The following is a 115,343-nucleotide window of genomic DNA, read 5'->3' as shown; positions in this document are numbered from 1 at the left end:
GCGGTGCGGCACCTGGCCGACCTGGGGCACACGCGGATCGGACTGGCCGTCGGCCCCACCCGTTTCGTGCCGTCGCGGCGCAAGGCCGAGGGCTTCCTCGCGGCCGTGCGCTCCTTCTGCGGGATGCGGGCGGAAGAGGCCGAAGCGCACATCGAGCGCACCCTGTTCACGGTGGAGGGAGGCCACGCGGCCGCTTCGGCGCTGCTGGATCGGGGGTGCACCGGCCTGGCCTGCGGCAGTGATCTGATGGCCCTGGGGGCGATCCGCGCGGTGCGCGAACGAGGCCTGTCGGTTCCGCACGACGTCTCGGTGATCGGGTTCGACGACTCTCCGCTGATCCCGTTCACCGACCCACCGCTCACCACCGTGCGTCAGCCGGTGCAGGCGATGGCGACCGCGGCGGTGGGGGCGCTGCTGGAGGAGGTCGGCGGAACCCCCGTGCAGCGGACCGAGTTCGTCTTCCAGCCGGAGCTGGTCGTGCGCGGTTCCACGGCGCGGCGCGGCGGGTGAGCGCACCGGCCCGGGGGAGAGGCTCCGCAGCCGGCCCGGTCGGGGCTGCGGGGCGGCATGAAGGCTGCGGAGCCCCGGCTGGAGCCCGGTCCGGCGGGCCGGGCGCGTGGGCTCCGACAGCTGTCGAGGCCTCCGGTCCGCCGGACCGGGCGGTGATTGAACGTAACACCGCTGAAACGCTTGCGAAAGACTTTGCAGAGCATCAATTTTGCCTCGTGCCGGTGATGTTGAGGTTCCCGGAGGGAGAAGCAAGAGTCCCGTCGTGAAGGGTTGACCGATGATGAGGGGGCTCGTACGGTCTCGATCGCAACAACTTGCTGACGTGTTTCAGCAAGTCCCCCCACAGGCCTGCCGGGCAAGGCGCGTTGCTGCGTGAAGGCCTCTCATCCGCATCAGGTGGATCAGGAGGAACTATGGCCAACAAAACCGTGGCCACTGCACTCGCCTTCGTGGCGGGAGCCGCTGTGGTCGTCACGGCACCCGGGACCGCGCAGGCGGACCCGCCCGGCGACAAGGACGTCACCGCGGTGATGTTCGAGTGGAACTTCAACTCCGTCGCGAAGGCCTGTACCGACGACCTCGGGCCGGCCGGGTACGGGTACGTGCAGGTGTCGCCGCCGAACGAGCGGGTCCAGGGCCCGCAGTGGTGGACCGCGTACCAGCCCGTCAGCTACAGGATCGGCACGAAGCTGGGCGACCGCACCGCCTTCAAGAACATGATCGGCACCTGCCACGCCGCCGGCGTCAAGGTCGTCGTCGACACGGTCATCAACCACATGGCCAACAGCGCCGGCACCGGAACCGCAGGTTCCTCCTACAGCAAGTACAACTATCCCGGCCTGTACTCGCCGTCCGACCTGGACGACTGCACGAGGGACATCGACAACTACGGGGAGAGCTGGAACGTCCACCACTGCGAACTGTCCGGCCTGCCCGACCTGGACACCGGCGAGGAGCACGTCCGCAAGACGATCGCCGGGTACCTGAACGACCTGCTGTCCCTCGGGGTGGACGGCTTCCGCGTCGACGCGGCCAAGCACATCCCACCGGGTGACCTCGCCAACATCAAGGGCAGGCTCAGCAACCCGGGTGTCTACTGGAAGCAGGAGACCATCGGGGCGCCCGGCGAGGCCGTGCAGCCCGGCCAGTACACCGGCACCGGTGACGTCCAGGAGTTCTCCTTCGCCAAGGACCTGAAGCGCATCTTCTCCGGCGAGAAGCTGGCGTACCTGAAGAACTTCGGGGAGGCCTGGGGCCACCTCCCCAGCGGCCAGGCCGCCACCTTCGTGACCAACCATGACACCGAGCGCCACAACACGACGCTGACCTACAAGGACGGGGCCAACTACACTCTCGCCCACGTCTTCATGCTGGCCTGGCCGTACGGCTCACCGGACGTGCACTCCGGCTACGAGTTCAGCAGTGACGCGGGCGGCCCCAACAACGGCCAGGTCAACGCCTGTCACACCGACGGGTGGAAGTGCCAGCACGCCTGGCGCGAGATCGCGAGCATGGTCGAGTTCCGCAACACCGCCGGGAGCGCAGGCGTCACCAACTGGTGGGACAACGGCAACAACGCCATCGCCTTCGGCCGCGGTGACAAGGCCTACGTCGCGATCAACCACGAGTCCGGCTCTCTCAACCGCACCTTCCAGACGTCGCTGCCCGCCGGCACCTACTGCGACGTCCAGAGCGGCAAGCCCGTCACCGTGAACGGCTCCGGGCAGTTCACCGCGACCCTCGGCGGCAACACGGCGCTCGCCCTGCACACGGGAGCGACCAGCTGCTCCGACACCGGCCCGGACCCCGACCCCGAGGCCAAGGCCGGGGCCTCGTTCAGCGTCGACGCCACCACCGCCTGGGGCGAGAACGTCTACGTCACCGGCGACAACGCCGCGCTCGGCAGCTGGAACCCCGCCGCCGCGCTCAAGCTCGACCCGGCGAGCTACCCCGTGTGGAAGCTCGACGTCGCCCTCCCGGCCGGCACCTCCTTCGCGTACAAGTACCTCCGCAAGGACGCCTCCGGCAAGGTCACCTGGGAGAGCGGCGCCAACCGCACCGCCACCGTCCCGTCCAGCGGCAAGACGCTCCTGAGCGACTCCTGGCGCAGCTGAACCAGGCGAGCGCTCCGTCTCGCCGACCGAAGGACCGCCCGGTCCGCCTCCCTCGAGGCGACCGGGTGGCCCGCCTTGTCCGCGCCGGCCCCCGCCGCCGCGCACCGGGCCGCCCGTCCCGTTCGACCGGTGAGGAGAAGAAGGCCCCGTGACCGGTTTACCGTCCCGGCGCAGAACCGTCCGATTGTTGGCCGTCGCACTGATCCTGTCCGTACTGCCGGCCCTTCCGTCCACCACCCCGTCCGCGGACGCCGCGACCCCGCGACCGCCGTCCGATCACGCGCTCGCCCGCGCCCCGTCGCGCCCCGCCCCGTCGCGCGAGCAGTTCTACCTGGTGCTGCCCGACCGCTTCGCCAACGGGACCGCCTCCAACGACGAGGGCGGCCTGACCGGCGGCCGCTCGCGGACCGGCCATGACCCGACCGACAAGCACTTCTACCAGGGCGGTGACCTGAGGGGCCTGATCGAGAAGCTCGACTACATCAAGGGTCTGGGCACCACCGCCCTCTGGATGGCCCCGGTCTTCAAGAACCGGACCGTGCAGACCATGAGCGGCACCGAGATGGCCAGCTACCACGGCTACTCCATCACCGACTTCACCCGGGTCGACCCGCACTTCGGCACCAACGCCGAACTGGCGGAACTCGTCGACAAGGCCCACGCCAAGGGCATGAAGGTCTTCTTCGACGTCATCACCAACCACACCGCCGACACCGTCGACTACGCGGAGAAGACGTACGGCTACCGCTCCAAGGGAGCGTTCCCCTACCTGGACGCCGAGGGCCGCCCCTTCGACGACAGCTCCGGCATGCGCGAGGTCGACGTGGACGGCTTCCCGTACACGCCGCGCCCCCGCCCCGGCGAACACGACACCAAGGTGCCGGCGTGGCTGAACGACCCCACGATGTACCACAACCGGGGTGACTCCACCTTCGCCGGCGAGAGCGCCCTGTACGGCGACTTCAAGGGCAACGACGACCTGTGGACCGAACGACCCGAGGTCGTCGAGGGCATGCGGCGGATCTACGAGACGTGGGTGCGGGACTTCGGCATCGACGGCTTCCGCGTCGACACGGCGAAGAACGTCAACATGGCCTTCTGGACCCAGTGGGCCACGGCGCTGGACGCCTACGCGGCCCGGCAGAAGAAGCGGGACTTCTTCATCTTCGCGGAGGCGTTCTCGGCCGACCCCGTCGTCATGGCGCCCTACCTGACCGAGGGCAGGCTCGACGCCACGCTCGACTTCCCGCTGCAGGCCGCGCTCCGCAACTACGCGTCGCGCGGGGGTCCCACGCGCGACCTCGCGCACGTCCTGGCCCAGGATCACCGCTACACCACGGACAAAGCCAACGCCTACGGCGAGGTGACCTTCCTCGGCAGTCACGACATGGGACGCATCGGCAGTTTCATCAGTCAGGACAACCCGGGCGCGGGCGATGCCGAGCTGCTGCGCCGGGACCGGTTCGCGCACGAGCTGATGTTCCTGTCCCGTGGCAATCCGGTGATCTACGCGGGTGACGAGCAGGGCTTCACCGGATCGGCGGACGATGTGTACGCCCGACAGACGCTGTTCGCGTCGAAGGTCCCGGAGTATCTGGACGACGACCAGATCGGCACGGAGCGTACGCATGCCTCGGACGCGTACGACCCGGCGCATCCGCTGTACAAGGCGATCGCTTCCCTTTCACAGTTGACGAAGCGTCATCCGGCGTTGCGTGACGGTGTGCAGGAGGAGCGGTACGCCGATGACGGTCCGGGTGTGTACGCGTTCTCGCGCACGGATGCGAAGCGGCAGGTGGAGTACGTCGTCGCGGTGAACAACGCGGCGGAGGCCCGGACGGTCGGGGTGCCGACGTACTCGGCGGGGATGGACTTCCGTGGGGTGTACGGGTCGTCGGCGCGGGTGCGCAGCGGCGCGGACCGGAAGGTGCGGGTGGAGGTGCCGCCGCTGTCCGCGGTGGTACTGAAGGCGGCCAGGCCGCTGGCCACCCCGGCCACCAGGCCGTCCGTGTCGGTGCGGGCTCCGGCGGCCGGTGCGACCGGTGACATGGAGGTCTCCGCCGAGGTGGACGGTGGCGGGCTGAACCGGGTGGTGTTCGCCGCCCAGGTCGGCGACGGCCCCTGGCGCACGCTGGGTTCGGCCGACCACGCCCCGTACAAGGTGACCCAGCACCTGCCGGACACGGTGCGTGCCGGGACGCCGCTGCGCTACAAGGCAGTCGTCGTCGACCGTGCGGGACGCACCGCGAGCGACACCGCCGCCACCACCGCCGGCCAACCCCCCGCCCCCGAGAAACCGACCGCGAAGCGACACCACGTGGTCGTCCACCACCGGCGCGCGAACGGCGACTACGACGGCCTGCTGCTGCGGACCGCCGACGGTACGACGGCCCGGTTCACCGGCCGCGATGCCTACGGAGCCTTCGCGTGGATCACCCCCGACTCCGGTACCGGTGCCATCCGGTTCACCATCGAGAAGGACGGAGTCCCCGACGGACCCGAGCGCGTCCTCGACGTCGCCGTGTCCGGCGAGGTGTGGACCGAGCAGAACAACACGACGGTCCTGAAGGCCAGGCCCAAGTCCGCCTACCCGCCCCAGGACGTCACCAAGGCCGTGCTGCACTACCACCGGCCCGACGGCGACTACGAGGGATGGGGCCTGCACACCTGGACGGGGTCCGCCGACCCGCCCGAGTGGAACGACCCCATCCTGCCGGTGCGCGAGGACCCCTTCGGGCTCGTCTTCGAGGTGCCGCTGAACGACGGAGCCGCCTCCCTCAGCTACATCCTGCACAAGGGGCAGGAGAAGGACATCCCCGACGACGAGGCCCTCGACTTCTCCCTCCACGGCCACGAGGTCTGGCGCGTGGCGGGCGACCCCACCTATCTGACGCCCTCTCCCGGTGGCGCCTTCGGCCTCGATCTGCGCGCGGCGGAGGCCACCTGGATCGGTGACGACACCGTCGTGTGGGCGGGTGAGGGCAGCGGCGTGGCCAGTCAGCAACTGGTGTACGCCACCGAGGGCGACCTCACGATCGAGAACGGCGCACTGACCGACGAGGGACAGTGGCTGCGGCTCGTACCGACCGAGCTGACCGAGACCCAGAGATCCCGCTACCCCCAGTACGCACAGGCCTCGGCGTTCCGCGTGGACCCGCGGGACCGCGACCGCGTCGGCCAGGCACTCCGCGCCCGGCTGATCGCCACCCAACGCGCCGACAACGGGGCCCTGCTGGGCGCCACCGGCGTGCGCATCGAAGACACCCGACCGGAAGGAACCGGCAAGTGATCGGATCGCTCCCAGACCGAAGAGGCCGAAGAAGACGAAGAGGCCGCCCCGGCGGCACGAACCACGGAACCGTGCCGGGTCCCACGGCCGGCCGCCCTACGACCATGGCCGCCGCGGTCGTCGTGGCCGCACTGCTCGCCACGGCGCTGGGCACACCCCAGCAGGCAGCCGCGGCACCGCGGCCTCCCGGTCCGCCGTCCGACGCCCGGCTCGCCGCCGAGCCGGCCCGACACGACCTGACCCGGGAACAGGCGTACTTCCTGCTGCCCGACCGGTTCGCCAACGGCTCCCGGGCCAACGACCGCGGAGGGCTCGGCGGCGACCGGACCGCGACGGGATTCGACCCGACGGACAAGGGCTTCTACCAGGGGGGTGACCTGAGGGGCCTGATCAAGAAGCTCGACTACATCAAGGGCCTGGGCACCACCGCGATCTGGATGGCGCCGATCTTCAAGAACAAGCCGGTGCAGGGCGGTGGCGAGTCCGCCGGCTACCACGGCTACTGGATCACCGACTTCACCCAGGTCGACCCGCACTTCGGCACCAACGCCGAGCTCGCTGAACTCATCGACAAGGCCCACGCCAAGGGCATGAAGGTCTTCTTCGACGTCATCACCAACCACACCGCCGACACCGTCACGAACACCGAGAAGAAGTACGGCTACCGCCCCAAGGGTTCCCATCCCTACCTCGACACCCAAGGACGTCCGTTCAACGACAGCTCCGGTATGGGCAAGGTCGACCGGGACAGCTTCCCCTATACGCCCGTGGTGAACGAGGACGAGGCCGACGCCAAAGTCCCGGCGTGGCTGAACGACCCCACGATGTACCACAACCGTGGCGACTCGACGTTCGTCGGCGAGAGCGGCCTCTACGGCGACCACACCGGTCTCGACGACCTGTGGACCGAGCGGCCCGAGGTCGTCAAGGGCCTGGAGAAGATCTACCAGAGGTGGGTCAGGGACTTCGACGTGGACGGCTTCCGCGTCGACACGGTCCGCAACGTCGACATGCCGTTCTGGACGCAGTGGGCGACCGCGATCGACGCTTACGCCGCGAAGAGGGGACGCGAGGACTTCTTCGTCTTCGGCGAGACACTCTCCTCGGACCCGGCCGTCACGGCGCCCTACGTGACCGAGGGCCGGCTCGACGCCACGCTCGACTTCCCGCTGCAGAACGCCATCCGCGGCTACGCCTCCCAGGACAAGCCTGCGAGCACCCTCTCCGGCGTCCTGGCCCAGGACCACCGCTACACCAGCGACAAGGCCAACGCCTACGAGCAGGTCACCTTCCTCGGCAACCACGACATGGGACGCATCGGCAGTTTCATCAGTCAGGACAACCCGGGCGCGGGCGATGCCGAGCTGCTGCGCCGGGACCGGTTCGCGCACGAGCTGATGTTCCTGTCACGGGGCAATCCGGTGATCTACGCGGGCGACGAGCAGGGCTTCACCGGACCGGGCGGGGACAAGGGTGCCCGGCAGACGCTGTTCGCGTCGAAGGTCCCGGACTACCTGGAGGACGACCAGATCGGCACGGAGCGCACGCATGCCTCGGACGCGTACGACCCAACACATCCGCTGTACAGGGCGATCGCTTCCCTGTCCAAGCTGACAAAACGTCATCCTGCGTTGCGCGACGGTGTGCAGGAGGAGCGGTACGCGGACGACAGCCCGGGTGTGTACGCGTTCTCGCGCACCGATGCGAGGCAGCGGGTGGAGTACGTCGTCGCGGTGAACAACGCGGCGGAGGCCCGGACGGTCGGGGTGCCGACGTACTCGGCGGGGATGGACTTCCGTGGGGTGTACGGGTCGTCGGCGCGGGTGCGCAGCGGCGCGGACCGGAAGGTGCGGGTGGAGGTGCCGCCGCTGTCCGCGGTGGTACTGAAGGCGGCCAGGCCGCTGGCCACCCCGGCCACCAGGCCGTCCGTGTCGGTGCGGGCTCCGGCGGCCGGTGCGACCGGTGACGTGGAGGTCTCCGCCGAGGTGGACGGTGGCGGGCTGAACCGGGTGGTGTTCGCCGCCCAGGTCGGCGACGGGCCCTGGCGCACGCTGGGTTCGGCCGACCACGCCCCGTACAAGGTGACCCAGCACCTGCCGGACACGGTGCGTGCCGGGACGCCGCTGCGCTACAAGGCAGTCGTCGTCGACCGTGCGGGACGCACCACGAGCGACACCGCCGCCACCACCGCCGGCCAACCCCCCGCCCCCGAGAAACCGACCGCGGTGGACCGTCCCTACGCCGTGGTGCACTACCGGCGGACGGACGGCGACTACGACGGCTGGCAGCTCAAGTCGTCCGCGGGAACCGCGGACTTCACCGGCCGCGACGCCTACGGAGCCTTCGCCTGGGTGAAGCTGGCCGACGGTGCCGGCGACGTGACCTACACCGTCGAGAAGGACGGCGACGCGGACGGTCCGCGGCGCACACTCGAGGCGGCGAAGACGGGTGAGGTCTGGATCGAGCAGGGCGAGGACGGACAGGCGGTGACCGCGCCCGAGGGCGCCTACCCGCCGCAGGACGAGAAGAAGGCCGTCCTGCACTACCACCGCGCCGACGGCGACTACGACGGCTGGGGCCTGCACACCTGGACCGGTGCGGCGAACCCGACGGACTGGTCGAAGCCGCTGCAGCCGGTCGGCAGGGACAGCTTCGGCGTGACCTTCGAGATACCCCTCGCCGACGGCGCCACGTCCCTCAGCTACATCATCCACAAGGGTGACGAGAAGGACATCGCCAGCGATCGGTCTCTGGACTTCGCCACCTACGGCAAGGACGTCTGGCTGATCGGCGGAACCGCCGACTACCTGCTGCCGACCGTGGGCTCGGCCCCCGACCTCGACCTGGGCGCCTCGAAGGCCCAGTGGATCGACGCGGACACGGTGGTGTGGAACGTCAAGGCCACCGACGCCACCAGCCAGCAGCTCGTGTACGCTCCCAAGGGCGACATCACCGTCAAGGACGGCGCCCTCTCCCACGAGGGGCACTGGCTGCGTCTGGTGCCGACAACCCTCAGCGACGCCCAGAAGGCGAAGTTCCGGCACCTGAAGGACGGCACCGCCTGGTCTGTCGACCCGCGTGACCGGGACCGGGTGCGGGAGGCGCTGCGCGGCCAGCTCATCGCCACGCAGCGGGCCGCCAACGGCGCGCTGCTCGCGGCGACGGGTGTCCAGATCCCCGGCGTGCTGGACGATCTCTACGGCGCGGCGCGCAAGGCCCGCCTCGGGCCCGTCTTCGACCACCGGGGCAGGCCCACCCTGTCCGTCTGGGCCCCGACCGCCAAGAGCGTGTCCCTCGAGCTGGACGGCCGGCGCGTACCCATGCGCCGGGACGGCGGCACGGGTGTCTGGTCGGTGACCGGATCCCGCGCCTGGAAGGGCAAGCCGTACCGGTACGCCGTCACGGTGTGGGCCCCGACGGTCCGCAGGACCGTCACCAACAAGGTCACCGACCCGTACTCCGTGGCACTGACGGCCGACTCCGCACACAGTCTCGTCGTCGATCTGAAGGACAGGTCCCTGGCGCCCGCAGGATGGTCCGGGCTGGACAAACCCCCGGCCGTTCCGCTCAAGGACGCGCAGATCCAGGAACTGCACGTACGTGACCACTCCGTGGAGGACTCGACCGTCCCGGCGGCCGAGCGGGGCACGTACACCGCCTTCACCGAGAAGAACTCGGCGGGCAGCAGGCACCTCCGTGCTCTGGCCGAGGCCGGCACCTCGTACGTGCACCTGCTCCCGGTCTTCGACTTCTCGACCGTTCCGGAGGAGGCCGCCGACCGGGCCGTTCCCGGATGCGACCTGGCCTCCTATCCGGCCGACTCCGCCGAGCAGCAGGAGTGCGTGGCGAAGGCCGCCGCCGAGGACGCCTACAACTGGGGTTACGACCCCTATCACTTCACCGTCCCCGAGGGCTCCTACTCCAGTGACCCGGACGGGACGCGGCGCACGGTCGAGTTCCGCAGGTTGGTCAAGGTGCTCAACGAGGACGGCCTGCGGGTCGTGATGGACGTGGTCTACAACCACACCGTCGCGAGCGGCCAGGCCGACGCCTCGGTCCTCGACAAGGTGGTGCCCGGCTACTACCACAGGCTGCTCGCCGACGGCTCGGTCGCCACCTCGACCTGCTGCGCCAACACGGCTCCCGAGAACGCCATGATGGGCAAGCTGGTCGTCGACTCGGTCGTCACCTGGGCCAAGGAGTACAAGGTCGACGGGTTCCGCTTCGACCTCATGGGCCACCACCCGAAGGCCAACATCCTCGCCGTGCGCAAGGCCCTCGACGAGCTGACCCTCACGAAGGACGGCGTCGACGGCAAGAAGATCATCCTGTACGGCGAGGGCTGGAACTTCGGCGAGGTGGCCGACGACGCCCGCTTCGAGCAGGCCACGCAGAAGAACATGGCCGGCACCGGCATCGCCACCTTCTCCGACCGGTCCCGCGACGCCGTGCGCGGCGGCTCGCCCTTCGACGCCGACCCCGGCGTGCAGGGCTTCGCCTCCGGCCTCTACACCGCCCCCAACCCCGCCGCGGACAACGGCACCCCGGCCGAGCAGAAGGCCCGCCTGCTGCGCTACCAGGACCTGATCAAGGTGGGGCTGACGGGCAATCTCCGGCAGTACCGTTTCATCGACTCCGGCGGCAAGGAGGTCAAGGGCTCCCAGGTCGACTACAACGGCGCTCCCGCCGGATACGCCGACGCCCCGGGCGACGCCCTCGCCTACGCCGACGCGCACGACAACGAGACCCTGTTCGACGCGCTCGCGTACAAGCTCCCGGCGGACACGTCCGCCGACGACCGAGCCCGCATGCAGATCCTGTCGATGGCCACGGCCACCCTCTCGCAGGGCCCGGCGCTCTCCCAGGCGGGCACCGACCTGCTGCGTTCGAAATCCCTGGACCGCAACTCCTTCGAGAGTGGTGACTGGTACAACGCGATCCACTGGAACTGCGCGGACGGCAACGGCTTCGGCCGCGGGCTGCCGTCGGCCGCCGACAACGAGGCCAAGTGGCCCTACGCCAAGCCCCTGCTCGGTGCGGTGAAGGTCGGCTGCCCGCAGATCCAGGGCGCCTCGGCCGCCTACCGGGACCTGCTGAGGATCCGTACCACGGAGAGTGCCTTCTCTCTGGACACGGCCGCCCAGGTGCAGTCGGCGCTCTCCTTCCCGCTCTCGGGCAAGGACGAGACACCCGGCGTGATCACCATGAGACTGGGGGACCTGGTCATCGTCTTCAACGCCACGCCCGACCGGCAGTCCCAGCGGCTGTCGGAACCGGGCGGAGGCACCTACCGGCTGCATCCGGTGCAGGCCGCCGGTGCTGACCGCGTGGTCAGGACGGCCACCTACACGAAGAGCACCAGCACCTTCGAGGTGCCGGGCCGCACCGTGGCGGTCTTCACGCGCTGACAGGAAACGGCCCACGAAGTGCCCGTACCGGCAGCCCGGTACGGGCACTTCCGTATGTGGGGACCGGCACCCGGAACGGGGGAGGGACGACAGCTTTCGGTCTTGTCGCAGCTGCCTCACTGAGCGCAGCCATGTGTTCGTTTGTCGACGGCAACACCGCCTGGTGGCAGGAGTAAGACATGCTGCTTCATCCGGCAGTAACCCTGCTGGCTTCGCGGGTTCATCCGTCCGGCTGTGTCCTGTCATCCTGCGGTGTGATGTCGACCCGAGCCGCTGAGCTGCGTGTTTATAAGGAGCCGCGTCTTCTGGGTTCATTGAAACCGGCGCCGCAAGTTGCTGGAACTTGCCGCAATATTTTCATGCCCCTCCCGGACCCTCGTACTCTGAGGATGTCCGTTCAGAAAGTGAAGGGGAGCACTCTAATGAAGCGGTTTGTGCGTTCGACTTTCGTGACGTGCGCGACGGCTCTGGCCCTGGCGACGCCCGCCACGGTAGCCCACGCCGAGTCCCAGGAGAGTGCGGGGGGCCAGACCCCCGCACCCGCGTGCCTGACGTACAGCCCGGGATGGCGCTACACGTTCGTGAGCAACGACTGCTCGACCGCCCACAGGGTGAAGGTCCTGTACGGCGACGGAATGGACGTCCCCTGTCAGGAGGTGGCCCCGCGGAACTGGTTCACCTTTCCGGGCTACGGAACCGAGGGGAACACGATCAAGGGCATGGTCCTGTGCGACCACGCCGACGGTGCCTGACCGCGCGGTCGCACGGCGGAACGGGCGTGCGCTCCCGGCCTGTCGGGAGCGCACGCTTCTTGCACTTGCTGCAGCGGCCCCGATCGCTGGGCGCGCTTCGCCGTGTGCGGACGGCAGTGAGTTCGCGACAGGGAGGGGACCCGCCACTTACACCGGAGCGAACCTCGCTCGCCCCCCCCGGGCCGGCCCCTGTGGGGCACGCCAGCCAGGCGTTGCCGACCCAGGCCACTGAGCTGCAGTTCTTGGCGGCAGGAGTCGTTGTGAGCGTTACTTGACGGCTCGTCAGGCAAGTCGGCATCCAATCAGCGTTGGACCGGGGCAGTCTTCGGTACGTGCGCCCGGTTGACGGCTCCGCGGCAGCTTGCCTTGCGCGGATCGTGCAGGTGAGAGGCCTGCGGGCCGCGGCGCACGATGTTCTGGAAAGCCTTCGAGCCGAAGACCTGCCGGTGTACAGTGAAGGACGCCCCTGACCTGCAGAAAGCTGGCGGGGAGCCGTCTTAGAGGAGTCCACAGTGCTGCGTACTCTGTTCAAGTCCAAGATCTAGCATCTGGACGTTTGTGCAGGTCAGAGGCGTAGTGGGGTCGCGCAGGTCAGCAAATGGTCAGCATTGGGTGCGGGGTGTCCTGGCTTGCTGGCCTGGTTACCGCCGCGTGCCCGCACCCATACACGATCCGTTTCCGCAACGGTCTGGGGAAGCAGGTCGAGGAGGGCGGGTTCGACACGCAGGACGATGCGATCGAGCGCCTCACGTAAATACATGCGGAGAAGAAGCGTACGGCGCCGTCCGTCGCGGAAGCGCGCAGGGAGCTGGGGCAGAAGACGGTAGCGGAATACGCGAAGCAGTGGCTGCCCCGGCAGCGCCGGATGACCGCATACTCCACGGGCGAGCATGTCAGCAGCTCCATCAACGTCCATGTCGCTCCGCGCTTGGTTTCACGGAAGCTGATATCCGTGACTCCCATCGCCCATCGTGGTGGAGCGTTTCCTGGACGAGTTGGAAAGCCGACGGCGTCGGCCGGGGGAATCAGGTCAACATCCTGCGCACCCGCAAAGCGATTCTGCGGGATGCCTACGACAAGGGGGTCGTGGCGGATGATCCGGTCAAGGGGGTGCAGGAGCCGGAGTACGTTCGCCAGAGGGTGGTCGTTCCCGACCTGGCCTATCTGAAGCAGGCTCTGGCTGTCGCGGGTGACGACCTTTCTCTGGAGACCGTGTTGATGGCGGGGTGCGGACCGCGTAACGGCGAAGCTCGGGCCATGAACGTCAACAATGTGGTGGCGGACGACGTGTACCGGGTGCACGAGCAGATCCACTCCAACACGTACCGGCCGGCGAAGCTGAAGCATCGCAAGGTGCGGGAGTTCCGTGAGGCGCCACTGCCCCGCTCGGTATGAGAGACGATCGAACACCGTAGGGAGAAGCACGGCACGATGAAGGAAGGATATTTACTGCGGGGGCCGAGCGGGTACTACACGGTGCCGATGGAACGCCGGGGCGTCCGCACGCTCTTCGAGAAGCTGCCCGTCGTGGACGGGATGGGGAGGTACGGCTTCCGGCACTACTTCGCCTCCAACGCGCTAAGCAGAGGCATCCCGATCACCGACGTGACCGAGTGGATGGGACACAAGTCGATCGAGGAGACGTACCGCACCTACCGGCACCTTAATGTCCGGCAGCATCACCAAGGCCGCGCGCACCCTTGACGCCGGTCTCTGGGAAGTGGCGTAACAGCCACTGGCGCAATGGGCCCCATCCGGTTGTTCTGGAACTGGATCGGACGGTCGCAGGAGGAGATCGTACAGGCGCGGCGGGACTGGATAGAGGGCTCCCGGTTCGGGGAGGTGAAGGACTACGACGGTGCTCCGCTGCCCGCACCGGTACTGCCGACGGTGCCGTTGAAGCCGCGAGGAAGGGTGCGCTGACCTGTGGAAACGCTTCTGTAGTGATGGCCGCAGGGGCGGGAGGTGGTCGGGCTGTTCTCCTTGTCTTCCGCCTGCTTGCCGGCAAGCGTCCCAACAGATGGCCAGCTCGGACGGCGCAGTTGGCGGTTCTACGGTGTGGCTGTCCGTGGGCGGCTGTGGCAGGACTCTTGCTGACCTGATGCTGGCTTTGCTGACACCTTGTCAGGTTGGGCCGCGAGGTTCATTTTCCAGGGGAAGTGCATGTGTAGGCGTTCGCAGGATCGGTGGTGTCCGGACCGATGCTGACCCGGCTGGTGGTCCAGTCGGAAGGTGCGTAGGGATGCCGCCGCTCACCCTGCCGCCTTACTGGCTCTAACAGAAGCTGCTGATGAGACTGTCGGCCTCTCTGCTCGTAGGTCCGGGTATGGAAAACGGACGGACCGGGTGGACTACGACGCATTGCTCATTCGGCCCGGCGGTTGTGTCGTCTGGGCCTTGTCCACCGGGCAGGGTCGCCACGCCAGCACACGGGCGCGTGCGCTGGGCACATGGTTCTGCCAACCGGCCTGAACAGCGCATTAACGGTCGTCTCAGGTTCGCTCAGTAGGAAGTGCGCATCCAGATAAGCGATGCAACTCGCGTGTAGGAGGCTTGTGATGGCAGTCGACACTGCGCCGTCCGGGAAAGCGCCGGCCGGTCGGTTGGCAGGCCGGTGGGTGCCATGGTTGGTGATCGGCCTGTGGCTGGTGCTGGCTGCGGGCATGGTGCCGCTGAGCGGGAAGTTGAGTTCGGTCACCACCGACAGCGCCGTGGACACCCTGCCGGCCGGTGCCGAGTCCACCAAGGTGGCGGCGCTGGACGACAGGCTCCCCGGTGGTGAGGACAGCACGTTCGTCTTCGTGTACCACCGGGCAGAGGGCATGACCGCCGCCGACCGCGCGGCGGTCGAGCGTCACTACGACGCCCTTGCCAAGCGGTATCCGCCGAAGACGACGGAGACGGGCGACGCGGACGACGAGGGCTCACCGACGAGCCTTTCCACCGACCGCAAGGCGATGACGTTCACCCTCGATGTGAGCACGGCCTACGGCCCACCGGAGGAGCTCGTCGGCCCGTTGCGTGACGCCACGAAGGACCGCCCCTCCGGGCTGGAACTCGAGGTGACGGGACCGGGCGCGATCGACGGTGACATGGATGCCGTCTTCGACGGTATAGACGAGCAGGTCCTCCTCACCACCATCGCCGTCGTCACGCTCCTGCTGATCCTCACCTATCGCAGCCCGGTGTTGTGGATCATCCCGCTGGTGGCCGTCGGGGCGGCCGCACTGACCTCGATGGGGACCGTCTACCTGCTTGTCAAGGGCTTCGGCATCGTGGTCAACGACCAGAACTCGGCGCTGCTGACGATCCTGGTGTTCGGCGTGGGAACGGACTACGCGCTGTTGCTCATCGCCCGATATCGGGAGGCACTGCACCACCATGAGAGCGTCCCGGTCGCGATGGTCCACGCGCTGCGCGGCGCGGCGCCGGCCATCGTCGCGTCCGCGGCCACCGTGGTCTCCGGCCTGCTGTGCCTGCTCGTCGCGGACCTGAACAGCACCAGTGGGCTGGGCCCGATCGGTGCGGCCGGCATCCTGTGCGCGCTGGTAGCCATGCTGACGCTGTTCCCGGCGGTGCTCGTGGTGCTCGGCAGGCGGATCTTCTGGCCGGCCATCCCGCGGTTCAGCACGGCCGTGGAGGAGAAGCCGGGGCTGTGGGGACGGCTCGGCGCTGCCATCGACCGCCGCCGGTGGGTGGCGACGCTCGGCTCGTTCGGAGTCCTCGGCGTGCTTGCCCTGGGGCTGGCGGGCAATACCGGCGCCCTGCGGGAGCAGGACCAGTTCCTGTCCACGCCGGAGTCGGTCACCGGCTTCACCGTTCTGCGCGAGCACTTCCCGGAGCTCGGTGGCCAGCCGCTGACGGTCTTCACGCGTCCGGCGCAGCAGGAGAAGGTGCTCGACGTCGTCGAGGACACCCGAGGCGTGGCCGTGGCCGTCCCGGAGGAGACCGTCGGTGGCTGGGCCAGCATCTCCGTGTTCCCGAAGGACGCGCCGGACACCGCCGCGGAGTACGACACGATCAAGCGGGTGCGCACCGCCGTGCACACGGTGAGCGGGGCGGAGGCGATCGTCGGCGGGCCGAGCGCGGAGAACCTCGACACCGAGGTGACCACCGGGCGTGACGAGAAGCTGGTGATCCCGCTGGTGCTCGTCGTCGTCCTGATCATCCTCGGGCTGCTGCTGCGCGCGGTCCTGGCCCCGCTGGTCCTGATGGCCACGGTGGTCGTCTCATTCGCCGCGGCCTTCGGCGGCAGCGTGTTCCTCTTCGACACGATCCTCGGGTTCAAGGGTGTCGACTATTCGGTGCCGCTGCTGGCGTTCCTGTTCCTGGTGGCGCTCGGCGTCGACTACAACATCTTCCTGGCCAGCAGGGCCCGCGAGGAGACCATGCGCCTCGGTACCAGAGGGGGCATGCTCAAAGCCCTCTCGGCCACCGGTGGCGTCATCACCTCGGCAGGCCTGGTCCTGGCTGCCACGTTCGGGGTCCTCGTCACACTTCCGCTGGTGATGCTGGTCGAGGTCGGCTTCCTGGTGGCCTTCGGCGTGCTGCTCGACGCCCTGCTGGTGCGGTCGGTCCTGGTGCCCGCCCTTACCTTGCTGATCGGCCGGCGGATGTGGTGGCCGAGCCGGTTGTTCCGTCCAGCGGCGGAGCTGCCGGACGGTCGACAGCCGCTCGCCGGCAAGGCGGAGTCCGCGCTGCAACGGTGAGCGCGGCGGCACGGACGAGATCCGGGACGGGGCTCCAGGTCCTGTCCCGGATCTTTTCGTGGGCCCGAAGGTCACCGCCCTGCGGTCCCGCGCCACACGCCGGGGCCGGGCTCGGCGCATCGCGTCACCCTGCCTGGACGGTGAACCACCGGGGGGCGTGGCCGAGGGCCGCCGTCCCTTGTCCCGCGCCGCGCCGCCGGGGCGGGTCAGGACGCCGCGGTGCCCTCCCCTGTGGTGAGCCGCGCGATCGGGGCGGGCGGGGCCGCGGCCGGAAGGTCGACCCGAAGCAGCGCACCACCGCGTGCGGAGCGGGCGACGGTGGCCCGGCCGGCGTGCGCGTCGACGACCCGCCGCACGATCGACAGTCCCAGACCGGATCCCGGCAGCCCCCGGGCGGTGTCGGCACGGTAGAACCGGTCGAACACCCGCGGTATGTCGGCGGCGTCGATGCCCGGCCCGGCGTCGTCGACCTCGAGCACCACCGACTCCTCCTCGGCACGCAGCCGGACCTGGACCGGCTGGTCGGCGGGGGACCACTTACCGGCGTTGTCGATGAGGTTGAGCACCGCTCGCTCGAGCGCAGCGGGACGCCCGCTCACCCACACAGAGGTCACGTCGAGCACCACCTCGATGTCGGGCATGCGGGATTCCGCCCGGGTCGCGGCGGCCACCACCACATCGGCGAGATCGAGCACCTCGGTGCTCTCGTCGCTGACGTCACCGCGCGCCAGGTCGGTCAGCTCGGCGACCAGGGTGCTCAATTCGGACACCTGGGCGCCGAGATCGTTCAGCAGCCGGGTACGGCTCTCCGCCGGCAGTGCGCTGTCCAGGGTGCCGCGCCGATCGAGCCGGATCAGCAGCTCGACGTTGAGGCGCAGGCTGGTGAGCGGGGTCTTGAGCTCGTGGGCGGCGTCCTCGGCGAGCAGCCGCTGGGCCTGCCGGGAGTCCCGGAGCGCGGCGAGCATGTCGTTGATCGACCGGATCAGCCGCCGGATCTCCCCACCGCCCTCGTCCGGGATGTCGGCGTCGAGCTCCCGGGTGTGCGCGACACGTACCGCGGCGGCGGTCAGCCGGTCGATCGGTGCCAGCCCGGTCCGCGCCACGGTCCGCCCGACAAGGGCGCCGCCGGCCACGCAGAGCAGCCCGATCAGCAGCATGCCGAACCCGAACTGGTTGATCGGGCCGTCGTCGACGACGCGGGCCACCTGGACCGCGCCATCGCCCGCCCGCAGTGTGTAGATGGCGTAGCCTTCTTCGTCGCTGCCGTCCGACTCCAACAGGTCGGCCGACGCGCCCCGCGCCACGCGCCCGGCGTTCTCGCTGACCGGAGGCAGCGCGGGTTGGCCGGCCGGCGTCCGGATCGAGCCGTCGGGCAGGATGACCCGCACCAGTTGGCCGGATCCGGGATACGGCGGCAGCTCGACCTGCGCCAGATCGGCGCGCTCCGCGTGCGTCGCCAGGACGCGGGCATCGGCGCGCAGCTGTTCCTCGACGGTGTCCCGCAGATGCCAGGCCAACAGCTCGCTGGCCACCTGGAAGGCCACGAAGACACTCACCGCGATGGCAGTCGCCGCGATCACCGTCAGCCTGGCCCGCAGGGACCGCCGACGCCACCATCGGATCAGCCGGCGCGGCCCCCGGCCGGCGGTCCTGCTCACGGAGGGGTCTCCCGCAACGTGTATCCCAGGCCACGCACTGTGTAGATCAATCGCGGTTCACCCTCCGACTCCATCTTGCGGCGCAGATAGCTCACGTAAACCTGAAGGTTGTTGGCCGTGGAGCTCATACCGAAGCCCCAGATCGCCTCGAACAGTGCGTCGCGGGTCAAGACCCGGGTCGCGTTGGACAAGAGGACCTCCAGGAGGGAGAACTCGGTCCGGGTCAGGTGCAGTGGCCGCCCGCCCCGCCACGCCTCGAACCTGTCGGGGTCGAGCCGGACGTCGGCGAACGACAGGATGTGCGACTCCTCGTCGGCCGGTGCGCGCCGGCGCAGCAGGGCCCGCACTCGGGCCAGCAACTCCTCGGTGGCGAACGGCTTGGGCAGGTAGTCGTCGGCGCCCGCGTCCAGCCCCGTGACCCGGTCGGAGACCTGGTCACGGGCGGTCAGCATCAGCACCGGCAGATCCCGGCCCGCGGCCCGCAGTCGCCGGCAGGTCTCCAACCCGCCGAGGCGGGGCATCATCACGTCGAGGAGCAGCAGATCCAGCGTGTCACCGCCGGCCCCAACGACCTCGTCGAGCACGGCGAAACCGTTGGCGACGGTGCTGGTGTCGTAACCCTCGACCTGGAGCACCCGCTCCAGCGAGTCACGGATGGCCGCGTCGTCATCCGCGATCATGATCCGCACGCCGGCCCGCCCCCTTCCAGTCGATGTTTTTGCCGCTCATTGTCAGCGATCAACCTGAGACCAGGATTAGAGCGTCGCTGGGCAGGGACCGCTCTTACGGATGCCTTAGTGGCTGTTGTTGTTCCGATCTTGAGAGATGCGCGTCGAACGGGAGTCTCGATTGAGTGGTCGCGGAGGGCTGGACGCATATGGACAGGGCCTCCTGAACAGCTCGTTGGTGTCGAATCACCGAGCAGCAGGAGGCCCTGGTGCAGCAGTCTTCCGTGCCGATGGCCGGGCAGTCCAGCTCGGTCACCTGGGAGTGTGACTGCCTGGCTCACCGGTTCGGAAACGCCGCCGACAATGGGACGCGGCGGCCGCGTTACCCGACGGACATGACGGACGCGGAGTGGGCGGCTGTCCGGCCGCTGCTGCCGGTGCCGGGCTGGCTGCGCGGCCGGGGCGGGCAGCCCGAGGCGTACTGCCACCGGGCGATACTCGATGCGATCCGCTACCTGGTCGACAACGGCATCAAGTGGCGGGCGATGCCGGCCGACTTCCCGCCGTGGGACCGCGTTTACGCCTTCTTCCGCCGGTGGCGCGACCACGGCCTGATCAAGGAGTTCCACGACCGGCTACGCGGTCAGGTCCGCGAAAGGCTGGGGCGGGACACGGAGCCGACGGCTGGGGTGATCGACTCGCAGTCGGTCAAGGCGGACGCCGTCGTCGGCTCCGACAGCCGCGGCTTTGACGGCGGCAAGCTGATCAACGGGCGCAAGCGGCACGTCGTGGTCGACACCCTCGGCCTGTTGCTCGCGGTGATGGTCACCGCCGCGGACACCGGCGACCGCGCAGCCGCCCAGGTCTTGCTGCGACAAGTCGCTGACGCGCACCACCTGCTGGCCCTGGTCTGGGCTGACGGCGGCTACACCGGCAGCCTCGTCGAGTACTGCCTGGCCACGTTCGCCCTGGTCCTGGCGATCGTCAAACGCAGCGACGACCAGAAGGGGTTCGTGGTGCTGCCCAAGCGGTGGATCGCCGAGCGGTTCTTCGCCCACCTGATGCGCACCCGCCGCCTGGCACGCGACTACGAGCGCCGCACTACCAGCGCCGAAGCGATGACCTACTGGTCGATGATCCTGCTCATGACTCGCCGCCTGGCTCGGCCACGCCCGCCGCAAGCGTGAAGCGGCCCGGCTGCTGCTCGGCCAGCCAGCCGCGAGCCACCAGTCGTTTCGCCTTCGACCGCAGCGTCTCCACCCGCGCCGGCACCACCTCCATACCGAACGCGGCGGCCATCTCCTGGCAGGTCAGTGGCCCTTGACCGAGCCGGGACCGGTCCGCGAGCACTGTGAGGAGGCGCTGGTAGTCCACCGACAGCACCGACCAGGCCAGCCCCTCACGCCACACGGGCACCTGCGACTTCGGCTTCGCCGCATCCCGGGGCGCCGACTGCGCGTCCGTATCCCGCAGGTCCGGGGTGGTCGTGTCGGCGGTGTTTCCGCCGTCCGGAGCCAGCACCACATCGACCCGCCTGCGGGCGATAGCCCACTCCTGCCATTCCTGCTCGGCCGCGGCCAGCTCGGCCTGAATACGGTCGGCCTCCTCCCGCAGCCCGTCAACTCGACGGCGAGCGGCGAGCTCGTGCTGTTCCAGCAGTCCGACAACCGACGGCATCCATAACCTCCCAGGGAGCAACGACACGACAGGCCACAACTCCCAAGAAGTCACCGATCCTATGCCTGGCCTGCGAAAACACCGCCCTCAGGTTCGGTACGACAACAGCTACTTAAGACCGCGTCCTACGTGGTGAGGCATCGTTGAACTCAGTCATCTGGCCGCGGTGCCCTGATCGGGGGCCTGTCGAGGCGTCCGTCACCCATGGACGGCCCTGCTCACCGCTGGGGCCTGCGCCGTCCTGTCCGGCGCCGCATCGATCACAGCGATCGGCGAGTGGGTCGCCGATGCCCCGCAGCGTGTCCTGGCCCTGCTCGGTTTCCCGCCCGACCCGCTGACCGGCCTGATCCGCCCGCCCCACGCCACGACCATCCGCCTCGTCCTGGCCGCCGCGGACGGCGACGCCCTGGGCCAGGCCATCGGCCACTTCCTCCGGGAACGCCAGGCCCCGGCCCTCGGACGAAAGGTGATCGCCGTCGACGGCAAGACACTAGGCGGCTCTCGTACCACGAAACAGCCGGCCACCGCCTTGCTCGCCACGATGACCCGATGTGGCCAGGTCCTCGCCCAACGCCAGATCTACGGCAAGAGCAACGAGACGCCGGCCTTCGCCCCGCTCCTGGACGGCATCGACCTGACCGGCGCGGTCGCCACCGCGGATGCCCTGCACACCCAGCACCACCACGCTGCCTACCTGCACGAACGCGGGGCCCACTACCTTGCCGGTGGTGGCCGCCTCGGCGTAGCTTCTGTCGCCTGCTCGGTGCCGCGCGGTGGAACTACGCCCGTGTGGCGGCCGTCTTGGCGGCCTCGATCGCCGACGTGAAGTCGGGGGTGGCCCCGATCTGCGCGAGCAACACGTTCGCCGCGTTGTAGCAGTTGAACGTTTCGACCCTCCCCTCACGGAGGTACCAGAGGTCCGCCGTTGGCACGTCGATACGGTTCCCGGTGGGACGGATTTCGCCGACAGGAGTCGGGAACGCGCCGAGATGCGTCCCCTGGATCCGCAGCTCGACGGCGACGACGTCACCGAGCACATGCACCGCGAGCAGCTCACGGTGGATGTCGGGAAAGACACCGGCCAGCCCCGCCAGTCCCTGTGCGATCTCGTCCCCGCGGAGGGTCATCGCGTTCGGCAGGTCATTGAAGGTTCCGTCTTCGGTGAACAAGGCGCGAAAGCCGTGTCCGTCGAGGACGTTCCCTTCCGCCAGCCGGTATGCCTCGCGAACGACCTCTTCATTGCGTGTCACTTCTGCTCTCCTCGGTGCTTGGTGTCGCCGCGGGGGGTAAGCCCCTGCGGCGCACCCGATAGATGCTGAGATCCCGCCGGATCGTCGGATCCCTGGGACGGACGGGCCGGAACGGTGCCGCATCGGGGCACGTACGGCGCTTCTATTCGACGACCATTTTGATGATAGGCGTCATTGGAACTTCTGTTATGATGAAGGTCGTCATCGAAAAGGTCAAGTCGGGAACGACGGCGGAAGGACTGCAATGCCGCGGATCACCAAGGAGGACAAGGCCCGCAACCGGCAGAACATCCTCGAAGCGGCGGGCCGCATGTTCCGCTCGCAGGGCATCGACGCTGTAGGTATCGCCGAGCTGATGAAGGAAGCCGGACTCACCCACGGCGGCTTCTACAACCACTTCGCCTCCAAGAACGACCTGGTGGTCGAGGTGTGCAGGGCCTCCTTCGCCGCCTCACTCGAGAGCCTGGCAGGCATCATCGAGGATGGTCAGGACAAGGCAGGCCTCCCGCTGGAGCGCGTCGTGGCCGGGTATCTGTCCACCGCACACCGTGACGCCGCGGACGGCGGCTGCCCCTCCGCCTCCCTGGTCACCGACGCCAGACGGCAGAACGAAGCGGTGCAGAGCGTGTACGCCGAAGGCGTCGAGGGTTATCTGACCGGCTTCGCCACCGAGTTCCTGCGCGAAGCAGGGGAGAAGGGCCACGAACTCGACCCGGCCGAAGCCCGTCAGAAGGCCGTCCGCCTGCTCAGCGAAATGGTCGGCGCACTGATGATCGCCCGCGCCGTACGCCACGTCGAGCCCGGGCTCTCCGGCGAGATCCTGCAGGCCGGCCGCAGTCACGCCCTCGCCTGATGCGACCCGAGGCCGCTGCGGGACGCGGAGCCGAGGTGTTGGTGACAGACGGCCCGAACCGGTTGGTCGCAGAGATGGATGCGCTCCCTGCGAGGCTGATCAGCCTGTCCTCGTATGGTCGAGGGCTCAACTCCTCCGCGCCGCCCGTGCCGTGCTCGTCCGACTCGCTCACGTCCCGGGCACGCGGTGGACGTACGCCCCCGCACGGCACGAAGGCGTCGGATTCGTAGCGGCCCGGGGCAACGCACCGCGCAGTCGCCGGTTCTTTCCGGGCTGTTGGCCGGCGGCGTGGACGAGGTGATCGGCCACGGTGGTGATGACCTTGAGCGGGTAGCCCGTCCTTCGCAGATCAGGTGGTGTTTGCTGCCCGTCTTGTACCGATCGACCGGCGACGGACCCGTGTCGGCACGCCCTTTTCCGCGCGGATGTGTGAGCCGTCCACGCGGGCCCGCGACCAGTCGAGTTCGCCGACCGCGTTCAGTTCGGCCGGCAAAATCCGGTGTAGCCGGTCAAAGACGCCGACCTGCTGCCACCGTTCCGGGCCGCGCCAGCAAGGTCTGCCCGGCACTGAACTCCAGCTCCAGGGGAAGCAGTTGACAAGCCATGTCGCTACACAGGACTAGTCAGCATCTGGTCAGCATGAGTCCCCGCACGTTCCGGGGCGATCGTCCCAACAGGCGCCGGTGTGAAGGGAAAGCCCAGGTAGGAAGCCGTCCAGCCCGACCGGAGCGATGTTCCTCACAAACATCGAACGGGGGTGTCGGTGTAAAGTCGAGGACGCCCTTGACCTGCAGAAAGCAGGCAGGGAGCCGTCTCAGAGGAGTCCAAGTGCTGCGTACTCTGTTCAAGTCCAAGATCCACCGCGCCACCGTCACCCAGGCCGACCTGCACTACGTCGGCTCGGTGACCATCGACGCCGATCTGCTGGACGCCGCCGATCTGCTGCCCGGCGAGCTCGTGCACATCGTGGACATCACCAACGGCGCCCGGCTGGAAACGTACGTCATCGAGGGCGAGCGGGGGTCCGGAGTCGTCGGGATCAACGGGGCCGCCGCTCATCTCGTCCACCCCGGCGACCTGGTGATCATCATCAGCTACGCTCAGGTCACCGACGCCGAGGCGCGGGCGCTGAAGCCGCGGGTCGTGCACGTGGACGGCGACAACCGTATCGTCGCCCTGGGTGCCGACGCCTCCGAGCCGGTGCCGGGCTCGGACCAGGAACGCAGCCCGCAGGCCGTGTCGGCCTGACGTACCGAACCTGCGCGGACTAGGAGCGTGGCCGTGAGCGAGATCGAGATCCGTGACGACCGGGCGGCGGGCCGCCTCGAGGCGGTCGGCGCCGGCGAGGTCGTCGGCCGTATCGAGTACTTCGTCCTGGACGCTCCCGAGCGCGCCCTCGTCCCCGTGCACACGATCGTCGAACCGGCCCACGAGGGCCGGGGCATCGCGGGCTCGCTCGCGCGTGAGCTGTATGCCGTCGCGCGCAGCGAGGGCGTCGCCGTCGCCCCGCTGTGTCCCTACGTCGTGAAGTGGGCCGAGCGCCACCCGGACGAGGCACCCGCGGCCGATCCCGAGCTGCTGCGCGCGGCGAAGGAGTGGCTCGTGGCGCACCCCGAAGGATTTTGAACCGGAGAACTCCGGAGCCTCCGGGGGAACGCGGGACTCCGAGAGGCACGCGGTCATCAGGAACTACTACGACGAGGGGCCCCGCGTGCTGGCGCTGCTGCACACTTCGCCCGTTCACGTCCCGGTCTTCGACGCCCTGCGTGACGAGGCGCACCCGGGGCTGGAGCTGCGGCATCACGTCGCCGCCGAGCTGCTGGACCGGGCGCGGCGCGAGGGGCCGGAGACGGTGACGGACGCCGTGCGGGCCGTGCTGCGACAGGCCGTCGCCGAGGGCGCGCGGGCCGTTCTGTGCACCTGCTCGACCATCGGCGCCGTCGCCGAGGCGGCTGCCGGCCGGGTTGGGGTACCGGTGTTGCGGGTCGACCGGCCGATGGCCGCCGCAGCGGTGGCCGCGGGTCCGCGCGTCGTCGTCCTCGCCGCCCTCGAGAGCACGCTCGCGCCGACCGCGGCACTGATCGGGGAGGAGGCCCGGATCGCCGGCCGTCCCGTTCAGGTGCGGACTCTCCTCGTCGACGGCGCCTGGCCGCGGTTCGAGGGCGGGGACACCGAGGGCTATCTGCGCCTGGTGGCGGAGGCGGCCGACGCCGTCCGTGACGCCGATTCGATCGTCCTGGCCCAGGCGTCCATGGCACCGGCCCGGGAACTGACGAAGGCCTCCGTCCCGGTGCTGGCCAGCCCCGCGCCGGGACTGGCCGCCGGGGCCGCCGCAGCGTGCCCGGGGTAGTGTTCGCCGCTGCCTGCCGCTGCCTGCCGCTGCCTGCCGCTGCCTGCCGCTGCCTGCCGCTGCCTGCCGCTGCCTGCCGCTGCCTGCCGCTGCCTGCCGCTGCCTGCCGCTGCCTGCCGCTGCCTGTATCGGCGTCCGCCCAGCACCTCGAGGGCCGGTCGTCTGGGCCACCCGGGTCCGGCCGTTCGTGCGGGGGAGTGAGTGGGCAGGCGGCGGTCGGGTAGGCGGGGGACAAGTCCAGAGCCGATGTCGACCGACTGGCCGGAGGACAGCACCATGACGAACCCGTATCCGGATCCCGTTCCGCCCGGGCCCACTCCGGGGCCCACCCCCGGTCCGGACCCGGAGCCACAGCCCCACCCCGACCCGGTGCCGCCCCCGGGCCCCTCCCCGACGCCCCCGCCCGGCCCCGGTCCGGAACCGGCACCTCCGCCTCCCCCGGGCCCCGGCCCGGAACCCACACCCCAGCCCCCGGGTCCCGGCCCGCAGCCGACCCCGCCGCCCCCGCACCCGGGTCCCCCTGAGCCGTCCCCCTCGCCGATCCCGCCGGGACCCGAGCCGGTGCCCAACCCCGAACCGGGGCCACCGCTCACCTGAGCCGCGGGCAACGGGCCGCACAACCTGAGCCGCGGGCAACGGCCGCGCACCCGGGCAGGGCGCACCGCGACCGCTGGGGGCGTCGGCCGACCACACAGTCGTCCCTCGCCCCCACCCTGCCGTCACCCACCATGTACGGCTACGCGGTGACCTCGGACCGGTCCTGGCCCCACAGCGTGTGGAACGCACCGTCCCGGTCGGTCCGCCGGTACGTGTGCGCCCCGAAGAAGTCCCGCTGCCCCTGGGTCAGCGCGGCCGGCAGCCGCTCGGCGCGCAGGGCGTCGTAATAGGCGAGGGCGGCGGCGAAGCCGGGCGTCGGCACGCCCTGCCGGGTCGCGGCGATCAGGACCTCGCGCCAGTCGTCCTGCGCGTCGGCGATCTCCTGCGCGAACGTCTCGTCCGACAGCAGGCTCGGCAGATCCGGCCGGGCGCCGTACGCGGCGCGGATGCGGTCCAGGAAGGCCGCGCGGATGATGCAGCCGCCGCGCCAGATCGCGGAGACCGCCCCCAGGTCGATGTCCCAGCCGTACTCCTCGCTGCCCGCCGCCACCTCGTGGAAGCCCTGCGTGTACGACACGATCTTCGACGCGTACAGCGCCTGCTCCACCCGGTCGGCGAAGGCACCCGCCTCCGTCTCGCCCAGCGGCGACGCCTTCGGGCCGGCCAGGCCGCGCGACGCTTCCCGCAGCTCGGCGTGCCCGGACAGGGACCGGGCGAAGACCGCCTCCGCGATGCCGGACACCGGCACGCCCAGGTCCAGCGCGATCTGCACCGTCCAGCGGCCCGTGCCCTTCTGTTCCGCCTGGTCGACCACCACGTCCACGAACGGCCTGCCCGTAGCCGCGTCCACGTGCGACAGCACCTCGGCGGTGATCTCGATCAGGTACGAGTCCAGGCGGCCGGTGTTCCAGGTGCGGAAGATGTCCGCGATCTGCGCCGGTGAGTACCCGGCGACATCGCGCAGCAACTGGTACGCCTCGCCGATGAGCTGCATGTCGGCGTACTCGATGCCGTTGTGCACCATCTTCACGAAGTGCCCGGCGCCGTCGGGACCCACGTGCGTCACGCAGGGCGCCCCGTCCGCCGCCTTCGCGGAGATCTTCTCCAGCATCGGGCCGAGTGCGCCGTACGACTCCTTCGAACCGCCCGGCATGATGCTCGGGCCGTTGAGCGCGCCCTCCTCGCCGCCCGAGATGCCGGTGCCGACGAAGTGGATGCCCTGTTCGCGCAGTTCGCGTTCCCGGCGCCGGGTGTCCGCGAAGTGGGCGTTGCCCCCGTCGATGATCATGTCGCCGGGCTCCAGCAGCGGGGCGAACTCCCGGATCACCGCGTCGGTCGGGTCACCGGCCTTCACCATGATCACCAGACGCCGCGGCCGCTCCAGCGCCGCCACGAACTCCTTGGCGGTCTCGGTCGCGACGAAGTCGCCCTCGCTCCCGAACTCCTCCACCAGCGCGTGCGTGCGCGACGCGGTCCGGTTGTGTACCGCGACCGTGTAGCCGTTGCGGGCGAAGTTACGGGCGAGGTTGCGGCCCATGACCGCGAGACCCGTGACGCCGATCTGCGCTGTAGTGCTCATTGGGATGGCTCCTAGTGGCCTTGGTGTCTGTGGTGCCTTGTACCCGGGGTGCCCTGTGTCCCTGGTGTCCCTGGTGTTCTGTATCCGTCGTGCCGTCGTGCCGTCGTGCCGTCGTGCCGTCGTGCCGTCGTGCCGTCGTGCCGTCAGTATGGCCAGTCTCTCCGCTCGAACCATCCTGACGTGCCGGTACAGGGGTCGCACCTGCTCCTGGCCCGGCGGACTCCAGTACGCACGGGAGGGGCCCGGTGCCTCAGCGGGCCCGCGTCTCATCCGGCCAACGGCCACACCTTCTTGGCCACTTGGCGTGACCAACCGGCCGATTGCCGTCTTGTCATGGCCTGTTGCCGACCCTTACTTTTGCCACTCCTGACGCAATGTCGAGGGGGACCTCCATGGCCGTACGCGGCCGGCACCGCCGGTATCAGCCGAACAGGATCAACCGCGCCTCACTGACCGTCACCGCGGGCGGTGCGGGACTGGCGCTCCCGCTCATCGGTACCGGTACGGCGCACGCGGCCGACGTGGAGACCTGGGACAAGGTCGCCGCCTGCGAGTCCACCAACGACTGGGACATCAACACCGGCAACGGTTACTACGGCGGGTTGCAGTTCACCCAGTCCACCTGGGAGGCGTTCGGCGGCACGGAGTACGCCCCGCGCGCGGACCTGGCCACGAAGGACCAGCAGATCGCGATCGCCGAGAAGGTCCTCGACGGACAGGGACCCGGCGCCTGGCCGGCATGCTCGGAGCGTGCCGGACTGGCCCGGGGCGGCGGCGCTCCGGACATCCGTCCGGCCGGGGGAGCGGGGACCGGGAGGAGCCCGGAGAGGACCCCCGAGAAGTCGGCCGCCGGCAAGCCGGCCAAAGAGTCCTCCGCGAAGTCCGACTCGGTCAAGGACGTCCAGCCCCAGACCACCCCGCAGTCCCGGGCCGGCAAGGGCAGGATGTACACGGTGGTCACCGGCGACACCCTGTCCGGTATCGCCGACACCAAGCGGGTCCGCGGCGGCTGGCAGGGGCTGTACGACGCCAACCGCGACGCGATCGGTACGGACCCCGACCTGATCCTGCCGGGCCAGCGCCTGGCCCTGCGCGGCGACGGGACCGCGGCGTCCCGCACCGGGTCGAGGACGCCCGAGGGGTCCGAGGCGACGGCCACCGAGCAGCAGAAGCAGAAGCAGCAGAAGCAGCAGAAGCAGCAGAAGCAGAAGCAGCCGAAAAAGTCGGCCCCGGACAGCGGCAAGGACAAGCGGGACAAGCAGGACAAGCGGGGGGAGAGGGAGAAGGGCGAGAAGGCGAGCAAGGCCGACAAGGCCACCACCCGTCACGGCGTCGTCGCACCCGTCGACGCTCCCACCGGCACGCCCTACCATCAGGCGGGCTCCTCCTGGTCGAAGGGCTACCACACCGGCGTCGACTTCCCCGTCCCCACCGGTACCTCGGTCAAGTCGGTCGCGGAGGGCCGGGTCGTCAGCGCGGGCTGGGGCGGCTCCTACGGGTACCAGGTCGTCGTCCGGCACAGCGACGGCCGCTACTCCCAGTACGCGCACCTCTCGGCGATCTCGGTGAAGGACGGTCAGGCGGTGGGAGCCGGTCAGCGCATCGGCCGTTCGGGCTCCACCGGCAACAGCACGGGCCCGCATCTGCACTTCGAGGTGCGGACGGGGCCCGGTTTCGGTTCGGACGTCGACCCGGTGGCGTATCTGCGGGCCGGTGGCGTCAGGATCTGATCCGCACCCGGTTCCGGCTGAGAACGGGCGGCGGGACGAACGGACCGCCGTAGAAGGGGCCGTAGGAGAGCGGTACGTCGTCGCTCTCCGCCGGTTCCCGGTCCTCGTACCTCTCCTCGTACCTCTCCTCGGCGGGGACGGTGTCCGGGACCGCCGGTGACACAGGGGAGGGTACGAAGACCTTGTCGGACAGCGGGGCGACCCGCGTCCCGCCTCCGTCCCGAACGCCCCGGACGCCCCGAACACCCTCAATATCCCGAACACCCCGGGCACCGTGAACGCCTCGATCGCCCGGGGCTTCCCGTGCGTCCCGGACCAGCGCGTCCTCGACCGGCACCGCCCCGGTCCCGGCGGACACGACCGTCCTGGCACCCGCCGGGACGGTCACGGCCTCCTCGGCGGCCTCCCGGGCGATCCGTTCCGTCGTCAGCAGGATCAGTCCGCCCGCGGCAACCACACCGCAGCTCAGGGCGAGCGCGGTGCCCGTCGTCCCGTAGCGGAAGGTTTCGCCGAACATCGTGATGCCGACCACCGCGGCCACCACCGGGTTCACGACCGTCAGCGTGGCCAGTGGGGCCGCGAGGCCGGCACCCCGGTAGGAGGCCTGCGACAGCAGCATGCCGGCGGTGGCGAGTACGCCGATCACGGCCAGGGACGGCAGGTCGGCGGCCGACACCCCGCCGGTCCAGTCGACCGCGACCGTCTTGGTGAAGACCGAGGACATGCCGAAGGCTATGCCCGCCGCGGTCGCCAGCAGGATGCTGCGGACCGCCGGGTGCCGGTGCGCGGCGCGGCCGGCGATCATCAGCGCCACGACCACACCGCCGGTGACGGCGGCCGCCCCGACCCGCTGCGCCGTGTCCAGCGACTGCGAGCCGGACGCGCCGACCAGGGACAGCAGACCCGCGAGACCGATCGTCGCCATGAGCGCACCCCGCCAGGCCGCCGTGCCGGCCTTGCGGCCCACGAACACCGCCGCCATGGGCAGGGCGAACACGATGGTGAGCGCGCCCAGCGGCTGCACCAGGCTCAGCGGACCCAGGGCGAGGGCCACGACGTGCAGCAGGCCACCGAGCCCGTTGAGTCCGACCGCCGCCCACCAGCCGGGCCGGCGCAGCGGAGCGTACTGAGCACCCGGTGAGGACGCCGCGACCTGCTCCTGCACGATCGCTCCGCCCGCATACGCCACGGCGGAGACGAGCGACAGCAGCACGGACAACGCGAGGGCGCTCATCGGCTGCTCCTCTGCGGGGGGCGGGGGCCCTGGGCCCGGTGCGGCGAACGGTCGTCTTCCATGGACAACACGATGCCGTCTCAGGGTCTTCCCGTCGTCGTCCCTGAGCACTCATTGGGTCCTACTGCCGATGGAGTATGACGGCGGCGCCGTCCTCCCCAGGGTGGGTGCCGGAAGTACCGCGCCCCTGACCCACGCCCCTAAGGGCCTTGATACTACTGCTCCCCGTGGACCTCGACCTGGACTCCGACCCCGGCCTCGCCGCACTGCGCCCGCTCGGCGGTTTCTTCGTCCTGCGTGCCTCGCGGCCGTCGCCGCCCCTGGCGCTCCCCACCCTCGCACACGCCTACGCACCGGTGTACGGAGGAGTGGCGCCGGACGTTCACGCAGGGGCCGGAGAGGACCCGCTCGCCTTCCGCGTCGGCAAGGTCGCCGCCGTACTGCGCGCCCCCGAGATCCGCGTCGCCGCCTCCGTGGCCCACCAGGGGCTGGCGGCCCGTCTGTGGTCGGTGGCGCTCGGATGCGCCGTCCGCTACGGAGGCGTCCCCGACCTCGCCCCGCGACTGCTGCGCTGGGACCCCGACGCCGGCGCACCCGACGACCTGTGGCTCGCCGAGCTGCGCCCCCTGCCCGGCGACGTCGGGACCATCGGGGAAGCCGTGCTCCGCGGCCACCTGGCACCACTGACGGCCGCCCTGCACACCCGGTACCGCGTCGCGACCGGTCTGCTGTGGGGCAACGCCGCGTCCGCGCTGGCGGGCGCCGGCCGGGAACTGGAGCGCTGGGCCGGCCACCACGGCCGTGCCGACATCGCCGACCACGCCCGCTCGCTGACCACCGGCCTGCTCGACCACCCCCTGCTCACCGGAACCGGCACCTTCACCGGCACCCTCCCCGCAACCGGGCCCTTCCCCGCAACCGCAATCGAAACCGAAACCGCAACCGAAACCGCAACCGAAACCGCAACCGGAACCGAACCCGGCCCCGGCTGCGAATCCGACCCCGGCACCGAGCCCGGCCCCCTCCCCGCCTTCCGGCGCCGCAGTTGCTGCCTGTACTACCGGGTGCCCGGCTCAGGGATCTGCGGCGACTGCTGCTTCTCCCGGCCGCCGGGGTCCGCCCGGCCGCCGGGGTCCGCCCGGCCGCCGGGGCCTGCCCGGCCGGCGGCAGCTCCCCGGTCTCCGCGGTCCCGGCGCTCTTCCCCAGGCGCCCCGTCTGGGTGACCATGAGGGGACCAGCCGCCGAGCAGGGGAGGTTCCGGGTGCGTGTGGGACTGCTGACCCGGGAGTACCCGCCGGACGTGTACGGCGGCGCGGGCGTCCACGTGGAGTTTCTCGCCCGGGAGCTCGCCCGCCTCGTCGACCTGGACGTGCACTGCTGGGGCGAGGGCCGCACCGACGGCGTGCTGCGCCACCGTTCGTGGTCGGCGCTCGACGGTGCCAACGACGCGCTGCGCACCTTCTCCGTGGACCTCGCCATGGCCGCCGCTCTCGAAGGCCGTGAACTGGTCCACTCCCACACCTGGTACGCGGCCCTCGGCGGCCACGTCGCCAAGCTCCTGTACGGCGTCCCGCACGTGATGACCGCCCACTCCCTGGAGCCCCTGCGCCCCTGGAAGGCCGAGCAGCTCGGCGGCGGCTACGCCCTGTCCGGCTGGGCCGAGCGCACCGCCGCCGAGGCCGCCGACGCGGTGATCGCCGTGTCCGGCGCCATGCGCGACGATGTCCTCGCCTGCTACCCGGCGCTGGACGCCTCCCGGGTCCACGTCGTGCACAACGGCATCGACACCACCCTCTACCGGCCCGACCCCGGCACCGACGCGCTGGACCGGATCGGCCTGGACCGCTCCCGTCCGTACGTCCTGTTCGTCGGCCGCATCACCCGCCAGAAGGGCGTGCCGCACCTGCTGCGCGCGGTGCGGGACATCGACCCGGCCGCGCAGGTCGTGCTGTGCGCCGGCGCCCCGGACACCCCGGAGATCGACCAGGAGTTCCGCGACCTCTTCGCCGAGTTGAGCCGCGCCCGCGAGGGCGTGCACTGGATCCCGCGGATGCTGCCGCGCCCGGAGGTGATCCAGCTCCTGACCCACGCCGCGGTGTTCGTCTGCCCCTCGGTGTACGAGCCCCTCGGCATCGTCAACCTGGAGGCGATGGCCTGCGGCACGCCCGTGGTGGCCTCCCGCGTCGGAGGCATCCCCGAGGTCGTGGCGCACGGCGAAACGGGGGTACTCGTCCCCAGGACCGAGCACGGCGACGACGACGAGGACGACGACTTCGAGGCGGGTCTGGCCCGGGCGCTGGACGCCGTCCTCGGCGACCCGGAGACCGCCCGGCGGATGGGCGAGGCGGGCCGGGAGCGCGCGGTGGCGGAGTTCGGCTGGGACGCGGTCGCGCGTCGTACCGTCCGGCTCTACGAGGAGATCCTCGAGCAGGCTTGGGCGGCCCCGCCCAGGGGCGGCCGAGGGTGGACGAGGTGAGGGGAGCGGCCATGCGTCGTGGAGGTCCTTCGGTGCTCGGGATCGTGCTGGCGGGCGGAGAGGGCAAGCGCCTGATGCCCCTGACCGCGGACCGCGCCAAACCCGCGGTCACCTTCGGCGGCACGTACCGGCTGGTCGACTTCGTGCTGTCCAACCTGGTCAACGGCGACATCCTGCGGATCTGCGTGCTCACCCAGTACAAGTCGCACTCCCTGGACCGGCACATCACCACCACCTGGCGGATGTCCAGCCTGCTCGGCAACTACGTCACCCCCGTCCCGGCCCAGCAGCGCCTGGGACCGCGCTGGTACCTCGGCAGCGCCGACGCGATCCTCCAGTCCCTGAACCTGGTCCACGACGAACAGCCGGAGTACGTGGCGGTCTTCGGCGCCGACCACGTGTACCGGATGGACCCGCGCCAGATGCTCACCCAGCACATCGAGTCCGGTGCCGGCGTGACCGTGGCCGGTATCCGGGTCCCGCGCGCCGAGTCGCCGTCCTTCGGCGTGATCACGCCGGGTTCCGACGGCCAGACCGTCACCGGCTTCCTGGAGAAGCCCGCCGACCCTCCCGGGCTGGCCGACGACCCCGAGTGCGTCTTCGCCTCGATGGGCAACTACGTCTTCACCACCAAGGCCCTCATCGAGGCACTGCACCGGGACGCCGGGGACGAGAACTCCGTCCACGACATGGGCGGCTCGATCCTGCCCCAGCTCACCGACCGGGGCGAGGCCGCGCTGTACGACTTCAGCGCCAACCACGTGCCGGGGGAGACGACCCGGGACCAGGGCTACTGGCGGGACGTCGGCACCCTCGACGCCTACTACGACGCCCACATGGACCTGATCGCCGAGCGGCCCGCGTTCAACCTCTACAACCGTGACTGGCCGGTCTACACCCACTCCACCCAGCTCTCGCCCGCCCGTTTCAACGCCGGGGGCATCGCCGGCGAGTCGATCATCAGCGCGGGCTGCCTGATCCGCGGGCAGGTCACCCGGTCCGTGCTCTCGCCGGGCGTGGTGGTCGACCCGGGAGCCGTCGTCCAGGGCTCGGTGCTGCACGACAACGTGCGCATCGGCCGCGGCGCGATCGTGCGCGGGGCGGTGCTGGACAAGAACGTCGACGTGCCGCCGGGCGCGACGATCGGCGTCAACCCGGAGCGGGACGCCGAGCTGTACACCGTCTCCCAGGGCGGCGTGATCGCGTTGGGCAAGGGACAGCGGGTGCCCTGACGGGCGGGTGACGGCCCCGGCCGGCGCGATCCCCGGGCTGCCCCCCGGGGGCCGTTGTCATGTCCCTGGACGCGAAGCGGAATCCGTGTTGTCATGCCTCTGCACATCTGCTGTTACATCGATGTATGACATCGATGTCCTGAGCCATCAGCCACCACCCGTTCTCGAGGAGAGGGTCAGTGCGCACCAAACGACTCAGAGACCGACTGGCACTACTGCTCGCCGCCGCGCTCGGCGTCGCCGGACTCGCCGCCGTGCCCCACGCGAACGCGGCCGACGACGCGGCCGCGGAGATCCACGGCCTGAAGGGCGAGTACTACACCCAGTCCGCTCCCGGCACCTTCGACTTCCACGAACTCAAGGCCACCGGCTTCGACCCGCAGGTCGACTTCAACACCCTGGAGCCGCGGCTGGACTTCGCCACCGGGCAGTCGGACGACGTCAGCGTCCGCTGGACCGGCAAGGTGGTGCCGGAGAAGACCGGCGCCCACACCTTCTCGATCATCGGCGACAACGGCTTCCGCCTCTGGATCGGCGGACAGCTCGCCATCGACCACTGGGTCGACGACTGGGACCGCGAGCAGACCGCCCGGCCCATCGAGCTGACGGCCGGCCAGTCCTACGACATCAAGCTCGAGTACTTCGAGCACTACGGAGGCTCCAACCTCCACCTGCGCTGGACCGAGCCCGGCGGCAGCAAGGAGCCCGTCCCGCAGTCGGCGTTCCGCCTGCCCGACGGCTTCGACTACAACGGCGCGACGGCGACCGCCGTCCAGTCCACCGGCCGCGCCCTCAAGCTCGACTTCGCGAGCCCCCTCGCCGCGGCCCCGGCCGGCCTCACCGACCACCTCGAAGCGGTGATCGGCGGCGCCAAGTGGCCCCTGGGCGAGGCCGAGGTCGACCCCGCCGACCCGACCGCCCTCCTCGTCGCCCTCGACCAGCCCGTCGTCGGCAACAAGAACGGCGACGCGCCCGGCACCGCAGACGTCCGCTACGACGGGGAAGGGGGCCTCACCGACACCGAAGGCAACGTTGTCAAGGCCTTCTGGAGCAGCGGCGGCAACCAGTCCACCTACGAGCTGCGCACCGACTGGGCCGACGAGGTCGGCCCGGACAACGCCCACCCGGAGTACCCGCGCCCCCAGTTGACGCGTGACGCCTGGCGGAACCTGAACGGCCGCTGGCAGTTCGCCGCCGCCGAGGCGGGGGAGCAGCCGCCGGTGGGCGAGAACCTCAAGGAGCGCATCCTCGTCCCGTACCCGGTGGAGTCCCAGCTCTCCGGCATCCAGCGGCACGAGGACCGCATGTGGTACCGCCGCACCTTCACGGTCCCCGCGGGCTGGCACATCGGCCACGGCCAGCGGCTGAAGCTCAACTTCGGCGCCGTCGACTGGCAGTCCGAGGTGTACGTCAACGGCACCAGGGTCGCCGAGCACAAGGGCGGTTACGACAAGTTCAGCGCCGACGTCACCGACGCGCTGAAGCCGGGCCGCACCCAGGAGCTGATCGTCGGCGTCTACGACCCGACCAACGCGGCGAACGGCGAGAACCCGCCGATCGGCAAGCAGAGCCTGGACCCGAGCGGCATCTGGTACACGCCCAGCTCCGGCATCTGGCAGACGGTCTGGATGGAGCCGGTCGCCCGGGACCACGTCGACTCGCTGAAGCTGACCCCGGACGTCGACGCGGGGACCCTGACCGTCGAGCCGAAGGGCGTGCGCGACGGCGTACGGGTCAGGGCGACGGCGTACGAGGGGCACCGCAGGGTCGCCACCGTGAGCGGCCGCACCGGCGAACCGCTGACGCTCAGGATCCACGACCCGCGCCTGTGGTCGCCGGACGACCCCTTCCTGTACGACCTCGAGGTGACCGTCGGACGCGACCGCGTCGACAGCTACTTCGGAATGCGCTCCATCGCCGTCGAGAAGGTGAACGGCGTGCCGCGCACGATCCTCAACGGCGAACCGGTCTTCATGATGGCCACCCTCGACCAGGGCTTCTGGCCGGACGGCCTGCACACGGCACCGACCGACGAGGCCCTCGCGCACGACCTGAAGCTGCACAAGCAGCTCGGCTTCAACTCCGTGCGCAAGCACATCAAGGTCGAGCCGGACCGCTGGTTCTACTGGGCCGACAAGCTGGGCCTGCTGGTGTGGCAGGACATGCCGTCGACGACCCCGGGGGTGAACCCGGACGCCGCCTCCCGGGCCCAGTTCGAGCGCGAGATGAAGGAGATGATCGACGAGCACATCAGCCATCCGTCGATCATCATGTGGGTCACCTTCAACGAGGGCTGGGGCCAGTACGACATCAAGCGCGTCGCCGAGCAGGCCAAGGCCTGGGACCCGACCCGCCTCGTCAACAACCAGTCGGGCCTGAACCTCGGTGCCGACGGCGGCGCCGGCGACATCATGGACGAGCACGGTTATCCGAGCCCCGCCCTGCCGCCCTCCCCGGACGGTGAACGCGCCCTGGTCACCGGCGAGTACGGCGGCCTCGGTCTCGCGGTGCCCGGACACGCCTGGTCCGTGCAGCAGTCGTACGTCGACGTCGACCCCCAGACGTACACCGACGACTACCTCACCAAGCTCGACGAGGTGCGCGCCCTGGTCTGCCGGGGCAGCAACGGCGCCGTCTACACCCAGATCTCGGACGTCGAGGGCGAGCTGAACGGACTGACGACCTACGACCGCAAGGTCCTCAAGCCGGACGTCGAGCGGGTGAAGGCCGCCCACGAGGCCCTGATCCACGACGCGTCCCAGCCCACCCCCGCGGGATGCCCGACCGCCTGACCCGGCGCCCGGGCCTGTGCGTGGCCGGGGTGGTGGCGGCGTCCGCGCGCTGTTCACCGCTCCGGCGGCGCGGACCGCACGGCCGGCCGCCTTCGACGTCGGCGAGACACGGTCGGCCCGCAGCCGTCCGGGTGGGGTACCTCGGCCGAGGCGACCCCGCCACCGCCGACCTGAGCACAGGCGCCCCATGAGTCCCTGGAGTCCCGCCCCCTCGCCGGGGGCGGGACATCAATGCGCAGTTAACTGTGCGTAGCTTGATCGTGCTTGACCGTAATCGGCGGAAGGCGATTGACTGCTTGTCCACCCGTCGTCCGCGTGTCGTCCCTGCGAGGCAAGCCCTTGACTCCCGATCCGCTCGCTCCTCTCGACCTGGCGTTCTGGAACATCGAGTCCGCCGAGCACCCCATGCATCTCGGCGCGCTCGGGGTCTTCCCGGCGGACTCGCCCACCGCGGCCGCCCATGCGGCGGACCTGCTCGCCGCCCGCGCGCCCGCGGTGCCCGGACTGCGGATGCGGATCCGGGACACCTGGCAGCCGCCGCTCGCCCTGCGGCGGCCGTTCGCGTTCGGCGGCGCGACCCGTGAGCCCGACCCCGGCTTCGACCCGCTCGACCACGTCCGGCTGCACGCGCCGACGACGGACTTCCACGCGCGGGCGGGCCACCTCATGGGGCGCCCGCTGGGGCGCGGCCGGCCGCCGTGGGAGGCGCATGTGCTGCCGGGTGCGGACGGTGGCGCTTTCGCCGTGCTCTTCAAGTTCCACCACGCCCTCGCCGACGGACTGCGAGCCCTGACCCTCGCCGCGGGGGTCCTCGACCCGATGGACCTCCCCGCGCCCCGGCCCCGCCCCGGTCCGCCCCCGCGCGCTCTCCTGCCGGACGTGCGCGGACTGCCGGAGAGGGTGCGCGGCGCCCTGTCCGACGCGGGCCGCGCCCTCGACATCGGCGCCGCCGCGGCCCTGTCCATCCTCGACGTGCGTTCCTCGGCCGCGCTGACCGCGGAGTCCTCCGGTACCCGCCGCACCGCGGGCGTCGCCGTCGACCTCGACGACGTGCACCGCGTACGCAAGACCGTCGGCGGCACCGTCAACGACGTCCTGATCGCCGTCGTCGCCGGCGCCCTGCGTCGCTGGCTGGACGAGCGCGGCGACGGCAGCGAGGGCGTCGCGCCGCGTGCGCTGATCCCCGTCTCCAAGCGCCGCCCGCGCACCGCCCAGCCCCAGGGCAACCGGCTCTCCGGTTACCTGATACGGCTTCCCGTCGGCGACCCCGACCCGCTGTCCCGCCTCGGCGCGGTCCGCGCCGCCATGGACCGCAACAAGGACGCGGGGCCCGGCCGGGGCGCCGGCGCCGTCGCCCTGCTCGCCGATCACGTCCCGGCGCTCGGCCACCGGCTCGGCGGGCCGCTGGTCGGGCAGGCGGCCCGGCTGTGGTTCGACATCCTGGTCACCAGCGTCCCCCTGCCCAGCCTCGGCCTGCGGCTCGGCGGCCACCCGCTCACCGAGGTCTACCCGCTGGCGCCGCTGGCCCGCGGCCACTCCCTGGCGGTGGCCGTCTCGACGTACCGGGGGAAGGTCCACTACGGCTTGGTCGCCGACGGGAAGGCGGTGCCGGACCTCGACCGGTTCGCGCTGGCGTTGTCGGAGGAGGTGGAGACATTGCTCACCGCCTGCGGTCCCTGAGGGGGACGGGTTTGGCTCCGTGCCCCGGCGCTGAATAAAATCCGCTGTTCGAAAGCGGACGCGTCTCGGAGCGCCGCGACGGTGACCAGGGAACGGCAGCGGCGATGACGGTGACACAGGACGGTTCGGCGACCACGGACGAGGTGGTGTACGAGTCCGGTGACGAGGCGGGGTACGGCCCCGGTATCGACCCGGAGCGGCTCGCCGTCTGCCTGAGCGTGCTGGCGGAACTCGACGGCCTCGACGTCGACCACCCGGACGCGGTCCGGGTCCGCCGGGCCACGTCGCACATCTACCGCATGGTCAAGCAGCGCCGCCGCCAGGAGCGCCGGGCCGCCAAGACCGCCCACGACAAACTGGTGACCGAGGCCACCGCCACCGGGTCCGCCGAGCGCATCGACGACGAGACCGAAGGCATCCTGCCCTCCTCCCGCACCGAGGAGGGCAGCATCGCCGGAATACTGCAGCGCCCCCGCTCCTGCTACATCTGCAAGCAGCGGTACGTCGAGGTCGACTACTTCTACCACCAGCTCTGCCAGAGCTGCGCCGCCGAGAACCGGGCGCGCCGCGACGCCCGCGCCGACCTCACCGGCAAGCGCGCGCTGCTTACCGGCGGCCGGGCCAAGATCGGCATGTACATCGCGCTGCGGCTGCTGCGCGACGGCGCGCACACCACGATCACGACCCGCTTCCCCAAGGACGCCATCCGCCGCTTCAAGGCCATGGACGACTCCGCGGACTGGATCCACCGCCTGGAGGTCGTCGGCATCGACCTGCGCGATCCCGCCCAGGCCGTGGCCCTGGCCGACCAGGTCACCGAGCGGGGCCCGCTCGACATCCTGATCAACAACGCCACCCAGACCGTGCGCCGGCTGCCCTCCGCGTACGCCGCGCTCGTCGAGGGAGAGAGCGCCCCGCTGCCGGCCGGCGAGCTGCCCGCCCACCACGTCATCGGCGCCTTCAACTCGGGTGCGGTGGACGGACTTGCCGCGCTGCCCGTCGGGGCCACGGGGCTCGACGCGCAGCAGGTGGCCGACCTCGCGCTGGTCGCCGGCAACGCCAGCGTGGTCCGGCACCGCGAGGGCACCGCCATCGACGCGGGCGGTCTGGTCCCCGACGTCGTCGACACCAACACCTGGGTCCAGACCATCGAGCAGATCTCCCCGGTGGAACTGCTCGAGACCCAGTTGTGCAACTACACGTCGCCGTTCATCCTCATCAGCGCGCTGCGGCCGGCGATGGCCGAGGCCGCGCGCAGGGCGTCCGCGGGGCGTGCCTACGTCGTCAACGTCTCGGCGATGGAGGGCGTGTTCGCCCGCGGCTACAAGGGCGCCGGCCACCCGAACACCAACGCGGCCAAGGCCGCCATGAACATGGTGACGCGGACCAGCGCCCAGGAGATGTTCGACACCGACGGCATCCTGATGACCTCGGTCGACACCGGCTGGATCACCGACGAGCGTCCCCACTACGACAAGCTGCGGCTGGCCGACGCCGGCTTCCACGCCCCGCTCGACCTGGTCGACGGCGCAGCCCGCGTCTACGACCCGATCGTGCGCGGCGAGGCGGGCGAGGACCTGTACGGCGTCTTCCTCAAGGACTACGCGCCCGGCAAGTGGTGAGAGCGGCGCCGGGCCAACGGCGTGAATTCCCTGGCCCGTTCGCCCGGCTCCCGGTTACCGTGCGGGCGAGCGCCGGTGTGCCCGGTGCGCCGGTCACGCGTACTTCGTGGTTCGATCCCATACAGGCCCGCCCGGGGGCCTGCCGCCCGTCGGGGGCACCGCGCGGCCTCCTGGACCTCGGGCACACCTCGCGCACCGTCCGCCGGGCGCCTCAGTCGACGGCGCCGAGCCGCGAGTTCCGCGCCGCCGTCAGTTCCAGCACCGTGCGCCAGTCCTCGAGGACCCCGGCGTCGAAGGCGGTGGTACGGGCCTCCTCGTCCGCCTGGCGCAGGCTGACCAGGTCGTCGTCGTGCGCCCAGGCCTCCGGGTGGGAGTGGCGCAGCAGCAGGCGGGCGACCCGCGCACCGAGCAGTGGCCGCACCGCGTCGGCGGTCCGGACCGCCGGGTTGCCGGGCCACAGCAGGCGGCCCACGGGCGACACCAGGCCGGCGACCTGGAGCTCCTTGTCGGCGGGGCGGCGCCGGCGCAGCAGCGCGGCGGTCCGCAGCGCGTGCCCGTGCAGGTCCACGGGTCCGCCGCCGCGCTCGGCGGCGGACCGTTCGCCCCGGCAGGCGTACAGCAGGTCCATCAGCTCCTCGACGCTGCGCAGTTCCATGCCTCGGTCCTCCCACGAGACAGCCGTTGCCGACCGGCAGCAGACCATGGCGAGCTTGCGCCGCAGCCAACGGCAACTTAACTGCGTGACCCGGCGCCGCCGACCATCGAAGGTACGGTCGGCGATGTGGGCCGAATGGGTGAGTTGCGCACGGTACGGAAGTGGGCGAACCCGGGCAGGCTGGGGCCAACTGCGCGCGGAACGAAGGGCAATGGTTCCCCCATGTTTCGAGCCCCATAGAGCGCACCCCCGCTCATTTGGTTAATCTGGAGCGGACGGGCGGCAGTACAGGGCACCACCCACACCCGGAGTCCGTCATGGGACAAGCCGGTTCACAACGGCCTGCTCTCGCACGAGTGACCGGCGCCACCGCGTCCGAACTGCATTCGACTCACACCCGAGCGGGCGCCAGGTGCCGCACAGGAGACTGGCCGGCAGGCCCCGAGGGTGACCCGACACATAAGGAGTGCGCGGTGACACCGGAGACGACGACGAATCCAGACCAACGCCCCGAGGAACGCACCAAGCGTGCGGACCGCCGGCCCGGAGAGATCGGCAGCCTCGACGTGTGGGCCCGGTCCGCCCCCATCCGTCTCGCGGGCTACGAGGAGGACCTCGCCGAGCCCCACATCCTGCCCAGCGTGGACTGACCCGCGGCGCCACCCGAGGAACCGCCGGACGCATGGGCGTGCGAGACTCACGCCCATGCTGATCAGGGAAGCGACGGCCGGTGACTGGCCGCACATCTGGCCCTTCTGGCACCGCATCGTCGCGGCCGGCGAGACCTACGCCTGGGACCCGGACACGTCCGAGGAGGACGCCCGGGCCCTGTGGATGAACCCCGCCAAACGCGTCTACGTCACCGAGGACGACACCGGCGCCGTCGTCGCCTCCGCCTACGTCACCCCCAACTACGGCGGCCCCGCCGCCCGCATCGCCAACGCTGGATTCATGGTCGACCCCGACCGGGCGGGCCGCGGCACCGGCCGCGCCCTAGCCGAACACGTACTGGCCGCCGCCAGGGCCGACGGATACCGGGGCATGGTCTTCAACGCCGTCGTCGAGACCAACCCGGCCGTGCGGCTCTGGACCTCCCTCGGCTTCACGATCCTGGGTACGGTGCCGGACGCCTTCGACCACCCGCGGCACGGGCGGGTCGGCCTGCACGTCATGTACCGCGCCCTGTAGGCGTCGTTCAGAGCGCCGGGGCCGTCCGCCGCCAGGGACGCAGTGCCTCGATCCGGCCCGCCACTTCCAGCAGGGCCGTCTCCGACCCGGGCAGCCCGACCAGTTGTACGGCACAGGGGGCGCCCGAGGGCAGCGTGCCGAACGGCACCGTCATCGCGGGCCAGCCGGTCAGGTTCCAGGGCGGCGTGAAGGGCGAGTACGCGGAGTTGGCCGCGACGTTCCGCAGCCAGCCCCGCTCGTGCCAGGGCCCCGCCACGGGGGAGCGGCGGGCCAGCGCCGGGGTCAGCAGGACGTCGTGCTCGGCGAAGAACGGCTCCAGGTGCTCGCGCAGCCCGTTTCGGCCCTCGCCGGTGGCCACCGTGCGCACGAAACGCCGCCCCAGGGCCGCGTGCACCCGGGTCCGCCCGGCCAGCAGCCGCCGGTCCAGTTCCCGCGCGTCCACGGACGTGGCGGCCGTCCAGTGGGTCAGGGCGGTCAGGCCCAGCGACGCCGGGTAGGGCGGGTCCGCCCGCCGCACCTGGTGCCCCGCCTTCATCAGCACCCCGGCCGCCTCGCGGACGGCGCCCGCGTACGGGCGGGATACGGTGACGCCGGCCAGGGGGCTGCGCAGGGAGGCGGCGACGCGGAGGACACCGGAGTCCTCGCGGCGCGGCGGCTCGCCGTCCACGAGGCCGTCCGCCAGGACCGCGAGCATCAGGCGGGCGTCCTCGACCGTCGTGGCCAGCGGCCCGTTCTCGGACATGCCGAACCAGTCGCCGTCGCCCAGGCCGGCCGGCACCACCCCGTGGCCCGGCTTGATGGTGACCAGACCGCAGTTGGCCGCCGGTATGCGCAGCGAGCCCATGCCGTCGTTGCCGAGTGCGACCGGCGCCATCCCGGCGGCGACCGCGGCCGCGCTGCCGCCCGACGAACCACCCGCCGAGCGGGTCGGGTCCCACGGATTGCGGGCGGTGCCGTGCACGCCCTCGGTGGTGCCGAACACGCACAGCTCGGGCACGTTCGTCAGCCCCACCACGACCGCGCCGGCCGCCCGCAGCCGGGCCACGGTGACGTGGTCGTCCCCGGCGGGCGTGTCCGGCGTCGCGGCGGAGCCGTTGCGCGTGGACTCACCGCGCACCGGCAGGTTGTCCTTGACCGCCACCGGCACGCCGGCCAAGGGCAGTTCGCCCAGATCAGCCCGGGCGCCGACCTCCTCGGCCTCGGCGAGCGCCGCCTCGGCGCGCACCTCGCGGAAGGCGCCGACGCGGCCGTCGAGCCGCTCTATGCGGTTCAGGTGGTCCGCCACCACCTCTCGGGGCGTGGCCCGCTTCTCGCGTACGGCGGCGGCGATCTCGACGGCGGTGCGGCCGGCCCAGTCGGTCACGGGAGGCTCCTCGGGGAAGGCGGTGAGAGGGGATTACTGGCGAGTACGCAGGACGCACTCTGCCCGTCCGCACACCGTCACGTCGAGACCCGGACCCGTCGGCCGCCCCCTTCGGGCTTCAGGCCGGCCGGGCCGGCCCCGTACTGTCCCGTTCGATCAGCCGCGGCACCGGCACCCGCACCGTCCGCGCTGGTCCGCCGTCCAGCAGGGCGGTCAGTTCCGTCGCCGCCGTGCGGCCGAACTCCACGCTGTCCCGGGACAGTGCGGACAGCCACGGCTTGACCATGCGGCACAGCGCCGAGTCCTCCCAGGCCACCACGGACACGTCCGCCGGTACCGAGAAACCGAGGCCGGCCGCGGCGGCGACCCCGGCCACGGCCATCACGTCGTTGTCGTAGATCAGGGCGGTCGGGGGAGCCGGCGCCTGAAGGACCCGGCGGGTGACGGCGGCGCCCTCCGCGTCGGAGTAGTCGGTGGTCAACGACTGGACCTCGCCGAGGCCACGACGGCCGGCCTCGGCCCGCAAGGCCCGGATCCGCCGCTCGGTGTGGGCGAGGCCCGGCAGCCCGGCGATGTGCGCGATCCGCCGATGCCCGAGCGCGTGCAGACCGTCCACCAGCGCGGCCATCGCGCCCGCGTCGTCCGCCCACACCGACGACAGCCCCGGATGGCGTTCGTCGGGCGCCCCGCCGATCACCACGGCGGGCAGGCCGAGTTCGTCGAGCAGGTCCGGACGCGGGTCGTCGGTGCGCGGATCGACCACCAGGACGCCGTCCACGCGGTGCTCGGCCCACCAGCGCCGGTAGACCGCGCACTCGTCGTCGACGTCCTGTGCCACCTGGAACAGCAGGCCGAGATGACGCCGAGCCAGGACTTCCTGGATGCCGGAGACCAGTTGCAGGAAGAAGGAGTCCACGCCGAGGGTGTGCGCGGGCCGTGCCAGGACGAAGCCGACCGTCGCCGCGCCCTCCCCGGACAGGGCACGGGCCGCCGTACTGGGCCGCCAGCCGAGCTGCTCGGCCACCCGGCGCACCCGGTCCCGGGTGATCTCGGAGACCCCCGGCCGGTCGTTCAGCGCGAAGGAGACCGCGCTCTCGGAGACCCCGGCCCGCCGCGCGATGTCCTTCATCGTCGGTCGGCGCGCGGCGGGCCGCTTGGCCGGCATGTACGCCTCCTCTTCGGTGGTGAGCTGATACAGCACGCGCACTAAAGCGCTTGAGTGAAAAGATCCTAAAGCGCATTAGTGGATTGGGCAAGCAGATCGATGATGCGCCTCTGACCTGGACTAATGTGGTCCGTTCTTCTTTAGTTCCCGTGAATCCATTGACTTCGCGCAGAATCGCCGTGCATCGTCGCTGCCATCCACCGCCGACGTCCTTCAGGGAGACGTGTCACCGTGTCCACCTCGCGCAGAACATTCGCCGTCGCCGCCGCCCTCGTCCTGCCGCTCAGCGCCTGCGGCTCCTCGGGCGGCGGCGGCTCCTCGGCCGACGCCTCGGGGAAGGTCGAGGGCGACATCACCTTCCAGACCTGGAACCTGCGGGCCAACTTCAAGCCCTACTTCGAGGACCTGATCGCCGACTTCGAGAAGAAGTACCCCGGCACCGAGGTGAAGTGGGTCGACCAGCCCGGCGAGGGCTACGCCGACAAGATCAGCGCCGACGCCGCCGGCGGCACCCTGCCCGACGTCGTCAACGTCTCTCCGGACCTCGTCGCCCCGCTCGCCGAGGCGGGCCTCGCCCTCGACCTGGACAAGGCCGCCGGCCAGTACGAGAAGGAGTACCTGGAAGGCGCGTGGGCCAGCCACCGGATACCGGGCATGGAGGGCACGTACGCCTTCCCCTGGTACCTCAACACCGGCCCGCTCTTCTACAACAAGACCCTCTTCCAGAAGGCGGGCCTCGACCCCGAACAGCCGCCGAAGACGTACGACGAACTCTTCGACGCCGCCCTGAAGATCGCGGACAAGACCGACGGCGAGGTCGCCACGCTCGCCAACGTGCCCACCATCGAGGACTTCGGCCGCTACGGCGTGCCGCTCATGGACGAGCAGGGCACCGCCTTCGCCTTCAACGACGCCAAGGGAGTCGAGCTCCTCACCCGCTACAAGGAGCTGTACGACGCGGGGGCCCTGGACTCGCAGGCGCTGACGGCCACGCCGGAGTCGTCCGGGAAGAAGTTCCTCACCGGGGCCGTCGCCATGAACCCGGGCAGCGCGCTCGACCTCGCCAACTTCAAGAAGCAGGCGCCGAACCTGTACGAGAACATCGGCATCACCGACCAGATCACCAGCACCGGCCACGTCAACATGTACGTGATGGGCCTCATGGTGAACGCGCAGAGCGAGCGCAAGCCGGCCGCGGTGGCCTTCGCGCACTTCGTCACCGACGCGGCGCACCAGATGTCGTTCGCCAAGCAGGTCGCCATCTTCCCGAGCACCGCCGGCTCGCTGGAGGACCCGTACTTCACCAAGGAGGACGGCACCGACGAGACGCGCGTCCGCGTCGCCGCCGCCAAGTCGCTGCGGTCCGCCGTCAACTACACGCCGGTGCTGTTCAGCGAACAGATGAAGACCGAACTGCGCAACGAGGTCGCCAAGGCGCTCCAGGGCAAGCAGAGCCCGAAGGAAGCCCTCGACAACGCTGTCAAGGCCTGTGACCGGCTCCTCCAGCAGCAGGGCTGAGACGTCATGGCGAGTCCCACCGCCACCGGCCCCCGGCGTGCCCCCGAGAGCGGCATCCGGCGCGTACGGCGCCAACTGCCCACCAGTCCGTGGTTGTTCGCCGCCCCCGGCCTGCTGATCGCCGGCGCGTTCATCCTGTACCCGTTCGTCTCCACCCTCGTCAACTCCTTCACCGACCGCCGCACCCTGGTCCCGGGCGAGTTCGTGGGCCTCGCCAACTTCCGCGAGCTGCTCCACGACGACATGTTCTGGATCGGCCTGCGCAACAGCACCCTGTACGTCCTCGGGGTAGTCCCCGCGCTCGTCCTGCTGCCGCTGCTGCTCGCCCTGCTGGTGCAGAAGAACATCCCCGGCATCACCTTCTTCCGCTCGGCCTTCTACACCCCGGTCGTCGCCTCGATCGTCGTCGTCGGGCTGATCTGGGTCTGGATGCTGGACGAACGCGGCCTGGTCAACTCGCTGCTGGAGGCGGCCGGCGCCAGTCCGGTCGGCTTCCTCAGCGACCAGTGGCTGATCCTGCTCAGCGCGATGGCCGTCACGGTCTGGAAGGGCCTCGGCTACTACATGATCATCTACCTGGCGGCGCTCGCCAACGTGCCCCGCGAACTGCACGAGGCCGCCGCCGTGGACGGCGCGGGCGCGGTCCGCCGTTTCCTCACCGTCACCGTGCCCGCCGTGCGCTCCACCATGGTCCTGGTCGCGGCCCTCTCCTCGGTCGCCGCGTTCAAGGTGTTCTCCGAGGTGTACCTGATGGCCGGTCCCAGCGGCGGCCCGGCCGGTGAGGACACCACCCTGGTCATGCTCGTGCAGCGCACCGGCACCGGCCTGACCGGCCGCGTCGGCTACGCCTCCGCCATCTCCGTCGTCGTCTTCGTCGTCACCGTCGCCCTGATGCTGCTCGTGCTGCGCGCCGACCGGAAGGAGGAGTCGTGAGCGTCCTCGAGAAGACCCCGCCGGCGCGGCAGCGCCGGGCCGCCACCCGGGAACGGCAGCCCCGGATCACCGACGAACACGGCCGCCGCGTACGGATCTGGGAACTGGCCCTGCGCTACCTGCTCCTGCTCGGCGTCCTCGCCCTGACCATCGGCCCGTTCCTGTGGCAGCTCTCCACCTCGCTCAAGGGCCCCACCGAGGACATCTTCAGCTCCCCGCCGAAGTTCCTGCCCACCGAGCCCACCCTGCACAACTACGAGCGGGTCGCCGGGACCATCCCCGTCTGGGACTACGCCCTCAACTCGCTGAAGGTCGCCGCCGCCAACGTCGTCACCAACTGCGTCGGCGCCGCACTCGCGGGCTACGCCCTGGCCCGCCTGCGCTACCGCGGCCGGCGCGTCACCACCCTCGTCTTCATCCTGGCGATGCTCGTGCCCGTGGAGGGCATCATCATCGCCCAGTTCACCACCATGCGGGAACTCGGCCTCAACAACACCCTGGTCGGCGTGGTACTGCCCGGCTGCGTCAGCGCCCTGAACGTGCTGCTGATGCGCAACGCCTTCCTCAACCTCCCCTACGAGATCGAGGAGGCGGCCTACGTCGACGGCGCCAACGTCTGGCAGCGCTTCTGCCGCATCGCGCTCCCCGCGGTGAAGGGCACCCTCGCCGTCGTCGCGATCTTCGCCCTCATGGGCGCCTGGGACGACTTCCTCTGGCCGCTGATCGTGCTCAGCGACCCGTCCAAGTTCACCCTGACCATCGGCCTCAACTACCTGCACGGCACCTTCGCCAACGACGAGCGCCTCGTCGCCGCGGGCACGATCATCGCCGTGGCGCCGCTGATCCTCCTCTTCGCCTGCCTCCAGCGGTACTTCTTCCGCGGCGTCGGCGAGGGCGCCGTCAAGGGCTGATCCGCGTACCTGTTCCCCGCAAGGATTCCCCACAAGGATCCCCCGCAAGGATTCCCCACAAGGACACCGCATGCCTCCTGCCGTGCGCTTCGGCGTCAACTACACCCCGAGCCAAGGGTGGTTCCACCACTGGCTCGACTTCGACCTCGACCCCGTGCGCGCGGACCTCGACTCCGTCGCCGCCCTGGGCGTGGACCACATCCGGGTCTTCCCGCTGTGGCCCTACTTCCAGCCCAACCGCACCCTGATCCGCGACCGCGCGGTCGCCCACCTGGTGGAGCTGGTCGACGCGGCCGGCGAACGCGGCCTCGACGTCAACGTGGACGGCCTCCAGGGGCACCTGAGCAGCTTCGACTACCTGCCGTCCTGGACCCGCACCTGGCACCGGCGCAACCTCTTCACCGACCCCGAGGTCATCGACGGCCAGGCCACCTACCTGCGCACCCTCGCCGCCGCCCTCGCCGGCCGTCCCAACTTCCTCGGCATGACCCTCGGCAACGAGGTCAACCAGTTCTCCGCCGGACCCCACCCCGACCCGGACCGGGCGACCGCCGACCAGATCGACGCCTGGCTGGAACGGATGCTCGCCGCATGCGAGGAGGGCGCCCCGGGACGAATGCACCTGCACGCCGAGTACGACGCCACCTGGTACCAGGACGACCAGCCCTTCACTCCGGGCCAGGCCGCCCGGCAGGGCGCCGTGACGGCCGTGCACTCCTGGGTCTTCAACGGCACCGCCCAACGCCACGGCCGCACCTCCGTGCCCAGCGAGCACCACGCCGCCTATCTGATCGAGCTGAGCAAGGCCTGGGCCGACGCCCCGCACCGCCCGGTCTGGCTCCAGGAGGTCGGCGCCCCCGCCCCGCTCGTCCCGGCGGAGCACGCCGCCGCCTTCACCGAGGCCACCATCGCGAACGCCCTGGACTGCCCCGACCTGTGGGGCGTCACCTGGTGGTGCTCCCACGACGTGTCCCGGGCGCTGGCCGACTTCCCCGAGCTGGAGTACGGGCTCGGTCTGCTCACCAACGACCGGCGTCCCAAGGACACGGCGAGGGTCCTGGCCCGGGCGGCCCGCGAGGCGCGTGCCGGAGCCCACCCCGCCCCCGCCCCGCGCACCACCGCCCTGGCCGTCCCGGCCGACCCGGCGGCACGCTCCGCCTGCGCCCCCGGCGGCGCGGTCTTCGGCGCCTTCTTCCGCCTGGTGGCCGACGGTGCCCGCCCGACCACCGTCCTCGACACGCGTGCCGCCGACACCGCGCACCTCGCGGCGCGCGGCATCACCGAGGTCGTCACCCCCGACCAGGTACTCCCCACCCCGCACGGGCCCGACGGCTCACCGGTCCGCCAAGGAGGCACCCGCTCGTGACCCCCACCCGACGCACCGTCCTGCTCGCCTCGGCCGCGGCCGCCCTGTGGCCCGCGCTGCCCGCGAACGCCGCCCCGAAGGGCCCGGGCAAGGCCGGCACGGCACTCCAGCCGTACGCCTCCTACTGGTTCCCCGACTCGCTGCCCTCCGGCACTCCGGGCGACGGGATCACCTGGCGCAGTCTCAAGGAGTGGCGCGCGGCCGACGACCCCGATCTCGCCTTCAACGAGGCCTGCGTACCGCTCGCCGACCGCTTCACCCCGGTGCCCGCGAGCACCACGGCCCGCGCCGGGCAGGCCCGCGTCCAGCCCCTGGTCTCCTTCGGACCCACCGCGAGCAACCCCTCGCAGGGCTCCGCCACCGCCGACTACTACGCCCTCACCCACTGGGCGTACGTCGACGAACTCGTCTTCTGGGGCGGCTCGTCGGGCGAGGGGCTGATCCTCGCCCCGAACGCGCCGGTCGTCGACGCCGCGCACCGGCACGGCGTACCCGTCCTCGGCAACGTCTTCCTGCCGCCGGCCGCCTACGGCGGACAACTGCGCTGGACCCGGGACCTCGTACAGAAGGACGCCGCCGGGCGCTTCCCGCTCGCCGCACGGCTCGTCGCGGTCGCCGAGGCTCACGGCTTCGACGGCTGGTTCGTCAACGCCGAGACCGGCGGTGGCGACGCCGCGCTCGGCGCGGACATGCGGGGCTTCCTGCGCGAGCTGAAGTCCCTCGCCGCGGCCAGGGGACAGCGCGTGACCTGGTACGACTCGATGACCGTGGACGGGGCGGTGAGCTGGCAGGGGGCGCTCAACGACTGGAACCAGGCGTTCTTCGAGGCCGCCGACGACATGTTCGTGGACTTCCGCTGGACGGCCGGCCGCCTGGCCTCCTCCGGCGATCGGGCCGAGCGGCTGGGCCGCAGCCGCTACGAGCTGTGGGCCGGCGTAGACGTGGAGGCGAACGGCTGGAACACGTCCGAGAACTGGGACGCGATCGTGCCGCGAGACGCCGCGCACATCACGTCGATCGGTCTGTACCGGCCCGAATGGACCCGTAACCACCTGCCCGGGGACCGGCGGGCACCGGGGGACTTCCACGCGGCCGACGACCGGTTCTGGACGGGGGCGTCGCTCGACCCGTCCCGCCCGGACAGCGGGGACGACTGGCGGGCGCCCGCCGTGTCGGTCGCCGACCGGTCTACGGTGACGTCGCTGCCGTTCGCGACCGTGTTCAACACCGGGCACGGACTGCGGTGGTACGAGCGGGGCACCGCCACCTCGGACACGGCCTGGAACCACCTCGGCCTCCAGGACCGGCTGCCGTCCCGGCGCTGGGTGGTGCGCACGGAGGGCGGGCGCCCGGAGGTCTCCTTCGACTTCGCGGACGCCTGGCGGGGCGGCAGCAGCGTCCTCGTCGACGGTGCACTCGACGCACCGGTGGTCCTCGACCTGTACGCGACCCGGCTGCCGCTGGGTGACGACACGGTTGTCGAGCTGACGCACCGCACGGACGCGGGCACTGTGAACGTCGAACTCGCCGTCGCCACCGCCGAGGCCGGTGAACCGGGTGCGGCACCGCCGTACCGCCGGCTGCCCGTGACGGCCGCGCGGACTGTGAAGTCGGTCAACGGCTGGCAGACGGCCACCGTGCCGCTCACAGGTCTGTCCGGCACCCTGCACGCGATCGGAGTGCGGCTCACGGCGTCCGAGGGCCCCGTGCTGTGGCGGGCGGGCGGGCGGACTCGCCGTCCGCACCGGAGCGGCGACGGCGCCCGCCGCCCCCACCGCCGGGCGCGTCACCGCCGCGGACGGTGGCGACCTGCGGCTCGCCTGGAACCGTCCCCACGGCGACGGCGTACGCCACTACACCGTCCACCGCGTGCTCCCCGACGGCACCCGCCGCTTCCTCGGTGGCACCTGCCAGCGGGCCTGGTTCGCCGGTGGCACGCGCCCCGAGCAGAGCGAGCGCGCCGCACGATTCGAAGTGCGTGCCGTGGGGGAGCTGTACACCACGTCGGCCCCCGTCACCGTGACCCACCCCTGGTAACCACCCGCCCCACCAACCCCGGAGCACCCGCATGCATGACGACCGCAACCTGGTCGAAGCCCGCCTCAAGCGCGTCCTCGACGAGCGCATCCACCCCGCCGTGTACCCCGAGTCCGTGCCGCTGGACGTCGCGGTGTGGAACGCCCCCGGCGAGCCCGTGCCGGTCGCCGAGGGACTCGCGTCCGACCCCGAGCCCGTCGAGGTGGGCGCCCGCTGGGGCGCTCCCTGGGGTACGAGCTGGTTCCGTGTCACCGGCACGGTGCCGCAGGAGTGGGCCGGGAGGACCGTCGAGGCGATCCTCGACCTCGGATTCGACGAGAACATGCCCGGCTTCCAGTGCGAGGGCCTGGTCTACCGCCCCGACGGCACTCCGGTGAAGGGCCTCAACCCGCGCAACCAGTGGGTGCGCGTCGGCGCCCCCGCCGAGGGCGGGGAGGAGGTGCGCCTGCACATCGAGGCCGCCTCCAACCCCGTCGTCCTCGACTACCACCCCTTCGTGCCCACCCGGCTCGGCGACAAGGAGACCGCCGGCAGCGAGCCGCAGTACACGCTGACCCGCATGGACCTCGCCGTCCTCGACGAGACCGTGTGGAACCTGGTGCTCGACCTGGAGGTGCTCGGCGAGCTGATGGCCGAGCTGCCCGTGGAGTCACCGCGGCGCTGGGAGATCCTGCGCGCGGTGGACAAGGCCCTGGACGCCGTCGACCTCCAGGACGTGAACGGCACGGCGGAGCGGGCCCGTACCCGCCTCACCGGCGTTCTCTCCGCCCCCGCGGTCCCCTCCGCGCACCGCCTCAGCGCGGTCGGTCACGCGCACATCGACTCGGCGTGGCTGTGGCCGCTGCGCGAGACCGTGCGCAAGGTGGCCCGCACCACCTCCAACATGACCGCCCTCCTCGAGGACGAGCCGGACTTCGTCTTCGCCATGTCGCAGGCCCAGCAGTGGGCGTGGGTGCGCGACCACCGGCCCGAGGTGTGGGCCCGGGTCAAGAAGGCCGTGGCGGACGGCCGTTTCGTGCCGGCCGGCGGTATGTGGGTGGAGTCGGACACCAACATGCCCGGCTCGGAGGCGATGGCCCGGCAGTTCGTGCACGGCAAGCGGTTCTTCCTGGACGAGTTCGGCGTCGAGAACGACGAGGCGTGGCTGCCGGACACCTTCGGCTTCGCGGCCGGTCTGCCGCAGATCATCAAGGCGGCCGGCACCAAGTACCTGCTGACGCAGAAGATCTCCTGGTCGCAGACGAACAAGTTCCCGCACCACACCTTCCGCTGGGAGGGTATCGACGGCACCCGGATCTTCACGCACTTCCCGCCCGTCGACACCTACAACTGCTCCATGAAGGGCAGCGAGATCGCGCACGCCGCCCGCAACTTCAAGGACAAGGGCGTCGCCCGGCACTCCCTCGCCCCGACCGGCTGGGGCGACGGAGGCGGCGGCACCACCCGCGAGATGATCGCCAAGGCGGCCCGGCTGCGCGACCTGGAAGGCTCGGCGACCGTCACCTGGGAGACCCCGCGGGCCTTCTTCGAGAAGGCCGAGGCCGAGAACCCGCAGCCGCCCGTCTGGGTCGGCGAGCTCTACCTCGAACTCCACCGCGCCACCCTCACCAGCCAGGCCAAGACCAAGCAGGGCAACCGCCGCAGCGAACACCTGCTGCGGGAGGCCGAGTTGTGGGCGGCCACGGCGGCCGTGCGCGCCGCGTTCCCCTACCCGTACGACGACCTGGACCGCATCTGGAAGACGGTCCTGCTGCACCAGTTCCACGACATCCTGCCCGGCTCGTCCATCGCCTGGGTGCACCGCGAGGCCCGCGCGACCTACGAGCGCGTCGCCGACGAACTGAACGGCATCATCGACGCCGCCCAGCGCGCCCTGGCCGGCGAGGGCGACACCCCGCTGGTCTTCAACTCCGCCCCGCACCCCCGGGCCGGAGTTCCGGCGGGCGCCGCCGCGGCCCCCGTAGCCGAGGGCCGCACCGGCCTGACCGCCCGCCCCGGCGGCGGCCACGTCCTGGACAACGGCCTGCTGCACGTCGAGATCGACGACCGGGGACTGGTGGTGTCGGCGTACGACATCACCGCCGACCGCGAGGCCATCGCGCCGGGCAGTGCGGGCAACCTGCTCCAGCTCCACCCCGACTTCCCGAACATGTGGGACGCCTGGGACGTCGACGCGTTCTACCGGAACACGGTCACCGACCTCACCGACGCCGACGAGGTCGCCCCGGGCGACGACGGCGCCTCGGTGCGGATCGTCCGCTCGTTCGGTTCCTCCCGCGTCACCCAGACGCTGACCCTCGCGCCGGGGGAGCGGCGGCTGGAGGTGGACACCGAGGTCGACTGGCACGAGACGGAGAAGTTCCTCAAGCTCGCCTTCCCGCTCGACGTGCACGCCGAACGGTACGCGTCCGAAACCCAGTTCGGGCACTTCCACCGGCCCACGCACACCAACACCAGTTGGGAGGCGGCCAAGTTCGAGGCCTGCAACCACCGCTTCGTCCACCTGGAGGAGACCGGCTGGGGCGTGGCCGTCGTCAACGACTCGACGTACGGCCACGACGTCACCCGCACCGTCCGCACCGACGGTGACGCCGGTACGACCACCACGGTCCGGGTGTCCCTGCTGCGGGCCCCGCGCTTCCCCGACCCCGAGACCGACCAGGGCGTGCACCGGTTCCGGCACGCGCTGGTGCCGGGCGCGGACATCGGTGACGCCGTGCGCGAGGGCTGGCGGATCAACCTGCCCGAGCGTCGGGTCACGGGCGCCGGGGAGGTCGCGCCGCTGGTGTCGGCCGACCGGGACGCGGTCGTGGTCACCGCCGTCAAGCTGGCCGACGACGGCAGCGGCGACGTGGTGGTCCGCTTCCACGAGGCCCACGGCGGCCGGGTGCGGGCCACCCTGACGGCCGGCTTCCCGGTCGCGGGGGTGGCGGTCACCGACCTGCTGGAGCGGCCGCTCGCCGAGGAGGAGTCCGCGGTCGGGGCCGACGGCGACCGGATCGCCGTACGGCTGCGCCCGTTCCAGCTCATGACCCTGCGGCTGAAGCGCGCGTAGTGCGCGGGACGGGCCCGGCCTGCCCGGCAGGCCGGGCCCGTCCACCCGTCACGACGGCCGGCCGCTGCCCACCAGCCGAGTCGGTGGCAGGTACTCCCGCACGTACGTCCGCTCCCAGCACGCGCCCGTCTCCCGCAGCTCGCGCCACGTCGTGTACCGGTAGCGGAACAGCCGGGCGCGGACGAAGCGCGGCGGCGTGTCGGGCGCGAACGGCGAGCGGCGCAGCAGCCTCAGCGTCGCCCGGTCGTTCTCCAGCAGCCGTTCCACGAACGTGCCGAACCACGAGCCGGCGTACGAGGGCGACAGCGCCGCGAACCACATCAGCCAGTCCAGCCGCAGGTGGTAGGGCGCGAACTGGCGCGGCCAGCGCCGCGGATCGCCGGGCTTGCCCTTGAACTCGTACTCCCGCCAGTCCCCGTCCTCGCGTGCCACCTCGTCGGTGGTGCCCTCGACCACCACCTCGTAGCGGATTCGGCTGACGGTCCCGAAGGCGCCGTAGGTGTTGACCAGGTGGAGCGAGTCGAAGGAGCGGTTCATCACCTGGCGCCGGGAGATCATGTTGCGGACCGGCCGGTGGCTGAGGAACACCAGCAGCGCAGCCACCGCGAGGACCACGATCACGTACCAGAGCGGCGCGGCGGACACGGACGGCGGATCGGCCGGGAACCGGACCGCGGACAGGGCCAGCACGATGGTGATCCAGTTCAGCCAGGAGAAGTTGCCCGACAGCACCAGCCAGAGCTGGGTCACGATCATCAGCGCGGCGGCGGCCGTCGCGACGGGCTGCGGGGTGAACAGCAGGAAGGGCACCACGAGCTGCGTGACGTGGTTCGCGGCCACCTCGACCCGGTGCAGGGGCCGGGGGAGGTGGTGGAAGAACCAGCTCAGCGGGCCCGGCATCGGCTGGGTCTCGTGATGGTGGTCCAGGCAGGTCAGCTTCCGCCAGCACTCGTCGCCCCGCATCTTGATCAGCCCCGCCCCGAACTCGACCCGGAACAGCAGCCAGCGCAGCAGGAACAGCACGACGACCGGGGGCGCCACCTCGTCGTTGCCTAGGAACACGGCGACGAATCCGGTCTCCAGCAGCAGCGACTCCCAGCCGAACGCGTACCAGGTCTGCCCGACATTGACGATCGACAGGTACAGGACCCACGGCATCAGCCACAGCAGCATCGCGCCCCACAGCGGCAGCAGCGAGTCCAGCCCCGCCGCCAGCGCCGCCGACACCGCGCAGCCCGCCCAGGCCACGGCCGCGAAGAGCCGGTCCGAGTAGCGGAGCTGGAACAGGCTCGGCGCCCGCTTGAACGGCACCCGCTCCACGAACCGGGGCACGGGCAGCAGACCCCGCTCGCCCAGCAGCGGACGGAACTGCAGTGCCGCCGTCAGGAACGCGACCAGGTACATGACCGCCAGGGCCCGCTGGAAGACCAGCCGGCTCAGCCAGTAGTCGGGTGCGGTGAACCACTCCACGGCCGCGCTCCTAGCGTGCGTTCCTCTCCGGTGTGTCACTCCCCGGCACGTCACTCCGCGTGCCCGGCCGTTCCGGTTGCGTGACATGGGCGGGCGAAGCAGACAATAGTGGCCGGTTGTCTTGATTGCCCCACTAGCTGAATCGTTGCCGTTGCTCGTCCTTCCCGTGGATCGTCCTTCCCCGACCGACAGGAGTGCCCGGTGCGGACACCTCTCGGCCCCTCCGGTGCCGCCTGCCTGCTCTCGCTGGCGCTCCTGGCCGGCGCCACCGGCTGCGGTGCCGCCGGTGCCGACGGCGACCCGGCCGCCGAACCGGGCGGAGTGCTCCACCTCCAACCGGTCGCCGCCCAGGGCCCGAACCCGTTCACCGACTCCACGGCCGTCTCGACGGCTACCCCGCCCCCGGCCGCCCGAACGCCGGGGTCCGCGGCGGCGGGCGGCGCGCCCGTCGCGCTCGACGGGCTGCGTCCCCTCTCGGGCGGAACGCCCGGCCTCTACGGCGGCATCCGGCACGTCGGCAACTGCGACGTCACCCGGCAGATCGGCCATCTGGCCGCGCACCCGGCCCGGACCCGGGCATTCGCCGGGGTCGCCGGGATCTCCGCCCCGGCGGTCCCCGGCCACCTGCGGGGACTCACCCCGGTCGTGCTGCGCGCCGACACCCGGGTCACCAACCACGGCTACCGGGACGGCCGGGCCACCGCGTACCAGGCGGTCCTCCAGGCGGGCACCGCCGTCCTCGTCGACGACCGGGGCGTGCCGCGCGTCCGCTGCGCCTGCGGCAACCCGCTGAAGGCGCCGGCCGCGGTCGGCGACGGGGCCGTCACCCGCGGCCTGCCCTGGCCCGGCTACCGGCCCTCCGAGGTGGTCACCGTGACCCCGGCACCCCGGACGATCACCGGCCTCACCCTCGTCAGCGCCGTGGACGACACCTGGATCGAGCGGCGGCTCGGCCACGACACCCGCCACGACCGGCCCGTCCCCGCACCCGCGTGGGCCACCGGCAAGCCGACGGCGACTTCGGCACCGTCCGCGCCGCCCGCCACCCCGGCGGCCGACGCGCCCAGCACCTCACCGGGCCCGGAAGAGGTGCGCGAGGGGACATACGAAGGGGGCCACGAAAACACGTACGACGAGATGCGCGGGGAAACGTACGGGGGAACGTACGGGGGAACGCAGGAGGACACGTACGGGGGAACGCACGAGGGCACATCCCTGGACGCGTTCCCGGACACATACGAGGACACATCCCCTGACGCGTTCCCGGACACGTACGAGGACACATCCCCGGACACGTACCCGGACGACGCACCCGCCGAAGACTCGGCCGAGCCCGCCCCGGAGAGCGTTCCGGACGCCCCCGACCTGCCCGGCGGCGGCACTTCCGCGGATGTCTTCTGACAATCCGACGATGCCGAACGAGTCGAAGAATCAGGCAAATCCTGGCAAGGTGGGGCCCATGGCTGATCGGGGAGCGAGTGCCCTGTCACTCCCGGACGACTGGCCCGCCCACCCGGACCCGATCCTGGCGCTCAACCGCATGGGCAGCTTCGACTGGGACCTGGACACGGGACTGTTCCACATGGACGCGCAGGCCTACGAGGTGTTCGACCTGCGCCCCGAGGAGTACGACGGCCGCCCCGAGTCGCTGGCCATGCGCGTCCCCGCGGCCGAGGGGAGCCGCCTGGACGCCCTGGTCGCCCAGGCCATGAAGGACGGCAGCGAGAACTACGGCACCTACTTCCGCCTGCGCTGCCGCGACGGCACCCTGCGCTGGACCCGCACCCAGGGCTACATCCGGCGCGACGAGACGGGCCGCCCCCGCCGGATCATCGGCATCGTCCGCGACGCCACCCAGGAGGTCGCCGACATCGAGGCCCGCCGCGAGCAGGCCGCACAGGACGAGGCCCGCCGCCGGCTCACCAACGTCGTCCAGCTCGCCACGGCCGCACTCGCGCACGCCCGCACGGTGGACGACGTCATCGAGGTCCTGCGGGATACCCACGGCCTCACCCGCCTGGGCGCCACCAGCCTCGTCATGGGCCTGGTCGAGGCCGGCCGCATCCGGCTGGTCGCCGACGGCCCCGACGACAGCTTCGTCCCCGGCACCCGCGTCACCCGGATCGACGAGCCGTACCCTATGAGCGAGGCCGTACGCACCCTCAGCCCCCGCTTCATCGAGTCGCCGGAGGACTTCGCGGAGCGCTATCCCGGCCTGTGGCAGAGCATCACCCACCTGAACATCACTGCGGCCGCCTACCTGCCGCTGATCGCCCAGGCTCGGCCGATCGGGGCGATCGGGCTGCTCTACAGCGACCGGCGCGGCTTCTCGGCGGAGGACCGCAACGTACTCGTCGCGCTCGGCAGCGGCATCGCGCAGAGCCTGCAGCGGGCCATGCTCTACGAGCAGGAGATGGACCTCGCCGAGGGCCTCCAGCAGGCCATGCTGCCGCGCACCATCCCCAGCGTGCCCGGCTGCGACGTAGCCGTGCGCTACCGCGCGGCCACCATCGGCGGTGCCCTCGGCCGCGACATCGGCGGTGACTGGTACGACCTGATCCCGCTGCCCGGCGGCCGGGTCGGCGCCGTCATCGGCGACGTCCAGGGCCACGACACGCACGCCGCCGCCGTCATGGGCCAGTTGCGCATCGTGCTGCGCGCCTACGCCGCCGAGGGCCACCCCCCGGCCACGGTGATGGCGCGGGCCTCCGTCTTCCTCCACGAACTCGACACCGACCGCTTCGCGACCTGCCTGTACGCGGAGGCCGACCTGGGCACCGGAGTGGTCCAGATGGTCCGCGCCGGGCACATCGACCCACTGCTGCGGCACCGCGACGGTTCCTGCCGCCGCGTCCCCGTCGAGGGCGGGCTGCCGCTCGGCCTGTCCGCCGAGTTCGGGCGCCTCGCCTACCCGGTCTCCACCGTGGAGCTGGACCCGGGCAACGCGCTGCTGCTGTGCACCGACGGTCTGGTCGAACAGCCGGGCGCCGACCTCGACGAGGGGATGGAGGTCCTCACGGCGCTGGTCGCCTCCGGTCCCCAGGACGTGCGGGACCTGGCCGACCGGCTCATCGACGTGGCCGAGGAGCGCCGCGGCGACGACGACGTGGCGCTGCTCCTGCTGCGCCGCCACGGAACGGGTGCCCCGAGGACCTTCGGCCGGCTCCAGCAGCACGTGTCCCCCGGCGACCCCGAGGCCCTCACCGAGGCCCGGCACATGATCCGCGCCGCCGTCCGCGCCTGGGGCGCCGCGGGCCGGAGCGACGAGATCGAGCTGGTCGCCGACGAACTGGTCACCAACGCCCTCATGCACACCGAGGGCTCCGCCATCGTCACCCTGCGCCTGCTCACCGGCACCGACCGCAAGCTGCGGGTCGAGGTCGAGGACTCCTCCAGCGCCCTGCCGCGCCGCCGCGAGGCCGGTGACTCCGGTGTCTCCGGACGCGGGCTGCTCCTGGTCGAGGCGCTCGCCGACGAATGGGGCGTGGAGGCGCGCGGCGGCGGCAAATGCGTGTGGTCCGAGTTCGTGGTGTCCCACCGCGCGGGCTGAGCCCCACTGGCACCGCCGGTCTCCGGTGGCACTCTGGACGTATGCCCGAACTGCCCGAGGTCGAGGCGCTCCGCAACTTCCTGACCGAGCACCTCACCGGCCGTGAGATCGTCCGTGTCCTGCCCGTGGCGATCAGCGTCCTGAAGACGTACGACCCGCCGCTCACCGCCCTGGAGGGCCACCAGGTGACCGCGGTGCACCGCCACGGCAAGTTCCTCGACGTCGAGACCGCCGGCGGCCCGCACCTGGTGACCCATCTGGCCCGCGCGGGCTGGCTGCACTGGAAGGACAGCCTCCCCAGCGGCCTCCCCCGCCCCGGCAAGGGCCCGCTCGCGCTGCGTGTCGCCCTGGAGACCGGTGCCGGCTTCGACCTGACGGAGGCGGGCACGCAGAAGCGGCTCGCCGTGTACGTCGTGGGCGACCCGCAGCAGGTGCCCGGTGTGGCCCGGCTCGGCCCCGACCCGCTCGCGGACGACTTCGACGAGGCGCGTCTCGCCGCTCTCCTCGAAGGCGAGCGGCGGCAGCTCAAGGGCGCCCTGCGCGACCAGAGCCTGATCGCGGGCGTGGGGAACGCGTACAGCGACGAGATCCTGCATGCGGCGAAAATGTCCCCCTTCAAGCTGGCCGCGTCGCTCACCGACGAGGAGACCGCGCGGCTGTACGCCGCGCTGCGGGACACGCTCACCGAGGCGGTCGAACGCTCCCGGGGCATCGCCGCCGGCCGGCTCAAGGCCGAGAAGAGGAGCGGGCTGCGCGTACACGGCCGCACCGGCGAGCCCTGCCCGGTGTGCGGCGACACCGTTCGCGAGGTCTCCTTCAGCGACTCCTCGCTCCAGTACTGTCCGACCTGCCAGACCGGCGGCAAGCCACTGGCGGACCGGCGGCTGTCCCGGCTGCTCAAGTAGGGGCGCCCGCCGCGCCCCTGTCCGGTCATCCGGCGGGGAGCGTCACCAGGTGTTCCCCGTCCGCGGTCCGTACCTCGTAGCGGGCGATCTGACCGGGGTGCAGGGCGGCCCCGCCGCGCATGGTGCTGGGCCGGGCGTCGTGCCCGGGGACGTTCCAGCTCGTGACCGTCTGCTCCGTGCCGTCGTGACCGACGGCGACCAGCCGGCAGGAACGGGGCCCCGCCCCGTCCCTGACCTCGAGTTCCACGTCGGTGCCCCAGGCCTCGTCCTCGGTGGTGACCCGTGCCCACACCCCGGACCGCTCGTCGGTCGCGGTGACCCGCACCGCCGGGTCGCCCTGCTCCGCGTAGATGACGACGCCCGGACCGGCCACGGCGCACACGACCGCGGCGGCCACGGCGTACAGCACCCGCCTGCGGCCGGCCCGGCGGCGCGCCGCCACCTCGGTCAGCAGGCGGTCCAGCAGCCTCGGTCCGGGCCTGGTCATGGGGTGGACGAGACGTGGCGTCGCCCGCCGGTACAGCATCAACTGACGGGTGGCGGGGCCGAATTCGGTCACCTGCGCCGCGCACCGGGGGCACTCCATGAGGTGGTCCTCGAAGCGGAACGCTTCCGCCTCGTCCAGCACGCCGAGCGCGTAGGCGCCGACGTCACGATGCCTTTCCAGGGACCTCATGCCGAATCCTCGTGCCGTTGGGTGCGGGTGGGGTTACTCCTTGCTCCCACCCGTACGCACCGGACAGCCGAATCACTCAAGCCACGGACAGAATGGCAATCAAGGGATTCGGAGCGGCCGGGCCCGTGGATTGGTCCGTTCTGGAAGAAGTTCGTGCAGCGGGGGCCCGACTCCCGGGAACCGGGCCCGGAGCCTAGAAGAGATGGATGGCCAGGTGGCCGAGCGGCAGCCCTAGCTGCCACGCCGGCGTCCACACCTTGGGCCCCTCGTCCTCCCCGCTCACCGCCCCGCCCGGGACCGCGTTCAGGTCGGGGGCGAGCAGCTCGGTCTCCTGGAGCCAGCGCCAGGCCTCCCGGGCCAGCTCCAGGTCCGGCGATCGCCGACCGGCGGCCACCGCGTCGGCCGTGACCTCGGCCAGCCGCAACCGCACCCACTCGTGCCACGGCTGGTCGTAGGCGGTCAGCGACAGCCAGGTCTCCATCTGGGTGATGACCCGGATGCCACCGAGCTCGTCGTCGGTGTCGGACAGGAAGACGGTCAGCGCCAGGGCGTCGCGCCCGGCGCGGAACTCGAAGGACGTGGGCGGCATCAGGTCGCCGGTCCGCAGCAGCTCGTCGGCGATGTACTCGGCGTACAACCACGCCATGGGAACGGTCAGTTCGCCCCCGCCGGTGTCGTCCGTGCTCTCTTGGCCTCTGTGCGGCATCCCTTCCTGCCTTCCTCCGGTGCGTGCGCGTCGCCCGACCCGGGTCATGGGTCCCCGTCCGGAACACGGATGAGGACAGCCGATTACTCAACCGGGGTCCGGGGCAAGGCGCTTTACGGAGGCTTGACCATCCGGTCGGTTTCAGCGCAGGTCGGCGGCGTATCCCGGTAGCACCCGGCGGAGGGCGCGCAGCGCGTAGTACGCGCGGGACTTCACGGTACCCGGCGGGATGCCCAGGGCTGCCGCGGCTTCCGCCACACTCGCCCCCTGGAAGTACACCAGCACCAGGACTTCACGGTGCTCGGGGGTGAGAGTCTTCACAGCCTCGCGCACGTCCAGGGCCGCGGCGGCCCGTTCGGCGTGATCGGCGCAGACCCGCGCGTTCTCCAGCACGGCGTCGCCGACCTCGGCGGGGCGTGCCTGCCGCGCCCGGCGCGCGTCGATCGCGAGGCGCCGGGCCACGGTGAGCAGCCACGGCCGCACCGAGTCGAAGTCGTCGGCGCGCAGGGCCTCGGGATGCTGCCAGGCGCGGACCAGGGTCTCCTGCACGAGGTCCTCGGCACGCTGCCGGTCGCCGTCGCTGAGCCGCAGCAGCAGCGCGAAGAGCGGCCGGCCGTGCTCGCGCTGCAGTGCGGCGAGCTCGTGCTCGGCGGTCGTCCCGTTCGTCCTGTCCGTCAGGGTGATTCCGGCCGTCATGGCCGTATGGCATCGCAGGGCGCAGCCCGGGGACAGGGCGCGCGCACGGGTGTGCGACGGACGGTCGATCGCGTCGACGAACGGTTCGACGAACGGTCGGCGCACCCGGTTCGAACGGTCGGCGGACCCCGTTCGCGCACGCCGGACGGGCTAATGGGCGTGTCGGAGCCGCCCGGGGCGCCGGGAGCCTCATTACCTGTTTGTAGGTAAATGTGACTATTCATCGGTGTGTGCGACCCCAGCGGAGTGAACGGATGATCACACGCAGTCGGCAGGTGGCCCTTGCCCTGACCGCCCTTCTCACCGTGGGAGCGGCCTGCCAGGCCCGCGACCACGAGCCGCCGCAACGGCCGGCCCCGGCCCCGTCCGCCGCGGACACCGGCGTCTTCACCCTGGTCGCCTCCGGCGACGTACTGCCGCACGACTCGATCATCGAACGGGCCCACTTCGACGCCGGCGGCACCGGCTACGACTTCCGCCCCATGCTCTCCGGCGCCCAACCCGTCGTCTCGCGCGCCGACCTCGCCCTGTGCCACATGGAGACCGTGTACGGCGCGAACGGCGACTACAGCGGCTACCCCCTTTTCAAGTCCCCGCCGGAAGTGGCCAGGGCGCTGGCCGCCACCGGCTACGACGGCTGTTCCACGGCCTCGAACCACAGCGTCGACGACGGCGCCGACGGCATCCGCCGCACCCTGGACGCCCTCGACCGGGCCGGCGTACGGCACGCCGGCACGGCGCGCACCGAGGCCGAGGCGCGGACCACGACGATCCTGCGCGCGGGCCGGGCCGACGTCGCCCACCTCGCCTACACCCTCCACACCAACGGCCACCCGATTCCCGAGGGGCAGCCCTGGGCGGTCGGCCTGATCGACGAGGAGCAGATCGTCACGGACTCCCGGGCCGCCCGGAAGGCCGGCGCGGACATCGTCGTCGTGTCCCTGCACTGGGGCACCGAATGGCAGGACGAGCCCGACCAGGACCAGTTGGCCCTGGCCCGGAGCCTGACCGCGGCCCGCAGCGGCGACCGCCCCGACATCGACCTGATCCTCGGCACACACGCCCATGTCCCGCAGGCGTACGAGAAGGTCAACGGCACCTGGGTGATCTACGGGATGGGTGACCAGATCGCGGGCGAGATGATCAACGGCGAGGGTGCCCGCGACCCGCGCGGCAACCAGTCGACCATCGGCCGCTTCACCTTCGCCCCGCCCGCCCCGCCCGCCGGGCCCGGCGAACGCTGGCGGGTTACCAAGGCCGAGTTCGTCCCGCAGCTCTTCGACGTCGACGCCGGCCGGGTGGTGAACCTGAACCGCGCACTGGACGAGGGCGCCGACGTGCGTGCCGTACGCGACCGCATCCGCGACGTCGTACTCAGCCGGGGCGCGGCCGGGGACGGGCTGGTGATGGGGGAGTAGGCCAGGCGTCGTCCGCGGGGTCCGGGGCCGTCGGCAGGCCCGGCGAGACCCTCGCCGACTCCTCCGTATCCGCGTATCCGCGTATCCGCTAACGGCGCGCCAGCTCCGACTTCCGGTACGAGTACCCGAAGTAGATCACCAGTCCGATCGCGAACCACACGGCGAACCGTGCCCACGTCTGCCACTGCAGGAACGTGATCAGCCAGATCGAGAAGACGATCCCCAGCGCGGGCACGAAGGGCATGAACGGCGTGCGGAAGGTGCGCGGCAGGTCCGGCTGCCGGTAGCGCAGCACGATCACCGCCGCGCACACCACCACGAACGCCAGCAGGATGCCGATGTTGGTCAGCTCGGCCGCCTCGCCGATCGGCAGGAACCCGGCGATCGCGGCCGAGGCGAACCCGACGATCCAGGTGACCCGGGTCGGCACGTGCCGTGTCGGGTGGGTCTTGGCGAACCACTTGGGCAGCAGCCCGTCGCGCGACATGGAGAACCACACCCGGGTGACGCCCAGCATGAAGGTGAACATCACGGTGAGGATGCCGATGATGGCGCCCACCGCGATGATGTCGGCCAGGGAGCTCAGCCCCACCGACTTGAACGCCGTCGAGAAGCCGCTCTCCTTGTCGATGTCCCTGTAGTTCTGCATGCCGGTCAGCACCAGGCAGGCGGCCACGTACAGCACCATCGAGATGATCAGCGAGTAGATGATCGCCTTCGGCATGTGCCGCTGGGCGTCCTTCGACTCCTCGGCCGCCGTCGACATGGCGTCGTAGCCGAAGACCGCGAAGAACACCGTGGCCGCACCGGTGAACGCCCCGCCGATCCCGTAGGGGAAGAACGGGTTGTAGTTCGAGGTGTCGATGTGGAAGACGCCGACCGCGATCACCAGCAGCACCACCAGCACCTTCAGCACGACCACGACCATCTCGAACCGGGCCGCGTTCTTGATACCCAGGTTCAGCAGGTACGCGATGAGCAGGCACAGCAGCGCGGCGAACAGGTCGACCTTGTGACCGTCGCCGGTGCCGGGCGCACCCAGCATCCAGTTCGGGATGTCGGCCCCCATCTCGTTGACCAGGAAGCTGAAGTAGCCCGAGATGCCGATCGCGACCACCGCCACGATCGCCGTGTACTCCAGGAGCAGGTCCCACCCGATGAACCAGCCCGCCAGCTCGCCGAGGACCGCGTAACCGTAGGTGTAGGCGGAACCCGCCTTCGGGATCAGTCCGGCGAACTCGGCGTACGACAGCGCGGCCGCCGCGCTCGCGATGCCCGCGACGAGGAAGGAGACGAGGACCGCCGGCCCCGCCGTGCCGTTGGCGACCGTGCCGGCCAGGGTGAAGATGCCCGCCCCGATGATGCCGCCCACGCCGATCGCGGTGAGCTGCCACAGCCCCAGCGTGCGTTGCAGGCCGGTACCCTCTCCGCCCTCCGTGTCCTCGATGTGCTCGATGGGTTTGCGGCGGAGAACGCCCTCGCCCATGCGGAACCCGGCCATGCGCCTCACCTCTTCGTGAATGGCAAACGGCTGACGGTGGATCATGATGACGCACACCGACCCGCGACGGGAGCCGCGACGCACGGACCGCCCAAGCACCGCTCCGACGGGTGCTACGGCACCACTGTCACGGGCCAGCGCCCCGCCTTCACCAGCCGCACCGCGACGGAGCCGACGATCCGGTGTCCGGCCTGCTCGGAGGCGCCCACCACCACGGCGTCGGCCTTGAGCTCGTCCGCCGCCCTGACCAGGCCGTTGTAGGGGTCGCCGCGGAAGGTGTGGAACTCCCAGCGCACGTCGAATATCCCCTTGGTCCGCTCGGTCGCCTCCCGGATCTGGGCGACCAGGCCCTCGGCGATCTCGTCGGTCGTCTCCGCGACCGGCGCCCCGAGCGCCGCGCCCGAGGCCAGTACCGGCTGCACGTACACCACGGCGAGCAGCGCGCGCTGCCGCCGGGCCAGACCTCCGGCGTAGGCCGCCGCCCGGAGCGAGGAGTCGGAGCCGTCCACCCCGGCCACGATGACCTTCGGTCCGTCGGTGCCCCGTTCGAACTGCTGGGAGTGCTGTTCCGTCACGCGGCGAGGGTATCCGGTCGTCCGTGATCTTGAGCCGTGCGGGTGGTTCCGTGCCGCCGCTCCGGTGTTGCTCAGGTGCGCCGGACCGCGGCCGGGCGACTGATGGGTCATGAAGAAGGATCAGTTGCTGACTCGACGCCGCGCACTGCTCGCCGGCGCCGCGGCCGCGGGAGCGGCGGGCGCCGCCGGCGCGCTCGCGGTGGCCCTCGGGGACGGACCGGCCCGGCCGGTCGCCCCCGCTCCGGGGCCCGCGGCGCGCAGCCCGCTCAAGCCCTCCGCGTACCGCCTCCAGCCCTTGACCGGATACGGCGCGCCGCGTGCCGCGCCCGCGCGGCCCCCGGTACGCAGCGAGCCGATCCTGCGCATGTCGGGCCGGGGGCGCACGATGCTGCTCACCTTCGACGACGGGCCCGACCCCCGCTACACCCCGGACATCCTGGACACACTGGCGAAGTACGACGTGCGTGCGACGTTCTTCGTCTGCGGCGAGATGGCGGACCACAACAGGGACCTGCTGTCCCGGATGGCCGACGAAGGGCACGTCGTCGGCAACCACACCTGGTCCCACCCGCTGCTGACCCGCCTCGGCCGGCGCCGCATCCGCTCCGAGATGGAGCGGACGAGCGAGGTCGTCGAGCAGGCGTACGGAGAGCTGCCCCGGTGGTTCCGGGCCCCGTACGGGGCGTGGAACCGGGCCGCCTTCCAACTCGGCGCCGAACTGGGCATGGAACCGCTCGCCTGGACCGTGGACACCCTCGACTGGACCACCCCCGGCACCGGGACCATCGTCGACCGGGTGGCGGACGGCGCCGCCCCCGGCGTGGTGGTGCTCTCGCACGACGCCGGGGGCGACCGCTCGCAGAGTGTCCGCGCCCTGCGCTCCTACCTGCCCGAGCTACTGGACTCCGGCTACCACCTCACCGTCCCCCGGCGGCGGTACGTCTGACGCCGCCGGGCCCGCCCGTCCGGGGCTCCGCCGAGCGGGTCCCGGTCAGGGGCCTGGTCAGCGGTTCTGGTCAGCGGATACCGGTCGGTCAGCGGATCCCGGTCATGCGCGCGAAGGCGACGACGTTCCCCTCGTATCCGCTCTGCTTGGAGAAACCGCCGCCGCATGTGATGACCCGCAATTCGGGACCGCCCTTGGAGGCGTAGACCCGGTCGCCGGGGAAATCGTCCTTCGCGAACACCTCGATGCCGTAGATCTCGAAGACCGCCGTCTTTCCGTCCTGGCGGTGCACTTCTACCTTGTTTCCCTTTTCCAGAGCCCCGAGCCCGTAGAAGACCGCGGGGCCCTGTTTGTTGTCGACATGGCCTACGACGACCGCGGTGCCCTTTTCCCCGGGGGTGACCGCGCCGGTGAACCAGCCGGCCAGATTCGGGTCCTCGGGCGGCGGTGCGCCGATCCAGCCGTCCGCGTCGAGACCGACCGGCATGATCGGCGCGTCGACCTGGATGGCGGGGATGCCCACCCGGTCGGGCACCGAGTACGGCAGCGGCGACAGACCGGCGGCGGAGCCGTCGCCGCCGGCGACGCGGGTGTCGGAGGCGGCGGCCGAGGCCGGCTGCGGCGGGCCCTCGTCGAATTCCCCCGAACCGTTCCGGATGAGCGCGAGCCCGGTCAGCAGAACAAGCGCTATCACGCCCCAGGGAGCGCGCTTCCTCCGCCGCTCCTCCTCTTCGGCCCACTCGGACGCATCCATTCGACATCCCCTCTCGACCCGGCCGTCGCCGTGTCGTCCGCGCATACGAGCACGCTAAGCGCCGTGCGCCCGACCGGCGACGGGGCGGCGGCGAACGGGTGGTGCCCGCGTCCTTCCGTGAGCCATCCGGGATTTCCCCGGCAGGAACTCTCTGACGGTCCGTGACCTGCGGTGATATCCACTCGCGCGGTACCGGCCCGGTATGCCCCCTCACCAGGACGGACCATTCCCGAAATGCGGCTCCGCGCAGGGCAACTGAGGGTCTTTCTGGGAGGCGCTTTCTCGCCGATCGACCGGGGACGGGACCCGGGGCGTCTTCCGCGGAGGATCACATGCGTAACACTCGTGCCCTCGCGGCAGCCGGCGCCGCGGTCGCTGTCCTCGGGCTGGCCGCCCCCACGGCCACCGCCGGCGGCGACCACAACCAGCCGAGCAACATCGTCGCCCTGCCCAGCGTGATCGCCCGCGGCGGTCAGATGACCGTCACGGTCGACGGCTGCCCGCAGGGCGGCACGATGACCTCGGACGCGTTCCGGACGACCCACCTGACCCCGGTCAGGGGCGCCAACGAGACGTCCAGGGGCACCGCCACCATCAAGGAGGACGCCAGGCCCGGCTCGTACGACATCACCGTCAACTGCTCGGGCAGGCGACTGACGCGTCCGGCCGCGTTCACCGTCATCGGCGGCGTGCGCGGCGGCATCGGCGGCAGCAGCTCCAGCGGGGCGACCCCGACCGACATCGCCATCGGCGGCGGGCTCGTCGCGGCGGCCGTCGCGGGTGGCGGCCTGTTCTGGATGCGTCGCCGGTCCGAGCGGCGGATCTGACCCGTCCCCGTCCGTCACCGAACGGGTTCCGCCTTCGGGGGGCGGGCCCGTCCGGCCCCCTTCGGAGCGCGCGCCGGCGCACGGCCGGAGCGTCGCCTACCGGCATCGCGCGTCGCACGCCGGCAGGACTTCGCCCCGGACCCGTCGCGGATCCGGGGCGAAGTCCTGCCGGTAGGCGGAACGCGGAGCGGTCAGGCGCCGTCCTCGCCGGAGCGGCGGCGCGAGAGGTGGTAGGCCGCTCCGACGGCGCCCCCGACGAACGCGGCGCCGAGCCCGATCTCCTTCACGTCGAACCCGGCGACGCTGCCGCCCTCGCCGGCGTGCACGCCCTTGGAGGGGTGGCGGGGCCCGTCAGCGGGGTGGTCGGAGTGACCGCCCGCGATGGTCAGGTTCACCGTTGCGGTCTCGCGGTCGCAGGTGAACGTCACCTGGTGGACGGTCCCGCGTCCGGCGTCCCGGTCGACCCGCGCCGTCGCCGACGACTCGTGCCGCGGGATGGTGACCGTGTCGAACACCGCCGACGAGACGGTGACGCGTCCCAGGCAGCCGTCGGTACCGCGGCCCACCCCCAGGGTGACCTCGCCGCCCGGCGCGACCGTGGCGGGATGGACGGTGAAGCCGAACGTCGAACCGCTTCCCCCGACGGCAGCCCCGGCCGGTACACAGGCGGAGAGGGCGGCGACGCCCAGCAGTGCGACCGAGGCGACGGGTATCGCGCGCATGGTGAGTCCTCCGGGTCCCCGAGGCGCAGCGGCGGACCTGTTCCGCTCGCGCCAGAAATGCACCTCGATGCCCGAAACGCTAGGAAGCCGTGCGCGTCGGCGCGATCGCAGTCGCGCGAATGGGGCAAGTGTGTGGGCCGCTCAGGGGACGGTGGCGGTGTGTCGGGTGTCCCCCGGCTGGTTCCGGTGCCGGCAACCAGCCGGGGGAGCCCGTACGGACTCGCCCGCGCGGAGGATCTCAGCCCTCCGCGTCCGGGAAGAGGTTCAGGAACGGATCCGTCGACGCCGCGACGCCCCGACTGAACGGCGCGTCGAAGTCCCAGATGAGGAAGAGCAGGAAGGCGATCAGCGCCGAGAACAGCCCGGCGAGGATCAGCTCTCGTGCCGTGCGCCGGATCTGCAGGGCGAAGACCATGCCGACCGTGACGACGCCCCCCGTGACCAGCCCGAACCACACCACACCCGGCATGGTCGCCCCGGTCGACTCCGCACGGGCGATGCGGGCCTGGTCCGCCGCGGTCACCTGGTCGACGAGCGGCTGGTACGCCTGGGCCTCGAAGTCCGTCCTCGGCTCGTAGTCGGTGACGTCCGCGCGGACGCGGTCGAGGAGTTCGGTTCCCCGGTCGGTCACCTCGCCGCGGTCGGACATGACCTTCCACTCGGTGGACACGACGTGTCCGACATAGGCGTTGACATCCTCCCGGATGCGGTCACGGACGTCGGGCGGATAGACCCGGACGCGTTCCGAGATCTCGTGCAGCGCGACCGCCTCCGCCTGCACGTGGTCCTGGGCGGCGCTGCGTGCCTCCCAGACACCGGCGATGGCCAGGCCCAGGACGATGGCGTACACCACACCGATCCACATCGTCATGTACTCGATGACGTCCGGGGTCTCGGTGATGTCCTCGTCGTCGGACGCCCTGCGGTGCCGTAGAAGGGTGATGATGACGACCACGACACAGGCGGCCAGCATCGCGAGGGTGAGAACAAGCCATTCCGGCAAGGGGGCTCCAGGAGATCAGCGCGCACGGAGCGCGGCGACGGCGACCACCGCGGGCACCGTGATGAGCAGGACGAACACGAGCGGCGACGTGGCCCCGCGCGAGGACCGCCGCTGCGGCCGGGCGGTGCGGTAGCGCGGGTAGTGCACCGGGCTCAGAGACGGCCGAGGCGTGGGCGTGGCCGACGACGGGGCGGGCGCGGGAGGCGCGGGGCGGATCGGCGTCGGGGCGGGGACGGGGCTCGGTGTCGGCGCCGGGGCGGGCCGGGCCGGCGCGGGGGGCGGTGGAGACGGCGGGTCGGGCTTCGGGGCGGACGGCGTCGGCCGGGGAGGCTTCGGCGCGGGCGGTGGCGGGGGCGTGGGCTCCGGTGGCGGCGGAGGAGGTGGCGGCGGTGGCGGCGGTGGCGGGGGCTTCGGCGTCGGGGTGGGAGTGGGTGCCGGTGAGGGCTCGGGGCACGGCGGAAAGGTGGGCCACGACTGGCTCCCGGCCGCCGCGACCGCGTCGGTGCCGCCCGGTCCCGTGGACGCATACGCGCAGGCGTCGGCCTGCGCCGGGCCGACCGGTACGCCGACGAGCGTGAACGTCAGCGTCACCAGGGCCAACACCCGTCCGGCGCAGGCGGATCGAGTCGGTTCGGGTCCATGCACGACGCAGATCATGAAGCCTGCCGGGCCGGGCCACGCCCGATTACCGGACGATTACCTCGAAGGAGGGACACACGCCGACCAGCGGTTTGGCCGGCGCACACCCGCCTGTGCCCGGGTTCGCACCCGAGTACGAGGTACGAGGCACGCGCTACGAGGGAGGCGCGGGCGGCCGAGCCGTGGTCGCCGGGCTCCCCGCCGTCGCCGGTGGGCGCGGCGGCCACCGACTCGGCATCGGACCGGACTCGCCCGTCGAGCCCCCGGGTCATCACGGCGCCGGCACCTCCGCGCCGGCACCTCCGCGCCGGCACCTCCGCGTCGGCACCTCCGCGCCGGGAAAGAAAACCGCCGTCCCGTTGAACACAACCGGCTGCGCCATGCGTATCCAGTGTCGTGCGGCGGCGCAGCGGCCGCCCCAACACTTTCGTGACGATCGGGGATTGACGATGAAGACCTCCTGGCGGAGCGCCTCACTCGTGGCGAGCGCCGCGGTGGTGCTGGCACTGACGACGGCGTGCGGCCAGGACGGCGGCGCCACCGGCAGCCAGAACGTCGGCGCCACCGCCGCGCCCGGCGACGTCGGCAACATCGGTGCCGGAGCCGGCGACGGACTCGGGACCGGCGCGGGCGGCGCGCAGGCGTCGGCGAGCCCGCCGGAGTCCGCGGGCAAACTGTCCGTCTCCACCAACGCGGAGATCGGCGAGCTGGTGACCGACGGCGCGGGCCGCACCCTCTACCGCTTCGACGCGGACACCGCCAAGCCGCCCAAGACGACGTGCGAGAACGACTGCGCCACCGCCTGGCCGCCCGTGGCCGCCGACGACGCCCTCGCCGGCGAGGGCATCGACAAGGACCTGCTCGGCGAAGTCACCCGCCCCGACGGCACCAAGCAACTCACGATCGGCGGCTGGCCGGCGTACCGCTACGCCAAGGACACCGCGGCCGGTGACGTCAAGGGCCAGGGCGTCGGCGGCAAGTGGTACGCGCTGGCCGCTGACGGCAAGAAGGCCGAGGCCCAGGAGGCGGCCGGACTGTCCACCCGCGAGGACCCGAAGCTCGGCGAGATCGTCGTCGACAAGAACGGGATGACCGTCTACCGCTTCATGAAGGACGAGGCCTGGCCGAAGCCGGTGTCGGCCTGTACCGGTGCCTGCCTGGAGAAGTGGCCGGTCGTCGCGCCCGTGGAGCCCGATGACACCGAGGGCGTCGTGAAGGAGGACCTGATGACCTTCACCCGGCCCGACGGTGCCGAGCAGCAGACCGTCGACTGCTGGCCGATCTACACCTTCGCCGGTGACAAGAAGGCCGGCGACACCAACGGTCAGGGCGTCGGCGGCACCTGGTACGCCGTCGCCCCCGACGGAAAGCCGGTCGGCGCGCCGAAGAAGTAGCGACCTCCCGCCCGCTCGCCTTCGGTGCGCGACCCGTGGGCCGTCCCCTCCGTACCCAGGCGGAGGGGACGGCCCCGTTCGCGCGCTTTGGCGTGCCTTGGCACGAGGCACGTGCCGCAGGCAGTGACCGGGAACGGATGGTCAATTTCCGTTTGGGCTCGCCCGTTTGGCGGGCGATCAGTAGCCTCGGCTCGAACACCGGATCGCCAATGCCTTGGAGAGCTAGATGGAGCGTCCCGCCTGGGCCCCTCGCAGCATCGACATCTCGGTGCCCAGCGTGTCCCGGATCTACGACTTCTACCTGGGCGGCTCGCACAACTTCGAGGTCGACCGGGAGGCGGCCCGCAAGGCCATGGAGTTCATGCCGGGCCTCCCCAAGATCATGCAGGCGAACCGGGCGTTCATGCGCCGTGCCGTGCGCTTCGCGGCCGACGAGGGCATCGACCAGTTCCTGGACATCGGCTCCGGCATCCCCACCTTCGGCAACGTCCACGAGGTGGCCGGGCGCAGCCGGCCCGGTGCCCGCGTCGTCTACGTCGACCACGACCCGGTGGCGGTCGCGCACAGCGAGGCCGTCCTGGCGGGCAACGACGAAGCGGACGTCGTGGCCGCCGACCTCCTCAAGCCCCGGGAGATCCTCTCCAGTCCCCAGGTGGAGCGGCTGATCGACCTGAATCGGCCGGTGGCCCTGCTGCTGGTTGCCATACTGCACTTCGTGGAAGACGCGGACGACCCCTACGCGGCGGTGGCCGAGCTGACCGACGCGCTCGCGCCCGGCAGCCTGCTCGTCCTCACGCACGCCTCGTACGAGGGAATCCCGCTGCCCGCGGAGCGGGCCGGGGGCGCGGTGGACGTGTACAGAAACATCCGCAATCCGCTGATCATGCGTTCGCGCGAGGACATCGCGCGGTTCTTCGAGGGGTACGACATGGTGGAGCCCGGACTGGTTCCGATGCCGCGCTGGCGGCCCGAGGGGGCGCCGGAGGACGAGGATCCGTATGCGTTCTCCGGGTTCGCCGGCGTGGGGCGTACGGCGTGACCGCGGAACGGGGCGGGCCGGAGGACAGACTGCGCCGGTTCGCGACGATCTGGAGCCGGGCGGTCTTCCCGGTGACCACGACGTCGTCGACCCGGCCGGAGTTCGAGGAGCAACTGCTGCCGCTGGCCCGCCGGCTGAGCGAGGTGCTGCGGGCGCGCGGCTTCGACGCGGACGAGGCCAGGACGGTCGGCGCCGCGCTCGTCGACTGCCACTGCACCGACCCCGAGGCGCTCGCCCGGACGTTGGACTGCGTCGACGCCTACCTCGTGCTCTACTGCGGCGAGGAGGGCGACCCCGAGGCCCTGCGGGCCCGTTCGGCCCGGCTGCAACACGCCATGGCGGCCGGATTCGCCGCGGCGCTGCGCGCCCGGACCCTCGCCGAACAGGAGGCCATCGCGCAGGCCGCCCTGAAGGCACAGGGCGTGGTCGCCCAGGCGCTGCACGCCAGCGAGGCCCGCTTCCGCGCGGTCTTCGAGGGCGCCGCCATAGGCATCGGCATCGCCGACCTGGACGGCAACGTCCTCCAGGTGAACGGGGCGCTGATGCGCATGTTCGGCATCGCCGACCCGACGCTGCGCGGCCGCAACGTCAGGGAGTGGTCGCACCCCGACGACGCGCCCCAGACCTGGCGGCTCTACGACGAGCTGGTGCGCGGCGAGCGCGAGGCCTACCACCTGGAGAAGGCCTTCTACCGCCCCGACGGAACGGTCCTGTGGACCAACCTGACCGTCTCCCTGCTGCGCGACGCCGACGGCACCCCGCAATACCAGCTCGCGCTGATGGAGGACACCACCGAACGCCGGCTGCTCAACCTGCGGCTGCGCTACGAGGCCACCCACGACGCGCTCACCGGCCTGCCCAACCGCAGCTTCTTCTTCGAACGTCTGGAGAAGGCCCTGAACGCGGGTCCGGGCCAGCGCTTCGGCCTGTGCTACCTGGACCTCGACGGCTTCAAGACCGTCAACGACAGCCTCGGCCACGCGGCCGGCGACCGGCTGCTCGTGGAGGTCGCCGACCGCCTGGAGTCCTGTGCCACCGCGCCCGGCGAGATGGTCGCCCGGCTCGGGGGCGACGAGTTCGTCGCGCTGACCACCGGCCCGGGCACCCGGCGCGAGGTCGACGAACTCGCCGGGCGCATCATGAACGCTCTGCTCGCCCCGATCAGCGTCGACGGCCGTGAGCTGACCGTGCGCGGCAGCATCGGCATCGTCGAGGGTCCGGCGGGGGAGCGCAGCCCGGCGGAGGTGCTGCGCAGCGCCGACATCACCATGTACCGGGCCAAGTCGGCGGGCGGCAACCGCTTCGAGCTGGCCGATCCGGAGGCGGACGCCCGCGTCATCACCCGGCACGGCCTGACGACCGCGCTGCCGGCGGCCCTGGAGCGGGGCGAGTTCTTCATCGAGTACCAGCCGCTCGTGCACCTCGGCGACGGCAGTGTGCACGGCGCCGAGGCGCTGGTGCGCTGGCTGCATCCGCAGCACGGCGTGCTGGGCCCGGACCGGTTCATCCCGCTCGCCGAGCACACGGGGCTGATCGTGCCGCTGGGCCGCTGGGTGCTCGAGCAGTCCGTGCGGCAGGCCCGTGCCTGGCGGGAGCGGTACGGCGAGACGACCGCCGCCGGCCCGCTGCGCATCAACGTCAACCTCTCGCCCTGCCAGCTCGCCCACCCGGGGCTGGTCCAGGACACCGTCGAGATCCTGGAGCGGACCGGGGTCGCGCCCGACGCGCTGTGCCTGGAGGTCACGGAGTCGGCGCTGATCGGCGCCGACGACGACCTGCTCAAGCCGCTGCGCCGGCTGGCCGAGATGGGCGTCGACATCGCCCTGGACGACTTCGGCACCGGTTACTCCAACCTCGCCAACCTGCGCCGCCTCCCGGTGAGCGTCCTCAAACTGGACCGATCCTTCACCCAGAGCATGCAGCAGTTCCCGGCCGACCCGGTCGACCTCAAGATCGTCGAGGGCATCGTCGCCCTGGCCCACAGCCTGGACCTCGCGGTCACCGTGGAGGGCGTGGAGACCGGCGCGCAGGCCGAGCAACTGCGCATACTGGGCTGCGACACGGCCCAGGGCTGGTATTACGCCCGTCCGGGCCCCCCGGAGCGACTGCACGAACTGGCGCTGGTCGACGCGACGGCGTAGTCTCCGCGCCTCTCGACGGGCGTGGTCCCCGCCCCTCTCGACGGCGTGGGGGCAGCGCCCCGCGGCAGCGCGGGGCCGTGGCGGTGTGCGGCTCCGCCGCGTGGGCGCGACCAGCCACGACGACCCCGCAGTCCCGGATGGCGCCCGATCACGATGGCGCCGTCCGGGGTGCCGTCCGGGGTGCCGTCCGGGGTGCCGCGCTCACCGCTCGAGCAGCATCCGCTGCAACTCGCGAGCCGCCCGAGGCGGAGCCACGTCGCTGCGATGGGCCAACGCGATCGTCCGGTGCAGCCCGGGCCGGGCCAGCGGAGTGACCCGCAGCCCCCGCCCCGACCGGGCCGCGACCATGCGGGGAACCACGGCCATCCCCAGCCCCGCCCGCACGAACCCCAGCACCGCGTCCATCTCCCCGCCCTCCACCGCGAAGTCCGGTTCGAAGCCCTCGGCGCGGCACGCGGCCACGGTCAGTTCCCGCAGGTCGTACCCGTGCCGGAACATCACCAGGCGCTCGCCCTCCAGGTCGGCGATGCGCACCGCCCGCCGCCCGCCGCCCGGCCGGGGCGACTCCGGGGACGACACCACCACCAGGTCCTCCCGCAGCAGCTCCACCGTGGTCAGCGCCGGCGACGCGGTGGGCAGCGGCAGCACGACCAGGGCGAGGTCGAGCGCGCCGCGCGCCAGCTCCCGGACGAGGTCGTGCGAGCCGCCCTCCTCGATCAGCAACCGGATGCCGGGATAGCGGTCGTGGAAGGCGCGCAGCGCGTCGGGGAGCAGACCGGTGCACAGGCTCGGGGTGGCGCCGAGCCGCACCCGGCCGCGGCGCAACTGCACCAGCTCCAGCACCTCGTGACGGGCGGTGTCCGCGTCGGCCAGGATGCGCCGGGCCAGGGGCAGCAGCGCCTCTCCGGCGTCGGTGAGCGTGATGTTGCCCCGCGCCCGCAGGAACAGGTCCGCTCCCAGCTCCCGCTCCAGCGCCCTGATCTGCTGGGACAGCGACGGCTGGGCCACGTGGACCGTCTCCGCGGCCCGGGTGAAGTGCCGGGTCTCGGCGACCGCCACGAAGTACTGGAGCTGCTGCAACTGCATGCCGCAAGCATACGTCGTCGATAGCCTGGGCCTATGGAAACGAGGCATTCCATGTCTTGGACCGATGGGCCCTCGCCCCCGTAGCGTCCTGTGCCATGGCTTTGGCAACGCGGACGGACCGACGGCCGTCCATGGCGCGCACCGTGTGGGACTCGACCGTCGGCAAGAAGACGGTGATGGCGATCAGCGGACTCGTCATGCTGCTCTACCTGGTCGCCCACATGATCGGGAACCTGAAGATCTTCTTCGGGTCGAGCGAGTTCAACCACTACGCCCACTGGCTGCGCACGGTCGGCGAACCGTTCATGCACTACGAGTGGACGCTCTGGCTGATCCGCGTCGTACTGGTCGTCGCCGTCGTCGCCCACGCCGTCTCCGCGTACCAGCTCAGCCGCCGCGACATCAAGGCGCGGCCCAGCAAGTACGTGCACAAGAAGGCCCGCTCCAGCTACGCGACGCGCACCATGCGCTGGGGCGGGATCATCCTGGCCCTGTTCATCGTCTGGCACATCCTGGACCTGACCACCGGCACCGTGCACACCGGCGGCTTCGAGACGGGCAAGCCCTACCAGAACGTCGTGGACACCTTCTCGACCTGGTACGGCAACGTCGTCTACATCGTCGCCGTGCTCGCCGTCGGCATGCACGTCCGGCACGGCTTCTGGAGCGCCGCCCAGACCCTCGGCGCCGGCAGTCGCACCCGCGACCGCGCCCTCAAGACCATCGCCAACGTCCTCGCGCTGCTGCTCACGGTCGGTTTCGTCGCCGTACCCGTGGGCGTCATGACCGGAGTGGTGAGCTGACATGACAAGCTACGCCGACTACACGACCGGTGAGCCGGTCGCCGACACCAAGGCCCCCGCCGGACCCGTCAACGAGCGCTGGGACACGCGCCGTTTCGAGGCGCAACTGGTCAACCCCGCCAACCGGCGGGGGCAGACGGTCATCGTCGTCGGAACCGGACTCGCGGGCGGCTCCGCCGGCGCGACGCTCGCCGAGCAGGGCTACCACGTCGTCCAGTTCTGCTACCAGGACTCCCCGCGCCGGGCCCACTCCATCGCCGCGCAGGGTGGCATCAACGCCGCGAAGAACTACCGCAACGACGGCGACTCCGTCCACCGGCTGTTCTACGACACCGTCAAGGGCGGCGACTTCCGCTCCCGCGAGTCCAACGTGCACCGGCTCGCCCAGATCTCGGTCGAGATCATCGACCAGTGCGTGGCCCAGGGCGTGCCGTTCGCCCGTGAGTACGGCGGTCTGCTCGACACCCGCTCCTTCGGCGGCGTCCAGGTCTCCCGTACGTTCTACGCCCGGGGCCAGACGGGCCAGCAACTGCTGCTCGGCGCCTACCAGGCCCTCAGCAGGCAGATCGCGGCCGGGAACATCGAGATGCACCCGCGCACCGAGATGCTCGACCTGATCGTCGTGGACGGCCGGGCGCGCGGCGTCGTCGTCCGGGACCTGATCACTGGGAAGATCGACACGTACTTCGCGGACGCGGTCGTCCTCGCCTCCGGCGGCTACGGCAACGTCTTCTACCTGTCGACCAACGCCATGAACTCCAACGCGACCGCCGTGTGGCGGGCGCACCGGCGCGGCGCGTACTTCGCCAACCCCTGCTTCACGCAGATCCACCCGACCTGCATCCCGCGCACCGGCGACCACCAGTCCAAGCTGACGCTGATGAGCGAGTCGCTGCGCAACGACGGCCGGATCTGGGTACCGAAGGCCAAGGGCGACGACCGCCCGCCGAACGAGATCCCCGAGGACGAGCGCGACTACTACCTGGAGCGCGTCTACCCGTCCTTCGGCAACCTGGTCCCGCGCGACATCGCCTCCCGCGCCGCGAAGAACGTCTGCGACGAGGGCAGGGGAGTGGGGCCCGGCGGCCAGGGCGTGTACCTGGACTTCGCCGACGCGATCGAGCGCATGGGCCGCAAGGCCGTCGAGGCCAAGTACGGCAACCTCTTCGACATGTACCAGCGGATCACCGACGAGGACCCGTACCGGGTGCCGATGCGGATCTACCCCGCCGTGCACTACACGATGGGCGGCCTGTGGGTCGACTACGACCTCCAGACCACCGTCCCCGGCCTGTTCGCGATCGGCGAGGCCAACTTCTCCGACCACGGCGCCAACCGGCTCGGCGCCTCGGCGCTGATGCAGGGCCTGGCCGACGGCTACTTCGTCCTCCCGGCCACCATCAACGACTACCTCGCCCGCAACCCGCACAAGGACGAGGTCGACGACGGCCACCCGGTGGTGCAGGAGGTGCTGGCGGAGACCGAGGACCGGCTCAACCTCCTGCTGTCCGTGGACGGGGACCGCACCCCGGACTCCTTCCACCGCGAACTCGGCGAGCTGATGTGGGAGTTCTGCGGCATGGCCCGCACCGACACCGGCCTGCGCAAAGCCCTGGAGCGCATCCCCCAGATCCGCGAGGAGTTCTGGCGGCGCGTCAAGGTCCCCGGCACCGGCGAGGAGTTCAACCAGTCGCTGGAGAAGGCCAACCGCGTCGTCGACTACCTGGAGCTCGCCGAGCTGATGTGCCTCGACGCGCTGCACCGGGCCGAGTCCTGCGGCGGCCACTTCCGCGAGGAGTCCCAGACCCCCGACGGCGAGGCGGCCCGCAAGGACGACGAGTTCGGCTACGCGGCGGCCTGGGAGTTCACCGGCACCGGCGAGGCCCCCACCCTGCACAAGGAAGACCTGGTCTTCGAGTACGTCCACCCCACCCAGCGGAGCTACGCATGAAGCTCACCCTGCGCGTATGGCGGCAGAAGAACGCCGACGCCGACGGCGCCATGTCCACGTACGAGGTGGACGGCATCTCCCGCGACATGTCCTTCCTGGAGATGCTCGACACCCTCAACGAGGAGCTCATCCTCAAGGGCGAGGACCCGGTCGCCTTCGACCACGACTGCCGCGAGGGCATCTGCGGCGCCTGCTCGCTGGTCATCAACGGCGACGCCCACGGGCCCGAGCGCACCACCACCTGCCAGCTTCACATGCGGTCCTTCCAGGACGGCGACACCATCGACGTCGAGCCGTGGCGGGCATCCGCCTTCCCGGTCGTGAAGGACCTGGTCGTCGACCGTTCGGCCTTCGACCGGATCATCCAGGCCGGCGGTTACATCACCGCGCCGACCGGTGCCGCGCCGGAGGCCCACGCCGCACCGGTGCCCAAGCCGGACGCCGACTTCGCCTTCGAGCACGCCGAGTGCATCGGCTGCGGGGCGTGCGTCGCGGCCTGCCCGAACGGAGCGGCGATGCTGTTCACGTCCGCGAAGGTGAATCACCTCAACGTCCTGCCGCAGGGCGCGCCCGAGCGGGAGACGCGGGTGCTGGACATGGTGGCGCAGATGGACGACGAGGGCTTCGGCGGCTGCACCCTGGCCGGCGAGTGCGCCACGGCCTGTCCCAAGGGCATCCCGCTGGTGTCCATCACCAGCATGAACAAGGAGTGGCTGCGGGCCACGCGCAAGGGGGCGAAGCGCTAGCCCGACAGAACGTTCGCCGAGGGTGCGGACGGACGGGGCCGGGAGAGGTGCTCCTCTCGGCCCCGTCTCGCTTTCGCCCCTGGCATTCAGCAGCCGCACATCCACTCTCCCGGCCCAGGTCACGCACCGGCCAACCGGCAGCGGAAGAACAGGGGCGGCGGACCGTACACCGTCGGTCCGCCGTCGCCGCCCCGGCCCGTGACCAGGAGAGTGCCATGACCGGCGTACTGACCGCAGACCGTCTCGCCAAGCCAGCCGCACCCCACCGCTACACCGTCGCGCTCGCCCGCGAGGAGGAGGACGTGCGGGCCGCGCAGCGGCTGCGGCACGACGTCTTCGCGCAGGAGATGGGCGCGCGGCTGGCGAGCCCGGAGCCCGGGTACGACGTCGACCCCTTCGACGCGTACTGCGACCACCTGCTGGTGCGGGAGGAGGATACCGGGCAGGTCGTGGGTACCTACCGGCTGCTGCCGCCGGGGCGCGCGGCGGTCGCCGGGCGGCTGTACGCCGAGAGTGAGTTCGACCTCGCGGCGCTGGACGCGATCCGCCCCGGCCTGGTCGAGGTCGGCCGGTCCTGCGTGCACCCCGACCACCGCGACGGCGCCGTGATCGGGCTCATCTGGGCCGGCATAGCCCGCTACATGACCGACCGGGGCCACGAGTGGCTGGCCGGCTGCTGCTCGATCCCGCTCGCCGACGGCGGCACCCTCGCGGCCGGCACCTGGGACCGGGTGCGGACCAAGCACCTGGCGCCCGAGGAGTACCGGGTACGGCCGCTGCTCCCGTGGACCCCGAGCGCCGCAGCGCCCGCCGGCCGCACCGAACTGCCGGCCCTGCTGCGCGGTTACCTCCGCCTCGGCGCCTGGGTCTGCGGGGAGCCCGCGCACGACGTGGACTTCGGCGTGGCCGACCTGTACGTGCTGCTGCCGATGAGCCGGGTCGACGCGCGCTATCTGCGGCACTTCCTCTCGCTCGTCGCGGCCTGATGAGCGCCTGGCTGCCCGCCGCGCCCTGCACCCCCGGGGCGTGCGTGGAGCCCTCCCGGGACGGAGCGGCCCTGCCACGTGCCGTACTGCGCCTCGCGGTGGTCGGCGTGCTGCTCCTCGCCGGGATCGCGGTCGTACTGACGCCGCTCGGCCGGGGCCGCCCCCGTGCGCGGGTGCCGGTGCCCGCCGCCCTGGCGCGGAGCTGGTGCCGGTGGATCGTGCGGGCGGCCGGCGTCCGGGTCCGCGTCACGGGCGCCGCCGCGCCCACCGGCGGGCTGCTCCTCGTCGCCAACCACGTCTCCTGGCTCGACATCCCGCTGCTCGCCGCCGTGCGCCCCGCGCGGATGCTGGCCAAGAGCGAGATCGGGCGGTGGCCGGTGGCGGGAGCGCTCGCCGCGCGCGGCGGGGTGCTGTTCATCGAACGGGACCGGCTGCGGGCCCTGCCGGACACGGTCGCCGTGATCGCGCGCGCTCTGCGCGAGGGCGCCGCGGTCGCCGCCTTCCCCGAGGGCAGTACCTGGTGCGGACGCGCCCAGGGGCCCTTCCGCCGGGCCGTCTTCCAGGCCGCGCTGGACGCCGGGGTGCCGGTCCAGCCGGTCCACATCCGGTACCGGGCCGGCGGTCGGGCGGTGAGCACGGCGCCCGCGTTCGTCGGGGAGGACACCCTGCTCGCCTCGCTGTGGCGGGTGGCGTCGGCGCGCGGGCTGACCGCGGAGGTGGAGGTGCGGCCGGTCATCGGGCCGGGCGGGCACGCCGACCGGCGTTCGCTCGCCCACGCCGCCCAAGGGAAAGCACCTTCGAAAAGTATGTGTCATTTGTGACGTATGGTCCGTTTCCGTAGGTCGGATGCGGTCATCCGGAAGGCAGGCACTCCGGAAGGAGGGTGATGCCAGATGATCACCCGTGAAGAGATCGCCAACGTCTTGGACCATCCGGTCTACGACGGTGACGGGAACAAGATCGGCGACGCCAAGCACGTCTTCTTCGACGACATGACCGGTCGCCCCGAGTGGGTGAGCGTGAAGACGGGAATGCTCGGCTCCAACGAGTCCTTCGTGCCCATCCGCGACGCCGCGCTGGTGCAGGACCACCTCGAGGTCCCCTACCGCAAGGACATGGTCAAGGGCGCGCCCAGCGTCGACGTCGACGCGGGCGGACATCTGTCGGAGACCGAGGAGCACCGGCTCTACGACTACTACGGCATCAACTGGGACAGCGTGCTCTCCGAGGCCGAGCGGACCGACGACGGCCGCTGGGCCGCGGGGCCGGGCCCGGCCGGAACCGCCGGAACCGCCGGCGCCGCCGGAGCGGCCGGAGCGGCCGGCACGGCAGGCGTGGCCGGCACGACCGGTGAACAGGGCGCGCCGGGCCGGACGGGCATGCGCGGCGACGACGCGATGACCCGCTCCGAGGAGCAGATGCACGTCGGTGTCGAACGGCGCGAGAGCGGCCGGGCGCGGCTGCGCAAGTACGTGGTCACGGAGGAGGTCCAGCAGACCGTTCCGGTGAGCCACGAGGAAGTGCGGGTCGAGCGGGAGCCCATCACGGACGCCAACCGTGGCGAGGCGCTCTCCGGTCCGGAGATCAGCGAGGACGAGCACGAGGTCGTCCTGCACGAGGAGCGCCCCGTCGTGGAGACCGAGGCGGTGCCGGTGGAGCGCGTCCGGATGACCACCGAGGAGCACACGGAGAACGAGACCGTGCGGGGCCGGGTCCGCAAGGAGCGGATCGAGGCCGAGACGGAGGAGTACACCGAGGACGACATGCGGAAGGGCCGCGAGTAGCCGTTCCCGGCTTCCCCAGGAGGGCCCGCGCCGGTGAGCGCCTTCACCGGCGCGTCCCGCCGGCCAGGGACCGGGCCAGATACGGCGCGGTGGCACTGCCGTCGGCCCGTGCCACCTCGGCCGGCGGCCCGGCGGCGACGATCCGGCCGCCGGCCTCGCCGCCGCCCGGACCCAGGTCGATGACCCGGTCGGCGCCCGCCACCACGGCCATGTCGTGCTCGACGACGACCACCGTCTGCCCGGCGTCGACGAGACCGTGCAACTGGCGCATCAGCACCTCGACGTCGGCGGGGTGCAGACCGGTCGTCGGCTCGTCGAGCAGGTACAGCGTGTGGCCGCGCCGCCCCCGCTGCAGCTCGCTCGCCAGCTTGATGCGCTGCGCCTCACCGCCGGACAGTTCGGTCGCCGGCTGGCCGAGCCGCAGATAGCCCAGCCCGACGTCGAGCAGCGCGGCCAGGCTGCGCGACACCGCCGGTGTGTCCGCGTCCGCGAAGAACTCCGCCGCCTCCACCACCGTCAGGTCCAGCACCTCGGCGATGTTCCGCCCCCGGTACGCCACCTCCAGCGTCTCGGGGTTGTAGCGTGCCCCGCCGCAGTCCGGGCACGGTGCGTACGTACTGGGCAGGAACAGCAGCTCGACACTGACGAACCCCTCGCCCTGGCAGGTCCCGCAGCGTCCACCGGGCACGTTGAAGGAGAAGCGGCCGACTCCGTAACCCCTTCGCCGAGCCTGCCCGGTGGCCGCGAACACCTTGCGCACGACATCGAACAGGCCCGTGTACGTGGCCAGGTTGGAGCGTGGGGTACGTCCGATCGGCCGCTGGTCGACGGAGACCAGCCGGCCCACCCCCGGCAGGTCCTCGGTGATCTCGCCGATGAGCGTCGACTTCCCGGAACCGGACACGCCCGTCACCGCGGTGAGCACACCGAGCGGGAACTCGGACGTCACCGCGCGCAGGTTGTGCCGGGTGACCGGACCGACGGTCACCGTGCCCCGGGGGACTCGGGCCGCGCGGGCGGGAGCGGGGGAGCGGTCGAAGAGATGGCGGGCCGTCGCGGACTCCCCGACGGCGGCCAGCCCGGCGACGGGACCGCTGTACAGCACCCGCCCGCCGTGCTCGCCCGCCCGCGGGCCGACGTCCACGATCCAGTCGGCACCGCGCATCACGCCGAGGTGGTGCTCCACCACGAACACCGAGTTGCCGGCCGCCTTCAGCCGCTCCAGCACCGTCAGCAGCGCCTCGGTGTCCGCCGGGTGCAGTCCGGCGGACGGTTCGTCCAGGACGTACACGACCCCGAACAGGCCGGAGCGCAACTGCGTCGCCAGCCGCAGCCGCTGCAGCTCGCCCGCGGACAGGGTGGGCGTCGGACGGTCCAGGCTCAGATAACCGAGCCCCAGCTCGACGACGGGCGCGATCCGGGAAGTGAGGTCCCCGGTGAGCACCCGGGCCGTCTCGCCGCCGGTCGGCAGTGCTTCCGCGAGTTCCGTGAGCGGCAGTGCGGCCAGCTCGGCGATGGTACGGCCGCCGACCGTGACCGCCAGGGCCCGAGGCCGCAGCCTGCCGCCGCCGCAGACCGGGCAGGGCGCACTCGTCAGGAAGCGCTCCGCCTTCGCCCGCAGCGCCGCGCTCTTCGAGTCCGAGAACGTCTTCATCACATACCGCCGGGCGCTCATGTACGTGCCCTGGTACGGCCGCTGGATGCGTCCCGCGTCCCGCACGGGGTGCACCGTGACGACCGGCTGCTCGTCCGTGAACAGGATCCACTCCCGCTGTCCGGCCGGCAGCTCGCGCCAGGGCCGGTCCACGTCGTACCCCAGCGCGTCGAGGACGTCCCGCAGGTTCTTGCCCTGCCAGGCGCCCGGCCACGCCGCGACGGCGCCGTCCCGGATCGACAGGGACGGGTCCGGGACCAGCAGCTCCTCGGTCGTACGGTGCACCCGGCCGAGTCCGTGGCACTCGGGGCACGCGCCCGCCGCCGTGTTCGGCGAGAAGGCGTCGGAGTCGAGCCGCGGCGCGCCCGGCGGGTAGTCACCGGCGCGGGAGAACAGCATCCGCAGGGAGTTGGAGAGGTTGGTGACCGTGCCGACCGAGGAGCGGGAGGTGGGGGCCGAGCGGCGCTGCTGCAGCGACACGGCGGGCGGCAGCCCGGTGATCTCGCCGACCTTGGGGGCACCGACCTGGTGGATCAGCCTGCGGGCGTACGGCGCGACCGACTCGAAGTAGCGCCGCTGCGCCTCCGCGTAGAGCGTCCCGAACGCGAGCGACGACTTCCCCGAGCCCGACACACCGGTGAACACGGCCACCACGTCCCGGGGGATGTCCACGTCCACGTTCTTGAGGTTGTGCTCACGGGCGTCGCGCACCCGGACGTACGGGTCGTGGGGGCTGTGCATCGCGGGGAACTCCGTACGGTCTTCGGCCACGGCCGGTGGGACAAACTCCGCGATTCTACGCCGGTGCGGCTCACACCGCGGTTCCGGTGACGCGGGCGAGCCGCCGGTAGGAGTCCAGCAGGGCCTCGCGGTCGTAGGTGCTCGTGGTCACCAGGATTTCCTGCGCGCCGGTGTCCTCGAGGAGCGACTCCAGCTCGCCGGCCACCTGTTCCTCGGTCCCCGCGATGTGGCCGGTGAGGCCGGCGTCGTACAGCTCGCGTTCCTTGGCGGTCGTCGTCCGGGCCTCGACCTCCTCGGCCGGGGGCAGGGGAGGGAAGGAGCCGCGGGTGCGGGCATGGGCCATGGACCAGGCCTCCGGGACCAGGAGCCGCCGGGCCGCCTCGGGGGTGCCGGCCACGGCGACGGTGCCGGAGACGACGACGTACGGCTCCCGGCTCCACTCGGAGGGGCGGAAGCCGGCACGGTAGCGGTCGACGCCGCGCCGCATGCGGTCGCGGTCGCGCAGGTCCCCGATGACCATCGGCAGGCCCGCGCGGGCGGCGACGGCCGCGCCCTCGCCCATGGCCAGCACGAACGGCGGCACGGTCAGCCCCTCGGCGGGGCGGGCGTGCGCTCCGGTCGGGGAGGTGCCCCTAAACCAGCCCAGCAGCTCCGCCAGTTGGGCGCCGAAGTCCTCGGCGTCCTCCTTGTTCCGGCCCAGTGCCCTGCGTACGCCGTCGGTGAAGCCGACCGAGCGGCCGAGCCCCATGTCGATCCGGCCGGGGAAGAGCGACTCCAGCACGCCGAACTGCTCGGCGACGACCAGCGGCCGGTGGTTGGGCAGCATCACACCGCCGGTGCCGACCCGGATGCTCCGGGTGGCACCGGCGACGGCGGCGGCCAGCACGGTCGGCGCCGAGCCGGCCACTCCCGGCACGCCGTGGTGCTCCGACACCCAGAACCGGTGGTAGCCGAGCCGCTCCGCCTCCCGTGCCAGTTCCACGGTGTCGCGCAGCGCCCGGGCGCCGGTGTGGCCCTCGCGGATGCGGGAGCGGTCCAGGACGGAGAAGCGGGTGGTCGCGATCACTGAACTCACACGGTGTTCAACGTCCGCGTGGCGGCGGCATTCCCGGTGCGGCGCCTAGGGTGGGCGGGTGACCGACAGCAGCAGGCCCCCGCTGGCCGTGTTCGACCTGGACAACACCCTCGCCGACACCGCGCACCGGCAGCGGTTCCTGGAGCGCCGGCCGCGCGACTGGGACGCCTTCTTCGCCGCCGCCCCGCACGATCCGCCGCTCGCGGACGGGATCGCGCTGGTGCGGGAGAGCGCCGAGGAGTGCGGGATCGTCTATCTGACCGGGCGGCCGGAGCGCTGCCGGCGCGACACGCTCGACTGGCTGGCCGCGCACGGCCTGCCCGAGGGGCCCGTGCACATGCGCGGCAACGCCGACCGCCGGCCCGCCCGCCGGACCAAGCTGGAGATCCTGCGGCGGCTCGCCCGCACCCATGAGGTCCGGGTCCTCGTGGACGACGACGAGCTGGTGTGCGACGACGCCGAACGGGCGGGTTTCACCGTCGTCCGGGCGCGCTGGGCGGTCCGGTCGGCGGAGCTGCGCGTGGCGCAGGAGCGCGAGGGGCGCACCTGACCGTCCCGGGTGGACACGCCCGGTGCGGTCAGTCCGACTCCTCCAGGCGGAAGCCGAGCTTCAGGCCGACCTGCCAGTGCGCGACCTGCCCCTCCTCGATCTGCCCGCGCACCTGCGTCACCTCGAACCAGTCCAGGTTGCGCAGGGTCTGGGAGGCGCGGCTGATGCCGTTGCGGACGGCCTGGTCGACGCCGTCGGGCGAGGTGCCGACGATCTCGGTGACCCGGTAGGTGTGGTTGGACATGCGGGTGCTCCCTTCCGCGGGGCGCCGGTGGGTCCCGTGTCACTCCACCCTGCCTCAAGTGCCGGCGCGGCGCACGTGTCGAGAAAGTGATCGAATCACCCCTTGACCCTCCGCATTGGTCCATACCAAAATCCCAGTCACCCGTACGAGCCCTCCGGTTCGTCCCCCCACGTCGGGTCTCCCATCGAACGCAGGCCTCGTCGGCCGGCCGTCGACCTGTACGACCAGAAGGACCCCACGTGAGACGTCGCCTCCTTGCCCTTGTCTGTGTGTCCGCCTCCCTGCTCAGCGGCTGCGGCCTGACGTCGTCGGACAGCGGGAGCGAGCGGCGCCCGGTCACCGTGTGGCTGATGAAGGGCAGCGCCTCGGAGGACTTCCTCAAGCGCTTCACCAAGGACTTCGAGCGCGAACACCCCGATCTCGACCTGGACATCCGCATCCAGGAGTGGACCGGCATCGGCGAGAAGGTGCAGGCCGCGATGAGGTCCGACGGCGCCGACGGGCAACCGGACGTCATCGAGGTCGGCAACACCCAGGTCCCGCAGTACGCCGAGGGCGGCCGGCTGGAGGACCTGACACTGGAGTCGATGCGTGACTGGGGCATCCGGGACTGGCTCCCGGGTCTCGCCGAACCCGGGGAGTACATGTCCCAGCAGTTCGGCATCCCCTGGTACGCCGCCAACCGCGTGGTCATCTACCGCAAGGACCTGTTCGAGCAGGCCGGCATCACCGCACCGCCCCGCACCCGCGAGGAGTGGCTCACCGTCACCGAGAAGCTCGACTCGGGCGGTGACCAGGGTATCTACCTGGCCGGACAGGACTGGTACACGCTCTCCGGCTTCATCTGGGACGAGGGCGGTGAGCTGGCCGAACAGGAGGGCGGTACCTGGACGGGCGCCCTGGACTCGCAGGCCGCCCTGCGGGGCATGGACTTCTACCGCGAACTGCAGGCCCTGGGCGACGGTCCGCTGGACGCCGACGAGGAACACCCTCCGCAGGCCGGCGTGTTCGCGAAGGGGCAGGTCGCGCAGATCGTCGCGGTGCCGGGGCTCGCCCAGTCCATCGTGCGCGAGAACCCCGGCCTCAAGGGCGAACTGGGCTTCTTCCCGGTGCCCGGAAAGAAGGCCGGCAAGCCCGGCGCGGTCTTCATCGGCGGCTCCGACCTCGTGGTGCCGAAGAACACCGACGAACGCGACGGCGCCCTCGCCGTGGTCGAGGCGCTCGTGGGCACCAAGTGGAACACCGACCTGGCCCGCACCATGAACTACGTTCCGAACAAGAAGTCGCTCGCCAAGGCCGTCGCCGGCGAGGAGGGCGTCGCCGCCATGGCGGCCGGCGCCGCGCAGGGCCGGGCGACTCCCGGTACGCCCCGGTGGGGCGCGGTCGAGGCGGACAACCCGATCAAGGCGTACATGACGAAGGTGCTCACCGGGGGCGACGCGGAGTCGGAGGCCCGCAAGGCCTCCGACCGCATCACCGAACTGCTGGACCTCGACGGGGGCTGACGCGCCGCCGCGTCAGCGCGCCACGCTCAGCGACAGCGCGAAACGATCCTCGCCGTCCGTCCACCAGTGGGCCAGCTCGAGACCGGCCGCGGCCAGTTCGGCCCGTACGCCCTCCCGCCGGAACTTCGCGGACACCTCGGTGCGCAGCTCCTCCCCTTCCGCGAACTCCACCGCCAGATCGAGCGCCTGGACCTTCACCGTCTGCGCGGTGCGCGAGCGCAGGCGCATCTCGATCCACTCGCGGTCGGCGTTCCACACCGCCACGTGCTCGAAGGCGGCGGGCGCGAAGTCGGCCGCCAGCTCCCGGTTGATGACGGACAGCACGTTCTTGTCGAACGCGGCGGTCACCCCGGCCGCGTCGTCGTACGCCCGGACCAGCACCCGCTCGTCCTTGACCAGGTCCGTGCCCAGCAGCAGGGCGTCACCCGGGGACAGCAGGGCGCGGACGGCGGCCAGGAAAGCGGCGCGCTCGCCGGGCAGCAGGTTGCCGATCGTGCCGCCGAGGAACGCCACCAGCCGGGGACCCGGTGTCTCGGGCAGCGTCAGCCCTCCGGTGAAGTCGGCGATCAGCGCGTGCACCTGGAGGTCCGGCCGCTCGGCGACGAGCGCCTCCCCGGCCTGGGTGAGGGCGCTCTCGCTGACGTCGACCGGCACGTAGCCGCGCAGCCCGGTCAGCGCGTCCAGCAGGAACCGGGTCTTCTCCGAGGAACCGGAACCCAGCTCCACCAGGGTGCGGGCACCGGTGGCCGCGGCGATCTCGCCGGCCCGGTCGACGAGGATCTCCCGCTCGGCACGGGTCGGGTAGTACTCGGGCAGCGCGGTGATCTCCTCGAACAGCTCGCTGCCCCGCGCGTCGTAGAACCACTTGGGCGGCAGCCACTTGGGCGTGCTCGTCAGGCCCGCCAGGACGTCGGCGCGCAGGGCGGCGTCCGTGGCGTCCTCGGGCAGCGTGCGGGTGAGACGGAACGGGCTCACGTACGGGGCTCCTTCGGGGAGACGAATGCGTCAGCGAGGGCGTTGTCGCCCGGGTCCTCGAGCGGGGCCGGGTCGTCGAGCGGGGCCGGCTCCTCGGGCGGAGCCGGGTCCTTGAGCGGAGTGAGTGACACGTCCGTGCGGCTCGCCGCGAGCAGGGTGCGGTCGGGGACCTCCCGCCAGCGCGCGTCGCCGTCGTACGGCTCCGAGGCGACGACCGTGCCGTCACCGGGACGGGTCAGGTACCACAGGGTGTCGCCCCAGGTGGTGGCCGTGATGGTGGCGCCGCTGGTGAGCAGCAGGTTGAGCCGGGAGGCGGGGGCCGCCGCGGCGACCTCCAGCACCGTCTCGGCGAGCGCCCGGCCCTCGTCGTCCCCGGCGCGCAGCCGGGCCAGCACCAGTGCCCACACGAGCGCCGAGTCGTTGCGGGCCTCCAGGGACAGCAGGTCCCCGGGCGGCAGCGTCCCGGCCACCCGCGCGAGCGAGCCGGGCCAGCCCGCGACGGCACCGTTGTGGCTGAACAGCCAGGTCCCCGAGGCGAACGGCGCCGCGGCGGCCTCCGCGTCGGCGCCCGAGAGCGTCGCGTCCCGTACGGCGGCGAGCAGCGCGCCGGTCCGCACCACCCGGGCCAGGTCGGCGAAGGACTGGTCGGCCCAGATCGGCCCGGCCCGCCGGTACCGCGCCGGCACCGGGTCCCCCTCGGCGTACCAGCCGACGCCGAACCCGTCGGCGTTGACCGTGCCGTAGCGCTGGTGTCTGGGTGCCCAGGACTGGCGGTACAGGGCGTGCGGCGGGGTCACCAGGAGCCGGCCGAGGGGCTCCACGGGGCCCACGTAGGCGAGGTGACGGCACATCAGGAGGCCCCCGCCGAACGGGCGGTGCGGAATCCGGAGAAGATCTGCCGCCGGATCGGATAGTCCCAGTTGCGGAACGTACCCCGGCAGGCCACCGCGTCCACGGCGAAGGAACCGCCGCGCAGCACCTTGTACTCGGGCCCGAAGAACACCTCCGAGTACTCCTTGTACGGGAACGCCCGGAAGCCCGGGTACGGGGCGAAGTCGCTCGACGTCCACTCCCAGACATCGCCGATCAACTGTCGTATCCCGAGCGGCGACTCACCGGCCGGGTAGCCGCCGGCGGGCGCCGGGCGCAGATGCCGCTGGCCGAGGTTGGCGTGCTCGGGTCCCGGATCGGCGTCGCCCCACGGGTAGCGCATCGTGCGCTCGCCCGCCGGGTCGTACCGGGCTGCCTTCTCCCACTCGGCCTCGGTGGGCAGCCGCCGTCCGGCCCAGCGGGCGTACGCGTCGGCCTCGTACCAGCACACGTGCACGACCGGCTCGTCGGCCGGCACCACCTCGGTGACCCCGAAGCGGCGCCGCAGCCACTGCCCGCCGTCGCGGCGCCAGAACAGCGGGGCGGTGACGGCGTGCCGGCGGATGTGGTCCCAGCCCGCCGGCGTCCACCAGCGCGGGTCGTCGTAGCCGCCGTCGGCGATGAACGCCTGGTAGGCGCCGTTGGTCACCGGTGTGGTGTCGAGGTGGAAGGGCGCCACCTCGACCCGGTGCGCGGGCCTCTCGTTGTCCAGGGCCCACGGTTCGGCCGACGTGCCCATCTCGAACGGGCCGCCGGGCACCAGGACCTCCGCCGGGCCGGTGAACAGCGGCACCGGGTCCGGGTCCGGGGCGGTCAGCGCCTGCGGGCCCTTGCGGAGCTGGTGGGTTATCAGCATGGTCTCGTCGTGCTGCTGCTCGTGCTGGGCGATCATCCCGAAGGCGAAGCCCGCCTCCGTCAGCCGAGTCCCGTGGAACGCGGTGCTCTCCAGCACGTCCAGCGCCCGTGCGCGCACGTCGGCCGCGTAGCGGCGGGCCTCGGCGGGCGACAGCAGCGGCAGCTTCGGCCGCTCGGCGCGCGGATGCTCGAAGGCGTCGTAGAGGCTGTCGATCTCGGGCCGTATCGCCTCCTGCCCGGCGACGGCGCGCAGCAGCCACTGCTCCTCCTGGTTGCCTATGTGCGCCAGGTCCCACACCAGCGGGGACATCAGCGGCGACACCTGGGCGGTCAGGTCGGGGCCCTCCACGCAACCGGTCAGCAGCGTGGTGCGGTCCCGGGCCGTGACGAGCGTGGCCAGGGCCCGCTCACGCAGGCTCCCGGCGTCGGTGGCGGGTCCGCCGGCCGTGCTGGTGGCGTCGGCGGTCTCCATGGCGGGGTCGGTCATGGGCGGGTCTCCCTCCCGTGCGGGCCACGGCTCGCGCCGTCCGGCATGTCCAGCAGGTCGTCGGCGGGGCAGCGGCCCCGGAGGACGTAGCGCTCCAGGTGTGCCGCGACGGCGTCCACCACCTCGGCGGTGGCGCCGAGCCGGGGCAGGGCGGCGAGCGCCGCGGTGAAGCACGTGACGGCCGCCTCGCGCAGCTCCGGATCGGTGAGGGCGTCGCGGGCCGCGTCCCGGTACAGCGGGTTGTGCGGGGCGGGCAGACCCAGCGTGCGCTCGGCGAGGGGCTTCACGGCCCGGTAGGCGGTCTCGGTGGCCTCCGGGTCCTCGAACAGCGCCGCCGTCACGGCGAGCGGAACCGTCCAGCCGTCGTCCCCGGGCTGCGCGTCGATCATGCGCAGCTCCAGGTGGCCGCGTGGTCTGACCGGCGGGAACAGCGTGGTGAGGTGGTAGTCGAGATCCTCCCGGGTCGGCGGTCTCGGGGTCCGGCTCCGGATCCACTCCCGGAAGGTCATGCCCTCGGGCACGTCCCAGGGCCCGCCGTCGTGGCGGACGCACATCACCGGGGCGTCCAGGACGTGCCGGGTCCAGGCGCCGCGCGGGTCGGCGTCCAGCGGGGGGCCGCCCGCGCGGCCGGTGCCGATCTGCGTCCACCGCAGTTGCCGGGTGGACCGCCAGCCGGTGGGCCGGTCGCCGGCCAGCGGGGAGTTGGCGAACGCGGCCAGCAGCACCGCTCCCAGCTGGTGGGCGAGCCACCAACGGCGTACGTGACCGAGGGGGCCGGGCTCCTCGTGCCCGGCGTCCAGACACACCTGCACGGAGGCCGAGGCGCACATCATGAAGCGGCCCGCGGGGCCGGTGCGGTCGAGGCAGGCCTCCATGGCGTCGTAGCGCGGCTGCCGCAGGAAGCGGCGGGGCACGTGCCAGGGGTCGTGGCCGAGGCCGACGAGGGCGAGACCGTCCTCGCGCAGCACCGCTCGGACGGCGGTGAGGTCGGCGGACACGGAACCGATGCATTCCATCAGGGAGGCGGCGGGGAGCGAACTCAGCTCCAACTGGCCGCCGGGCTCGACGGTCAGGGCCGACCTCAGGGGCACTGCCCGCAGTGCGGCGTAGACCGCTTCGAGCCGTTCGGGTGACACGGTGAGCCGCGGCGCGCGCAGCTCGTGGACGAGCCATTCCACCTCGACACCGAGGCGCCTGGGCGGGCCGGTCTTGAAGCAGATGCCGTGGACCAGCGCCTCGACCTCGGCTTCGGTGACGGTGGTGCGTGGCCGCGTGCAGCCACTTACCGCATCGGACATGTCGGGATCCTCCTGAGATTCCATCCATGCCGCCGACCCATTCGCGGTGGGCCGGGTCGGCACACTCGTCCCACCCAAGACCCTCGTGCCGCTCCGCACAAGGGTGCATTACGGGACGTTCCCACTCGGTAATCTCCGCGACCCGTCCATTCCCGGGGGCATTCCCCGTCGTTCGCCGGTCGGGAAACTCCGTTGCACCGCATCACCAGCATCACCCAGGATTCGTGCATGAGCACGACGGGGGAGGCCGCGCGGCGCGCGGTCACGGCGTCCACGGGGGTGGCGCCGTGAGCGCGCGCCTGCGGGGCATCGCACAGCAGACGGAACAGATCGTCACGGCGGGGTCCTACCGTGCGTCCGGCGGGCGCGAGGTGCCCATCGCCGCGGCCGTCGAGGCGGCACGGGACGGTACCCGGATGTACGGACCCGCTCCCGTCGAACCGGCCCCCTTCGCCGCGGTGCGGACGGTCTTCGAGGTCACCGGCGAGAGCAGCCTGGAGGCCGCACGCCGCCTCGGCGGCCAGGTCGCCGTGCTGAACTTCGCCTCGGCCCGCAATCCGGGCGGCGGCTACCTCAACGGCGCCCAGGCCCAGGAGGAGGCCCTGTGCCGGACCTCCGCGCTGTACACCTGCCTGCTGCGGGCGCGCGAGTTCTACGACCACCATCGCGCCCACCGCGACCCGTTCTACACGGACCGCGTCATCCACTCGCCCGCCGTGCCCGTCTTCCGCGACGACCGCGGCCGCCTGCTGGACGAGCCGTACACCGCCGGCTTCCTCACCTCCGCCGCGCCGAACGCGGGCGTGGTGCTGCGTACGGTCCCGCGGCGGGCCGCCGACGTGCCCGCCGCCCTGGCCGCACGCGCCGAACGGGTGCTGGAGACGGCCGCGGCCCACGGGTACCGGCGGCTGGTGCTCGGCGCCTGGGGCTGCGGGGTGTTCCGCAACGACCCCGCCCAGGTCGCGGGCGCGTTCCGGGGGCTGCTCGGGCCCGGCGGACGGTTCTCGGAAGCCTTCGAGCGGGTGACGTTCGGCATCCTGGACCGCACGCCGGGCGGCACGGTGCGGGAGGCGTTCGCGCACGCCTTCCCGAAGGGCGCCCGGTAGCAGGCGTTCCGCGGGCCGGTGAAGGGCCGGGGGAGGAAGGCGCGGGGAAGGGAGGCGCGGGGGAGGGAGGCGTCAGCTCCAGCCGTAACGCTCCCGCAGCCGCTGCCGTACGAGGTCGAAGCGCGGCCGGTCCAGGGCGCACGCCTCGCGGCGCATACCGGCGTCGTGCAGCCGCAGCACCCGGTCCACGGCGACCCAGGAGTCCCGCCCGGACCGGTCCCAGGGCCCGCCCCCGATGGGCACCCACTCCCGGTCCCCGTCATGGCGCTTGCTGGACAACTGAACGGCCAGCAGCGTGCCGGCGGCCTCCCGGGCGACCACGAGCACGGGCCGGTCCTTGCCGCGGCCGTCGTTCTCCTCGTAGGGCACCCACGTCCACACGATCTCGCCGGGATCCGGGTCCCCGTCGTGCGCGGGGGAGTACTCGGTACGCACCCGGCCCACGGTCCGGGCGTCGGCCTCGGTGGTGGCGGCGGGGCCGAAGCGGCCGGGGACGGTGTCGTGGGTGTCTTCGGTGTCTTCGGTGTCTTCGGGAAAGGCGCTCACGGCCGTACCGTACGGGACGCGCACGCGCGGCCCTCCACGGGTCGTCGGCGGCACGAGGTGCCGTCTTCGTGGACGGCAACCGGACCTGGCCGGCCGGACCGAACGGCGCCGCCCGCCACCGGATGGCAGGCTGATCACCGGGCCCCGCGCCCGGAGCCCCGGCCACCGTCCCGTACGAGCACAGAAAGCCGACGTCATGACCGACCAGCTCACCGTGAGCGTCCTGGGAACCGGCATCATGGGTGCCGCCATGGCCCGCAACCTCGTCCGCGCCGGGCACACCGTCCGCGCCTGGAACCGCAGCCGGGGCAAGGCCGAGCCGCTGGCCGCCGACGGCGTACGCGTCGCGGGCAGCCCCGAGGAGGCGGTACGGGGCGCCGACGCCGTCCTCACCATGCTGTACGACGGCCCGGCCGCGCTCGACGTCATGCGGCAGGCCGTCCCCGGCCTGCGCCCCGGTGCCGCGTGGATCCAGTCGACCACCGCCGGCGTCGACGCGGTCGCCGACCTGGCCGCCTTCGCCCACGAACACGGCCTCGTCTTCTTCGACGCACCCGTCCTCGGCACCCGGCAACCCGCCGAGGACGGCCAACTGCTGGTCCTGGCCGCCGGCCCGGCCGACGCACGGGACGCGGTGGCACCCGTCCTGGACGCCGTCGGCTCCCGCACGGTGTGGACCGGCGAGGACGGCGCCGCCGGCAGCGCCACCCGGCTGAAGCTGGTGGCCAACAGTTGGGTCCTCGCCGCCACCAACGCGGCGGGCGAGGTCCTGGCGCTGGCCAGGGCACTGGGCGTGGACCCGGACGGCTTCTTCGACGCCATCGCCGGCGGCCCGCTCGACATGGGCTACCTGCGCGCCAAGGCCCGGATGATCCGTGACGGCGCGCTGACGCCCGCGCAGTTCGCGGTCACCACCGCCGCGAAGGACGCCCGGCTGATCGTCGAGGCCGGCGAGGCGAACGGCGTCCGCCTGGACGTGGCCGCCGCCGGCGCGGAACGCCTGGCGCGCGCCGCCGCGCAGGGGCACGGCGACGAGGACATGGCGGCGGCGTACTTCGCCAGTTTCGACGAGAAGCCGTCCGACTGAACGCTCCCGGGGTACCGGGTGGACGTAACGACCGGAACGCCGACACAGCCTCGGCACACACCGAGACACACCAAGCGACACCAAGCCACGTCAAGACCCGAGGAGTTCTCATGTCCAAGCCGCCGCTGCCGCCCGAGGCCGTCGACCTGCTGCGCCGTCCCAACCCGTGCGTCATGGCCACCCTCCGTTCGGACGGCGCTCCCGTCTCCGCGCCCACCTGGTACCTGTGGGAGGACGACGGCCGGGTCCTCATCAACCTCGACGAGGGCCGGGTACGCCTCGGGCACCTGCGCCGGGATCCGCGCGTGACCCTCACCGTCCTCGCGGGCGACGACTGGTACACGCACGTCACCCTCATCGGCCGCGTCACCGAGACCCGCGACGACGAGGACCTCACCGGCATCGACCGCCTCTCCAGGCACTACACGGGCAACCCGTACCCGGACCGGGTCCGTCCCCGGGTCAGCGCCTGGATCGAGGTGGAGCGCTGGCACGGCTGGGGCGCGATGAAGGACAGCGACCAGGCGTCCCCCTGAGCGCCGGCCGGCGAGGCACGCCCCCCGGGCCGGTCCGCCGCGAACGCACCGGCCGGTCCGCCGACGGCGAGGTCCCGTACCGGTCGGTGCGCCGGCTCCGGCGGCCGCGGGGTCTCGACACCCCGCGACGGCCTCGTCTAAGATCCACGGCGCGGCATCGCGTGCCGGTCACCGTCCGGGTGAGGCATGGAGGCGCCGCGGAGATGCCCGTGGAGGCATTGACCCGTGTCAGTCGAGTTCAACCACACCATCGTTCTCTCCCGCGACCGGGAGAAGTCCGCTCACTTCCTCGCCGGGATCCTGGGGCTTCAGGTCGGCGAACCGGCCGGGATGTTCCTGCCCGTGACGACCGCCAACGGCGTCACCCTCGATTTCGCCACCGTCGACATCGACATCCCCGTGCAGCACTACGCGTTCCTCGTCTCCGAGGACGAGTTCGACGCGGTCCTCGCCCGGCTCGTGGCGGACGGCGTACCCATTCAGGCCGATCCGCACGGCCGGTATCCGCGCCGGATCAACCGCAACGACGGCGGCCGGGGTGTCTACTTCTCCGATCCGTCCGGGCACGGCATGGAGGCCTTCACCCGGCCCTACGGCAGTGACCCGTCCTCGCCGCTGAACGGCGTCACCGAGGACGTTCCCGGGGCCCGCTGACCCGCGTCCGCACACCCGCCGCCCGCCTTCTCCTGCCTGTTGTCACACCCCCTCCGCATACTGGTGGCCTCAGGGAGTCGGACGCGATCAGGGGGCGGTCATGCGGAGGGTGTACAGCGGTGAACTGCCGGTCGTCCACGGGAGGTTCCATGTGGACAGCCGTCAAAACCCGCGCGGACCGGTGCCGTCGGAGGCCTGCGCCGGACAGCTCAACGGTCTGTGCGGTGCGGCCGTCCCCGGCTGCCTCTTTCTGGGCACCGGTCTGCGCACCGGCAGGGTCGGGCTGACCGTCGAGCTGCACGGGGCCGCCCCGCCGCTCGACGACGGCTGGGAGGACGTGGTGGAGGCGTCCTTCCGGCCCGTCTCCCCCTCGACGGCCGTCCTGCCCTGCGGCCGGCGGGCGTTGTGCGAGATGGACCTGCCGCCCGCCGACCACCGGGTGCGCTACTGCGGACGGGACATGGACCGGGGCGGCGCGACCGAGTCCACCGGGGCCGACGACGCCGGGCCGGTGGGTTACTACCTGCTGCAGTTCTGGCCCGCCCCGCCCGCCGCCGACCGGGTCGTGCGGCAGACCTCACGCAGCGCCGAGGGCCGGCACCGGTACGCGCGCAGTCTGCCGCCGCCCCCTCGCGGGGAAGGGACCGCGCAGGACCGCGCGGAGACCCTGTCCTGGGGCGGCCGGCTGCCCAGCCGGCGTGTACGGGAGGTCGGCGGCGACGCGCGCGGGCTCGTCCCACTGGACCGGGACCTGCTCGACGCCGTCGACGGGGTGTGTCCGGCGACGCAGCGGAGCCTCGCCCGGTGGGCGGCCCACCGGGCCTTCACCGCGGCGGGTCTGGACGACGTCGACTGGATCACGCCCGCGCTCGCGGCGCTGGACCGCGGGGAGGCCCTGCCGGCCCCCTTCGACGACCCCCGGCGAGCCTGGGAGCGCTTCTTCACCGACGACCGGATCACCCGTACCGCGACGGACACGGGCGACGGATGCCGCGGCAACCCGCTGCGACAGGCCATGGCCATGCCCGCGCTGCGCGCCGCGGCCGAACCCGACCCGCTGCGTGCCGCGCTCGGCGCCCTCTTCGCCGCCGCGGTCACCCACGGCACCGACTACCCGGCCCTGTTCGCCGAGGCCCGCCGGGAGTTCCCCGCCCTCGGCCGGGGCACGCCACCGCGGTAGCGGGCAGCCTGCCCCGCGCGGGGAGCGGGCGTGCCCCGCCGGCCGGGGCAGGCTGTGGCCCTCAGGGTGTCGGCGGTGGCGACTTCGGACGACCCGGTCCGATCGGCACCGGCGACCGGAACGCCGTGGCCGGTGTCACCGCCGCCGGCGACCTGAGCGGCGACGGGCCGGGAGGGCGGCGGGCACCGGTCGAGCGGCCTGCGGAACGACGACGACTGGTGGCACTTCACCGGTCACCGGCGGGCCCCACCAAGGGCCGGCCCAAGTCGCGGTCCCGCCGTGGCAGGAGCAGCGGTGTCGCGAGCATCAGCACGCCCGCGAGCGCGACGGCCGTACGCGGTCCGGTCAGGCCCGCCAGCAGACCCCACACCGCGGTCAGGCCCGCGGTCGCCAGCTTCCCGCTGACCGTCCAGGCGGTCAGGGTGCGCGCGACCCTGTCCGCCGGGGTCAGGTCCAGCCGGCGGGTGGCGTACACCGGGTTGAACACGCCCACGGACGTGATCAGCCCGAACTCGACGACCATCACCAGGACCAGTCCCGGGGTTCCGGGGCCGACGAAGGCCAGCCCGACGGGCCAGCACACGCGCAGTACCCCGCTGGCGACCAGCACCCGGTGCTGCCCGAAGCGCGCCACGAGCGGGCCGGCCAGCCGGGAGCCGATCAGTCCGCCCGCGCACGGCACCGCGAAGGCGAGCCCGTACTGCCACGGCGCGAAGCCCAGATCGCCCAGCATGAGGACGGCCAGCAGCGGTGTGGTCGCCATGATCAGACCGTTGACCAGGACCGTGTTGAGGAACAGCGGGCGCAGACCCGGCGAGGCCAGCACGTACCGCCAGTCGTCCAGCAGGTCACCGGCCCGCGGCCGGGGCGCGTCGGCACGTCGCGGGGGCGGCTCCCCGCCGCCGATCGCGCGGATCCCCAGGGCCGACAACAGGTAGCTGACCGCGTCGACCGCCACCGTCACCACCGGTCCGAAGATCCCGATCGCGGCCCCGCCGAGCGGAGGCCCGAGCATCGTCGCGGTCCAGGTCGTCGCCTCGAACCGGCTGTTCGCGGCCAGCAGGTCCGGTGGCCGTACCAGTGCCTTGAGACAGGAACCGGCGGCCGCCCTGAACGCGATGTCGGCCGCGGCGACGACGACCGACACCACCAGCAACTGGGCGAAGCCGAGCCGGCCGAACGCGAACGCGAACGGCACGGTCAACAGCACCGCGCACCGGATCAGGTCCATCGCGACCATGACCGGCCGCTTGCGCCGGAACTCCACCCAGGGCCCCAGCGGCACCGCCACCAGCGCGCCCACCGCGAGACCGGTCGCCGCGAGCGCCGCCACCTGCGCCGTTCCGGCGTCCAGCACCACGACCGCGATCAGCGCGAACGCGTCGAACGCGAGCCTCGTGCCGAACGTGCTGACGGAATAGGCGGCCCACAGCCACCCGAACCGCCGCCCCAGCGACCCGCTGCCCCCCACGCCCGACTCCGTCACGCCGCCATCAAAGCGAGTGGCCGTCGTCGCGATCAAACAACCGGTCGGACAGCACGTACAACCGGCCGTTGTACGCCGGACCGCCGACACCCGGCCCGCCCGTGGCCTACCGGGTCAGCAGCTTCCGCAGCGACCCGGCGACCTCGCCGGGCGCCTCCTCCGCCATGAAGTGGCCGCAGTCGACGGTTTCGTGCCGCAAGTCCGGGGCCCACGCCCGCCACAGCGCGGCGGCGTCGTAGCCGAGGGCGGCACCCCAGTCCTGCTGGAGGACGGTCACGGGCATCCGCAGCCGGTTGCCGTTGTCGCGGTCTGCCCGGTCGTGGGCGACGTCGATGCCGGCCGAGGCACGGTAGTCGGCCACGATGGACGGCACCGCCTCGCGGGACGCCTCGAGGTAGGCGGCGCGTACGTCGGCGGGCAGGGCGTCCGGGTTGCGTGTCCAGATGTCGAGGAAGTGACCGAAGAAGGCGTCCGGCGCGGCGCCGATCAACTGCTCCGGCAGTCCGGGAGGCTGCGCCATCAGGTAGAGGTGGAAGCCGACCGCCGCCGTGGTGCCGCGCAGGACGTCCCACATGTCGAGGGTCGGCAGCACGTCCAGCGCGGCCAGGTGCGTCACCGCGTCCGGGTGGTCGAGCCCGGCCCGCACCGCGACGAGGGCGCCCCGGTCGTGCCCGGCCAGCGCGAAACGCTCGTGGCCGAGCGCGCGGGCGAGGGCGACGACGTCGGCGGCCATGGTCCGCTTGGCGTAGGCGGTGCCGTCCGGGTCGGCCGGCTTGTCGCTGGCGCCGTAACCGCGCAGGTCGGGGCAGACGACGGTGTGGTCGGCCGCGAGGTCGGCGGCGACGTGCCGCCACATCAGATGGGTCTGCGGGAAGCCGTGCAGCAGCACGATCGGGCTGCCGGAGCCGCCGACGGCCACGTTCAGGGCGACACCGTCGGCGACCGTGACGCGGTCGTGGTCGAAGCCCGGGATGGTCGGTTCCATGCTGGTATGTGCCTTTCTGCTCATGTCGGGTCTGCTCACCTCAGGTCCGCTCATGTCGGGTCTGCTCACCTCAGGTCCGCTCATGTCGGGGCTGCTCACATCAGCTCCGCCCATGCCGGAACCGCTGATGGCGGGACTGCTGGCATCAGGGCTGCCCCCCAGGGCCCGCTCACGTCGGGTCCGCGTGCAGCACGCTGATGACGCCTTCGAGCCTGCCGGGCCCGGATCAGCAACGGATCAGCACGCGTACCGTGGTGAGCGCACGGGCGGTGGCGGATCGGAGCGGACGGAACATGGAAGCGGTCACGTTCGGTGTGCTCGGGCCGGTCACGGCCGAACGCGCCGGCGACGTGCTCGCTCTCAAGGGCCCCCGGCACCGCGCCGTGCTGGCCCGCCTTCTTCTGGCCCGGCGGCGGGTCGTCCCGCTGGCCCGCCTGGTCGAGGACCTGTGGGAGGACGCACCGCCGCCGCGGGCCGTGGGCGCGGTGCGCACCTTCGTGGGGGATCTGCGCCGCGCCCTGGAACCCGACCGCCCGCCGCGGGCCCCGGCCCGGCTGCTGGTCACCGAGGGGCCCGGGTACGCCCTGCGCGCGGCGCCGGACGCCGTGGACGCGTGGCGTTTCGAGGCGGCCGTCGCGGAGGCCGGCCGGCTGCCGGCCACGCGGGCTCCGGACCGGCTCCGGACGGCTCTGGCGCAGTGGCGGGGCCCCGCCTACGCCGAGTTCGGCGGGCAGGAGTGGGTCCGCGGCGAGCGCTCCCGGCTCACCGAACTGCGGCTGCGTGCCGTCGAACGGCGCGCGGAACTGCTCGTGGACCTGGGCCGGGCCGCCGAGGCGGTCCCCGACCTGGACGCGCACCTGACCGACCACCCCTGGCGCGAGGAGGCCTGGCGGCTGCTCGCCCTGGCCCTGTACCGGACCGGACGCCAGGCGGACGCCCTCGCCGTGCTGCGCCGCGCCCGCGCCCTGCTCGCCGGACACCTGGGCATCGACCCCGGGCCCCGGCTGCGCCGCCTGGAGGCCGGCATCCTCGCCCAGGACGCGGACCTGGACCCGTCGGACGAACCGGCGGAGGCGGCGGCCCGGCTGTGGGCCCGCGCGACCGAGGCGTACGACCGCACGGTCGCCGCCGGTGCCCACGCCCGGCTGGAGTCGGCCGTGGGCCTGCTGCGCACCCTCGCGGTCACCGGCGGCGGCGGTCTGGAGGCCGCCCGTGAGCACCGTATGACGGCGGTCGAGGCGGCGGAGGAGACGGGCGACGCGGAGCTGACGGCCCGGGTGATCGGCGCCTACGACGTACCCGCCAACTGGACCCGCAGCGACGACCCCGAACGGGCCGGCCGCATCGTCGCGGCGGCCGAACGCACCCTCGCCGCCCTGCCGGACGACACCCACGCCGAGGCGGCACGCTGCCGTCTGCTGGCCACCGTCGCCCTGGAGTCCCGGGGCGTCCGGTCGGCGCGCGGACCGCGGGCGGCGGACGAGGCCGAGCGGATCGCCCGCCGCCTGGACGACCCCGCCCTGCTCGCCTTCGCCCTCAACGGCGTCTTCATGCAGTCGTGCACCACCGCCGGACTGGCCCCGCGCCGCGACGCGACCGGTGCCGAACTCGTAGAGCTCGCCGCCCGGCACGGCCTCGTCAACCACGCGGTACTCGGCCACCTGATCCGGCTCCAGGCACGCGCGGCACTCGCCGACTTCGCCGCCGCCGACGAGCACGCCAGCGCCGTCGACCGCCTGGCCGAACGGCACGAACGGCCGCTCGTGGCCGTCTTCACCGAGTGGTACCGAGCCCTGCGCCGGGCCGCCACCGGCAGCCCGTACGACAGTGCCGAGGCCGCCTACCGGTCCGCCGCCGCGCGGCTCGACGGTGCCGGCATGCCGGGCCTGGAACGCGGACTGCTGCCCCTCGCCCTGCTCGGCCTGCGTCTGGCCCACGGACGTGTGGCGGAGGTGGACCCGGGCGCGGACTGGGGACCGTACCGCCCCTGGGCCGCACCGTTCGCGCTCCTCGCCGACGGCCGTCACGCCGAGGCCCGGACGGCGCTGAGGGCGCTCCCGGAGCCGCCGCCCGACCTCCTGTACGAGGCCCTGTGCTGCGCCGAGGCCGCGCTCGCCCTCGAACTCGGCGACCGTACGGCCCTGGAGCGGACGTACGGACGGCTGCTGCCCGCCTCCGGTGAGATCGCGGGCGCGGGCAGCGGGCTGCTCACCTTCGGGCCGGTCGGCGACTGGCTCGCCGCGATCCGCCGGGCACTCGGCCCCGGCCGGGACCGGCCGGATTAGAGGGGCTTCCGCCCACCGCACCACGGCCGGCCTGCTGCTCCTCACCGAGCCGAGCGACGAGGAACCGGACGACGGGTACGCCTCCGGGCGCTGCCGCGACCGGCCCGCCGACCGCCCGACCGCCCGACCGCCCGACCGCCCGACCGCCCGACCGCCCGACCGCCCGACCGCCCGGCGCCCGCCGGGCGCCGGACCGGGCCGGGGCGCGTCGGCCGCATCGGCTCCGCGGTGAACCGGGAACGCTCCGGGGAGGGCCGGTCCCGGGGGCGTCCCCGTGCGTGACGAGGACGGAAGTGCCGTGGCGGTGGGTCTGCCGGCGTCGGTGCCCGGGGTGTGTCACGACCCGCGCGGCCTCTCCTCCCCGGTCGCGACGGTCGACGCGGCGGCCCGGGCGCTGGAGGCGGACCTGGCGGCGGGGCTGTCCGGGCGGCGGGGCGCCGGCCGGGCGGGTTGCCCCGACGGGCGCCGGGTACCCGGCGGGCATGAAGTGGCAACAGGTGCAGGACGGGCCGTCCGCGGTGTACGTGGTGGTGCTCGACCCTGGTGAGGACGCGGCCGCCGAACTCACCGCATTCGCCCGTGACCGCTCCCTCGGCGCGTCCCAGGTGACCGCGGTGGGCGCCTTCTCGGAGGCGGTCGTCGGCTGGTTCGACCGGCAGGCCAAGGACTACCGGCACATCCCGGTGGGGGAGCAGTGCGAGGTGCTCTCCCTGATCGGGGACATCGCCGTCGCCGACGACGGGCCGACCCCGCACCTGCACGCCGTACTGGGCCTGTCCGACGGCTCCACCCGCGGGGGCCACCTGCTGTCCGGCCGGGTCTGGCCGACGCTGGAGGTCGTCGTCCGGGACAGTCCGGCCGAACTGGCCAAGACCCACCGCCCCGACATCGGCCTGGCCCTGATCGACCTCGGCTGAGCCGGGCAGCGGTTTCAGCGGCCCGGGTGCGGGCTACGCGGCCCGCACACGACTGAGCACCGGCACCCCGGGAGGCGCGACCATGACACGGCGTATCCGAGAGGTGATGTCACCCGCCGCGGTGGCCGTCGAGCCCATGACCACGGTGGCGCGGGCGGCCCGGCTGATGCGCGAGGAGGACGTCGGCGACGTCCTGGTGACCTACGACTGCGACCTGTTCGGCCTGCTCACCGACCGCGACATCGTGCTGCGGAGCGTCGCCGACGGCCGCGACCCCGACGACACCACGGTCGGCTCGGTCTGCACGCCCCCGCCCGTCGTCACCCTCGAACCCGATGACAGTACCGAGCGCGCGGCCGAGCTGATGCGACGTCACGCGGTCCGCCGGCTCCCGGTCGTCGAGCACGGCGGCGTTCCGGTCGGCGTGGTCACCCTCGGCGACCTCGCGGCCGCCGACGACCCGGACTCCGCCCTGGCGGACATCAGCAAGTCCGAACCCGACCACTGGCCCTCGACCACCGAGGCCCCCGACCACTGACGCGCCCGAGTACCGACGGCCCCGACCGCCGACGCCCGCGACCACCGACGGCGCCCCGACCATCAGGGAGGAACGGCATGAGCGACCGACGCCGCCCCGCCGGGACCAGGGAGGACGCCCCTCGCGCGCGGTCCGGCGCGATCGGCCGCCGCTTCCCGCGCACCGGCACCGAACCGGTCACCGCGCAGAGTCCGCTGCGGCTGCGACTGCTGCTGTCGGCCGTCTTCCTGCCGCTCTTCGTCGCGGGGGCCGCGTTCTTCGGCGTGTGGGCCGCCGACACCGGCCCCGGCGACAGCCCCGCACGCGGCACCCTGGTGGCCCTCGCCGCCGTGTGCGCGGCGTTCGTCCTGCTGGCCGCGGCGGACCTGATGGTCGTGACCGGCCGGCTGCGGCGGGAACGGGACACCCCCGGCCCGCACTGACCCGGACCTCCAGAAGACGACGGAGGAGAACGACATGGCCCCCCTGGCACGAACCCCGACCCCCGCGGCGGGCCCCGGGGAGGACCGCCGGGCCCCCGCCCGCACCGCGCGGCTGCGCAGCCGGATCCCCGAACCCGACGAGGAGCCGGACCTGCTCGGCCAGTACCTCACCCAGATCGGCGCCACCCCGCTGCTGACCGCCGAGGACGAGGTGCGCCTGGCCCGGCGCATCGAGGCCGGTGTCCTGGCCATGGAGGAACTGGAGCAGGCGGACACCGGCGAGCCCGCCCCGACGCCCGGACGGCGCCGCGCGCTGGAGGAGACCGTCCACGACGGCCAGGCCGCCAAGGACCACATGGTGCGGGCCAATCTGCGGCTCGTGGTGTCGATGGCCAAGCGCCACGCCCACCGCGGGCTGCCCCTCCTGGACGTCATCCAGGAGGGCAACCTCGGACTGATCCGGGCCGTCGAGAAGTTCGACCACACCAAGGGCTTCAAGTTCTCCACGTACGCCACCTGGTGGATCCGCCAGGCCATCGAGCGGGGCCTGGCCACCCACGCGCGCACGGTACGGCTGCCGGTGCACGTCGTGGAGCAGTTGCAGAAGCTCGCCAAGGTCGAACGGCGGCTCCGGGGAAGCCTCGACCGCGAGCCGACCGCCGAGGAGGTGGCCGCCGAGAGCGGCATCGACGGGGACAAGGTCGTCTGGCTGCGCCGCGTCGGTCGGGACGCCGTCAGCCTGGACACCCCGGTCGACGAGACCGGCGAGACCGTCGTCGGTGACCTCATCCCCGACAGCGAGGTGCTCCAGGCCCCCGAGGTCGCCGAGTTCCAGGCGCTCGCGGCGGAGCTGCGGGAGGCCGTCGGCACCCTCGCGCCCCGCGAGGCCCTGATCCTCAGCCTGCGCTACGGCCTGCACGACGGCCGACCGCGCACCCTGCACCAGGTGGCCCAGCACGTGGGCCTGACCCGGGAACGCGTCCGCCAGCTCGAGAAGGCCTCCCTCGACCACCTCCGCGCCCCCGAGACCCGGGACCGCCTGCTGGACTGGGCGAGCTGACTCCCCGGGACGCCGGGCGCTACGTGCGCAGCCGGGCCCCCTGCCGCAGCAACTCGTGCTGGACCATCCGGTAGGGCAGACCGCGCGGGCCGCGCCCGTGCCGCACGGTCAGCGCCGCGCACACCCCGGCCGCCTGTCCGGTGGCCATGGCGATGGGCATGACCCGGTACGAGGAGTGCGCCACGTGCGTCCCGGAGATGCAGCGCCCGGCCACCAGCAGCCGTTCGGTGTCCCGGGGGATCAGACAGCGCAGCGGGATGTCGTAGAAGCTGCCCTGCGGCACCCGCTTCAGGATGGTGCCGGAGCCACGCGGGTTGTGGATGTCGACCGGATAGGCGCCGTGCGCGACCACGTCCGGGAAGGTGCGCGCGGCCAGGATGTCGTGGCCGGTCAACTGGTAGTCGCCGAGCACGCGCCGGCTCTCCCGCACGCCGATGTGCGTGCCGCTCTGCACCACGTACGCCTCCTCGAAACCGGGTACGCGGGTGCGCAGGAAGCGGTCGATCTGGGAGAGCTGGCGCCGGGCCGTGTACTCGGCGCGGGTCAGGTCCCACACGCTGGTGCCGAGCACCCGGTTGACCCGGGTGCTGTTGACGGCGATCTCGCGCGGGTGCGGGGTCGCGAAGAAGAGGATGTCCTCGCGTGGCAGCCGTAGTTCGCCGTTGGCCCGGGCCTCCTCGATCAGGTCCCACAGGCCGTGCACGCCACGCCACTGGTCGGGGTGCTCGCGCGCGTAGGCGGCGAAGTCCGGCCGTGCGAAGTCCGCCACACGGAACATCAGGGTCATGGGCTGCACCAGCCCGTCCTCGGGCCGGCCGATCTCGTACGGCGCCCCGCAGGACGTCGCCACGTCACCGTCGCCCGTCCCGTCCACGACCACCCCGGCGTCGACCACCACGGGCCCCGACTTGGTCTCGAACACCACCCGCCAGCCGGAGCCGTCGTCGAGGGGCAGCGCGCCGGAGGCGAAGGAGTGGAACAGCATCCGCACCCCGGACTCGTCCATCATCTCGAGCAGGGAGAGCTTGAAGAGCTCCGGGTCGAAGGGGACCGTGTACCCGGTCTTCGGAGAGGGCGGCAGGCAGCCCCCGCGCCCCATGAGCCGGTCGAGGAGCTGCCACAGCACGCCCGCGACCACCGGTTCGCCCTCGCCGTGGTCGGTGGGCAGCAGCCGCGAGGTGTCCCCGGACTCGGTGAACGCGGCCTGCTTGTGCTCGTTGTGGAAGGACATCAGCGGCATCACCAGCGCCACGGTCGCGTTGCCGCCGAGGAACCCGTACCGCTCCACCAGCACGACGTCCGCCCCGGCGTCGGCGGCGCCGACCGCGGCGGCGAACCCGGCCGGACCGCCGCCCACCACCAGGACGTCGCACCGGCCTCCGTGCCGGGCCGGCCGCGGCGGCAGGGTGACCGTGCGCGGTTCGCGGGGCTCTTCCAGGATCGGCATCGCTCTCCTCGGGGCTCCTCGGGCTCGGGCGTCAGGCGTGCAGCGGGCGCGGCTCGTCGGCGTACGGTTCGTGCCCCGCGGCCCGGGCCCGCGACCCGACGCCGGTCTCGCCGGTTTCGCCGATCGCGTCCAGCAGCGAGCCGCAGCGCACGCAGGTCTCCCGGGCCGCCGCGGACAGCTCCCGGATCCGCGACCGGAAGTCCTCCCGGCGCTGGGGGTACTCGTCCCACAGCCGGTCCACCTCGGCCAGCAGCAGCCCGGCCTGCTCCCGCGCCACGCCGACCAGGGCCGGGGCGCCCAGCCGGCGCGCGAAGTCGAAGACCTTGCCGGAGTAGGGCAGCGGCAGCACCGGCACGCCGGTGAGCGCCGCGAAGATCACGAAGTGCAGCCGCATGCCGACGGCCACGTCCAGATGGCGCATGAAGCCGAGCACCTGCCCGGGGCTGTAGTCGCCGTGCAGGATCCGCCCCTTGTCCGGCGCGGTCATGTGGGACAGCACGGCGTGCGCGTGCCGTACGTCGTGCCGCTCCATGGGCAGGAACACCACGTGCGCGTCCAGCCGCCGCACCAGGAAGTCCGCGACGTCGGCGAGCAGCGCGTGGTAGTCGCCCTCGTCGAGTTTCTCGGCGGCCCGGCCCGGCTCGCGCACCGACATCCCCACCAGCCGGGCGCCGGAGGGAATGCCCTCGTCGCGCATCATGGCCTCGGTGAACGGTTCCGGCCCCAGCAGCAGGGCCGGGTCGGCGGTGACCGAGACCTCCCGTTCCAGACCGACCTCCTCCAGCACCAGCCGGGACTCCTCGTCCCGCACCACGACGTCGTCCATGTCGGGCAGCACGGTCCGCACCGCCTCCCGGTCCTCGGCGTCCGTCAGCGGCCCGGCGCCGACGGCGTAGGCGAAGGTGGGCACGCCACGGGTCTGCGCGGCGCGCACCAGGCGCAGATAGCGCCGTGCCTCGCCGTCGTAGAGGATGCCGCCGCCGCCCAGCACCAGCAGGTCCAGGCCGGGCAGCACGTCCAGCACGTGGTTGCGGCTGACCCCCTCCCAGGGAACCACCTCGTCGGCGTCGGGGTGGTGGGCGCGGGTGTGCTCCGCGTTCCGGCTCAGGACGACCAGACGCGCGTCGGGCCGGCGGACCCGCAGACAGCTCAGGACGCAGGTCAGGATCGCCTCGTCGCCGATGTTGAAGCCGCCGTACGAACCCAGCACGCCGATGCGCGGGCCCGGCCGGGCGGGGTGCGGATGAGAGGGGGCAGTGGTCATCCGGGGCTCCCGTCACGTCGGATGCGGCCGGCCCGCCGGCCACTGTGCGCAGGCCGCGCACGGTGCCGGGTTGCCTGGGCCGCTCCTGGGAAACACCGTGGCCGTAAACCCGTTTCTTGGGTTCGCCCATGACCGGACATGACCTGTTGTTCACCTGTCGTTGGTGGAAGGGATCAACGGCAGCGGCGTCGCTGCCGGTCCCTCACCTGCACGGGAGCACCAATGGACATCTCACTCACGGTCTGGCTGCTGACCGTCGCCGCCCTGTGCGTCCTCGTCGCCGCCGACTTCTTCATCGGCCGAAAACCGCACGACGTGTCGATCCGGGAGGCCGGGATCTGGACGGCCGTGTGGGTGGTCCTCGCCTGTCTGTTCGGAGTGGGGCTGCTCGTGGTCGCCGGCGGCGCGCCCGCCGGAGAGTTCTTCGCCGGCTACATCACCGAGAAGTCGCTCAGCGTCGACAACCTCTTCGTCTTCGTCCTGATCATGGGGAAGTTCGCGGTGCCCTCGCAGTACCAGCAGCGCGTGCTGATGGTCGGTGTCATCGTGGCCCTGGTGCTGCGCGCCGCGTTCATCGCGGCCGGCGCGGCGATCATCTCCGCCTTCTCCTGGGTCTTCTACCTCTTCGGCGCCTTCCTGATCTGGACCGCCTGGAAGCTCATCCAGGACGCCCGCAAGGGAGGGCACGAAGAAGAGTACGAGGAGAACAAGCTGCTGAAGTCGATCGAACACCGCTTCGGCGTCGCCGACCGCTACCACGGCACCAAGCTGTGGATCGAGGAGAACGGCAAGCGGGTGATGACCCCGATGCTGGTCGTGATGCTCGCGATCGGCTCCACCGACGTCCTGTTCGCCCTGGACTCCATCCCCGCCATCTACGGTCTGACCCAGGACCCGTACATCGTCTTCACGGCCAACGCGTTCGCCCTGATGGGCCTGCGCCAGCTCTACTTCCTCATCGGCGGTCTGCTGAGGAGGCTGGTGCACCTCTCGTACGGCCTGTCGGTCATCCTGGGCTTCATCGGCGTCAAGCTGGTGCTGCACGCCCTGCACGAGTCCGGGGTCCACGTCCCCGAGATCGGCATCCCCTTCTCGCTCGGCTTCATCGTGCTCGTCCTCGCGGTCACCACGGTGACGAGCCTGTGGGCCGCGAGGAGGCAGGAGCGGGAGGGGGCGGGGCGAGGGGCGTGACGAAGGCCTACCGGATGGTCCAGCCCACGCCGCCGACCCCCGAGCTGTAGATCGCGCAGACGCCCGAGGACTCGCCGTACTGCCCGGGCGCCAGCGTCACCCACTGGCCGGAGACGTCCGGTGCCCAGCCGCAGACCACCTCGGCACGGAAGGTGACGGTGCGGTCGGTGTGGTTGGCGCAGCCGGCGATGCCGTGGTCCGGGTTGTTGTTGTGCACCCAGCCGTCGCAGTCCACGCCGGCCGCGGCCGGCCCCGCGGGGGCCGCCTGCGCCGGGACCGCGAAGCCGGCGGCGGTCAGGGCCAGGGCCGAGACCACGGCCGCCAGTCCGGCCGTGACGACGTTCTTCCTGCGGTGCATGTGTACCCCCATGAGGTCGCTCGCGTTCGGTTCGCGTGACCAGTCAAGGAGACGACCGCGCCCGTGTGAACCTCACATGTGCGAGGGTCGCGCCCGCTCGACGCGTGCCCCGGAACCGGTGGCCGTGAGCCGGGTTAGCCGGTCGTGGAAGGCACGCGTCTGGCCGCCGCGCGGCGCGGCGGTCACCGGCGACCGGCGGTCGCGGCCGCCCTGGAGGAACCGCGTGTCCCGGCCGCGACGACGGTGGCCTGACGTGGTGGACACTCGCCGGGACGCGCGTCGGTGCACAAGCCGGGACGCGCGTCCCCGGCGTGTGCCGGTACGCACGCCGGGACCGGAGCTCGGGTGAGCTCCGGTCCCGTACACGTGCGGGGCGGGGTCAGGCGGCGACGGCCTCGTCGGCGTGGCCGTGCAGCCGGGCGACGACCTCGGTCAACTGGGCGGCGACCTCGGCGTCGTCCGCAGGGTGGGTCTCGGCGAAGCGGGTCACCGAACCGGGGATGGACAGCTTGAGGTCCTCGATCACCTTGCCGCCGGCGATACCCACGGCCTTGCGGGTGTCGTCCTGCGCCCACACGCCGCCGTACTGGCCGAAGGCGGTGCCGACGACGGCGACGGGCTTGCCGGCGAAGGCACCCGCGCCGAAGGGGCGGGACAGCCAGTCGATGGCGTTCTTCAGGACGGCCGGGATGGTGCCGTTGTACTCCGGCGAGAAGAGCAGGAAGGCGTCGGATGCCTGGGCGGCCTCGCGCAGCTTCGCCGCGGCGGCCGGTACGCCGCCCTCGACGTCGATGTCCTCGTTGTAGAAGGGGATCTCGGCCAGGCCCTCGAAGAGCTGCACCTCGGCGCCCTCCGGCGCGAACCTGGCGGCCGCCTCGGCGAGCTGGCGGTTGTGCGAACCGGCGCGAAGGCTGCCGACGAGTGCAAGGATGCGGACAGACATGAGTACTCCCACTGATGGAGCAGACGCTGCGGGGCAGACGCTGCTGAAACACTGCCGTAATCAATCCGGACCGAGGTCCGTTTAATTTCTAACACCTCAAACGGACCGCGGTCCAGTTTTCTTCCCGATGCTTTAGGCTGGGTTCATGTCCGCCGCCCTGCCCCCCTTCCCGAAGCCCCAGGAGACCGACGGTCCGACCGAGTTGCTGCAGCTCCGCACGGGCACCGATGAGGACGAGCCCTGCCTGCGCGCCGACGCCGCGCGCAACCGGGCCCGCCTGCTCGAGGCCGCCGCCCGGCTGGTCGCCGAGCACGGCGCCGCCGGCGTCACGATGGAGGCGGTGGCCACGGCTGCCTCGGTGGGCAAGGGCACAGTCTTCCGCCGCTTCGGTGACCGCACCGGCCTGCTCATGGCACTCCTCGACCACTCCGAGAAGAAGTTCCAGGCCGCGCTCCTCAGCGGCCCGCCGCCCCTGGGGCCGGGGGCGCCGCCCGTCGAACGGCTGCGCGCCTTCGGCTGCGCGATGCTGCGCCGTTCCATCGACGAACTGGAACTGCAACTGGCCGCCGAGCCGAGCGCGGAACGCCGCTACACCGCCGCCCCGCGCCGCTTCCTGCGCGGCCACGTCGCCCTGCTGCTGCGGCAGGCGGTCCCGGACGGGGACAGCGAACTCCTCTCCCACACGCTCATGGCGTACCTCGACGCCGCCCTGGTCCACCACCTCACCGAACAGTGCGGGGTGCCCCCGGCGCGGCTGCGGGCGGGCTGGCAGGACCTCGTCGCACGGGTGACCCGCACCGAGCACCCGGCCTGACCCCGCGACCGCCACCGCGCGCCCGCGGGGCGGGATTTCGTCCGATCCGGACGGTGTCGCCCCGCCCGCCGCCCCGTATCCGGCTTCTGCCAAGATGCCGTACGTCATGGTGCAGATACCGAAACCGCCCGCCCCCGAGTCCCTCGCACCGCGCTCCGTCCCCACGAGCGCCGATGTGGCCCGCCTGGCCGGCGTCTCGCGCGCGACCGTCTCCTACGTCCTGAACAACACCAGCGCCGTCCGGATCAGCGAGCCCACCCGCCGCCGCGTCCACCAGGCCGCCCGGGAGCTCGGATACGTCCCGCACGCCGCGGCCCGCTCCCTGCGCGCCGGACACAGCCGTACGGTGCTGATGCCCGCGCCGTCCTTCCCCGTCGGCCCGCTCTACAGCCGCTTCATCGGCGAGCTCCAGTGGGCCCTCGGCCGCCTCGACTACACCGTCGTGCAGTACGGCACCGTCGGCCGGCACGACGACGAGGCCGCCCGGTGCTGGGCCGAACTGCGCCCGGTCGCCGTCCTGGTACCCGGCTCGGGGCTCGGCCCGCGGGGCGTGGACGTCCTCAAACGTTCGGGCGCCCGGGCGGTCGTCACCCTCGGTCCGGAGGCCGTCGAGGGAGCGCACGCACTGCTCATGGACCACGAGACCGTCGGCCACGCGGCGGCCCGCCACCTCTACGACCGCGGACGCCGCAGGATCGGCGTCGTCGTGCCCGCGGAGAACGGGCTGGAGCTCTTCTCGGCACCGCGCCTGACCGGCGCCCGACGCGCGGTGCGCGACACCGACGCGACCGTCACCGAACTGCCCCTCGCCTACGAGGAGCGAGGCGCCGCCCGGCTGGCCGCCCGCTGGGGCTCACTCGGCCTGGACGCCGTGTTCGCGTACAACGACGAGTACGCCATGCTGCTGATGCGGGCCCTGCAGGACGAGGGCCTCGGCATCCCCGGGGACGCGGCCGTGATCGGCGCCGACGACCTGATGCTGGGCCGTCTGCTCCGGCCCCGGTTGAGTACCGTCCACCTGGAGATGCCCTCCGGCCGCGACCTGGCCGCCCTGGTCGACCGCGCGGTCCACGACCCGGGCGCCGCGCCCGAGCGCCACACGGTGCTGGGCGCGGCGGTGGTGCACCGGGAGTCGAGCTGACCGGCGGCCGGCCCCGTTCCGCCGCTACTGGCCGTCCTGCCCGGCCTGGCCCTCGGCCTGCGCCTGCTGATCGGCGACCGCCTTGCGGACCTCGTCCATGTCCAGCTTCCGGGCCTGGCCGATGACGTCCGTCAGGGCCTCCTCGGGCAGCGCGCCCGGCTGCGCGAACACGGCCACCTGGTCCCGGACGATCATCAGCGTCGGAATCGACTGGATGCCGAAGGCCTGGGCAAGCTCCGGCTGCGCCTCGGTGTCCACCTTGCCGAACACGAGGTCGGGGTTGGCCTCGGCCGCCTTCTCGTAGACCGGGGCGAACTGCTTGCACGGACCGCACCACGACGCCCAGAAGTCGATCAGGACGAACTCGTTGTCCGTGACCGTCTGGTCGAAGTTCTCCTTGGTGAGCTCCACGGTGCTGGTCATGGGGTGATCCCTCTTCCTGGGTTCGGGGCGTAAGCCGTCGGCACAACACTGCCGACCTGGTGGGTATTCCGCGCACGTACCCATGTGGCCACGTCGCACACCACCCACCAGACTGACCCCATGACGCAATCGGATTCCATCGCGTACGACGTCGTCGTGATCGGCGCGGGCCCCGTGGGGGAGAACGTCGCCGACCGCACCCGCGCGGCCGGGCTGTCCACCGCGATCGTGGAGAGCGAACTGGTCGGCGGCGAATGCTCCTACTGGGCGTGCATGCCCAGCAAGGCCCTGCTGCGCCCGGTCATCGCCCGCGCGGAAGCCCGCCGCCTGCCCGGTCTGAGCCGGTCGGTGCGCGAGCCCCTCGACGCCCCGGCGGTCCTCGCCCGCCGCGACGAGTACACCTCCCACTGGAAGGACGACGGCCAGGTCCAGTGGGTGGAGGGCATCGGCGCCGACCTGTACCGCGGCCGGGGACGGCTCGCCGGGCCGCGCACGGTGGAGGTGGCCGCGCCCGACGGCACCCGCCGGGTACTGACCGCCCGGCACGCCGTCGCCGTGTGTACCGGCAGCGGCGCCGCCCTGCCGGGCCTGCCCGGGATCGCCGAGGTGCGCCCCTGGACCAGCCGCGAGGCCACCAGCGCCGAGAGCGCGCCGGGCAGGCTGATCGTGGTCGGCGGCGGAGTCGTCGCCGTCGAGATGGCCACCGCCTGGCAGGCCCTCGGCTCCCGGGTGACGGTCCTGGTGCGCGGCGACGGCGGCCTGCTCGCCCGTATGGAACCGTTCGCCGGCGAACTGGTCGCCGAGGCGCTCACCGACGCCGGCGTCGACATCCGCACCGGCACCTCCGTCGAGTCCGTCACCCGGGAAGGGGGCACCGTCGTCGCCGTCACCGACACCGGCGACCGCCTCGAGGCCGACGAGATCCTCTTCGCCACCGGCCGCGTGCCCCGCACCGACGACATCGGCCTGGAGACCGTCGGACTGGAACCGGGCTCCTGGCTCCCCGTCGACGACAGCCTCCGAGTGGAGGGCCACGACTGGCTCTACGCCGTCGGCGACGTCAACCACCGCGCCCTGCTCACCCACCAGGGCAAGTACCAGGCCCGCATCGCGGGCGCCGCCATCGCCGCCCGCGCCTCCGGCATGCCGGACCTGGACTCCGGCCCGTGGGGCGTGCACGCCGCGACCGCCGACCACGACGCCGTGCCGCAGGTGGTGTTCACCGATCCCGAGGCGGCCTCCGTCGGCCTGACCCTGGCCGAGGCCGAGCAGGCCGGCCACCGCGTCCGCGCGGTCGACGTCGACCTCGCCACGGTGGCCGGCGCGAGCCTGTACGGCGAGGGCTACAAGGGCCGCGCCCGCATGGTCGTCGACCTGGAGGACGAGATCGTCCGCGGCGTCACCTTCGTCGGCCCGGGCGTCGGCGAGCTGATCCACTCCGCGACCGTCGCCGTCGCCGGCCAGATCCCGGTCGGCCGCCTGTGGCACGCGGTCCCGTCGTACCCGACGATCAGCGAGGTATGGCTGAGGCTGCTGGAGTCGTACCGGGACAACTGACCGCCCCTCCGCACAGCCGCACCGCCGCTGCCCGCGGCCTGCCGTCGTCGCAGCAGCCGCGGGCAGCCGTGCCACTGGGGCCGCTTGGGCGGGCGGTGGGGACACCTCTCGCTCGAGCGGAGCCGGGAGCGGGGGAGGCACCCCGCGACGCCGGGCCGCGCACCCACCGCCGCGCCCTCTCGCGCCCAACCCGGGCGGCCGGTCAGACCGCCGGCCCCGCGGGCCCCCCGGACCCGGCGGACCCGGGCAGTCCGAACCCCAGCCCCGCCGCGGCCCGCTCCGGCGTCACCTGTCCCCACAGCTCCGCCATCGCCCGGTTCGACGCCAGCGACCGCAACTCGGCCCGGTCCAGATACAACGTGCCGTCCAGATGATCCGTCTCGTGCTGCACGATCCGCGCCGGCCACCCCGCGAACACCTCGTCCACCGCCCGCCCGAACGCGTCCCGCGCCACCAGCCG

The 115,343-nt window shown here is 72.1% G+C and carries 95 protein-coding genes and 3 pseudogenes (2 of these 98 cut by a window edge); 62 read left to right on the top strand and 36 right to left on the bottom strand.

Features of this window, described 5'->3' with window-relative positions; translation table 11 throughout:
* From B1H29_RS04325 to B1H29_RS04290, 10 genes and pseudogenes are all read left to right on the top strand, one after another.
* A protein-coding gene (locus tag B1H29_RS04325; RefSeq protein WP_107095374.1) for a LacI family DNA-binding transcriptional regulator crosses the window boundary here: on the top strand, nt 1–510 show its 3' portion. It extends 549 nt beyond the left edge of the window; only the last 510 of its 1,059 coding nucleotides appear in the window; its start codon lies off the left edge, out of view; the stop codon is at nt 508–510.
* A 413-nt stretch (nt 511–923) separates the two neighbouring features.
* A complete protein-coding gene (locus tag B1H29_RS04320; RefSeq protein ID WP_055421024.1) occupies nt 924–2,624 on the top strand; it encodes a carbohydrate-binding module family 20 domain-containing protein in 1,701 nt (566 codons plus the stop codon).
* 187 nt (nt 2,625–2,811) lie between these two features.
* A complete protein-coding gene (locus tag B1H29_RS04315; RefSeq protein WP_055421025.1) occupies nt 2,812–5,913 on the top strand; it encodes an alpha-amylase family glycosyl hydrolase in 3,102 nt (1,033 codons plus the stop codon).
* 104 nt (nt 5,914–6,017) lie between these two features.
* Nucleotides 6,018–11,321: a pullulanase-type alpha-1,6-glucosidase gene (pulA, locus tag B1H29_RS04310; RefSeq protein WP_055421026.1), complete on the top strand. Its 5,304-nt coding sequence runs from the start codon at nt 6,018–6,020 to the stop codon at nt 11,319–11,321.
* A 434-nt stretch (nt 11,322–11,755) separates the two neighbouring features.
* Nucleotides 11,756–12,073, top strand: a complete 318-nt coding sequence (locus tag B1H29_RS37925; RefSeq protein ID WP_159027764.1) for an alpha-amylase — start codon at nt 11,756–11,758, stop codon at nt 12,071–12,073.
* A 1,086-nt stretch (nt 12,074–13,159) separates the two neighbouring features.
* On the top strand, nt 13,160–13,468 hold the full coding sequence (locus B1H29_RS39095) for a hypothetical protein (RefSeq protein ID WP_244209020.1): 309 nt from the start codon (nt 13,160–13,162) through the stop codon (nt 13,466–13,468).
* 36 nt (nt 13,469–13,504) lie between these two features.
* Complete coding sequence (locus B1H29_RS39090) at nt 13,505–13,777, top strand: tyrosine-type recombinase/integrase (protein WP_234393161.1); 273 nt, start codon at nt 13,505–13,507, stop codon at nt 13,775–13,777.
* A gap of 54 nt (nt 13,778–13,831) precedes the next feature.
* Nucleotides 13,832–13,996, top strand: a pseudogene (locus tag B1H29_RS04295) (pirin family protein); the annotation flags it as partial.
* A gap of 309 nt (nt 13,997–14,305) precedes the next feature.
* Nucleotides 14,306–14,545, top strand: coding sequence for a hypothetical protein (locus B1H29_RS40140; RefSeq protein ID WP_409350932.1), 240 nt, complete (start codon nt 14,306–14,308; stop codon nt 14,543–14,545).
* A gap of 86 nt (nt 14,546–14,631) precedes the next feature.
* Complete coding sequence (locus B1H29_RS04290) at nt 14,632–16,782, top strand: MMPL family transporter (protein ID WP_055421029.1); 2,151 nt, start codon at nt 14,632–14,634, stop codon at nt 16,780–16,782.
* A gap of 206 nt (nt 16,783–16,988) precedes the next feature.
* Here the strand turns inward: B1H29_RS04290 and B1H29_RS04285 are convergent, their stop codons facing one another.
* Together B1H29_RS04285 and B1H29_RS04280 are read right to left on the bottom strand one after the other, a co-directional pair.
* The gene (locus tag B1H29_RS04285; protein WP_055421030.1) at nt 16,989–18,440 is read right to left on the bottom strand and encodes a HAMP domain-containing sensor histidine kinase; all 1,452 of its coding nucleotides are present in this window, start codon (nt 18,438–18,440) and stop codon (nt 16,989–16,991) included.
* Nucleotides 18,437–19,129, bottom strand: a complete 693-nt coding sequence (locus tag B1H29_RS04280) for a response regulator transcription factor (RefSeq protein WP_055421031.1) — start codon at nt 19,127–19,129, stop codon at nt 18,437–18,439. The genes B1H29_RS04285 and B1H29_RS04280 overlap by 4 nt, the downstream gene beginning before the upstream one ends.
* A gap of 374 nt (nt 19,130–19,503) precedes the next feature.
* Here B1H29_RS04280 and B1H29_RS04275 point away from each other — a divergent pair, with 374 nt between their 5' ends.
* Nucleotides 19,504–20,295 carry an IS5 family transposase gene (locus B1H29_RS04275; protein ID WP_055421592.1) on the top strand — a complete coding sequence of 264 codons (792 nt, stop codon included), beginning with the start codon at nt 19,504–19,506 and terminating at the stop codon, nt 20,293–20,295.
* Here the strand turns inward: B1H29_RS04275 and B1H29_RS04270 are convergent.
* Nucleotides 20,252–20,785 (bottom strand): hypothetical protein, encoded by a 534-nt coding sequence (locus tag B1H29_RS04270; RefSeq protein ID WP_055421032.1) that lies wholly within the window; start codon nt 20,783–20,785, stop codon nt 20,252–20,254. The genes B1H29_RS04275 and B1H29_RS04270 overlap by 44 nt on opposite strands.
* A 199-nt stretch (nt 20,786–20,984) precedes the next feature.
* Between B1H29_RS04270 and B1H29_RS04265 the strand changes: the two are divergent.
* Nucleotides 20,985–21,611, top strand: a pseudogene (locus B1H29_RS04265) (ISAs1 family transposase); the annotation flags it as partial.
* Here the strand turns inward: B1H29_RS04265 and B1H29_RS04260 are convergent.
* Nucleotides 21,565–22,035, bottom strand: a complete 471-nt coding sequence (locus B1H29_RS04260; RefSeq protein ID WP_055421034.1) for an ester cyclase — start codon at nt 22,033–22,035, stop codon at nt 21,565–21,567. The pseudogene B1H29_RS04265 and the gene B1H29_RS04260 sit on opposite strands and share 47 nt — an antisense overlap.
* A 244-nt stretch (nt 22,036–22,279) precedes the next feature.
* On the opposite strand from B1H29_RS04260, the gene B1H29_RS04255 reads away from it, so the two are divergent.
* From B1H29_RS04255 to B1H29_RS04240, 4 genes are all read left to right on the top strand, one after another.
* Nucleotides 22,280–22,888, top strand: coding sequence for a TetR/AcrR family transcriptional regulator (locus B1H29_RS04255; RefSeq protein WP_055421035.1), 609 nt, complete (start codon nt 22,280–22,282; stop codon nt 22,886–22,888).
* An 828-nt stretch (nt 22,889–23,716) separates the two neighbouring features.
* On the top strand, nt 23,717–24,136 hold the full coding sequence (gene panD, locus B1H29_RS04250) for an aspartate 1-decarboxylase (RefSeq protein ID WP_055421036.1): 420 nt from the start codon (nt 23,717–23,719) through the stop codon (nt 24,134–24,136).
* 33 nt (nt 24,137–24,169) lie between these two features.
* Nucleotides 24,170–24,514 carry a GNAT family N-acetyltransferase gene (locus tag B1H29_RS04245; RefSeq protein ID WP_055421037.1) on the top strand — a complete coding sequence of 115 codons (345 nt, stop codon included), beginning with the start codon at nt 24,170–24,172 and terminating at the stop codon, nt 24,512–24,514.
* 85 nt (nt 24,515–24,599) lie between these two features.
* Nucleotides 24,600–25,238 (top strand): aspartate/glutamate racemase family protein, encoded by a 639-nt coding sequence (locus B1H29_RS04240; RefSeq protein WP_055421038.1) that lies wholly within the window; start codon nt 24,600–24,602, stop codon nt 25,236–25,238.
* Between the two features lie 736 nt (nt 25,239–25,974).
* On the opposite strand, the gene gndA is transcribed toward B1H29_RS04240, so the two are convergent.
* The gene (gene gndA / locus B1H29_RS04235) at nt 25,975–27,414 is read right to left on the bottom strand and encodes an NADP-dependent phosphogluconate dehydrogenase (RefSeq protein ID WP_055421039.1); all 1,440 of its coding nucleotides are present in this window, start codon (nt 27,412–27,414) and stop codon (nt 25,975–25,977) included.
* A 392-nt stretch (nt 27,415–27,806) separates the two neighbouring features.
* Between gndA and B1H29_RS04230 the strand changes: the two genes are divergently transcribed.
* The gene (locus tag B1H29_RS04230; protein WP_055421040.1) at nt 27,807–29,144 is read left to right on the top strand and encodes a transglycosylase family protein; all 1,338 of its coding nucleotides are present in this window, start codon (nt 27,807–27,809) and stop codon (nt 29,142–29,144) included.
* On the opposite strand, the gene B1H29_RS04225 is transcribed toward B1H29_RS04230, so the two are convergent.
* Nucleotides 29,134–30,378 (bottom strand): DMT family transporter, encoded by a 1,245-nt coding sequence (locus B1H29_RS04225; RefSeq protein WP_055421041.1) that lies wholly within the window; start codon nt 30,376–30,378, stop codon nt 29,134–29,136. The two genes, B1H29_RS04230 and B1H29_RS04225, sit on opposite strands and share 11 nt — an antisense overlap.
* Nucleotides 30,379–30,617: 239 nt before the next feature.
* Between B1H29_RS04225 and B1H29_RS04220 the strand changes: the two genes are divergently transcribed.
* From B1H29_RS04220 to B1H29_RS04190, 6 genes are all read left to right on the top strand, one after another.
* Complete coding sequence (locus tag B1H29_RS04220) at nt 30,618–31,601, top strand: ferric iron reductase (protein WP_055421593.1); 984 nt, start codon at nt 30,618–30,620, stop codon at nt 31,599–31,601.
* A gap of 38 nt (nt 31,602–31,639) precedes the next feature.
* Nucleotides 31,640–32,854, top strand: a complete 1,215-nt coding sequence (glgA, locus tag B1H29_RS04215; RefSeq protein WP_055421042.1) for a glycogen synthase — start codon at nt 31,640–31,642, stop codon at nt 32,852–32,854.
* 11 nt (nt 32,855–32,865) lie between these two features.
* Nucleotides 32,866–34,086 (top strand): glucose-1-phosphate adenylyltransferase, encoded by a 1,221-nt coding sequence (gene glgC, locus B1H29_RS04210; RefSeq protein ID WP_055421594.1) that lies wholly within the window; start codon nt 32,866–32,868, stop codon nt 34,084–34,086.
* Nucleotides 34,087–34,265: 179 nt separating this feature from the next.
* Nucleotides 34,266–36,878: a glycoside hydrolase family 2 gene (locus tag B1H29_RS04205; RefSeq protein ID WP_055421043.1), complete on the top strand. Its 2,613-nt coding sequence runs from the start codon at nt 34,266–34,268 to the stop codon at nt 36,876–36,878.
* A 339-nt stretch (nt 36,879–37,217) separates the two neighbouring features.
* Nucleotides 37,218–38,558 (top strand): wax ester/triacylglycerol synthase family O-acyltransferase, encoded by a 1,341-nt coding sequence (locus B1H29_RS04195; protein WP_055421595.1) that lies wholly within the window; start codon nt 37,218–37,220, stop codon nt 38,556–38,558.
* 104 nt (nt 38,559–38,662) lie between these two features.
* A complete protein-coding gene (locus B1H29_RS04190) occupies nt 38,663–40,180 on the top strand; it encodes an SDR family NAD(P)-dependent oxidoreductase (RefSeq protein WP_055421044.1) in 1,518 nt (505 codons plus the stop codon).
* A gap of 211 nt (nt 40,181–40,391) precedes the next feature.
* Here B1H29_RS04190 and B1H29_RS04185 read toward each other — a convergent pair whose 3' ends face one another.
* Nucleotides 40,392–40,835 carry a hypothetical protein gene (locus tag B1H29_RS04185; protein ID WP_055421045.1) on the bottom strand — a complete coding sequence of 148 codons (444 nt, stop codon included), beginning with the start codon at nt 40,833–40,835 and terminating at the stop codon, nt 40,392–40,394.
* 473 nt (nt 40,836–41,308) lie between these two features.
* On the opposite strand from B1H29_RS04185, the gene B1H29_RS04180 reads away from it, so the two are divergent.
* Together B1H29_RS04180 and B1H29_RS04175 are read left to right on the top strand one after the other, a co-directional pair.
* Complete coding sequence (locus B1H29_RS04180; protein WP_079160006.1) at nt 41,309–41,485, top strand: hypothetical protein; 177 nt, start codon at nt 41,309–41,311, stop codon at nt 41,483–41,485.
* Nucleotides 41,486–41,540: 55 nt separating this feature from the next.
* Nucleotides 41,541–42,023 carry a GNAT family N-acetyltransferase gene (locus B1H29_RS04175; protein ID WP_055421046.1) on the top strand — a complete coding sequence of 161 codons (483 nt, stop codon included), beginning with the start codon at nt 41,541–41,543 and terminating at the stop codon, nt 42,021–42,023.
* A gap of 7 nt (nt 42,024–42,030) precedes the next feature.
* On the opposite strand, the gene B1H29_RS04170 is transcribed toward B1H29_RS04175, so the two are convergent.
* A complete protein-coding gene (locus tag B1H29_RS04170) occupies nt 42,031–43,386 on the bottom strand; it encodes an amidase (protein WP_055421047.1) in 1,356 nt (451 codons plus the stop codon).
* A 118-nt stretch (nt 43,387–43,504) separates the two neighbouring features.
* Complete coding sequence (locus B1H29_RS04165; RefSeq protein ID WP_055421596.1) at nt 43,505–44,551, bottom strand: LacI family DNA-binding transcriptional regulator; 1,047 nt, start codon at nt 44,549–44,551, stop codon at nt 43,505–43,507.
* 231 nt (nt 44,552–44,782) lie between these two features.
* On the opposite strand from B1H29_RS04165, the gene B1H29_RS04160 reads away from it, so the two are divergent.
* From B1H29_RS04160 to B1H29_RS04135, 6 genes and pseudogenes are all read left to right on the top strand, one after another.
* On the top strand, nt 44,783–46,069 hold the full coding sequence (locus B1H29_RS04160) for an ABC transporter substrate-binding protein (RefSeq protein WP_055421048.1): 1,287 nt from the start codon (nt 44,783–44,785) through the stop codon (nt 46,067–46,069).
* Between the two features lie 6 nt (nt 46,070–46,075).
* A complete protein-coding gene (locus B1H29_RS04155) occupies nt 46,076–47,002 on the top strand; it encodes a carbohydrate ABC transporter permease (protein ID WP_055421049.1) in 927 nt (308 codons plus the stop codon).
* Nucleotides 46,999–47,913, top strand: coding sequence for a carbohydrate ABC transporter permease (locus B1H29_RS04150; RefSeq protein ID WP_055421050.1), 915 nt, complete (start codon nt 46,999–47,001; stop codon nt 47,911–47,913). Before B1H29_RS04155 ends, B1H29_RS04150 begins: the two co-directional genes overlap by 4 nt.
* A 70-nt stretch (nt 47,914–47,983) precedes the next feature.
* Complete coding sequence (locus B1H29_RS04145) at nt 47,984–49,279, top strand: glycoside hydrolase 5 family protein (RefSeq protein ID WP_079160005.1); 1,296 nt, start codon at nt 47,984–47,986, stop codon at nt 49,277–49,279.
* Nucleotides 49,276–51,316: pseudogene (locus B1H29_RS04140) on the top strand (endo-beta-N-acetylglucosaminidase). The gene B1H29_RS04145 and the pseudogene B1H29_RS04140 overlap by 4 nt, the downstream one beginning before the upstream one ends.
* A 31-nt stretch (nt 51,317–51,347) precedes the next feature.
* Entirely contained in the window at nt 51,348–54,371 is a 3,024-nt protein-coding gene (locus B1H29_RS04135) for an alpha-mannosidase (RefSeq protein ID WP_055421052.1), read from the top strand.
* Nucleotides 54,372–54,419: 48 nt separating this feature from the next.
* On the opposite strand, the gene B1H29_RS04130 is transcribed toward B1H29_RS04135, so the two are convergent.
* Nucleotides 54,420–55,841, bottom strand: a complete 1,422-nt coding sequence (locus B1H29_RS04130; RefSeq protein ID WP_055421053.1) for a lipase maturation factor family protein — start codon at nt 55,839–55,841, stop codon at nt 54,420–54,422.
* Between the two features lie 201 nt (nt 55,842–56,042).
* Between B1H29_RS04130 and B1H29_RS04125 the strand changes: the two genes are divergently transcribed.
* From B1H29_RS04125 to B1H29_RS04115, 3 genes are read left to right on the top strand one after another with little or no spacing between them, the layout of a single operon-like run.
* On the top strand, nt 56,043–57,242 hold the full coding sequence (locus B1H29_RS04125) for a DUF6777 domain-containing protein (RefSeq protein WP_055421054.1): 1,200 nt from the start codon (nt 56,043–56,045) through the stop codon (nt 57,240–57,242).
* 58 nt (nt 57,243–57,300) lie between these two features.
* Complete coding sequence (locus B1H29_RS04120) at nt 57,301–59,391, top strand: SpoIIE family protein phosphatase (RefSeq protein WP_055421055.1); 2,091 nt, start codon at nt 57,301–57,303, stop codon at nt 59,389–59,391.
* 41 nt (nt 59,392–59,432) lie between these two features.
* Nucleotides 59,433–60,296, top strand: a complete 864-nt coding sequence (locus tag B1H29_RS04115; protein ID WP_055421056.1) for an Fpg/Nei family DNA glycosylase — start codon at nt 59,433–59,435, stop codon at nt 60,294–60,296.
* A gap of 25 nt (nt 60,297–60,321) precedes the next feature.
* On the opposite strand, the gene B1H29_RS04110 is transcribed toward B1H29_RS04115, so the two are convergent.
* The 3 genes from B1H29_RS04110 to B1H29_RS04100 all read right to left on the bottom strand — a co-directional run bounded on the left by B1H29_RS04110 (nt 60,322) and on the right by B1H29_RS04100 (nt 62,374).
* Complete coding sequence (locus B1H29_RS04110; protein WP_055421057.1) at nt 60,322–60,972, bottom strand: zf-HC2 domain-containing protein; 651 nt, start codon at nt 60,970–60,972, stop codon at nt 60,322–60,324.
* A 193-nt stretch (nt 60,973–61,165) separates the two neighbouring features.
* The gene (locus B1H29_RS04105; protein ID WP_055421058.1) at nt 61,166–61,678 is read right to left on the bottom strand and encodes a hypothetical protein; all 513 of its coding nucleotides are present in this window, start codon (nt 61,676–61,678) and stop codon (nt 61,166–61,168) included.
* A gap of 141 nt (nt 61,679–61,819) precedes the next feature.
* Complete coding sequence (locus tag B1H29_RS04100; RefSeq protein WP_055421597.1) at nt 61,820–62,374, bottom strand: sigma-70 family RNA polymerase sigma factor; 555 nt, start codon at nt 62,372–62,374, stop codon at nt 61,820–61,822.
* Between the two features lie 254 nt (nt 62,375–62,628).
* Between B1H29_RS04100 and B1H29_RS04095 the strand changes: the two genes are divergently transcribed.
* Nucleotides 62,629–63,792: a CapA family protein gene (locus B1H29_RS04095; RefSeq protein WP_055421059.1), complete on the top strand. Its 1,164-nt coding sequence runs from the start codon at nt 62,629–62,631 to the stop codon at nt 63,790–63,792.
* Between the two features lie 88 nt (nt 63,793–63,880).
* On the opposite strand, the gene B1H29_RS04090 is transcribed toward B1H29_RS04095, so the two are convergent.
* Together B1H29_RS04090 and B1H29_RS04085 are read right to left on the bottom strand one after the other, a co-directional pair.
* Nucleotides 63,881–65,293, bottom strand: coding sequence for an amino acid permease (locus tag B1H29_RS04090; protein WP_055421060.1), 1,413 nt, complete (start codon nt 65,291–65,293; stop codon nt 63,881–63,883).
* A 113-nt stretch (nt 65,294–65,406) separates the two neighbouring features.
* A complete protein-coding gene (locus tag B1H29_RS04085) occupies nt 65,407–65,868 on the bottom strand; it encodes a universal stress protein (protein WP_055421061.1) in 462 nt (153 codons plus the stop codon).
* A gap of 109 nt (nt 65,869–65,977) precedes the next feature.
* On the opposite strand from B1H29_RS04085, the gene B1H29_RS04080 reads away from it, so the two are divergent.
* Nucleotides 65,978–66,814 (top strand): polysaccharide deacetylase family protein, encoded by an 837-nt coding sequence (locus B1H29_RS04080; protein ID WP_055421062.1) that lies wholly within the window; start codon nt 65,978–65,980, stop codon nt 66,812–66,814.
* 88 nt (nt 66,815–66,902) lie between these two features.
* On the opposite strand, the gene B1H29_RS04075 is transcribed toward B1H29_RS04080, so the two are convergent.
* Nucleotides 66,903–67,568 carry a class F sortase gene (locus B1H29_RS04075; RefSeq protein ID WP_055421063.1) on the bottom strand — a complete coding sequence of 222 codons (666 nt, stop codon included), beginning with the start codon at nt 67,566–67,568 and terminating at the stop codon, nt 66,903–66,905.
* A 332-nt stretch (nt 67,569–67,900) separates the two neighbouring features.
* On the opposite strand from B1H29_RS04075, the gene B1H29_RS04070 reads away from it, so the two are divergent.
* Nucleotides 67,901–68,395: a hypothetical protein gene (locus tag B1H29_RS04070; protein ID WP_055421064.1), complete on the top strand. Its 495-nt coding sequence runs from the start codon at nt 67,901–67,903 to the stop codon at nt 68,393–68,395.
* Nucleotides 68,396–68,586: 191 nt separating this feature from the next.
* Here B1H29_RS04070 and B1H29_RS04065 read toward each other — a convergent pair whose 3' ends face one another.
* From B1H29_RS04065 to B1H29_RS39800, 3 genes are all read right to left on the bottom strand, one after another.
* A complete protein-coding gene (locus B1H29_RS04065; protein WP_055421065.1) occupies nt 68,587–69,117 on the bottom strand; it encodes a hypothetical protein in 531 nt (176 codons plus the stop codon).
* A 238-nt stretch (nt 69,118–69,355) separates the two neighbouring features.
* Nucleotides 69,356–70,120, bottom strand: a complete 765-nt coding sequence (locus B1H29_RS04060) for a DUF4239 domain-containing protein (RefSeq protein WP_079160004.1) — start codon at nt 70,118–70,120, stop codon at nt 69,356–69,358.
* A 15-nt stretch (nt 70,121–70,135) separates the two neighbouring features.
* Complete coding sequence (locus B1H29_RS39800) at nt 70,136–70,267, bottom strand: hypothetical protein (RefSeq protein ID WP_267891992.1); 132 nt, start codon at nt 70,265–70,267, stop codon at nt 70,136–70,138.
* A gap of 941 nt (nt 70,268–71,208) precedes the next feature.
* On the opposite strand from B1H29_RS39800, the gene B1H29_RS04050 reads away from it, so the two are divergent.
* The 3 genes from B1H29_RS04050 (at nt 71,209) to rmdA (ending at nt 75,333) form a co-directional block, all read left to right on the top strand.
* Complete coding sequence (locus B1H29_RS04050) at nt 71,209–72,153, top strand: SCO0930 family lipoprotein (RefSeq protein WP_055421067.1); 945 nt, start codon at nt 71,209–71,211, stop codon at nt 72,151–72,153.
* Between the two features lie 226 nt (nt 72,154–72,379).
* Nucleotides 72,380–73,192, top strand: a complete 813-nt coding sequence (locus B1H29_RS04045) for an SAM-dependent methyltransferase (RefSeq protein ID WP_055421068.1) — start codon at nt 72,380–72,382, stop codon at nt 73,190–73,192.
* Nucleotides 73,189–75,333 carry a cyclic Di-GMP phosphodiesterase RmdA gene (gene rmdA / locus B1H29_RS04040; protein ID WP_055421069.1) on the top strand — a complete coding sequence of 715 codons (2,145 nt, stop codon included), beginning with the start codon at nt 73,189–73,191 and terminating at the stop codon, nt 75,331–75,333. The genes B1H29_RS04045 and rmdA overlap by 4 nt, the downstream gene beginning before the upstream one ends.
* Nucleotides 75,334–75,534: 201 nt before the next feature.
* On the opposite strand, the gene B1H29_RS04035 is transcribed toward rmdA, so the two are convergent.
* A complete protein-coding gene (locus B1H29_RS04035) occupies nt 75,535–76,419 on the bottom strand; it encodes a LysR family transcriptional regulator (RefSeq protein ID WP_055421070.1) in 885 nt (294 codons plus the stop codon).
* Between the two features lie 131 nt (nt 76,420–76,550).
* Here B1H29_RS04035 and B1H29_RS04030 point away from each other — a divergent pair, with 131 nt between their 5' ends.
* The 6 genes from B1H29_RS04030 to B1H29_RS04005 all read left to right on the top strand — a co-directional run bounded on the left by B1H29_RS04030 (nt 76,551) and on the right by B1H29_RS04005 (nt 82,689).
* Entirely contained in the window at nt 76,551–77,222 is a 672-nt protein-coding gene (locus B1H29_RS04030) for a succinate dehydrogenase (RefSeq protein WP_055421071.1), read from the top strand.
* Between the two features lies 1 nt (nt 77,223).
* The gene (locus B1H29_RS04025; protein WP_055421072.1) at nt 77,224–79,173 is read left to right on the top strand and encodes a fumarate reductase/succinate dehydrogenase flavoprotein subunit; all 1,950 of its coding nucleotides are present in this window, start codon (nt 77,224–77,226) and stop codon (nt 79,171–79,173) included.
* The gene (locus B1H29_RS04020; protein ID WP_055421073.1) at nt 79,170–79,919 is read left to right on the top strand and encodes a succinate dehydrogenase/fumarate reductase iron-sulfur subunit; all 750 of its coding nucleotides are present in this window, start codon (nt 79,170–79,172) and stop codon (nt 79,917–79,919) included. Before B1H29_RS04025 ends, B1H29_RS04020 begins: the two co-directional genes overlap by 4 nt.
* A gap of 215 nt (nt 79,920–80,134) precedes the next feature.
* Nucleotides 80,135–80,905 (top strand): GNAT family N-acetyltransferase, encoded by a 771-nt coding sequence (locus tag B1H29_RS04015; protein WP_055421074.1) that lies wholly within the window; start codon nt 80,135–80,137, stop codon nt 80,903–80,905.
* Nucleotides 80,905–81,726, top strand: a complete 822-nt coding sequence (locus B1H29_RS04010) for a lysophospholipid acyltransferase family protein (RefSeq protein ID WP_055421075.1) — start codon at nt 80,905–80,907, stop codon at nt 81,724–81,726. The genes B1H29_RS04015 and B1H29_RS04010 overlap by 1 nt, the downstream gene beginning before the upstream one ends.
* A gap of 72 nt (nt 81,727–81,798) precedes the next feature.
* Nucleotides 81,799–82,689 carry a DUF2382 domain-containing protein gene (locus tag B1H29_RS04005; protein ID WP_055421076.1) on the top strand — a complete coding sequence of 297 codons (891 nt, stop codon included), beginning with the start codon at nt 81,799–81,801 and terminating at the stop codon, nt 82,687–82,689.
* 43 nt (nt 82,690–82,732) lie between these two features.
* Here the strand turns inward: B1H29_RS04005 and B1H29_RS04000 are convergent, their stop codons facing one another.
* Together B1H29_RS04000 and B1H29_RS03995 are read right to left on the bottom strand one after the other, a co-directional pair.
* Nucleotides 82,733–85,084 carry an excinuclease ABC subunit UvrA gene (locus B1H29_RS04000; RefSeq protein ID WP_055421598.1) on the bottom strand — a complete coding sequence of 784 codons (2,352 nt, stop codon included), beginning with the start codon at nt 85,082–85,084 and terminating at the stop codon, nt 82,733–82,735.
* 70 nt (nt 85,085–85,154) lie between these two features.
* Complete coding sequence (locus B1H29_RS03995; protein WP_055421077.1) at nt 85,155–86,159, bottom strand: LLM class flavin-dependent oxidoreductase; 1,005 nt, start codon at nt 86,157–86,159, stop codon at nt 85,155–85,157.
* 58 nt (nt 86,160–86,217) lie between these two features.
* On the opposite strand from B1H29_RS03995, the gene B1H29_RS03990 reads away from it, so the two are divergent.
* Entirely contained in the window at nt 86,218–86,709 is a 492-nt protein-coding gene (locus tag B1H29_RS03990) for an LNS2 domain-containing protein (RefSeq protein ID WP_055421078.1), read from the top strand.
* A 28-nt stretch (nt 86,710–86,737) separates the two neighbouring features.
* On the opposite strand, the gene B1H29_RS03985 is transcribed toward B1H29_RS03990, so the two are convergent.
* Nucleotides 86,738–86,953, bottom strand: coding sequence for a dodecin (locus B1H29_RS03985; RefSeq protein WP_055421079.1), 216 nt, complete (start codon nt 86,951–86,953; stop codon nt 86,738–86,740).
* A 239-nt stretch (nt 86,954–87,192) separates the two neighbouring features.
* On the opposite strand from B1H29_RS03985, the gene B1H29_RS03980 reads away from it, so the two are divergent.
* Nucleotides 87,193–88,458 (top strand): extracellular solute-binding protein, encoded by a 1,266-nt coding sequence (locus B1H29_RS03980; RefSeq protein ID WP_055421080.1) that lies wholly within the window; start codon nt 87,193–87,195, stop codon nt 88,456–88,458.
* Nucleotides 88,459–88,470: 12 nt separating this feature from the next.
* On the opposite strand, the gene egtD is transcribed toward B1H29_RS03980, so the two are convergent.
* The 4 genes from egtD to egtA are packed head-to-tail and all read right to left on the bottom strand — an operon-like array spanning nt 88,471 to nt 92,943.
* A complete protein-coding gene (egtD, locus tag B1H29_RS03975) occupies nt 88,471–89,433 on the bottom strand; it encodes an L-histidine N(alpha)-methyltransferase (protein ID WP_055421081.1) in 963 nt (320 codons plus the stop codon).
* Entirely contained in the window at nt 89,430–90,284 is an 855-nt protein-coding gene (egtC, locus tag B1H29_RS03970; RefSeq protein WP_055421082.1) for an ergothioneine biosynthesis protein EgtC, read from the bottom strand. The genes egtD and egtC overlap by 4 nt, the downstream gene beginning before the upstream one ends.
* Nucleotides 90,284–91,630: an ergothioneine biosynthesis protein EgtB gene (egtB, locus tag B1H29_RS03965; RefSeq protein WP_409350939.1), complete on the bottom strand. Its 1,347-nt coding sequence runs from the start codon at nt 91,628–91,630 to the stop codon at nt 90,284–90,286. The genes egtC and egtB overlap by 1 nt, the downstream gene beginning before the upstream one ends.
* Before the next feature lie 11 nt (nt 91,631–91,641).
* Nucleotides 91,642–92,943, bottom strand: a complete 1,302-nt coding sequence (gene egtA, locus B1H29_RS03960) for an ergothioneine biosynthesis glutamate--cysteine ligase EgtA (RefSeq protein WP_055421084.1) — start codon at nt 92,941–92,943, stop codon at nt 91,642–91,644.
* A gap of 287 nt (nt 92,944–93,230) precedes the next feature.
* On the opposite strand from egtA, the gene B1H29_RS03955 reads away from it, so the two are divergent.
* Nucleotides 93,231–94,049 (top strand): TIGR02452 family protein, encoded by an 819-nt coding sequence (locus B1H29_RS03955; RefSeq protein WP_055421085.1) that lies wholly within the window; start codon nt 93,231–93,233, stop codon nt 94,047–94,049.
* 72 nt (nt 94,050–94,121) lie between these two features.
* Here B1H29_RS03955 and B1H29_RS03950 read toward each other — a convergent pair whose 3' ends face one another.
* On the bottom strand, nt 94,122–94,595 hold the full coding sequence (locus tag B1H29_RS03950) for a type II toxin-antitoxin system PemK/MazF family toxin (protein ID WP_055421599.1): 474 nt from the start codon (nt 94,593–94,595) through the stop codon (nt 94,122–94,124).
* Nucleotides 94,596–94,791: 196 nt separating this feature from the next.
* Between B1H29_RS03950 and B1H29_RS03945 the strand changes: the two genes are divergently transcribed.
* The 4 genes from B1H29_RS03945 to B1H29_RS03930 all read left to right on the top strand — a co-directional run bounded on the left by B1H29_RS03945 (nt 94,792) and on the right by B1H29_RS03930 (nt 98,052).
* On the top strand, nt 94,792–95,682 hold the full coding sequence (locus B1H29_RS03945; protein ID WP_055421086.1) for an NAD(P)-dependent oxidoreductase: 891 nt from the start codon (nt 94,792–94,794) through the stop codon (nt 95,680–95,682).
* Between the two features lie 110 nt (nt 95,683–95,792).
* The gene (locus B1H29_RS03940) at nt 95,793–96,218 is read left to right on the top strand and encodes a PPOX class F420-dependent oxidoreductase (RefSeq protein ID WP_055421087.1); all 426 of its coding nucleotides are present in this window, start codon (nt 95,793–95,795) and stop codon (nt 96,216–96,218) included.
* A gap of 225 nt (nt 96,219–96,443) precedes the next feature.
* Nucleotides 96,444–96,872, top strand: coding sequence for a VOC family protein (locus B1H29_RS03935; protein ID WP_055421088.1), 429 nt, complete (start codon nt 96,444–96,446; stop codon nt 96,870–96,872).
* A gap of 100 nt (nt 96,873–96,972) precedes the next feature.
* Nucleotides 96,973–98,052: a hypothetical protein gene (locus tag B1H29_RS03930; RefSeq protein ID WP_055421089.1), complete on the top strand. Its 1,080-nt coding sequence runs from the start codon at nt 96,973–96,975 to the stop codon at nt 98,050–98,052.
* Nucleotides 98,053–98,278: 226 nt separating this feature from the next.
* On the opposite strand, the gene B1H29_RS03925 is transcribed toward B1H29_RS03930, so the two are convergent.
* Nucleotides 98,279–99,538: an MFS transporter gene (locus B1H29_RS03925; RefSeq protein ID WP_055421090.1), complete on the bottom strand. Its 1,260-nt coding sequence runs from the start codon at nt 99,536–99,538 to the stop codon at nt 98,279–98,281.
* Nucleotides 99,539–99,644: 106 nt separating this feature from the next.
* Nucleotides 99,645–100,523, bottom strand: coding sequence for an alpha/beta fold hydrolase (locus B1H29_RS03920; protein WP_055421091.1), 879 nt, complete (start codon nt 100,521–100,523; stop codon nt 99,645–99,647).
* A 293-nt stretch (nt 100,524–100,816) separates the two neighbouring features.
* Between B1H29_RS03920 and B1H29_RS03915 the strand changes: the two genes are divergently transcribed.
* From B1H29_RS03915 to B1H29_RS03895, 5 genes are all read left to right on the top strand, one after another.
* On the top strand, nt 100,817–102,808 hold the full coding sequence (locus B1H29_RS03915; RefSeq protein WP_079160002.1) for an AfsR/SARP family transcriptional regulator: 1,992 nt from the start codon (nt 100,817–100,819) through the stop codon (nt 102,806–102,808).
* 482 nt (nt 102,809–103,290) lie between these two features.
* Nucleotides 103,291–103,725: a PPC domain-containing DNA-binding protein gene (locus tag B1H29_RS03910; protein WP_055421092.1), complete on the top strand. Its 435-nt coding sequence runs from the start codon at nt 103,291–103,293 to the stop codon at nt 103,723–103,725.
* Between the two features lie 82 nt (nt 103,726–103,807).
* Entirely contained in the window at nt 103,808–104,263 is a 456-nt protein-coding gene (locus B1H29_RS03905; RefSeq protein ID WP_055421093.1) for a CBS domain-containing protein, read from the top strand.
* Nucleotides 104,264–104,340: 77 nt separating this feature from the next.
* A complete protein-coding gene (locus B1H29_RS03900) occupies nt 104,341–104,685 on the top strand; it encodes a DUF6343 family protein (protein WP_055421094.1) in 345 nt (114 codons plus the stop codon).
* A 34-nt stretch (nt 104,686–104,719) separates the two neighbouring features.
* Entirely contained in the window at nt 104,720–105,745 is a 1,026-nt protein-coding gene (locus tag B1H29_RS03895) for a sigma-70 family RNA polymerase sigma factor (RefSeq protein WP_055421095.1), read from the top strand.
* A 19-nt stretch (nt 105,746–105,764) separates the two neighbouring features.
* Here B1H29_RS03895 and B1H29_RS03890 read toward each other — a convergent pair whose 3' ends face one another.
* Nucleotides 105,765–107,192, bottom strand: a complete 1,428-nt coding sequence (locus B1H29_RS03890; RefSeq protein WP_055421096.1) for an FAD-dependent oxidoreductase — start codon at nt 107,190–107,192, stop codon at nt 105,765–105,767.
* A 31-nt stretch (nt 107,193–107,223) separates the two neighbouring features.
* Nucleotides 107,224–108,456 (bottom strand): polysaccharide pyruvyl transferase family protein, encoded by a 1,233-nt coding sequence (locus B1H29_RS03885; RefSeq protein ID WP_055421097.1) that lies wholly within the window; start codon nt 108,454–108,456, stop codon nt 107,224–107,226.
* 222 nt (nt 108,457–108,678) lie between these two features.
* On the opposite strand from B1H29_RS03885, the gene B1H29_RS03880 reads away from it, so the two are divergent.
* On the top strand, nt 108,679–109,647 hold the full coding sequence (locus tag B1H29_RS03880) for a TerC family protein (protein ID WP_055421098.1): 969 nt from the start codon (nt 108,679–108,681) through the stop codon (nt 109,645–109,647).
* A gap of 7 nt (nt 109,648–109,654) precedes the next feature.
* Here B1H29_RS03880 and B1H29_RS03875 read toward each other — a convergent pair whose 3' ends face one another.
* Entirely contained in the window at nt 109,655–110,005 is a 351-nt protein-coding gene (locus B1H29_RS03875; protein WP_055421601.1) for a hypothetical protein, read from the bottom strand.
* A gap of 379 nt (nt 110,006–110,384) precedes the next feature.
* A complete protein-coding gene (locus B1H29_RS03870; protein ID WP_055421099.1) occupies nt 110,385–110,948 on the bottom strand; it encodes an NAD(P)H-dependent oxidoreductase in 564 nt (187 codons plus the stop codon).
* 145 nt (nt 110,949–111,093) lie between these two features.
* On the opposite strand from B1H29_RS03870, the gene B1H29_RS03865 reads away from it, so the two are divergent.
* Both B1H29_RS03865 and B1H29_RS03860 read left to right on the top strand, forming a co-directional pair.
* Nucleotides 111,094–111,762, top strand: coding sequence for a TetR/AcrR family transcriptional regulator (locus B1H29_RS03865; RefSeq protein WP_055421100.1), 669 nt, complete (start codon nt 111,094–111,096; stop codon nt 111,760–111,762).
* A 106-nt stretch (nt 111,763–111,868) separates the two neighbouring features.
* Nucleotides 111,869–112,903 (top strand): LacI family DNA-binding transcriptional regulator, encoded by a 1,035-nt coding sequence (locus B1H29_RS03860; protein ID WP_055421101.1) that lies wholly within the window; start codon nt 111,869–111,871, stop codon nt 112,901–112,903.
* Nucleotides 112,904–112,927: 24 nt separating this feature from the next.
* Here B1H29_RS03860 and trxA read toward each other — a convergent pair whose 3' ends face one another.
* Nucleotides 112,928–113,326 carry a thioredoxin gene (gene trxA / locus B1H29_RS03855; RefSeq protein ID WP_055421102.1) on the bottom strand — a complete coding sequence of 133 codons (399 nt, stop codon included), beginning with the start codon at nt 113,324–113,326 and terminating at the stop codon, nt 112,928–112,930.
* 120 nt (nt 113,327–113,446) lie between these two features.
* Here trxA and B1H29_RS03850 point away from each other — a divergent pair, with 120 nt between their 5' ends.
* A complete protein-coding gene (locus B1H29_RS03850) occupies nt 113,447–114,883 on the top strand; it encodes a dihydrolipoyl dehydrogenase family protein (RefSeq protein WP_055421103.1) in 1,437 nt (478 codons plus the stop codon).
* 202 nt (nt 114,884–115,085) lie between these two features.
* Here B1H29_RS03850 and B1H29_RS03845 read toward each other — a convergent pair whose 3' ends face one another.
* On the bottom strand, nt 115,086–115,343 hold the final stretch of the coding sequence (locus B1H29_RS03845) for a peptide deformylase (RefSeq protein WP_055421104.1). 426 nt of this gene lie beyond the right edge of the window; the window shows 258 of its 684 coding nt (coding positions 427–684); its start codon lies beyond the right edge, outside the window; its stop codon occupies nt 115,086–115,088.

It is taken from the genome of Streptomyces pactum (genome assembly GCF_002005225.1).
Classification (GTDB): domain Bacteria; phylum Actinomycetota; class Actinomycetes; order Streptomycetales; family Streptomycetaceae; genus Streptomyces; species Streptomyces pactum_A.
This window is presented reverse-complemented; position numbering and strand designations above follow the sequence as displayed.

Bases quoted from the DNA above. Each gene is read 5' to 3' on its own strand.
- B1H29_RS04320 (WP_055421024.1), top strand. From the start codon at position 924: ATGGCCAACAAAACCGTGGCCACTGCACTCGCCTTCGTGGCGGGAGCC.
- pulA (WP_055421026.1), top strand. From the start codon at position 6,018: ATGGCCGCCGCGGTCGTCGTGGCCGCACTGCTCGCCACGGCGCTGGGC.
- B1H29_RS39090 (WP_234393161.1), top strand. From the start codon at position 13,505: ATGAAGGAAGGATATTTACTGCGGGGGCCGAGCGGGTACTACACGGTG.
- B1H29_RS04290 (WP_055421029.1), top strand. From the start codon at position 14,632: ATGGCAGTCGACACTGCGCCGTCCGGGAAAGCGCCGGCCGGTCGGTTG.
- B1H29_RS04275 (WP_055421592.1), top strand. From the start codon at position 19,504: ATGACGGACGCGGAGTGGGCGGCTGTCCGGCCGCTGCTGCCGGTGCCG.
- B1H29_RS04270 (WP_055421032.1), bottom strand. From the start codon at position 20,785: ATGCCGTCGGTTGTCGGACTGCTGGAACAGCACGAGCTCGCCGCTCGC.
- B1H29_RS04255 (WP_055421035.1), top strand. From the start codon at position 22,280: ATGCCGCGGATCACCAAGGAGGACAAGGCCCGCAACCGGCAGAACATC.
- gndA (WP_055421039.1), bottom strand. From the start codon at position 27,414: ATGAGCACTACAGCGCAGATCGGCGTCACGGGTCTCGCGGTCATGGGC.
- B1H29_RS04230 (WP_055421040.1), top strand. From the start codon at position 27,807: ATGGCCGTACGCGGCCGGCACCGCCGGTATCAGCCGAACAGGATCAAC.
- B1H29_RS04225 (WP_055421041.1), bottom strand. From the start codon at position 30,378: ATGAGCGCCCTCGCGTTGTCCGTGCTGCTGTCGCTCGTCTCCGCCGTG.
- glgC (WP_055421594.1), top strand. From the start codon at position 32,866: ATGCGTCGTGGAGGTCCTTCGGTGCTCGGGATCGTGCTGGCGGGCGGA.
- B1H29_RS04190 (WP_055421044.1), top strand. From the start codon at position 38,663: ATGACGGTGACACAGGACGGTTCGGCGACCACGGACGAGGTGGTGTAC.
- B1H29_RS04185 (WP_055421045.1), bottom strand. From the start codon at position 40,835: ATGGAACTGCGCAGCGTCGAGGAGCTGATGGACCTGCTGTACGCCTGC.
- B1H29_RS04175 (WP_055421046.1), top strand. From the start codon at position 41,541: ATGCTGATCAGGGAAGCGACGGCCGGTGACTGGCCGCACATCTGGCCC.
- B1H29_RS04165 (WP_055421596.1), bottom strand. From the start codon at position 44,551: ATGCCGGCCAAGCGGCCCGCCGCGCGCCGACCGACGATGAAGGACATC.
- B1H29_RS04155 (WP_055421049.1), top strand. From the start codon at position 46,076: ATGGCGAGTCCCACCGCCACCGGCCCCCGGCGTGCCCCCGAGAGCGGC.
- B1H29_RS04145 (WP_079160005.1), top strand. From the start codon at position 47,984: ATGCCTCCTGCCGTGCGCTTCGGCGTCAACTACACCCCGAGCCAAGGG.
- B1H29_RS04135 (WP_055421052.1), top strand. From the start codon at position 51,348: ATGCATGACGACCGCAACCTGGTCGAAGCCCGCCTCAAGCGCGTCCTC.
- B1H29_RS04120 (WP_055421055.1), top strand. From the start codon at position 57,301: ATGGCTGATCGGGGAGCGAGTGCCCTGTCACTCCCGGACGACTGGCCC.
- B1H29_RS04115 (WP_055421056.1), top strand. From the start codon at position 59,433: ATGCCCGAACTGCCCGAGGTCGAGGCGCTCCGCAACTTCCTGACCGAG.
- B1H29_RS04110 (WP_055421057.1), bottom strand. From the start codon at position 60,972: ATGAGGTCCCTGGAAAGGCATCGTGACGTCGGCGCCTACGCGCTCGGC.
- B1H29_RS04105 (WP_055421058.1), bottom strand. From the start codon at position 61,678: ATGCCGCACAGAGGCCAAGAGAGCACGGACGACACCGGCGGGGGCGAA.
- B1H29_RS04100 (WP_055421597.1), bottom strand. From the start codon at position 62,374: ATGACGGCCGGAATCACCCTGACGGACAGGACGAACGGGACGACCGCC.
- B1H29_RS04095 (WP_055421059.1), top strand. From the start codon at position 62,629: ATGATCACACGCAGTCGGCAGGTGGCCCTTGCCCTGACCGCCCTTCTC.
- B1H29_RS04090 (WP_055421060.1), bottom strand. From the start codon at position 65,293: ATGGCCGGGTTCCGCATGGGCGAGGGCGTTCTCCGCCGCAAACCCATC.
- B1H29_RS04080 (WP_055421062.1), top strand. From the start codon at position 65,978: ATGAAGAAGGATCAGTTGCTGACTCGACGCCGCGCACTGCTCGCCGGC.
- B1H29_RS04075 (WP_055421063.1), bottom strand. From the start codon at position 67,568: ATGGATGCGTCCGAGTGGGCCGAAGAGGAGGAGCGGCGGAGGAAGCGC.
- B1H29_RS04070 (WP_055421064.1), top strand. From the start codon at position 67,901: ATGCGTAACACTCGTGCCCTCGCGGCAGCCGGCGCCGCGGTCGCTGTC.
- B1H29_RS04065 (WP_055421065.1), bottom strand. From the start codon at position 69,117: ATGCGCGCGATACCCGTCGCCTCGGTCGCACTGCTGGGCGTCGCCGCC.
- B1H29_RS04050 (WP_055421067.1), top strand. From the start codon at position 71,209: ATGAAGACCTCCTGGCGGAGCGCCTCACTCGTGGCGAGCGCCGCGGTG.
- B1H29_RS04045 (WP_055421068.1), top strand. From the start codon at position 72,380: ATGGAGCGTCCCGCCTGGGCCCCTCGCAGCATCGACATCTCGGTGCCC.
- B1H29_RS04035 (WP_055421070.1), bottom strand. From the start codon at position 76,419: ATGCAGTTGCAGCAGCTCCAGTACTTCGTGGCGGTCGCCGAGACCCGG.
- B1H29_RS04030 (WP_055421071.1), top strand. From the start codon at position 76,551: ATGGCGCGCACCGTGTGGGACTCGACCGTCGGCAAGAAGACGGTGATG.
- B1H29_RS04025 (WP_055421072.1), top strand. From the start codon at position 77,224: ATGACAAGCTACGCCGACTACACGACCGGTGAGCCGGTCGCCGACACC.
- B1H29_RS04020 (WP_055421073.1), top strand. From the start codon at position 79,170: ATGAAGCTCACCCTGCGCGTATGGCGGCAGAAGAACGCCGACGCCGAC.
- B1H29_RS04015 (WP_055421074.1), top strand. From the start codon at position 80,135: ATGACCGGCGTACTGACCGCAGACCGTCTCGCCAAGCCAGCCGCACCC.
- B1H29_RS04010 (WP_055421075.1), top strand. From the start codon at position 80,905: ATGAGCGCCTGGCTGCCCGCCGCGCCCTGCACCCCCGGGGCGTGCGTG.
- B1H29_RS04005 (WP_055421076.1), top strand. From the start codon at position 81,799: ATGATCACCCGTGAAGAGATCGCCAACGTCTTGGACCATCCGGTCTAC.
- B1H29_RS04000 (WP_055421598.1), bottom strand. From the start codon at position 85,084: ATGCACAGCCCCCACGACCCGTACGTCCGGGTGCGCGACGCCCGTGAG.
- B1H29_RS03985 (WP_055421079.1), bottom strand. From the start codon at position 86,953: ATGTCCAACCACACCTACCGGGTCACCGAGATCGTCGGCACCTCGCCC.
- egtC (WP_055421082.1), bottom strand. From the start codon at position 90,284: ATGTGCCGTCACCTCGCCTACGTGGGCCCCGTGGAGCCCCTCGGCCGG.
- egtB (WP_409350939.1), bottom strand. From the start codon at position 91,630: ATGGAGACCGCCGACGCCACCAGCACGGCCGGCGGACCCGCCACCGAC.
- egtA (WP_055421084.1), bottom strand. From the start codon at position 92,943: ATGTCCGATGCGGTAAGTGGCTGCACGCGGCCACGCACCACCGTCACC.
- B1H29_RS03945 (WP_055421086.1), top strand. From the start codon at position 94,792: ATGACCGACCAGCTCACCGTGAGCGTCCTGGGAACCGGCATCATGGGT.
- B1H29_RS03940 (WP_055421087.1), top strand. From the start codon at position 95,793: ATGTCCAAGCCGCCGCTGCCGCCCGAGGCCGTCGACCTGCTGCGCCGT.
- B1H29_RS03930 (WP_055421089.1), top strand. From the start codon at position 96,973: ATGCGGAGGGTGTACAGCGGTGAACTGCCGGTCGTCCACGGGAGGTTC.
- B1H29_RS03920 (WP_055421091.1), bottom strand. From the start codon at position 100,523: ATGGAACCGACCATCCCGGGCTTCGACCACGACCGCGTCACGGTCGCC.
- B1H29_RS03915 (WP_079160002.1), top strand. From the start codon at position 100,817: ATGGAAGCGGTCACGTTCGGTGTGCTCGGGCCGGTCACGGCCGAACGC.
- B1H29_RS03910 (WP_055421092.1), top strand. From the start codon at position 103,291: ATGAAGTGGCAACAGGTGCAGGACGGGCCGTCCGCGGTGTACGTGGTG.
- B1H29_RS03905 (WP_055421093.1), top strand. From the start codon at position 103,808: ATGACACGGCGTATCCGAGAGGTGATGTCACCCGCCGCGGTGGCCGTC.
- B1H29_RS03900 (WP_055421094.1), top strand. From the start codon at position 104,341: ATGAGCGACCGACGCCGCCCCGCCGGGACCAGGGAGGACGCCCCTCGC.
- B1H29_RS03895 (WP_055421095.1), top strand. From the start codon at position 104,720: ATGGCCCCCCTGGCACGAACCCCGACCCCCGCGGCGGGCCCCGGGGAG.
- B1H29_RS03890 (WP_055421096.1), bottom strand. From the start codon at position 107,192: ATGCCGATCCTGGAAGAGCCCCGCGAACCGCGCACGGTCACCCTGCCG.
- B1H29_RS03885 (WP_055421097.1), bottom strand. From the start codon at position 108,456: ATGACCACTGCCCCCTCTCATCCGCACCCCGCCCGGCCGGGCCCGCGC.
- B1H29_RS03880 (WP_055421098.1), top strand. From the start codon at position 108,679: ATGGACATCTCACTCACGGTCTGGCTGCTGACCGTCGCCGCCCTGTGC.
- B1H29_RS03875 (WP_055421601.1), bottom strand. From the start codon at position 110,005: ATGCACCGCAGGAAGAACGTCGTCACGGCCGGACTGGCGGCCGTGGTC.
- B1H29_RS03870 (WP_055421099.1), bottom strand. From the start codon at position 110,948: ATGTCTGTCCGCATCCTTGCACTCGTCGGCAGCCTTCGCGCCGGTTCG.
- B1H29_RS03865 (WP_055421100.1), top strand. From the start codon at position 111,094: ATGTCCGCCGCCCTGCCCCCCTTCCCGAAGCCCCAGGAGACCGACGGT.
- B1H29_RS03860 (WP_055421101.1), top strand. From the start codon at position 111,869: ATGGTGCAGATACCGAAACCGCCCGCCCCCGAGTCCCTCGCACCGCGC.
- trxA (WP_055421102.1), bottom strand. From the start codon at position 113,326: ATGACCAGCACCGTGGAGCTCACCAAGGAGAACTTCGACCAGACGGTC.
- B1H29_RS03850 (WP_055421103.1), top strand. From the start codon at position 113,447: ATGACGCAATCGGATTCCATCGCGTACGACGTCGTCGTGATCGGCGCG.